We start from the raw sequence: 115,343 nt of genomic DNA, 5'->3' as shown, positions 1-115,343 counted from the left end.
CCGCCCTCGCCCCCATCGGCGTGGACGGCGCCGATGTGGCCGTCGAGCTCGACACGGCAGTGCTCACGGTCTCGGACCTGCCCGTGGCGTCGCTGTGGTCGATCGTGATCCAGCAGGTGCTGATGGTGGCGGCGGTGCTCACCGTCGTGGTCTGCCTGCTGCTGCTGTCGCGCAGCGTGCTGCGCGACCGGGTGTTCAGCCGCACGAACACGCGCCTGGTGACCATCGCCGGCCTCACCGCGATCCTGGGTGCTGCGGCCTACCCGTTCCTCGGCAACATGGCCGCCAACGGGGCGTTCGCCGCTCTCTCGGACGGCACCTTCAACAACGTGCTCATGTCGGTCGACCTCGCGTCGCTGCTGATGCTGGGGTTCGTCGCGGCGCTCGCCTCGACCGTGTTCACCGTCGGCGACCGCCTGCAGCGCGAGACCGAGGGCCTCGTATGAGCCCCGCGGAGGAGGACGGCCCCACCGGCATCCACTGCCGGCTGGACGAGCTGCTCGCCGAGCGGGGCATGACCCTGGCGCGACTGTCGGAGCTGGTGGGGGTCTCGGTGGTGAACCTCTCGGTGCTCAAGAACGACCGCGCGCGGGCGATCCGGTACTCCACGCTGTCGGCGGTGTGCCGGGCGCTGGACTGCGAGGTCGGCGATCTGCTGGTGCGCGCCGACCCGCGCTGACGGGGCCGGGGCTGCTCGAGTGTCGCGTCCGCACAGTCGCGGCGCGGAGCACCCACCATGTGCGACACCGGAGCAGCGCGGGCGGCGCGGGCGGCGCGGGCGGCGCGGGCGGCGGCTCAGGCCGCGGCACGAATCGCGCGACGCACACGGAGCACCAGACGCTCGGGATACCGGAACAGGTCCTCTCTCGTGACGCGGATCACCCGCCACCCCTCGGCCGCGAGCCGCTCGTATCGGCGGATGTCATTCGCCCACTGCGTCGCGTCGAAGAGATGGTGCGCGCCCTCGTATTCGACCGCGACCTTCCACTGCGGGTAGGCAAGATCCACGCACGCGATGAACCGGCCGCCACCGTCGACCACGGTGTGGTTGATGAGCGGCTCCGGCAATCCGGCATCCACGATCACCAGCCGCGTCCAGGTCTCTGTGCGCGACGCCACGCACGGTCGCACCCGCACCAGCGCTTCACGCAACGCGCGCACACCGACACGCCGCTTCGTGAAGACGGCGGCCTCGAGCTGCGCGCGGGTGGCGAGGGGGCCCGCGGCGTCGTACCGACGGTCGCTCACAAGGGCGTCCGCGACCGCCACGAGATCGTAGGGATGCCGGAGCACGCCGCCGAGCATCGCCCAGGTGCTGGCGGGGGTCGGCACCGGGAGCCGGTGCTCCGGGTGCACGGTCAGTCGTACGTGTTCGGGCTGTACGCGATGACCGCGCAGCCCGCGCGCCCGCGGTGGACGCGTGGGATGCAGCACTCCGACGTCGAGTTCGTCCTGCACGAGGAGGATGCCGGCAGGAAGGGGCACGCCCCACAGGACCGCGGCCGTCAGGTGCGAGAAGAAGGCCCCGTCACTGAGTCGAAGGTACGCGATGCGGGCGCGAGCGACGATCTCGTCCTCGGGTCGCAGCACCGGTGGCCGGCCATCACGGACGACGTGCACGCCGTGGAACGGGTGCTCGAGATCTGCCGCGCGGAGCCTCGAGCGTGCCACGCCGGCCGCTTCGGCATCCGCCGTGGTGAACGCCGGCGTCGAGAACTCGGGGAGCGGGTGACGAAGCATGGCCACAACCTGGCATCCGCGGGCTGCCCGCCGTAGCCCCGGAACACCTTCTGGGGATGGATCCCCGCCATCGGCACCCTGTGCAGGAGCCACGCGTGTTCGCGGCGGAGCGATACGCGCCGCTCCGGTGGCGCTTCCGCACGGTCGGACCCCTCCGCCACCCGCCATTCGTGACACTCGAGCAGCGCCGCGCCGCCGCGGGCGCGGCGAGGCGGGGGTCAGCCGAGGATCGTCGTGGTGACGGGGGTCTCGAACTCCGGACCGCCGCCGGTGAGCGTCAGCGTGACCGGCGCGTCGTCGGCGAGGTCACCCTCGGGGAAGGCGAGCACAGCGCGCGGGGCGATGTCCATCGTGCACATGCGGTCGGGCTCGGGAGCGGCGAAGGTCACCGTGACGGCGTCGGATGCCGTCACCTCAATGTCCTGAATGACCGGCGCGCACGACGAGGAGCCCCACGTGAGCACGGCGAACGCGCCGTCGTCCAGCCATCCGGCGCTCGGGGCGTAGTCCGTCTCGCCCGCCGGCGCGGAGAGCCCCGCGACGCCGTCGAGGTCGGTCTCCCCGCGGTAGCCGTCGCCCGTGACGTCGATCTGCAGATCCTGCGACGGATCGACGCCGTCGGGGAGCGATACGACCGTCACCCGCGGCGCCATGTCGGCGGTGCAGACCTCGGATGCCGACTCGACGAGCGTCACCTCGAGCGCGCCATCGGCCGACAGCGTGGCGCCGTCGGCGATGGGGACGCACGAGGACGACCCCTGCGTCACGAGACCCACCATGCGGCCGCCGTCGAGCCAGACGGCATCCACTTCGACTTCGGTCGCTCCGCCGACGCCCCCGCTTGCCGGAGGTGTGGGGTCGGATGAGTCGGTGGCGCAGGCGGTGAGCGAGGCCATCAGCAGCAGGGCGAGGCCGCCCCCGGCGAGAGTGGAGGCGATTCGGGTGGTCATGGCATCCATCCTGGCGCGACTGTCTGGGCGCCGCCGCCGAGTCCGGTCACATCGCGATAACGCTCACTGCAGCGCGGAGGTGAGCCTTCCCAGGTTGTCGAGCACGGTCGACCGCAACGGCTGCTGCTCCCACTCCTCGAGCGTGAGCTCCCGACTGAGCTCCCGGTACATCTGCTCGACGTCGCGCATCTCCGTGACGAACTCTTCGCCGCGCACCAGCATCGAGATCTCGAGGTTGAGACCGAACGAGCGCATGTCCATGTTGCTCGAGCCGATCACCGCGACCTCATCGTCGACGGTCATCGACTTCGAGTGCAGGATGTAGGGCTTCGGGTACAGCCAGATGCGCACGCCGGCGCGCAGCAGCGCCTCGTAGTAGCTGCGCTGGGCGTGGTAGACGATCGCCTGATCGCCTTCTTCTGACACGAACATCTGCACGTCTACGCCGCGCTGGCATGCGGTGGAGATCGCGAGAAGCACCGACTCGTCGGGCACGAAGTACGGGCTGACGATGATGAGCTTGCGCTGGGCCGCGTACATCAAGCTCAGGAACAGCTTGAGGTTGTTCTGGAATTCGAACCCCGGGCCGGACGGCACGATCTGACAGTCCAGGTCCCCCGGTCCGGTCGTGACCTCGAACAGGTCGATCTCCTCGGTCAGCGTCTCGTCGGTCTCGCTGTACCAGTCCGAGAGGAACACGGCGTTGACGGATGCCACGACCGGCCCCTCCACGCGCACCATGAGGTCGACCCAGTGCAGGCCCCGGCGGATGTTGCGGCGCAGGTTGTAGCTGGAGTCGGTGATGTTCTGGGACCCCACGAACGCCACCACCCCGTCGATCACGAGCAGCTTGCGGTGGTTGCGCAGGTCAGGGCGCTGGTACTTGCCCTTGAACGGCTGCACCGGCAGCATCAGGTGGCAATGCGCGCCCATGCCATCGAGCCGGCGGAGGGTCTGCTTGTAGAAGGGCTTTCCCCGGTTGGCCCAGTGGTCCATGAGCACCCGCACCACCACACCGCGCGCGCTTGCCTCTTCCAGCGCCCGGAAGAAGTCATCGGTCGTGGGGTCGGACTGCAGGATGTAGTACTCGACATGCACGTAGCGCTCCGCCGCGCGGATCGCCTTGGCCTGCTCCCGAAGCGACGCCTCGTAGTCCGCGATGAGGTGCGCGGCGTTGTCACCGGCGAGGGGCAGGGCACCCAGCGTGCGGTTGAGCGTGACGACCGCGTTGAACCACTCGGGAGCGTGCGGACGCAGCGTGCCGAAGTCGAGGTGCTCGCTCGTCTCGTGGATGTACTCGTTGATCTGGTCCTGCTTGAGGCGACGCTTGCGGGGCAGCCGCGGATTGCCGATCAACAGGAACAGGAAGACGCCCACGAAGGGGATGAAGTAGATCGCCAGCAGCCACGCCATGGCCGCGGTGGGGCGGCGATTGCGGGGGATGACGATGATCGCCGTGATGCGCACGATGAGGTCCACGAAGAAGGCGAGGATGACCCACCAGGTCCAGTCGAAAGTGATGCTGATCACTTTCCCCCCTCGCTGCTCACAGGGTCAGCGTATCGGGGGCCGCGGTCATCCCGCGTTGTGCGCGGCTCCCGCGTCACCGGCGACAGGCGGCAGACCGCGCTTGGCGCGCTCCTCGGCCTCGATGCGGGCATGGACCCGACGCTCGGTGCGGTCCATGCGCAGGATGCCGCGCAGGACGAACCAGAAGAGGCCCGCGACCACGAGGGTGGGAAGCAGAGCCCACACGACGGCGGTCCAGGCAGTGTCCATGCCTCCATCGTACGTCGCGCATCGCCGGGAGTGATCCGCCGCGTCCGGACGGGTGCGCTGCGGCGGCTCCTGCACCGCGGGCTGATTCCGCACCCCCTCCACAACGGGGGTCGGGCTGCTCCGACGCCGGGAGCGCCGGAGCGCCACGCTGGCGACATGACCACGATCGTGAAGGCGGCGGATGCCGCGCACTTCCTCTCGCTGCTCCCGGCGATGCTCGGGTTCACCCCCGTGCGCAGCCTCGTGCTGGTCCCCTTCCGGGGGTCCCGCAGCATCGGGGCGCTGCGGCTCGATCTGCCGCGCGACGGCACCGATCTCGACGCCTTCGCCGCCACCTGCCTCGGAATGGTGTGCCGCGTGCCGCACGCCGACGCACTGGCCGCGGCGGTGTTCTCCGACGACTCATGCGCGAAGGGCCTGCCCGGCTCGGCGCTGCTGGCCGGCATCCGTGGCGCCGCCGACGCGTGCGGTCTGCGCGTCACCGATGCCCTGAGCGTCGGGAGCGACGGCTGGGGCTCCGCCCTCGATCCCGACTGTCCTCGCGGCGGGCGACCGCTCGCGGCGCTGGCGCTGCCGGCACCGGTCGCGACCGCGCCGGGCGATCAGACGACCGGTGCGGAGCTGCCGTCCGTCCATCCGAGACAGGCCGAGGCGGTGGCCGCCGCGCTGCGCGCGGTGCGTGCGGCGCTGCGGGACCTGGGCGAAGACGAGGCCGAAGGCCCCCCGCGACGGGGGCGCCGGCGCATCCATCCGGAGGCGCTGGCGGTGGTCGAGCGACTCGATGACGTCGTGGCGTGCTTCGAGCAGTGTCTCGATGCCGACCCCGAAGCGTTGGCGCCCTTCGACGCGGCGCTGCTGCTGTGGTGTCTGTCACGCCCGGCGCTGCGGGATGTGGCGATCGTGCAGTGGGCCGCGGACGCACCCCGTGGCATCCGCGCGCTGGAAGCGCAGCGCCGGTGGGAAGAAGGCGCGGAGTATCCGGCGGACCTTGCGATGACCATGTGGGGCGACGGCCCGCGGCCGGACCCCGTCCGACTCACCCGGGCGCTCGACCTCACCCGGCGCCTTGCCGCCCTCGCGCCGCGCGCTGCGCGCCCGGGCGCGCTGGCCACCTGCGCGTGGCTGTCGTGGGCGCTCGGCCGCTCGACCCACGCCGATCGGTATGCGCGCATGGCGGCCGACCTCGACCCCGGCCACGGCCTGACGCAGATCGTGCGTGCATTCGTGGCTGCCGGGCACCTGCCCGACTGGGCGTTCCGCGCGGGGTGACCGGCATGGGCTGCCCGCCTGGCTGCGGCTACTTGACGAGCGGGAAGAGGATCGTCTCGCGGATGCCGAGACCGGTGATCGCCATCATGAGCCGGTCGATGCCCATGCCCATGCCGCCCGTGGGAGGCATGGCGTGCTCGAGGGCCCGCAGGAACTCCTCGTCCACCCGCATCGCCTCGTCGTCGCCCTGCGCGGCGAGCTTGGCCTGCTCGACGAAGCGCTCGCGCTGGATCACGGGATCGACGAGCTCGGAGTATCCGGTGGCCAGCTCGAAGCCGCGGATGTACAGGTCCCACTTCTCCACGACGCCCGGGATCGATCGGTGCTCGCGTACGAGCGGGCTCGTGTCGACGGGGAAGTCCATGACGAAGGTGGGGCGGGTCAGACCGCCCTTGACGAAGTGCTCCCACAGCTCTTCGACGAACTTGCCGTGCGTGGCGATCTTCGGCGGCACCTCGACGCCGACCTCGGCCGCGAAGGCGCTGAGCTCCTCGACGGACGTCTGCGGCGTGATGGTGCGCCCGGATGCCGCCGACAGCGACTCGTACATCGAGATGCGGTCCCACTCGCCGCCCAGGTCGTACTCGGTGCCGTCGGCCCAGGTGACCGTGGTGGAGCCGGCGACGGCGATCGCGGCGTTCTGGACGAGCTCCTGGGTGAGGTCCGCGATGCCGTTGTAGTCGCTGTAGGCCTGGTAGGCCTCGAGCATGGCGAACTCGGGGCTGTGGGTGGAGTCCGCGCCCTCGTTGCGGAAGTTGCGGTTGATCTCGAACACCCGGTCGATGCCGCCGACGACGGCGCGCTTGAGGAAGAGCTCCGGCGCGATGCGCAGGTACAGGTCGGTGTCGAACGCGTTGGAGTGCGTCACGAACGGGCGGGCGGCGGCGCCGCCGTGCTGCACCTGCAGCATGGGCGTCTCCACCTCGACGAACCCGTGCCGGCCGAAGGTGTCGCGCAGGCTGGCGTTCACCTTGGCGCGCGCCAGCACCGTGTCGCGGGCCTGCGCGCGCGTGATGAGGTCGAGGTAGCGCGAGCGCACCCGGCTCTCTTCGCTCAGCTCGGTGTAGAGGTTGGGCAGCGGCAGCAGCGCCTTCGCGGCGATCGCCCACTCGCGCACCATGATCGACAGCTCACCGCGGCGGCTGGAGATGACCTGGCCGCTGACGAAGACGTGGTCGCCGAGGTCGACGAGGTCCTTCCACGCCTGCAGCGACTCCTCGCCCACCTCGGCGAGCGACACCATCGCCTGGATGCGGCTGCCGTCACCGGCCTGCAGCGAGGCGAAGCACAGCTTGCCGGTGTTGCGGCTGAAGACCACGCGGCCGGCGACTCCGGCGACGACACCGGTCTCGTCGCCGGGGGCGAGGTCGGCGAACCGCTCACGCAGCGCCGGAATGGTGTCGGTGACGGGCACCGACACCGGATAGGCGCCACCGGCGGCATCCTGGCGCTCGGCGATCAGCCGTTCGCGCTTGGCCAGCCGCACGGCCTTCTGCTCGAACACGTCCTCCTCGAGGGCATGTTCGGGGGGCGTCGACGACGGCTGTTCAGTCACAGGGGGCTCCTTGGAAAGTCGCCTTCCAGTCTACCGGCGGGCTCGCGTGGACCCGCCGGGCTGCGACGGCACCGTCAGTGAGCCGCCAGCCGACCCCTGAGCGCCTCGCCGGCCTCGCGCATGAGCGCCAGCGCCCGGTCGCGCGAGTCGGTGCCGCGCGGCCAGTTGATGAGCACCGCATAGGCGATCCGCCGCGTGGGCGACATCACGAGACCCACGTCCGCGCGCACCGACAGGAGGGTCCCGGTCTTGTTCCACAGCCAGACGTCGCGATCGAAGGCATAGTGCGCCAGCGGGTCGAGGTTGAACACCGACGCCACCATCGACAGATCCATCCCTGCCCCGAGCCAGCGCTGCAGCAGGTCGGCCGACGGCCGGGTGAGGTCCTCGGCGAGCGCCGTCCGCCGCACGAACCGTACGAGCTCGGCGGCCGTTCCGTGCGAGAGCGTGCGCGGCACACCCGGCGGCAGCGGCCAGCGCACGATGTCATCGAGAGCCGAGTCGCGGTATCCGAGGGCCCGTGTGTGCTCCTGCACGACCGGCAGCCCTATCACCCGGCAGAGGGTGTTGGTCGCGGCGTTGTCGCTCACCGCACCGATGAGCACGGCCACATCGTGCAGCGAGAGCGTGTCCGCCTGCAGCAGGTGCCAGAGGCCGGACTCCTCGATGCGCTCGACGGGACGCCGGGTCACGGTCTCCTCGAGGGTGCGCCGGCCCTCGTCGACCTCTGTGAGCAGCCGGTGCAGCAGGAAGACCTTCCCCACGCTGGCGGTGTTGAGCACGAGCTCTGGCCGATGCTCGAACACCACGGTGTCGTCCTCGAGGTCCACGGCGAGCGCGCTGATGCGCAGTCCCGGGATCTCCTCTTCCGCCTCAGCGAACCCGATGCTCATACCACCGCCCTTTCTGTGCGGTCGCGGTGCACGGCCAGATGCGCGACCCGTTCACGACGGCTCTCACTGCGCCGGCTCGTCGTCGCGGGCGCGACCCGTGACGTGCGCCCGCAGGCCCTCGCCGATGGTCCGCATGGCGTCGAGCACCGGGGCGCGCAGGTCCTGCGGGGAGTCCTTCCAGTTCGCCGCGACCGCGTACGAGACCCCGGCCGCCGGGCCGCGCAGGTGCCCGACGTCGATGCGCGCGAACGACGTCGATCCGGTCTTGTGGCGCAGCAGCATCCCCTGATACTCCGCCTCGGCGTGCGCGAGGGGATCCACCAGCAGCGCGTCGGCCACCATCGAGGTGTCGGTGTCGGCGGCCAGCCAGGTCATCACCTGATCGCTGACCGCGGGCGAGATCACCTTCCCCGCCGCGAGGCGGTGCATCAGGTCCGCCAGCTCGGCGCCGGTGCCGTACGACGGCGTCCACGGCAGGTCGGGGGTGCGCTCGTTGCGGATGTAGTCGTGCAGCGACGTGCTGCCGTATCCGAGCGCCGGTGCGACGGCCCGCACCGCGTCGAGCCCGCACAGCGCCAGCAGCGCGTTGGTGGCGAGGTTGTCGCTGACCGCGCCCACCAGCAGCGCGGCGTCGTGGACGCTCAGGCGCGGGTCACGCATGCGGTAGAGCAGGCCGGAGTCGGCCACGACGTGCTCGGCGGGGATGTCGATACGACGATCCGGATCGACGTCGCCCGCCTCGATGCGTCGGGCGACCTCGATGAGAAGGAAGACCTTTCCGACGCTGGCCGTCTCGCACATCTCGTCCGGCGCGTGCTCGGCCAGCACCGAGCCATCGTCGGCGAGCACCCGCACCGACCATCGCGCCCGCGGGTCCAGCCGCGGCAGCGAGATCACGCTCATGTCGCCCCGCCCACCGTCAGCCGGGCACCGGACTCGCCGGCATCCAGCACGCCGTCGACGTTGAGCGGCACGCTGAGGGCCTCGGGATCGTGCCCGAAGCCCTGCTCCCAGAGCACCGGCACGCCCAGGCCGCCGAGATACTCCTGCATGAGCGCGCGGACGGCATCCGGCTCGGCGCACTTGTGCCACGACCCCAGCACGATCCCCGATGCGCCGCGCAGGCGTCCCACCCGCAGCAGCTGCAGCAGGAACCCGTCGAGGCGGTAGACGTCCTCGTCGATGTCCTCGAGGAACAGGATGCCGTCGGGCACCTCCGCCGCCTCGGGCGACCCGAGCGCCATGGCCAGCAGGGAGAGGTTGCCGCCGGTGAACCTGCCCGTCGCGGCGCCCGCAGCGAGCACCTCGGTGCGCGGACCCACGATGCTGCGCCCGCCCCACGGCTCGAACAGCCACCGGCGCACGTCGTCGCGCACCGACGGAGCATCGCGGAACACGTCGTTGCCCGGCATGGGGCAGAAGAGGGTGGGGACGTCCAGGTGCACGCGGAACGCCTCGTGCAGGGCCGTGACGTCCGACGAACCGGTGAGCAGCTTCGGGCGCCCATCGCGCCGCAGCGCCGAGCGCCGCATGTGGGCCCAGTCGATGCCGTCCAGCAGCCGCATGGCGCCGTAGCCGCCCCGCAGGCACACGACGGCGTCGGTGTCGGGGTCGCACCAGGCGTCGACGAGGTCCTGCCGACGGGCGTCATCGGGGCCGGCGAGGTACCTCGCCCTCGGGTGCGGGACGAGCACGTGCTCGCCCGCCACCACGTCCAGTCCCCAGTCGCGGTAGTAGCCGATCGCCCGTTCCAGGCTCTCCGCGGTACCGGGCCCCGAGGGTGAGACGAACCGCACGCGGTCCCCCGGTTTCAGCGGCGCCGAGGCGAGGTACGCCGCGCGGTCGACCTCGAGCGCACGCGCACCGGTACTCACGCGATGGTCCGGTCGATGGTGGGCGCCGCGGCCAGCAGCTGACGCGTGTAGTCGTGCTGCGGGTCCAGCAGCACCTGCTCGGTGGGGCCGTACTCGACGATCTCGCCCTGGTACATCACCGCGACGGTGTCGGCGATGTTCCACGCCAGCCCGAGGTCGTGGGTGATCACGAGCGCGCTGAGCCCCAGGCGATCGCGCAGCGACAGCAGCAGGGAGAGGATCTCGCCGCGGGCGGAGGCGTCCAGCGACGCGACCGGCTCGTCGGCGACCAGCAGCTGCGGCCCGACCGCGAGCGCGCCCGCGATCACGGTGCGCTGCCGCTGGCCGCCCGAGAGCTCCTGCGGAATGGCGGTGAAGAAGTCCTCGGGCGGGGTCAGCTCGGCGTCGGTGAGGCTCTGCGCCACGCGCTGGGTCTCGTCGCCGCGGTAGCGCTGCACCCGCAGTCCCTCGGCGACGGACTCGTACACGCTGAGCTTCGGGTTGAGCGCGGCGGTGGGGTCCTGCAGCACCATCTGCACCTCCTTGCGGAAGGCCTGCAGCCCCTTGCCCTTGCGGGGCAGCTCCTGGCCGCGGAAGCGGACGACCGATCCGGGGTCGGCCTGCTGCAGGCCGACGAGGGTGCGCGCGAGCGTGGTCTTCCCCGATCCCGACTGGCCGACGAGGGCGAGGATCTCGCCACGGCGCACCACGAGGTCGACGTCCTTCACCGCGCGGGCGGACCGCGAGCGGCTGTGGAAGGTGACGCTCAGGCCCTTCGCCTCCAGCAGCACCTCGTCGGTCATGGCGCTCGGCTTCACGTCGGATGCCACGGCGGCGCGTTCCCGCCGGGTGACCGGGTTGCGCCGCGACGCCGGGTCGCCGATGGTGGGGAACGCGTCGGCCAGCTGTCGCGTGTACGGATGCTGCCCCTGCGTGCACACCGTCCGGGCCTCTCCCACCTCGACGACCTCGCCGCCCCGCATGATCGCGATGCGCTGGCAGGCGGTGGCCAGCACCGACAGGTCGTGGCTGATCATGAGGAGCGAGATGCCGCGCTCGACCACGAGGCGGCTGATCATCTCGAGGATCTGCTGCTGCACGATGACGTCCAGCGCCGTGGTGGGCTCATCGGCGATGATGATCTCGGGCTCGCAGGCCAGCGCCATCGCGATCATGATGCGCTGCTTCTGCCCGCCCGACAGCTCGTGGGGGTACGACTCCGCCTTCTGCGGCGGAAGGTCCACGGCCCGCAGCAGATCCGCGACCCTGCCCTTGCGGGCGGCCTCGGTCTTCCATGCGTCGGTGACGTGCAGTTCGAGCGCTTCGAGGATCTGCGCACCGACGGTGCGCACCGGGTTCAGCGAGTGCATGGCGCCCTGGAAGACGATCGAGGCATCCGCCCAGCGGAGCGCCCGCAGCTTGCCGAAGCTGAGTTCGGTGATGTCGGTGTCGCCCACCACCACCCGCCCGGTGAGCCGCGCATTGCTCGGCAGCAGGCGCAGCACACTCATCGCGAGAGTGGACTTGCCGGAGCCCGACTCCCCGGCGATGCCGAGGGTGCCGCCGGCGGGGAGGATGAGGTTGACGCCCCGCACCGCGGCGATCTCGCCGCGGCCGCCGCTCCGGCCGGAGGTGGAGTAGGTGATCGAGACGTCTTCGAAGGTGAGGTCGGGCATGTCAGCGGCTCCGCAGTGTCGGGTTGACGATCGTCTCCACGGCGCGGCCCACCAGGGTGAAGGCGAGCACGACCATCACGATCGCGACGCCGGGCACGAGGACGTACCACCAGTACCCGCTGGTGGCCGCCGAGACGTCCATCGAGTTGCGCAGCACGGCCCCCCAGGACTGCAGCGTCGTGTCGCCCAATCCGAGGAAGGCCAGCGTCGACTCCGCGATGATCGCCGAGCCCACCGTGAGGGTGGTGTTGGCCAGCACGAGCGGCAGCACGGCGGGGAGCAGGTGCTTGACGATGATGTGCCAGTGGCCCGCGCCGAGCACGCGTGATCGCTCCACGTAGTCGCGCGATTCCACCGAGAGGGTCTGCGCGCGCACCACGCGGGCAGTGCCGGCCCACGAGGTCAGCCCGATGGCGATGACGATCGTCCACACCCCCCGTGAGAGCACCGTCGACAGCACGATCGCGAGGATCAGCGACGGCAGCACGAGGAAGAAGTCGATCAGCCGCATGAGCAGCGCGCCGGAGAGCCCGGTGAAGTGCCCGGCCGCAATGCCGACGACCGTCCCGATGATCATCGACATGGCGGTCGCGGCGAAGCCGACCAGCAGCGACACCTGCGCACCCCACAGCATGCGCACCCACAGCTCGCGACCCTGATGGTCGGTGCCCAGCGGGTGCTCCATCGAAGGCGGAGCGAACCGGGGCGAGTCCATGACCTTCGTCACATCCAGCATCCAGGCCGGCGCCAGCACCGGCGCGAGCATGGCGAGCGCGATGATGACCACGAGGAACACCAGCCCCACCATCCCGGCCCGCTGACGCGAGAACTCCCGGCAGAACTGGCCGAACGCCGCACGGCGCCGCGCCCACGCCATGCTGCGCGGCGAACGGGATGCCACGTGCGCGCTCATCCGCGCCTCACTCTCGGGTCGAGCCGTCGATAGATGAAGTCGGCGATGAGGTTCATCACGATGATGACCGCGGAGAAGACCACGAAGGTGCCCTGCAGCAGGGGCAGGTCGGGGCCGCTGATCGCTTCGAAGGTGAGCTTGCCCAGACCCGGCCACGAGAAGACGGTCTCCACCGTCACCGCACCGGCGATGAGGCCGCCGATGTGCAGGAACATCAGCGTGACCGCCGGCAGCAGTGCGTTCGGCACCGCGTGGCGACGGCGCACGAGGTCATCGCGCAGGCCCTTCGCCCGGGCGGTGGTGAGGTAGTCCGCGCTCTTCTCCTCCATGAGCGAGGCGCGCATCACCATGACGTACTGCGCGTAGACGACGGCGACCATCGTCAGCACCGGCAGCACCATGTGGGCGGCGACGTCGAGGATGCGGGCGAACAGGTCGGCGGGCGGGTCGGGCGACGTCATGCCGCCGGTCGGGAACCAGTGCAGCGTGCCACCGAAGACCATGAGGAGGATCAGCGCCAGCCAGAACGTCGGCACCGACCACAGCACGAGCGCCATGCCCGAGGTGATCCTGTCGAACAGCGACCCCGGCCGCCAGCCCGCCTTCTGTCCGAGCCAGAGCCCGAGCGCGATGGCGAGGACCGCCGAGGTGCCGGTGAGCAGGATCGTGTTCCAGAAGTACTGGCCGATGAGGGACGAGACCGACGTCTTGTACACGTAGCTCTCGCCGAAGTTCAGCGTGAAGACGTTCACGAGGTAATCGACGAACTGCTGCCACAGCGGCTTGTCGAGCCCCATCTGCAGCCGCAGCTGGGCGATCTGCTCGCTGCTGAGCTGCCGTTCGCGGGCGAGGGTGGCGACCGGGTCGCCCGGCAGCACCTTGAAGGCGAAGAATCCGAGGAGGATCACCATCACCATGCTCACTGCCGCGCCGCCGACCTTGGTGGCGAAGTAGGACAGCGCCGAGAGGCGGCGGGGCGCTGCGCCCGCGCCGGTCTCAGCCAGCAGGATCTCCTCGGTGGGCGGCACCGTGCTGGTCATGGGGCTCTTCCCTCGAGGACGGGCGGACAGGGGCCGCCGCGGCGGTCGGCGGATCGCCGCGACGGCCCGCTGGTCATTCGACGTCGGCCATCTTGCGCCGGCGCACCAGGACGAAGATCACCGCACCGGCGATCACGAGCGCCACGATCACACCCGTGACGATCAGGCCGGTCGGCACACCGCCCTCCTCCGCCTGCTGCGCGCCCTCCACCGGCTCGACGGTGAGGAAGCCCCAGTAACCGGCCTGGCTGGCGATGATGCCGCCCTCCTTCGGCTGCAGGGTGAAGCCGTCGAAGCGGTCCGAACGGTAGGCCTCGAGCGAGTGGGCGTACCACGTGGCGATCTGGGCCGTGTCGGTGTAGTTCATCGCCAGCATCTCGCGGACGATCTCACGACGTGCGTCCTCGTCGAGCTCGGAGCGCTGCTGGGCGTAGAGCTCGTCGAACTCCGGGTTGCAGTACCCGTCCTGGGTGGTGCCGCCGGAGCCGTCGGTTCCGGTCGGAAGGGTCGAGCACAGGTTGATCCCGAGCTGGTAGTCGGGGTCGGGGTTGATGCTCCAGCCGCTGAAGTAGAGGTCATAGTCGCCCGACACCGAACGCGCGCTGATCGTGTCGCCGTCGGTGGACTCCACCGCGATGCGCACGCCGATCTCCTCCATCCACGGCACGAAGTACTCGGCGATCGACTGCTCGGTGAGGTCGTCGGCATCCACCAGCAGGCGCAGCTGCAGCGGGGTGCCGTCCTTCTCGCGGATCCCGTCCGCCCCCTCGGTCCAGCCCGCTTCCTCGAGCTTTGCCATGGCCGCCTCGGGGTCGTACGACATGATGACCTCGTCGTCGGCGGGGAGGGCCCACTTCGGGAACGACGACGGGATGAAGCTGGTCGCCGGTTCGGCGCGCCCCTCCATCACGCGCTCGAGCAGCGTCTCGGTGTCGGTGCCCAGGCGCAGCGCCTGGCGGACGTTGACGTCCTTCAGTGCTTCGCTGCCGGTTCCGTAGGGCTGCCCGTCGCGGGTGACCGTGCCGTGGTTGATGCTGATGGAGTGGTAGCGGCGCCCTTCACCGGAGTGGGTGGTGATGCCGTCGACGCCCTCGAGCGCCTGCAGCTGCGTGGGGGTGAGACCCGAGACGAAGTCGACCTCGCCGGCACGCAGCGCCTGCACCTGCGCGTCGGAGTTGGTGTAGTAGACGTACTGGATGCGGTCGATCTTGGGGGCGCCCTGCCAGAAGTTCGGGTTGGCGCGCAGCGTGATCGACTGGTTCGCGCTGTAGCTCTCCAGCAGGTACGGACCCGAACCGACGACATCCGCATCGTTGGCGAACGTGGCGGGGTCCTCGATCTCCGACCAGATGTGCTCGGGCACGATCGGCACCTCGGTGCCGGGGTTGGGCGCCTGCGGGGTCTTGAGGTTGATGACCACCGTCTTGTCGTCGGGGGCCTCGACGCTCTCGAAGTTCGACACCAGGTTGCCGTTGGCGACCGCCAGCTCGGGCACCGTCATCATCTGCTCATAGGTGTAGACGACGTCTTCGGAGGTGATCGGCTCGTCGTCGGACCACACCAGGTCGTCCTGCAGCGTGTAGACCCAGGTCGTGCCGCCGTCCTCGACCTCCCAGCTGTCGGCCAGGCCCTTGGTCGGCGAACCGTCCTCGGCGCTGTTCTGCACGAGGTACTCGTAGACGTAGCGGTTGATGTTGGTCGGCGTCAGATAGATGGAGACGAACGGGTTGAACGTGTCGACGAAGCCGGACGTCGCGATGCGGAAGGTCGTGGCGTCGGCTTCGGGCGACGGCGTCGATGCCGTGGCGTCCAGGCGCGCCGGGGAGGTCGAGTCGGCGTGGGCGGCGCCGACCGGAAGCGCGATGAGCGCGGCTGCGGCGACCACCCCCAGCGCCTGCCGGGCGCGGGTCCGAGGAGGAGTGGGCATGAGGGTTCCTTTCATCGAGAACCTGGCCTCGGCGCGCGGGGCCGACGATGGACTACATAGAACCCCATCGTGGAGGACGGGGTCAACGTATTTGTTCCCGATACCGGCGGCCGACGTGGGATTTCACACGACTGTTACATGCCGGACGCGCGCGCAATATCGGCGGAAAAGGGGGCAATCCTCGGCGCGGATCGGCATTAGGACGCAGACTGCCCAGCTCGCCGTCGCTGGGTTCAGCAGAATGTGTCTCGCCGGCGCCGCAGGACGAATCGATGACTGAGCGCTGATCCGTTACGGATGTTCGTGTTCCTGCTCTTCGGTGAGCAGCACCGCCTCCAGCAGATCGATGCGCTGCTCGAGGGAGGAGAGCAGCACGTGCTCCGAGAGCGCGTGCGCGCCCCCGCCGCGGGGGCCGAACCCATCGACGGTGGGAACGCCGAAGTTGCCGACCTGGTTCGTGTCGCCCGCGCCGGCGGCGGGACGGCCTTCGATCTGCTGGCCCAGCGGCTCGGCCCGTCGGGCGATGCGGGCCAGCAGCGCCTCGTCGGCCGCGCCGGCCTGCCACGCCGGGCGACGGCTCAGCACGGTCCACTCGACCGCGGCATCCTCACGGATCGGCTGCAGCCCCCGCACCGCCTCCAGCACGCGCTCCTCGGTGTGCGGGTCGACGAAACGCAGTCCGATCTCGGCCTCGGCCTCGGCGGGCACCACGTTGGTGCGACCGCCGCCGCGCACCGCGCCGACGTTGCAGAGCACCTCGGTGGCAAGCTGCGGATCCGCGGCGATGCGGCGCAGCGCGACGAGCTGATCGACCAGCTCGTCGATCGCCGAGACCCCGCGGTGGGGATCCAGCGCCGCGTGCGCGGCCCGCCCGCGCACCGTGAGCTTCAGCCGGGTGCTGCCGCGCCGGCCCACCTTCAGCGCGCCGTCGGGATGGGGGGACTCGAACCCGATCGCGAGGGCGGCGCCCTCGGCGGCATCCCGCAGCACGTCTTGGGTGGTGGGCGAGCCGATCTCCTCGTCGCAGACCACCACCACCCGCACGGCGCGATGCCGGCGGCCGGCGAGGCGCTCGGCCGCCGCGATCATGACGACCAGTCCGCTCTTCATGTCGTAGACGCCGGGGCCGCGCACGGTGTCGCCGTCGACCGTCCACGGCAGATCTGTCTCGAGCGTGCCGCGGGGCCACACCGTGTCGCCGTGACCCACCAGCAGTGCCGGCGCTCCGGCGCCGTCGAGGTCGGCGATGAGCGTGACGCCGGCGTCGGTGCGCACCGTGCGCACGCGCGCGCCCACGGCCTGCCACCACCGTCCGAGCAGGTCGGCGATCGCCTCGCTGGCGGGCACATCCAGCGACGGCGATTCGATGCGCACCAGGCTCTCGAGCCGGCCGAGCGCGGTCTCCCGCTCCGAGGCGATGTCCATAGGACCCCTTGAGATTTTCCTTTTACGAAACATATCCAGTCTTGCCCTGCCAAGGAAGGTTGGATAATTTCGGTCCGAGCAGCCCCTCCGCCTTCCAACATCGGATACGTATTGTGCCTCACGCACTCGCCGTCCCCCTCCGCGCGGAGCGCCTGGGAGATGCCGCGTCGTACCGCGCCGCGGCGCAGCTGTACTCCCGCGTCTTCGGCTACGAGGACCGGGATCTTTCCGTCAACCCCCACCTGCTGAGTGCCCTCGTGCGCAACGGCGGGTCGGCCGTCGGCGTCTTCACTCCGGCTGACGAGCTGATCGGCTTCGCCTACGGATTCTCGGCACGGGATGCCGCAGGTCGCGACTTCCACTACTCGCAGGCAGCCGTCGTGGACCCCCGCCACCAGGGCCAGGGCGTCGGCCGCATGCTGAAGGACTGCCAGCGGCGGATCGCGCTGGAGTGGGGCCACGACACCATGCGGTGGACCTTCGACCCCCTCCTGACCCGCAACGCCCACTTCAACTTCTCGTCGCTCCGGGCGGAGGGCATCGCCTTCGCACCCGACTACTACGACCGCCCCGGGACCGATCGGGTCGTCGTGGAGTGGGTGCTGCGCCGAGACCACGACCCGCACGTCGCGCTGCGGGGCCTCCAGCCGCCGGCGTTCGCGCGCGCCGACTGGGGGCGGGCCGAAGACGCCACCGCGGTCGGCCCCGCCGGCTCGGTGGAGGTGCGGTGGCTCCCACTCGCGACCGAGCCGCATGGCGACGCCGGCAGCCTGCGCGTGGCTCTCACGTCGATGCTCGACGGTGAGCACGTCCTGGTGGCGTGCCGGCGCGTCTCGGCCGACACGGCGGCATACCTCGCGGTGCGAAACGCCCGCGCGACCGGAGAAGGGGTGGGGCCGTCATGACCGAGGGGCCACAGGACGACGAGGGGGCACTGGACCGGTCGCTGGTCTCGCCCCGAGAACGCTACGGCGAGCGCTTCCGCACCAACATCTCCGCCGAGGGCTTGCAGGCACGTGTGATCGAGGCCGAGACGCGGTCGTTGGCGCGCACCTTCGAACAGCTCAGCCGCAGCGGAGAGGCTTCGCGCGCGGCGGCGCTCATCCTCGGTGCCCGGCGGCGGTACATCAGCGGCCGTGGCAAGACATCGGCCTACGCGGAGCTGCTCAACGCCGACCTCTCGGCGACGCTCTCGAACGTGTTCCTCGTCGACGGACGCTCGCTGTCGCCGCTCACGGTGCTCACCGACGTGCGCGCATCCGACGTGCTGGTCGTCTTCACCATGCGCCGCTACCGCGAAGAGACCGTGCGGTTCGGCGAGCTCTTCCACGAGGCCGGCGGACAGCTGGTGCTCATCACCGACAGCGAGAAGGCGCCCTTGACCGAATCGGCATCCGCCGTCATCCGCGTGCACACGCATTCCGCGTCGTACGCCGACTCCCCCACCGCCGTCGCTGCGGTCTGCCACTTGCTCAGCACCCTCACCACCGCCAGCGCGAAAGGGGCTCGCCGTCGGCTTGCCGGACGCGACCGGTTCGCCGCCGACCTGGGGCTGTACCACCCAGACCCCCGGGACGGACACCGCCCGCACCGCGACGACACGGAGCGCGACGAGTGAGGGTGCAACGGCTGAGACTGTTCCGCGTCGGGCTGCCCCTCGTCCACGGCTTCGAGACGAGTTCCCATCGCAAGTCGGCGATCGACCACGTGCTGGTGGAGGCGACCGACGCCGACGGCGCGGTGGGGTGGGGTGAGATCGCCACACCCGCCGACCCGTACTTCTGCTCCGAGACGACCGACACCGCGTGGGCGGTGGCCATCCGCCACCTCATCCCCACCGTGGTCGGCGCGGACTGGGAGACGCCGGAAGAGCTCGAGCGCGGCTGGTCCCGCGTGCGGGGCCACGAGTTCGCGAAGGCGGGTTTCTCGGCGGCGGCGTGGGACCTGTACGCGCGGGCCACCGGCCGCTCGCTCGCCGCCGCGTTGGGAGGCAGCCGAACGACGGTGGCCGCCGGGGTGTCGCTCGGCATCGAGGCGGACGTCGACTCCCTGCTCGCCCAGGTGCAGCGCCACGTGGCGGCGGGATACGCGCGCGTGAAGCTCAAGATCGCCCCCGGCTGGGACGTGGCCCCGGTGCGCGCGGTGCGCGCCGCGCACCCCGGGCTCGATCTGCACGTCGACGCGAACGGCGCGTACCCCGACACCGCGGCATCCGCCGATGTCTTCCGTGAACTGGACCGGCACGGCCTGACGATGATCGAACAGCCCTACGCCCCGCGGGACTTCCTCGCCCACGCCCGGCTGCAGGCGAAGCTGCAGACGCCGCTGTGCCTCGACGAATCCGTCGTCGAGATCGCGGACCTGCAGACCATGCTCGCCCTCGACGCCGGACGCGTGCTCAACATCAAGGTCTCCCGCATGGGCGGGCTCACCACCGCCCGACGGGCGCACGACGTGGCGCGCGACGCCGGCATTCCGGTGTGGTGCGGCGGCATGCACGAGTTCGGCGTCGGGCGCGCGGCGAACGTGGCGCTGTCGTCCCTGCCCGGGTTCACACTGCCCTCCGATGTGTCAGGGTCGGACAAGTACTATGCCCGCGACGTCATCGTGCCCCCGGTGACGGCCCGGGCCGGACGGGTCGACGTGCCCACCACCCCCGGTCTGGGTCACGCGGTCGACACCGACTGGATCGCCGGCAACGCCTCCCAGCGGTTCGACACCGCCGCCGCGGTCTGAGACCGGAAGGAACCATGGATCCCCTCGCGCTCTACGTCCTCGACCTCGCCGAGCCCGATCCGGCGCGGAGTCTGCGGCGCGCCGACCCGCGCGCCGCGGTGCTGACCGCCACCGATCTCAGCGCCACCCGCGGTGACGGCGTCTTCGAGACGGTCATGGTCGTCGACGGCGTGCCGCAGGCCCTCGAACCGCACCTGGACCGGTTCGAGCGCTCCGCCCGGCTGCTGGACCTTCCCGCCCCGCGGCGCGACGTCTGGCGCCACGCGGTGCTCGCCGCCGCCGTCGAGGTGGGCGCCCTGCGCCGGCGCGCCGCCATCAAGTTCGTGCTCTCGCGCGGCGACGAGGCCGGTGATGGCACGCCCACCGGCTGGCTGCTGGGGTTCGCCCCGGCACGGCCCGCCGGTCCCCTGACCGAGGTGGACGTGGTGCTGCTGGACCGCGGCTACCGCCACGACGTGGCCACGACGTCGCCCTGGCTGCTGCAGGGCGCCAAGACCCTCTCCTACGCCCTCAACATGGCCGCGCTGCGCGAAGCGCGTCGCCGCGGCGCCGATGACGTGATCTTCGTCAGCAGCGACGGGTTCGTCCTCGAAGGCCCCAGTTCCACGGTCATCGCGCGCATCGACGGGGTGTACGTCACCCCGCCCGTCGACGTCGGCATCCTGCCCGGCACGACGCAGGCCGACCTCTTCGAAGGACTGCGCGCCGACGGCAGAAAGGCGGCGACACGCCGGCTCACGGTGCCGGAGCTGCTGCGGGCCGACGCACTGTGGCTCTGCTCCAGCACGCGCGGGGCCGCCGCGGTGCGCTCGGTCGACGGCGCCCCCTGCCCGGTCGATCGCGACGTGACCGCCCGGATGCAGCGTCACCTCGACGAAAGGACGGCCTGAGCATGATCCCGGTCATCGACGGCCACAACGACCTCGCGTGGGCATGCCGCGAGCACCACGACTACGACAGCACGGGCCTTCGCGAGACGACGGCGGGCCTGCACACCGACCTGCCACGGCTCGCTGCCGGCGGGGTCGGCGGCCAGTTCTGGTCGGTGTGGGTCGACCCGGTGCTCTCGGCGGCCGAGCAGGTGACCGCCACGCTGGAGCAGATCGATTTCGTCCACCGGTTCGTGGGCGACCACCCCGACCGGCTGGCGTTCGCGCGGACGGCCGACGACGTGCGCACCGCGATGGCGTCAGGGCGGGTGGCCTCGCTCATCGGCGTCGAGGGCGGCGCGCAACTGGGCGGTTCGCTCGGGGTGCTGCGCCAGTACGCGCGCCTGGGCGCCCGGTATCTGACCCTCACGTGGTCGCGCACGACCGACTGGGCGGACTCCGCCACCGACCTTCCCCGCCACGGCGGCCTCACCGAGTTCGGCCGCGAGGTCGTGCGCGAACTCAACCGCATCGGCATGCTCGTCGACCTCTCCCACGTGGCCCCCTCGACCATGCGCGACGCGCTCGAGGTCAGCATCCGCCCCGTGATGGTCAGTCACTCGGCGGCGCTCACCCTCTGCGACCATCCGCGCAACGTGCCCGACGACGTGCTGCGCGCCATCGGTGCGGGCGGAGGAGTCGTCATGGTCGCGTTCGTCCCGTCGTTCCTCATGCAGGAGCGGCGGGACTGGGTGCTCGCCGGGGCGCAGGGCACACCGCCAGAGGTGGGCATCGCCGACGTCGCCGACCACGTCGAACACATCCGCGATGTCGCGGGCGTGCACGCCGTGGGACTCGGTGCCGACTACGACGGCACCGACGCCATGCCGACGGGCCTGCACGACGTCTCGACGTACCCGCAGCTGCTGGCCGAGCTGGCCCGCCGTGGATGGTCGCGCCCGGACCTCGAAGCGCTCGCGCACGGCAACGTGCTGCGCGTGTTGGAAGCCTCGGATGCCGATCACCTCGCCTTCCTCGACGGCCGGGCCGCGCGGCCCACCCCGATCGCCCTGCGGCCGGCGGTGGACACCACCGCGCGGGCCCGGCCGGCGGCACCCGCGCCCCGCGTGCTCGTGGTGCAGAACAGCGAGACCTCGGGACTCCGCCGGCTCGGTGGCTGGCTCGAGGAGGACGGTGTGACCGTCGACGTCGTGCTCGGCGCGCACGGGCTGCCCGCCGACCTCGGCGGCTACGACGGGCTGGTGATGCTCGGCGGCGGGCTCATGCCCGACGACGACGAGCGGGCCCCGTGGCTCGCGCAGGAGCGACGGCTGGCCGCAGACGCCATCGCCGCCGACCTGCCGACGCTGGGCATCTGCCTCGGCGGTCAGCTGCTCGCCCACGTCGCCGGCGGCGAGGTGCGCGCGTCGTTCGGCCCCAAGGAACGCGGCGCGACGGAGATCCTCCTCTCCGCCGCCGGAGATGCCGACCCGGTCATCGGGGCGCTCGCGCCCGCGGCGCCCATGATCGAGAACCACCAGGACATGATCACCGCGCTCCCCCCGGGGGCGCAGCTGCTCGCCTCGAGCGCAGCGGTCGCGAACCAGGCCTTCCGGCTGGGTGCGCACGTGCGCGGGGTGCAGTTCCACCCCGAGGTCTGCGCCGACGACCTGCTCGGCTGGACCGAGCCGACCACGCCGGCGCCGGGCGACGTGCCGGTGGCGCAGCTGGTGGATGCCGCGCGGCTGGTCGACGGGCACAACACCCGCGCCAGCCGGGGGCTGGCGGCAGCCTTCGCCGAAGAGGTGCGGGCCGTCGCCGCCGCGCGCCGCGCAATCGACCTGTCCGGTGCGACGACCGTCGGGGTGGGCGCGTGACCGAGCGCCGCAACTCCCGCGGTGACGCCGGGCTCGCACCCACCGCGGCGCCGCGCGACGCGGTGGCCCACGCCCGGGCCGCGCTCGGCACGCACCTGCTCGATGACGCGACCCGCACGGCGCCCGCCGGCATCGCGGCGGTGACCCACCGGGGGCGCGTCCTGGCGCTGACGTCGTTCGGTGAACCGCGGCGCGACGGCGCCCCCACCCGGCGCGACACCGTGTTCCGCATCGCATCGATGTCCAAGAGCTTCCTCGCCGCCACCGCGCTGTCGCTCCGCGACGAGGGGCTGCTCGACCTGCATGCGCCCGCGGCCGCCCTCGTGCCGCAGCTGGCAGCGGCGCGGTTCGCGGGCTCGACTGCCCGCGTGACGCTCGACGCACTGTTGTCGAACCGCAGCGGTCTACCCGAGGACAATCCGTGGGGCGACGACCACCTGGGCGACGCGTGGGAGCACCTGTCGACGCTGATCGCCGGCGGTCTGCGCCTGTCGGCGACACCCGGAACCGAGTACCAGTACTCGAACATCGGACAGTCGCTGGTCGGCAGGGCGATCGAGGCGGTCACGGGTCGCCCGGTCGAAGAGGTGGTGCGCGAGCGGATGCTGGCCCCGCTGGGGCTGACGGCGACGCGCTGGTCGGCAGCCGAGTACCTGCCGGGAGCCGATCTGGCGGCGGGCTTTCGCACCTTCGACGAGGGCGCCTCGTTCGCGGCGGAGCCCTATGTCGGCTCGGGGGCGCTGGCGTGCATCGGCAGCCTGTTCAGCACCGTCGACGATGTGGCGGCGTGGATGCACTTCCTGGGCTCCGCCTTCGACGACCGCCCCACGGCGCCAGAGATTCTGAGTGCCGCGTCGCGACGCGAGATGCAGACGGCTCGCACGATGATCCCGACGGCGGGGGCGGTCTTCGCCGACCGCGACGGAGACCTGGACGGCGCCGGGTATGGCTACGGTCTGGTGGTCGAGCACGATCGGCGGTTCGGCCGCATCGTGCAGCACGCCGGCGGACTCCCCGGGTTCTCGTCCCACATGCGCTGGCATCCGCCCACGGGTATCGGGGCGGTGGTCTTCGGCAACTCCGACGCGTTCCGCGCCGGCCGCATCGCGGCAGCGGTGCTGCGTGACGTGCTGGGCCGCGTCGACGCGCCGTCCGCGGTCGTGCAGCCCTGGCCCGAGACCGTGCACGCCGCGACTCGCCTGGACGAGCTGCTGCGGGCCGGGCGTCCGTTGACGGATGCCGGTGACCTGCTGGCCCGCAACGTGCTGACCGACGTCCCGGCCGGCGTGCGTGCGCAGCGCCTGCAGCAGGCACTCGCCGAGGTCGGACCGGTGCGCCCCGACGCCGCGCCATTCGCGGCGCGCATCGTCACGGCATCCGACGCGGCGGCGCTGCGCTGGACGGTTCCCTGTGAGCGTGGCGCGCTCGTCTGCGACGTGCGTCTGGTCGGCCTGGCGGCCCCGGTGGTGCAGGCGGTCGCCGTCGCCGTCGCGGGGCCCGATGGACGCAAGCCGCGTGACGAGCCGCCGAGCGCGGCCGACCACCACGCCGTGGCACTCCGCTGACGCGGCGCCTCTACTCCAGCGGCGGAACCGCCTCGTCGCCCGGAGCGGCCTCGCCGGCGGCGGTGAGCGCCTGGTCGACGGTCGAGTGCACGAGCGTGGCGAGATACGAACCCGGCTCGGGAACCCCCGCCTGCGCGAGCAGCGCCGCGGCCTGCGCGACGATCGACCGCGAGAAGTCCGTCGCCGTCGCGATCGCCTCGGCATAGGCGGCACGGTCGGCCTCGGCCACGACGACCGGTTCGCAGCCGAGTTCGACGGCGAGGGCCTGCGCGATCGGCAGCACCGGCGCCGGGGCGGACACTGCCGCGTGGGAGCCGACCAGCTGGCGGACGTCGGTGGTCGTGCCGGTGAAGGTGATGGCGGGATGCAGGGCGAGCGGAATGGCCCCCTTGAGCATCGCCGGCGCGAGCACGTCGTACCCGTGAGCGGGATCGGTGTGCAGCACGAGCTGGCCGGGCTGCCACGCGCCGACGTCCGCGAGACCGCTGACGAGTCCCGGCAGCTCGTCGGAAGGGACGGCGATGATCACCAGTTCGCTGCGGCGCGCGACCTCGACGGCGTCGAGTGTCGGAACGCCCGGCAGGATCGCCTCGACGCGGTCTGGGTCGGACCCCGGCGTGATGCCCACGAGGGCGTGTCCGGCGCCGGCGAGGGCCGCGCCGAGCACGGGGCCCACGCGCCCCGCGCCGATCACGCCGACGCCGAGTCGCGCGCTGCGGTTCACCGCGGGTCCTCCGGCTTGTGGGCGTCGGGCGCGCGCGGCGCCGGCCGCTCCGCGGGCGGCGGCACGACGATGACCGGGTGCTCGGGGGCCACAAGCGCAACCGGATGCAGCGGCGCCGGCGGAGCGGAGTCCGCGTCGATGGGCGTCTCGGGTGCGCCCTCGGCGAGCCATTCGGGCGCGGGCTCGCGCGCCGGTTCGGCCGCGGGTCGGGGCTCGGGCTGGGGCACCGATTCGGGCGTGAATTCGGGTGCGCCCTCGGGTGCTGACCCGGGCACGGGCACGCCGTCGGTCTCCGCAGCGGACCCGGCCTCACCGGCCCACCGGTGGGACCGGTCGGCGGCAGCCGCCCGCACGGCGGCGGCTTCGACGGCTTCGAGCAGGTTCACGGCGTCGTCCCGGTCGATGGCCGACACGTTCGCATACACCGGACCGGCGACGACGTGGCCGCGCACGGCAGCGACGCGCAGCGCCCGGTCGATCGGCCCCTGGTAGATCCCGATGCTCTGCAGCCGGGCCAGCGGGAGGATCGCGAGCTTGCGCCACACGACGCCCCGCCGCAGCAGCAGCTGGTCGCCGGTCAGGCGGAATCCGTTGCGCCGCCACGACAGCGGGCGGAGGATCCGCGCGCGCCGCGGGGTGGTCGCGTACTCGTCGCCCTCGACCGGCCCCTCGACGCCCTGCCGCAGCAGCAGCGCCGCGTCGGCCCCGGCGACCTGCGGCAGCAGCAGCTGCAGCACACGCTCGACATCGGCGAGCGTGCCGACCGGAAGCACGGTGGTGAACTGGTCGGTCGAGCCGTCGTAGACGCTGCGGCCGGTGAGCCGGTTGATCTTGATGGCCCACCACCCGAACCGGCGCCACAGCACGGACTGGCTCACCTCGAGGGCGTGCACCCGTCCCGGCGGCACGATCTCGGTGACCGTCGTGAGCAGACCGAAGGTTATGCGCACCCCATCGGGGGTCGGCGCGATGGAGTACCGCAGCGACCGCACGATCTGGCGCACCCAGTACGCTCCGAAGCCGATGACAGCCGGGACGACGCTCAGCAGCACCCAGGGCGTGCCGAGCACGGCGCCGACGATGATCGCGACGATGCCGAGGAGCAGCATCACGGTGCCGGGGCTGATGATCTGGGATGCCACCAGCCGCCCCACCGGGATGTGCACGACCGACTCGGGCGCTTCGGCGGCCTGATCGTCGCCCTCGATGAGACCGGTCAGCCCCCGGTTCACCGTCTGCGCGAGTGACCCGGCGGCGGCGGCCGTCGCGGCGGCCTTTCCCAGGCGCCGGCCCGAAGCGAGGCGCAGGATGTCGGCACGCACGGCTTCGGCGTTGGCGGTCGAGAGGTACTCGAGCTTCACGTTGGAGTCGGTGCCCGCGCCCACGACCTCGAGCTTTGCCATGCCCAGCAGCCGGGCGATCATCGGACGGGTGAGGTTGACCCCCTGCACGCGGTCGAGGGGGGCGCGGCGCTGGGTGCGGAAGAGGATGCCGCTGCGCACCTCGACGTCGTCGTCGGTGATGCGGAGGGTGTGGAAGCGCCACGACATGTAGAACCCGGCGATCAGCACCAGCACGAGACCGAGCACGACCAGCAGTGCGACGACGACGAGGTTGTTGGCGAGCACCCAGTCGATGGGGTCGCCACCCCCCTCGTATTCCTCCCACTCCTCGGTGTCGATCTGACCGCCCGAGAGGCCCGGGACGAAGATCGCGATGAGGCGATCGCGCAGGTTCGCGATGACGACGCCGATGATCACGATGAGCGCCAGACCGCCACGCAGCAGCGGACTCAGCGGGTGCATCCGGTGCCACTCGCCGTCGCTCAGCCGCGAGCGCACGAGCGCCGGCGGAGGCGCCGTCACGGCGGCCCCCTGCTCGGTCGTGCCGGCGGGATCGCTCACAGTCCCGTCCGACGGCTCTCGGCGACCGCGATCAGGTGATCGCGCAGCGCCTCTGCGGCCTGCTGCGACAGTCCGGGGATCGTCACGCCCGTGGTGGCCGCGGCGGTGACGAGCTTCAGCTGGGCGATGCCGACCCCTCGGTCCAGCGGCCCGTGGGTGATGTCGACGAGCTGCATCCGCCCGTAGGGGACGGCGACGATGCGCTGCCACAGGATGCCGCGACGGAACACCAGGTCGTCGTCGCGCAGCTGGTATCCGATCGCGCGCACCTGGCGGGGGAGGATCAGAATGGTCCACAGCAGGATCACGCCGAGGATGCCACCGGGGATGAGAGCCCACGTCTGATCCAGCACCAGCGTCAGCACGAGCACGGCGACGATGTCGAGCAGCAGGAACGCGCCGTAGCTCAGAAGCTGCACGCGCAGGTACTTGCGGGAGATCTGGTGCCAGGTGCCGTGCTCGAGTGCCAGCCGGCCCTCGCCCCGCGGCTCGATGAGACGGTCGTATGTGCCGGCGTCGAGGGCCGAGTCGGTGGCCGCCGTGCCCGTCGGGTCTACGGTGGCGGCGTCAGTGGTGGGTGGCAGTGCTGTCGGGCCCGGGGGCGGGGGGTTCGTCATCGTCGTCCTTCCGGATGGTGCACAGCTGCTCGGCGACGAGGGCGGTCGCCACCAGGATCGCACCGCCGATCGCAGTCGCGAGGATCGTCGTCACCGAGCCTAGCGAGGGGTCGGCCGGGCGCGTGGCCACGAAGACTCCGAGGCCGCCGGCGAACCCGGTGACGGCGGCGCCGGTGATGCTCGATGCCTTCGCGAGCATGGCGATGCGCACGGCCTGAAAGGGATTGACCGCCCGGCCGGTGTGCCGAGCCCCATCACGGGTGGCCCGCGCGATCGGCACGGCCAGCGCGATGAGGATCGCACCGAGCACGACCAGCAGCACGGGGAGCATGAGGGAGGGGGTGAAGGTGGGTCGCCCGGTTGCGGTGAGCGTCTGGTCGACGAGATACCCGGTGCCGAGGCCGAGCACGGCGGCGACGACGAGCGAGGCCGGCCCGGTGCGCTTCACGAGGCATCCCCCCGCTCACTCAGACGGCTCAGCAGTTCGGCGACGCTGCCCTGTCCGGGCAGCTGTGCGTCGGGATCGACCGTCAGCCACGGCCGCAGCACGAAGTCGCGCTCGCCGGCGCGCGGGTGCGGGAGCAGCAGCGCGGGGTCGTCGCTCTGCACCTCGCCGTAGGCGATGAGATCCAGATCCAGGGTACGGTCCTGCCAGCGGGCGGCCCCCGGCTCGCGCGCCGCCCGGCCGTGGGCGGCCTCGATGGCGTGCAGGTATCCCAGCAGCACGCTGGGCGCGAGTCGGGTCTGCAGCAGCGCCACCGAATTCAGGTAGGCGGGCGCGTCGGGGTCGGGGCCGTCGGGGGTGAGGGCGACCGTCTCGATGGGCGCCGACGCGACCACGTCGGTGGTCAGCGGCAGCCGTGCGAGGCTGCGCAGCGCCTCGGTCATGGTCGCCTCGCGGTCGCCGAGGTTCGCCCCGAGGGCGACGACGGCGCGCACGGGAGCGGCATCCGCGCTGTCGTGCGTCGAGCTGAACCCCTGCGCGAGTCGGCGGCTCATGGCATCCGTCCTCGGATGATCGTGACGGTGACGTCGTCGAAGGGCACCGGGATGGGAGCGGCGGGCTTGTGCACCGTCACGCGGACGCGCTGCACCGGCCGGCGGGCGAGCACGGCGTCGGCGATGCGGGCGGCGAGGGTCTCGAGCAGGTCGACGGGTTCGCCGGCGAGGATCGCCGCCACCTCCTCGGCCAGTTCGCCGTAGTGCACGGTGTCGGCGACGTCGTCGGTGGCGGCAGCCTGGCGGGTGTCGAGCGACAGCACCACGTCGGCGACGAACTCCTGGCCGTCACGGCGCTCGTCGGCGTACACCCCGTGGTGCCCGAAGGCACGGATGCCGGTGACGGCGATCTCGTCCAGGTCGCTCACGGTGCTGCTCCCTCTCTCCAGGCGCGGGCCACGGCCAGCGCGTCGCGGGTCGCGATCACATCGTGCACCCGCACGGCCCACGCGCCGTCGGCGGATGCGAGGAAGCTCGTGACGGCGGTCGCGAGGTCCCGGCGGCGCTCGTCGGCACCCTCCGCTCCGGCGCCGGCGCCCGCGGCGGCGAGGGCGTCGGCGAGGAAGCGCTTGCGGCTGGTTCCCACCAGCACGCGCAGGCCCAGGTCCACCACCTGCGGCAGGTGCGACAGCAGCATCCAGTTCTGGTCGCCGCGCTTGCCGAACCCGATGCCGGGGTCGACGATGAGGCGATCGCGCGGGATGCCGGCGCTCTCGGCGGCATCCACCCGCGCAGCCAGCTCGGCGACGACCTCGCCGGTGACGTCGGCGTAGTCGGCGCGGGCGTACATCTCGGTCGAAGGACCCCGCCAGTGGCCGATCGCCAGCTCCGCGCCGGTGCCGGCGACGGCCGCGAACATGCTGTCGTCGGCGAGGCCGCCCGACACGTCGTTGACGATGCGGGCGCCGGCGTGGACGGCGGCGACGGCCGTCTGGGAGTTCATGGTGTCGATGCTCACCACGGCGCCCGCGGCGGCGAGGGCCGAGACGACGGGCAGCACCCGATCGCGCTCGACGGCGGGGTCGACGCGCTCCGCGCCGGGGCGCGTGGATTCGCCGCCGACGTCGAGCAGGTCGGCGCCGTCGGCGAGCAGCTGCAGACCGTGGGCGATCGCGGCATCCGCCTGGGCGTACCGTCCGCCGTCGCTGAAGGAGTCGGGGGTGACGTTGACGATGCCCATCACGAGGGTCACCGCCCGCTCCCCGCGAGGAGAGCCATGATCTCGGCGCGCGCGGCGGGCTCGGCCATGTCGCCCCGGGCGGCCACGGTCACCGTGGAGGCGTCGGGCTGGCGTCCCCCGCGCATCGTGACGCACTGGTGGGTCGCGTCGAGGACGACGAGCACTCCGCGGGCATCGATCGCTCCGGCGATCGTGTCGGCCACCTGCTCGCCGAGACGCTCCTGCACCTGCGGGCGGGCGGCGAGGATGTCGACCACGCGCGGCAGTGCGCCGAGTCCCACCACCTGCTCGCCGGGGAGGTACGCGATGTGCGCGTGACCGGCGAAGGGCAGCAGGTGGTGCTCGCACACCGAGCGGAACCGGATGTCGCGCAGCATGACGGCACCGGAGGGCAGCGTGTCGGGCGCCGGACCCCGCGACACCGAGATGGTGTGCGCGAGGGGCTCAGCCGGGTCGGCGCCGACACCGGCGAAGAACTCCGCATAGGTGTCGGCGACGCGCTGCGGTGTCAGGCGCAGGCCCGGGCGCTCGGGATCCTCCCCGATCGCCACGAGCAACTCGCGCACCAGGGCCGAGACGCGCTCACGATCGACGGACACGCCCCGAGCCTATGCGGTTGCGGGGCGGGCCTGACCGGCAGGACGACGGCGCGTGGCCTTCTCGACCGCCTCATCGGCCTCGACGGCGGCCGCGAGACCGGCGTCCTCGCGGCGACGCGGCACCTCGATCGGCGGCAGGGCGGAAGCCGGCCGGTCTTCGCTCGACAGCCACTGCGGACGCTCGGGCAGGTGCTTGATGTCCTTGAAGATCTCGGCCAGCTCGATGTGGTCGAGGGTCTCCTTCTCCAGAAGCTCCAGCGCCAGCTTGTCGAGGATGTCGCGGTTGGCGGTGATCACCTCGTACGCCTCATTGTGGGCCTGCTCGATGAGTCCGCGCACCTGCTCGTCGACACGCTCGGCGATCGCCTCGGAGAAGTCGCGACCGTGACCCATGTCGCGGCCGAGGAACATCTCGCCGGATGCCGCGCCGAGCTTGACCGGTCCGACCTCGGTGGTCATGCCGTACTCGGTGACCATCTTGCGGGCGATGCCGGTGGCCTTCTCGATGTCGTTGGAGGCGCCGGTGGTGGGGTCGTGGAACACGACCTCCTCGGCGACGCGGCCGCCCATGGCGTAGGCGAGCTGGTCCTGCAGCTCGTTGCGCGTGACGGAGTACTTGTCATCCAGCGGCAGCACCATCGTGTAGCCGAGGGCCTTGCCGCGGGGAAGGATCGTCACCTTCGTCACCGGGTCGGTGTGGTTCATCGCCGCGGCAGCCAGGGCGTGACCGCCCTCGTGGTACGCGGTGATGAGCTTCTCCTTGTCCTTCATCACGCGCGTGCGGCGCTGCGGACCGGCGATGACCCGGTCGATCGCCTCGTCGAGGGCCCGCATATCGATCAGCTGCGCGTTCGAGCGCGCCGTGAGCAGGGCGGCCTCGTTCAGCACGTTCGCCAGGTCGGCACCGGTGAAGCCGGGGGTCTTGCGGGCGACGACCTCGAGGTCGACGGAGTCGGCGAGGGGCTTGCCGCGGCCGTGCACCTCGAGGATCTTGAGGCGGCCCTTGAGGTCCGGGGCATCCACCCCGATCTGGCGGTCGAATCGCCCAGGGCGCAGCAGCGCGGGGTCGAGGATGTCGGGGCGGTTGGTCGCCGCGATGACGATGACGTTGGCCTTGGGGTCGAAGCCGTCCATCTCGACGAGCATCTGGTTGAGCGTCTGCTCGCGCTCGTCGTGGCCGCCGCCCATGCCGGCACCGCGGTGACGGCCGACGGCGTCGATCTCGTCGATGAAGATGATGGCCGGCGCGTTCTCCTTGGCCTGGTTGAAGAGGTCGCGCACGCGGCTGGCGCCCACGCCGACGAACATCTCGACGAAGTCCGAGCCCGAGATGGAGTAGAAGGGCACTCCCGCCTCGCCGGCCACGGCGCGGGCGAGGAGCGTCTTTCCGGTTCCGGGAGGGCCGTACAGCAGCACGCCCTTCGGGATGCGCGCGCCCACGGCCTGGAAGCGCGCGGGGTCCTTCAGGAAGTCCTTGATCTCGTGCAGCTCTTCGATCGCCTCGTCGGCGCCGGCGACGTCCTGGAAGGTGACGGTGGGCGTCTCCTTGGTCACGAGCTTCGCGCGGGACTTGCCGAACTGCATGACCTTGCCGCCGCCGCCCTGCGCGGACGACATGAGGAACCAGAACAGCAGACCCAGCAGCAGGATCGGCAGGAGAAGCGAGAGGAACCCGTCGAACCAGGTGGCGCGCGGCACGGCGTCGTCGAAGCCATCCTTCGGCTCGGCCGCGTTGATGGCGCTGACCACCTCGTCGGCGCGCGCCTCCACATAGTAGAACTGCACCTCGGTGGCGCCCTCGTAGGGCTTGGACAGCGTCATGTCCACGCGCTGGTCGCCGTCGGTGTTGAGCACCTCGGTGACGGTGTCGCCGTCGAGCAGCTCCAGCCCCTCCTGGGTGGAGATCTGCTTGGCAGCGCCCAGGCTCGAGATGAGCGAGAAGCCGACCATGAGGAGCACGCCGATGAGCAGGATGTAGATCAGCGGGTTGCGAGCGATCTTCTTGAAGTTCATGGTGCGGGCCGACGCCCGGTCCCTTTCGACGGAGAGCAGCCCGTTCACGGGGACGGGCGACAGGGCCTCAGGTTATCGCGGGACGACAGCAACGGACTGTGCATTCGCCCAGGGCTTAAACAGCCCCGCGGCTCAGGCGTAGACGTGCGGGGCGAGCACCGCGACGTCGCGCAGGTTGCGGTAGCGCTCGGCGTAGTCGAGGCCGTAGCCGACGACGAACTCGTTCGGGATGTCGAAGCCCACGTAGCGGCAGTCGATGTGCACCTTGGCCGCATCGGGCTTGCGCAGCAGGGCGAGCACCTCGATCGACTCCGCACCGCGCGAGGCGAAGTTCTCCAGCAGCCAGCTGAGGGTCAGCCCCGAGTCGATGATGTCCTCGACGATGAGCACGTGCTTGCCGTGCAGGTCGGTGTCGAGGTCCTTGCGGATCTGCACCACGCCGCTGGACTTGGTGCCGGCGCCGTACGACGACACCGCCATCCAGTCCATCGTGATGTCGCTCTGCAGCGACCGGGAGAAGTCGGCCATCACCATCACGGCCCCCTTGAGCACACCCACCAGCAGCAGGTCCTTGCCGGCGTAGTCGGCGTCGACCTGCGCCGCGAGCTCGCGGAGCTTCTGCTGGATCTCCTCCTCGGTGACGAGGATGGTGGAAAGCTGGTCCGAGATGTCGGCGGCACGCATGCGTCGAGTCTAGATTCCCGTCGGCGGTGCCGTGAACTCGATGAGCCCGCCGCGGCGGGCGGCGCGGCATCCCGGCAGGTCGATCGGCCCCTGTCCTGACCAGTCGGTGACCAGGCGCGCGACCTCGAGGGTCTGCGATCGCGTGAGCGACTGACCGAACTCGCTGGCCACGACGTGGCGGATGATGCGGTGGCGCAGCGCCGGCGGGTTGGCCGCGAGCGCCGCCGTCGACACGGCGATGCCGGCCTCTGCGGGTTCGACGATGTCCTCGATGGTCTCGTGGATCATCTCGGCGAACGCCTCGGCATCCTCGCGCAGCTGCTCGGCGGTGCGCGCGAGGGCTTCGGCGACGCCGGGACCGAGCTCGGCCTCGAGCACCGGCAGCACTGTCTCGCGCACCCGCACACGGGCGAACCGCCGGTCGGTGTTGTGGGGGTCGTCCCACGGATCGAGGCCGGCGGCCGCGCAGGCGGCCCGGGTGGTCTGCCGGCGTACCGTCAGAAACGGGCGCAGCCACCGCAGTCCGGTCGTGTCATCGCGGCGCACGGGTGCCATGCCGGCCAGGCTCGTCGCGCCCGAACCGCGCGCGAGGCCCAGCAGCACGGTCTCGGCCTGGTCGTCGAGAGTGTGGCCGAGCAGCACCGCGTCGGCACCGCGGGCGGCGGCGGCCTCGGTGAGAGCGCGGTAGCGGGCGTCGCGCGCGGCGGCCTCGGGGCCTCCGGGCGCGGCCGGGTCGACCGTCACCCGCACGACGGCGGACTCGATACCGAGTGCCGCGGCCGCCGCCGCCGCGCTGTCCGCGGCGGCGGCCGAACCGGGCTGCAGCCCGTGGTCGACCGTGATGCTGGCCACCCGCACACCCAGCTTGGGCGCCTCGAACGCGGTCGCGGCGGCGAGGGCCAGCGAATCGGCCCCGCCGCTCAGGGCGACGATCACCTCGCCGCCATCGGCAAAGGGCTGCAGCGCGGCGCGGACGGCGCGGCGGGTCTCGGCGACGGCGGGGTTCAGGGACGGCACGCGACCACGGTAGCGGCCCCGGCCGCCGTCCCCCCTCCGTCTCGCCGCGGTCGCACCGCGCCGGCGTGCACAACGTCGCCGATCCGACCGCCACCGGCACGTACGGCGGCCCTGCGGGCCCCAGCCCCCACAGGTTGGCGACGTTGTGCACGCGCACCCACCCACAGCACCCCACTGGCCGCCCACAACACAGGCAGAATCGCCCGCGCCGGCCCGGCAGCGCCCGAACACCCCCGGTCCACCGGAGTTATGGTGCGAACGCCGCCCGAGTAGGCTGGTCGCCGCATCCCACCCCAGTCTTCGAAGGAGCACCAATGGGCGCGTACGACGCCGTCATCGAGATCCCCCGCGGCAGCCGCGTGAAGTATGAAGTCGACCACGGCACCGGCCGCGTCTACCTCGACCGTGTGCTGTTCACCCCCATGGGCTACCCCGCCAACTACGGGTTCTTCGAGAACACGCTCGGCGAGGACGGCGACCCGCTCGATGTGCTGGTGCTGCTCGACCGCGATCTGTTCCCCGGCGTCATGGCGCGCGTGCGTCCCGTCGGCGTGCTGAAGATGAGCGACGAGGCCGGCGGAGACGACAAGGTCGTCGCCGTCATCGCGAAGGACCCCCGCTGGGACCACGTGCAGGACGTCTCGGACCTCGACGAGTGGACCAAGGGCGAGATCAACCATTTCTTCGAGCACTACAAGGACCTCGAGCCCGGCAAGTGGGTCAAGGTCGACGAGTGGGCGGATGCCGCCGAGGCCGAGCGCCTGGTGAGCGAGGCGTTCGACCGCTTCCGCGACCACGACGAGCAGACCCGCACGCAGGGTGAGGGCGAAGCTCCCAAGACCGTCTGACGACGGCAGTCTTCACGAGGGGCGGGTGCTGCGGCATCCGCCCTTCGTCGTTGTCAGACCCCGACGCCGCGGTTGGCCAGGAACGGCGCCGGGTCGATGCGGACGCCGCCGGAGTAGACCTCGAAGTGCAGGTGGCATCCGTCGGATGCACCCGTGTTGCCGGCGTAGGCGATCACCTGGCCGGCAGAGACCCACTGGCCGTATCCCACGGCGTATCCGCCGGGGCGGATGTGGGCGTAGCCCGTGACGATGCCGCCGCCGTGGTCGATCTTGATGTAGTTGCCCCAGCTGCCGCTGTAGGCCGCGAAGACCACCGTGCCGGCGGCTGCCGCGTAGATGTAGGCGCCGCACCCGTTGGCGAAGTCGATGCCGCGGTGGCCGCTGCCGCTGCAGTAGCCGTTGGAGCAGATGGTGCCGCGGTTGCCGAACCATGAGCTGATCCAGCCGCCGTGCGGCCGCACCCAGCCCTGGCCGCCACCGCCGCCGCCACCGCCACCGGAGTTGCCGCCACCGCCGCCTCCGCCGCCGCCGCCACTGGCCGGTGGCCGGGCTGCGTTCTCCTTGGCGATGCGCTCGGCCTCTTCACGGGCGCGGCGTTCGGCTTCTTCGCGGGCGCGGCGCTCGCGCTCCTCGCGCTGGCGGCGCTCTTCTTCGACGCCGGCCTGGTAGCCGGCCACGGTCTGCGCGGTGGTGTCCTTGAGGGCGGCGAGCTGCGCCTGCAGCGTGCCGAGGTGCTCGGTCTGAGCGGCGAGGGCCGCCTGGGCCGCCTCGGCCGCTGCCTGAGCCTCGACCATCTTGGCCTCGGCTGCGCGCTTCAATTCGTCGCGCGCGTCTCGGGCGACGGATGCCTGGTCGCTGAGGCTCTGCGCGTTGTTGCGGGCCATGACGGCGTCGGTGTAGACGGCCTGGTTGGCGGCGAGGAGCTTGTCCATCGTGCCGAGACGGGCGAGCAGATCGTCGGCCGTCGCCGCGGAGCCCGAGAAGAACAGTTCCAGCGAGGTGTCGTCGCCGCCGTTGCGGTAGAGCTGCGAGGCCACACGTCCGGCCTTCTGCGCGGCCTCGAGGGCGCGGGCCTCTTCGGCGTCGGCCTGGGCCTGCAGGGAGTCGGCGCGTTCGACCGCCGCCTCGTATGCCTCCTGCGCCGCCTGGTACTCGAGTCCCAGGCGCTCGGCTTCGCCCTGCTTGTAGGCGACGTCGGCGGTGAGGTCGTTGATGAGCTGCTCGATGCGGGCGACCTCGGCGTTCTTGGACGCCTCATTCGCCTTTGCCCGCTGCACGTCGTCCCACGAGGGGTACCCGGCGATCGCGAATGCGACCGGGGCGAACGGGGCGGCCAGAGCGCCCGCAGCCACGAGACCGAACGCGCCGACGGTGAGCGCACCACGCCGGGTGACGCCGCCCGCGAAGGCGCGCTGCTCGGCGGGGGTGGGCGCGCAGCCGCACTCTTCGGGGTCGTCGATGCGCGTGAACCGCACGCGGCACCTCATCTCTTCGCCAGATCGGGGGGAGTCGAAGACGTCTTCACAGTAGCAACATCAGTCACATCCGCAACGATTTTCTCGGGCGCATCCGCCCGCTCATCGCGCACATCCTCGCGCCCATCGTGCCGCCTCAACACCCCTCCGACCGGTACGGCGCGCCCCCGATTGGCGTTTTGGCCAACCAGTGCATATGCTTGAGCGTCGGTAAGCGTGAGCACCGGGTTCGTCCCACAGGGTTCACTCGGCCCCATCGTTTAGCGGCCTAGGACGCCGCCCTTTCACGGCGGTAGCACGGGTTCGAATCCCGTTGGGGTCACACCTACAATTGAATATGCATGGCCCTGTAGCGCAGTTGGTTAGCGTGCCGCCCTGTCACGGCGGAGGTCGCGGGTTCAAGTCCCGTCAGGGTCGCTCCAGAGCGACGGGCCCTTTTTCGGAAGGGCCCTTCGTCTCGGACGCGGCAGTCATCGCACGGCCGCGCGGCTCTGTAGCTCAGTTGGTAGAGCGCACGACTGAAAATCGTGAGGTCACGGGATCGACGCCCGTCGGAGCCACACGGGTGACCGTTACAGTCACCCTAGAAACCCTCGCCTAGCTTCTACATGGCGGGGGTTTCGCTTTTCCCTGGTGAGAAGCGGTTTCTGAACCGCTCCCCTGAGAGCGCGGGCGTTCAGCGGCCCGCATGAATCGCGCCTTGGACGTCGTGCGGGCCGGTCCCGGGCCGGGAACTCGGCTGAAACCACCCGAAATCAGCCATCACCAACGAGCGCGACTCCCGCGGAGTCACGCGGTGAATAAGCACTCGTGAGCACCCACCGAGCCCGCGAACACAACTGAAAATCGTGCGGTCACGGGATCGACGCCCGTCGGAGCCACTGAAACCCTCGTGAGGCTTCTACTCATGGAGGTTTCTTCATTTCCCCGGTCGTTCAGCGAGCGGCGCGAGACGAAACGCCCGAGGCGGATGCCGGTTCGCGAGCCTCATCTCTGCGCGAACGCCCCCAGCGCGGCTGCGTAGCTGTCGCGGTCTTTGCGAGTCGACTCGGTGATCAAGAGCGCCGAGCCGCCGATGATGCGCGTGTGTTCCCCACGACAGGGAATGGTGATGACCTTCGACAGCCCCACCCGCCACGCTCGGATCAGCGCGTCCAGCGACTGGTGTTCCGGCGACTCGGCCAGAGACCGCGGTCGATCGTCACGCCGTGCTTCGAACCGCGCCTCGGTCCACGCACGATAGTCCTCGGTGAACGCGGTGTCGCCGAAACGGTCTCGCCAGGTCGGCCCATGTAGCTGGCGAATCAGCTCACCCCGTTCGTCAGACCCGTGCGTGGCGCGTGCAAGCTCCTCGAACATGGACGGCTCAACGGACACAGCAGCGCGGGCGAGGGCGCCCTCCCACACCTCCGGCCACGCCACTTCCCACGCGTCACGATCTTCTGGGTCGCCGGCCGGCGCAGGCGGGTCCACGAGCCCAGGAGGAAGCTGACCACCGATCGGCCGCAGACCCCATGCCTCTCGAACCCATAGCAACGCCAGGAGCTGGTGGGGATCGTCGTCCACCGAGATCACCATGTCGTGCGGCCACGGGTTTGCGTCCATCGGGATGGTCGATCGCATCGAATTTCTCCTTCCGGCCGGTGGGCTCGTCACGCCAGTATTGCCCTGATGAGAGGCTCACCGACAGACAATGTCGACCTCACCGAGCCACCTGCCCTCCCGACAGACAGGAACCCCACATGACGAACACAGAGCCTGCCGGCTCGCGCCCCGGCTACATCGTGCTGCCCGCAGACGTCGCGCGCGGACGTAGGCACATGTGGGTCGCATACGTGCTCGCCCTCCTGGGCGGCGCGGTGGGCCTGCACCGGTTCTACCTCCGCCGGTACCGCAGCGGCCTCACCCTGGGGCTCCTCTTGCTGGGCGGCTTCCTCACCATCTTCATCGGACAGATCATCGCCCACGTCATCTCCGATGGGGCAGCGCCCGGCAGGACCACCACATTCGCAGACGACGCGGTGATCCTGCTCTCGCTGCTACCTCACATCGCGATTCTCGTGTGGGTGGTCGGGGATCTGTTCCGCCTCCCCCGGATGACGCGGGAGGAGAACGCTCCCGGAGCTCAACCCGCCGGCAGCGACTCTTCCGACGCGGTCATGCGGGGCTGACGAGCTGGATGAGATTGCCGCACGTGTCATCGAGCACCGCGGTGCGCACCGGCCCCCCGGGCGTCGGCGGCTGGACGAACCGCACCCCGCGCGCCGTGAGTTCGGCGTAGGAGGCATCCACATCGTCGACTGCGAAGGATGCCGAGGGGATGCCCTGCTCGGCGAGCGCCTCCACGTACGTTTTCGCGGCCGGGTTCTCATCGGGCTCCAGCAGCAACTCGACGCCATCAGGATGGTCGGCGTCGACCACCGTGAGCCACCGATACTCGCCCAGCGGAATGTCATTCTTCGTGACGAAACCCAGCACGTCGGTATAGAACGCGAGCGCCTTCTCCTGGTCATCCACGAAAACGCTCATGACGTGCAGTCGTGCTTTCATCAGTCCGTCCCCCTTGTGTCGATTGGCCATCGCAGGGTGATCTCCCGCAACGGCGCGGTGTTCAGCCAGTGGAGTTTCGTGCGTCCCACCCGTTCGGTGCTGATCAAGCCGCACTCCTCCAGCACTCCCAGGTGTTGAGATATGGCCTGCCGCGACGAGCCCGTGCCCGACTCGGCGAGCCGGCTGCAGATCTCGAACAGCGTGACACCGTCTCGGCCGACCAGCAGATCGAGGATCTGTCGGCGAGTCGCATCCGCGAGCGCCCGGTAGACGTCGACCATTCGCCCAAAATATGCAAGTCGCGACTTGCATGTCAAGAGCTCGATCGTGAATCCGCGAGCTCCGTAGATCAGTCGCGCCACCACTGACTGCCGCCGGGGTGGACGCACGAGGTCGGTGCACGACACGCTCCCCCGCGCGAGGGAGATCGAAAACCTCCCCCATCAGGCGGATGCTGTGATCCTGCGCCCTCCGTACGTTGGGACCCATGGACAACGAAACGAACCCTGAAACGACCGGAGGCGCAGCCAAGGGAACCGGCATCGGCATCGGCGTCGCCCTCGGTCTCGCTGTGGGAGCGGCGGTCGGCATCGCGGCCGACAACCTCGCCCTGTGGCTCGCGGTCGGCGTCGCCATCGGCATCGCCTGCGGCGCAGCCTTCGACGCCCGAGGACGCCGAAAGAACTAGGCGCTTCGGTCGCTGCCGCCCGTCCGAAGCCCCGCCGCCCGGGGCCATAGGATCGGCGGGAGCGCGTCGCCGCTGACGCGCAGCGAGGAAGATGATGTCAGGATCGGGCAGTTCGGCAGCCGCCACCAAACGAACGAGACGGCGTCGGCGCCTCTGGCCCTTGCTGCTGGTCGCGGCATCCGCCACCGTCGTCGTCATCGGCATAGCACTCGCCCTCCCCCGGCTGGCCGACGCGGACTCCCCCGCGACGCCGCCCGCAGACTCCCCGGCATCCGCACCGACGCCCGCACCGGCAGCCTCGACGCCCGCGGAACAGCTGCTGGCGGGCACGGACGACGCGAACGCCTGCGCCGTCACCTTCTCCATCGACGGCGCCGAGGTCGACCCGGTGCTCGTCTCGCAGGGCGCGCTGTACGGCGCCCTCCCCATTCCCCGGCGCGACGACGCGGTGTTCGCTGGCTGGTACGCGACGGCGACGGATGCCACGGCCTACACGACCGCCGCACGCGTCAACGGATCGGAGCTCGCCACGTGCGCCGACCGGCAGCAGACCCTGTACGGCTCGTGGATGACGCATGAGCGGGTCGCCGCCGAAGACGCGGCGATCCCGATCCTCATGTACCACCAGTTCACGACGAACCCCGAGGGCGAGGATGACTGGCTGCGCCTGAACTACGCCTACATCGGCGACTTCGAAGCCCACATGGACTACCTCGCGACAGACGGCTTCTACCTGCCGACGTGGGACGAGCTCAGCGCCTTCATCGACGGCGCTCTGTTCCTGCCCGACCGCTCCGTCATCATCACCGATGACGACGCCCACCACACCTGGCTCGAGTTGGCGGCCCCCATCGTCGAGGCCAAGGGACTGCTGGCGACGTCGTTCGTCATCACGAAGTTCCGCTCCGAGCCCGCTCCGAACCCCTATGTGCTGCAGCGCTCGCACACGCACGACATGCACGAGGCGGGGGCGGACGGTCAGGGACGCATCGTCAACTGGTCGCCGGAGCAGATCGCGGCAGACATGACGGCATCCGCTCAGATCCTCGGGGCGGCGGAGGTCGTGGCGTACCCCTTCGGTCACTACAACGGCACCGCCAAGGAGGGCCTGCGCCTCGCCGGATTCGAGATGGCCCGCACCATCGAGCAGGGCTACGTCAGGGCCGGCACCGACAAGCTCGCGCTCCCCTGCATCCGCATCGACTACGGCATGACGGTGGACGATCTCAGGCGCCTCGTGGGGTGACGGGATACCCTGAAGGACCCACCCGCCAGACGACAGGACGACCGATGGATCTGACGATCATCGTCCCGACCTACAACGAAGGTCCGAACGTCGTCGAACTGCTCCGCCGCATCGGCGACGTCATGGCGGGCCGGGACTTCGAGGTGCTGTTCGTCGACGACTCCACCGACGACACCCCGGCGATCGTGCGGGCCGCCGCCGCGACGACGCCCTTCCCTGTGCGCCTGCTGCATCGCGAGACGGCGACGGACGGTCTGGGCGGGGCGGTGCTCGAGGGGTTCACCACCGCCCGGTCGCGGTGGTGCCTGGTCATGGACGGCGACCTGCAGCATCCACCCGAGACGATCCCCTCGCTGCTCGACCGGGCCGCGGCCGGCGACGTGGACGTCGTGGTGGCATCGCGCTATGCCGCGGGCGGCACCTCGAAGGGCTTGGCGGATGCCACGCGCACGACGGTCTCGCGCGCCTCGAACCTGCTGACCAAGGCGATGTTCCCCCGCAAGCTCGCTGGATGCTCCGACCCGATGACCGGGTTCTTCCTGGTGAACCGCGATGCCATCGACATCGGGGCGCTGCACCCGCGCGGCTTCAAGATCCTGCTCGAAGTGCTCGCCCGCCGGCAGCTGCGCATCGCGGAGGTGCCCTTCAGCTTCGCGCCGCGTCACGCCGGGGCGTCGAAGGCCTCGTTCACGCAGGGCGTCCGCTTTCTCACACAGCTGACGATGCTGCGGTTCGGGCGCATGTCGGCCTTCGCCCTCGTCGGGGGGTTCGGTGCCGTCGCGAACCTCGTGATCATGTGGGGCCTCATGCGCCTGGGCGTCGAATACGTCGTGGCCGCCGTCATCGCGAGCGAGTTGACGATCATCGGCAACTTCCTGCTGCTGGAATACCTCGTCTTCGCCGACATGCGGTCGGAGTCGGGGCTCATGCGACACCGATTCCTGAAGTCATTCACCTTCAACAACGCCGAAGCGCTCATCCGCATCCCGGTGATGTGGCTGCTGGTGGAGGGCACCCACCTCTCCGCCGTGTTCGCCGCCGCCCTCACCCTGGTGGCCGCCTTCGTCGTGCGCTTCGTGTTCCACGCCCTCGTCGTCTACGCCCCGCGTCGCGCAGCGACCGCCGCCGCGACGCGCGCGCCGCAGGCCGTCGGACAGCACGCCGATCCCTGAGGTTCCGGGCCGCGCCCAGGCAGCGGCCGTAGGCTGATGGCATGACCGACAAGCCCGCCACCATCACGATGTTCGGCGCCGACTGGTGCCGCGACTGCCGTCGCACGAAGGCCCAGCTCGACGTCCTCGGCGTGGACTACGAGTACATCGACCTCGAGGCCGACCCCGCAGCGGCCGACGTCGCGCGCGAGATCTCCGGGCGCACGAACATCCCGGTCGTGGTGTACCCCGACGCCACACACCACGTCGAGCCCGCCGACATCGACGTCGAGGCCAAGCTGCGCGAGCTGTCCCTGATCTGAGGACTCGGGCGCGCGCCGCCGCGAGGCGACGGTCTCCCCCGGGCGGGCGCACGTTCCCCTCCCCGGGCAGCCGTCACCCGCGACCTATGCTGGACATCCCGAACCGAGGAGTGCACCCCGTGGCATCCGCTGAGTCCCCCGCCCGCGACGCCGATCCGGGCCTGCCCGAGGGGGACCGCGCGCGCCTGGATGCCGCCATCGACGACCTGCGCACCGGCTCCACGCTCTGGGGAAAGCTGACGCTGCCCCAGCGGCGCACGCTGCTGCGGCGCATCCGCGCGGCAGTCGTCGCCGTCGCGGAGGAATGGGCCGACGTCGCCTCGACGTCCAAGGGCCTCGAGCCCGGGCATCCACTGCGGGGCGAGGAGTGGCTCTCGGGCCCGTACGCGGCGCTCGTCGCGCTGGACGCGTACACCGACACCCTCGGCGCGCTCGCGCGCGGGGCAAGCCCCCTCGACGACCTGCGGGTCGACGAAGCGCCCGGCGGCCGGGTGCGCGTGCACGTGCTGCCGACCGCACCCATCGACCGCCTGCTGCTGTCGGGGTACACCGGCGAAGTGTGGCTGCAGCCCGGAGTGACCGCGGCCGAGGCCGCCCGAACGGCGGGCCTCGGACAGCTGCCCGGGGCCGACGCGGGCGGTGTCGGCCTCGTGCTCGGCGCCGGCAACGTCACGGCCATCCCGTTCCTCGACGTGCTGTACGAGCTGCTCGCGTTCAACCGCGTCGCGCTGCTGAAGGTCAACCCCACGCAGGACGACCTGGTGCCCGTCTACGAGCGGGCACTCGCCCCGCTGATCGGTGCCGGAATGCTGCGCATCGTGCGCGGCGCCGGCGACGTCGGCGCGTACCTGACGACGCATCCCGGCATCGACCACGTGCACATCACCGGGTCGATCACGACGTTCGAGGCGATCGTGTGGGGCTCCGGCGAGGATGCCGCCCAGCGTCGCGAGACCGGTGTACCGCGTCTGACGACACCCATCACCGCAGAGCTGGGCGGGGTCTCGCCCATCATCGTCGTGCCGGGCGAATGGTCCGAAGCGGACCTGCGCTTCCAGGCCGAGCACGTCGTGACCATGCGGCTCTACAACAGCGGGCACAACTGCATCGCCGGCCAGGTGGTGCTGCTCAGCGCGGACTGGCCGCAGCGCGAGGCGTTCCTCGCGGCGCTGCGAGAGGCATACGACGCCGCTCCCGCCCGGCCCGTCTGGTACCCCGGCGCGCAGGCGGGGGTGGACGACGCGGCATCCGCCCATCCCGGCTCCCAGCGCATGGGCGACGGCTCGCGGGTGCTGATCGAGGCGGCGGCGACGGATGCCGCGCCCGTGCAGACCACCGAGTACTTCGCCCCGGTGCTGGGCGTCGTGGAGCTTCCCGGCCTCGGGCAGGACTTCGTCGACGCGGCGGTCGCGCACGCCAACACCGAGCTCACCGGCACGCTCGGCGCGAACGTGATCGTCGACCCGGTGACGCAAGCGGCCCTGGGGGACGCGTTCGAGCAGGCCATCGCCGAGCTGCGGTACGGCACCGTTGCGATCAATGCCTGGACGGCGCTCGGGTTCCTCACCCCCACGTGCTCGTGGGGGGCCTACCCCGGCGGGACCCTCGCCGATGCCCCCAGCGGCATCGGCGTCGTGCACAACGCTCGGCTGCTCGACCGGGTGGAGCGGAGCGTCGTGCGCGGGCCCTTCCGGCCCTTCCCGCGCTCGGTCGCACCGGCGAACCTCGCCGCGGGCGGGCGGCCCTCGGTGCTGCCGAAGCCGCCGTGGTTCGTGTCGGCCCGCACCGGCGCCGCGGTGAGCGAGGGGCTCACACGGTTCCGCATGGACGGCAACCCCGTGCGCCTGTCGGCGACCCTGCTGCAGGCCTTCGGGGCGTAGCCGGGGGCGTTGCCGACCGAACGCCCGAGCGCACGCCGGCCCGCCGGCAGGCCCCACCGTGTGGGCTACTCGCCCCCGACGTCACCCGCGGCGAACCCGTCACCCGCGGCGAACCGGTCGGTCGCGGCGCGGAGCGCGGCGGCGATCCCGGGCTCGGCGGCCGAATGCCCGGCATCCGGCACCATCACGAACTCGGCCTCGGGCCACGCCCGGTGCAGGTCCCACGCGGTCATCATGGGCGTGCACACGTCGTAACGGCCCTGAACGATGACGCCGGGGATGTGGCGGATCGCACCGACATCGGCGATCAGCTGCCCCTCGCGCAACCACCCTCGGTTGAGGAAATAGTGGTTCTCGATGCGCGCGAACGCCGTCGCCGAAGCGGGATCCGACATGGATGCCACGAGCTCTTCGTCGGGCAGCAGCGTGACCGTCGACGCCTCCCACCGAGTCCACGCGAGCCCTGCCGGGCCGTGCACGGCCGGGTCGGGGTCCGACAGCCGCCGGTGGTACGCCTCGATCATGCGCGCGCGCTCGAGCACGGGGATCGGGGCGATGAACTGCTCCCACAGGTCGGGGAAGAGCGCCGATGCCCCGCCTTCGTAGAACCACTCCAGCTCATGGGCGCGCAGCGTGAAGATGCCGCGCAGCACCAGCTCGCTGACGGTGTGCGGGTGGGCCTCGGCGTACGCCAGCGCGAGGGTGCTGCCCCACGATCCGCCGAAGACCATCCACCGGTCGATGCCGAGGGTGCGGCGCAGCAGATCGATGTCGGCGACGAGGTGCCACGTGGTGTTGTGGCGGAGGTCGGCCTCGGGGGCAGCGGCGTGCGGCGTGGAGCGTCCGCATCCGCGCTGGTCGAACAGCACGATGCGGTAGACCTCTGGGTCGAAGAACCGCCGATGCCAGGGCGCCGTTCCGCCGCCGGGCCCGCCGTGGAGGAACACGACGGGCTTGCCCTGTGGGTTGCCGGACTGCTCCCAGTACACGCGGTTGCCCTCGCCGACGAGCAGCTCGCCGGTCTCGTACGGCTCGATGGGCGGGTAGAGGATGCCGTCGAGGTGCGTGTGGCTCACAATTCAGCTCCTGATGCCGAGAAGGTGTCGCACGAGGACACGCCGTCCTCGTAGCCGACGTCGAACCAGCGCTGGCGCTGCTCGCTCGAACCGTGGGTCCAGCTCTCGGGGTTCACGGTCCCCCCGGACTGCCGCTGGATGTTGTCGTCGCCGACGGTCGCGGCCGCGGCGAGCGCGTCGCGGATCTGCTCCTGCGTGGGTTCCTTCATGAAGGGCACGCTGTTCTCGTCGACCTGCTGCGGCAGATCGGCGACCCACGCACCGGCGAAGCAGTCCGCCTGCAGCTCGGTGCGCACCCCGTTGCTGTCGGGGCCCGAGCCGTTGTTCGGGTAGCGGTCGAAGACGCCGGTGATCTGCTGCACGTGGTGGCCGTACTCGTGCGCGAGCACGTAGAGCTGCGCGAGCGGCCCGGCCGTGGTGCCGAACTGGTCGCGCAGCACGGCGAAGAAGGTGGGATCGACGTAGACCGTCTCCTCCGGCGGGCAGTAGAAAGGCCCGGTGGCGTTGGATGCCGTGCCGCACGCGGTGCCCGTCTCGACATCGACGATGATCAGCTGCGGCGCCCGGTATCCGTCGAGCTCACGCTCCCAGAACTGGTCGAGGTTCAGCGACGCCGCCGCCAGACGGCAGTCGTCGCGCTCGTTCGCGTCGGCGCCGGTCTCGCAGTCGGCGATCGTCGACTCCTCGGTCGCGGCCCCGCCGCCCGACCCCCCGGCACCGCCCAGCAGCCCGCCGAGGTCGAAGCCGGTGAACATGCTCACCAGCAGCACGACGATGGCGCCGACACCGACCGTTCCGCCACCGACGAGGGCGGCGTTTCGCCCACGGCGTTTGGCGGTGTTCCCGCCCACGCGGGCGTTGTCGTTGAAGGTCACCCCGTAACGGTACTGGCCGCACGCCCGGGAGCGTGGGCGCCGGACCGGTGACGCCCCGCACCGGTGCCGTTACACGGGCCCCGACGCTCCTAGGCTCGGGTCATGGATGCCACTCCCGCCGCCTCGCCCGCACCCACCCAGACCCGCACCCCTGTGACGGTGACGATCACCGGAGCGGGCGGGCAGATCGGCTACGCCCTGCTCTTCCGCATCGCCGCGGGCGACATGCTGGGGCCCGACCAGCCCATCCGCCTGCGCCTGCTGGAGATCCCGCAGGGCATGCGGGCGGCGGAGGGCGCCGCGCTCGAACTGCAGGACTGCGCCTTCCCGCTGCTGCGCGATGTCGAAGTGACCGACGATGCCGCGGTGGCCTTCGCCGGCGCGAACCGTGCACTGCTGGTCGGTTCCCGCCCGCGCGCCGCCGGCATGGAGCGCAGTGACCTGCTCGCCGCCAACGCCGGCATCTTCGCTCCGCAGGGGGCGGCGATCGCGGCCAACGCCGCCGCGGACGTGCGGGTGCTGACCGTCGGCAACCCCGCCAACACGAACGCGCTCATCGCCGCGGCCGCGGCCGATGGCATCCCCTCCGAGCGGTTCAGCGCCCTCACCCGTCTGGACCACGACCGCGCAGTGGGCCAGCTCTCCGCTGCGCTGGACGTCGGCCCCGCGGCGCTGCAGGGCGTCACCATCTGGGGCAACCACTCCGCCACGCAGTTCCCCGACGTCGCCCACGCCACCGTCGACGGCGCACCCGTGCTCGCGGCCCTCGCCGAGAAGCTGGGAGGGGCGGATGCCGCCACGACCTGGCTCGACGACGTGTTCATCCCGCGGGTCGCCCGCCGCGGGGCGGAGATCATCGAGGTGCGGGGGTCGTCGTCGGTGGCGTCGGCCGCCAACGCCGCGATCGCGCACGTGCGCGATGAGGCGCTTGGCACCGGCCCGGGGTGGACGTCGGCGGCCCTGGTGTCCCGCGGCGAGTACGGCGTGCCGGAGGGGATCGTCTGCTCGTTCCCGGTGACCAGCGACGGATCGGGCTACCGCGTGGTGGAGGGGCTGCACCTCGACGAGCGCGCACAGGCGCGGCTGCAGGCGTCGGTCGCCGAGCTCGTCGCCGAGCGCGAGGCGGTGCGGGAGCTCACGGGCGCCTGACCCGCGCCGTGCGGCCGTCCGCCGCCGACGCCGCACCCCGGGCCCGCGCGCGCCCCCAACCCGGGGCGCGCCCCCGCTCGCCTGTCGCAAACGGCTCCCTACCGGCTGCCGAAGCGACCATTCGCGACAGGCGAGCACCGGCGGCGGCGCCGGGACAGCGGCGACGCGACAGGCGAGCACCCTGGCCCCTGCCCCGCGACGTCCACCCCGGCGACCGCACCCCTACCTAGCGGGGCGCGCCCCCCAGCACCCCCGCCCCACTCACCTGTCGCAAACGGCTCCCTGCAAGCCCCCGAAGCGACCATTCGCGACAGGCGAGCACCCTGGCCCCTGCCCCGCGACGTCCACCCCGGCGACCGCACCCCTACCTGGCGGCGCCCACCCCCGAGCCCCCCGCCCATCACCTGTCGCAAACGGCTCCCTACCGGCCCCCGAAGCGACCATCTGCGACAGGCGAGCGCTGGAGACGGCGCCGGGACGGCGACGGCGCGGCAGGAGACGGCGCCACGGCGGCGACGCGACTGGCGGCGGCGCCGGGACGGCGGCGACGCGACAGGCGAGCGCAGGAGGCGGAGACGCCGGATGCCGCAACGTCCGGCCGCGGCCTCAGGCGACGTAGGCGCGGAGGTGCTCGGCCGTCAGGCTCCGCCCGGTCGCGACGAGTGCCGCCGGCGTTCCCTCGAACACCACCCGCCCGCCGTCGCGCCCCGCGCCGGGGCCGAGGTCCACGATCCAGTCGGCGTGCGCCATGACCGCCTGGTGGTGCTCGATGACGATGACGGAGTTGCCGGCATCCACCAGCCGGTCGAGCAGCCCCAAGAGGTTGTCCACATCTGCCAGGTGCAGTCCCGTCGTCGGCTCGTCGAGCACGTAGACGGCGCCCTTCTTGGCCATCGAGATCGCCAGCTTCAGCCGCTGCCGCTCGCCGCCCGACAGCGTGTTCAGCCGCTGCCCGAGCGTGAGGTAATCCAGCCCGACGTCCACCATGCGCGCGAGTGTCGTGTGCGCCGGCCCGGTGGCGAAGAAGGCCGCCGCCTCGCCCACCGACATCGAGAGCACCTCGTCGATGTTCTTGCCGTTGAGGCGATACTCGAGCACCTCGTCGGTGAACCGGCGCCCCTCGCAGACTTCGCACACCGTCTCGACGGTGGACATGAACCCCAGTTCGGTGATGATGACGCCGAGGCCCTTGCACGCCGGGCAGGCGCCCTCGGAGTTGGCGCTGAAGAGCGCGGGCTTCACGCCGTTGGCCTTGGCGAACGCGGCGCGGATGACGTCGAGCAGCCCGGTGTAGGTGGCGGGGTTGCTGCGCCGCGACCCGCGGATGGCGGACTGGTCGACGACGACGACGTCGTCGCGGTCGGGCAGGTTGCCGTGGATGAGCGAGGACTTGCCCGAACCCGCGACCCCCGTCACGACGGTGAGGATGCCGAGGGGAATGTCCACGTCGACGTCCTGCAAATTGTGCTGCCTGGCCCCGCGGATGGGCAGGGCCCCGCGGTGTGCGCGCACCTCCGGCTTCAGCCGCGCGCGGTGGTCGAGATGGCGGCCGGTGGTCGTGTCCGACGCGCGCAGCCCCGCGACGTCACCCGTGTAGGTGATCCGGCCGCCCCGGCGGCCGGCGCCGGGGCCGAGGTCGACGACGTGGTCGGCGATCTCGATGACCTCGGGCTTGTGCTCGACCACGAGCACCGTGTTGCCCTTGTCTCGCAGCCGCCGCAGCAGGGCGTTCATGCGCTGGATGTCGTGCGGGTGCAGTCCCGCGGTCGGCTCGTCGAACACGTAGGTCACGTCGGTGAGTGCGGAGCCCAGGTGGCGGATCATGCGGGTGCGTTGCGACTCTCCGCCGGAGAGGGTCCCCGAGGGCCGGTCGAGCGAGAGGTAGCCGAGCCCGATCTCCACGAAGGAGTCGATGGTGTGACGCAGGCCCGCCACGAGCGGGGCGACGCCGGGGTCGTCGACGGTGCGCAGCCACGCGGCGAGGTCGGTGATCTGCATGGCCGCGGCATCCGCGATGCTCACCCCGCCGATCCTCGACGACCGCGCGGCCTCGCTCAGGCGCGTGCCGCCGCAGGCGGGGCACTCCGTGAAGCGCACCGCGCGATCGACGAAGGCGCGCACGTGCGGTTGCATGGAGTCACGGTCCTTCTGCAGGAAGCTCTTGGCGATCTTCGGCACCAGACCCTCGTAGGTCATGTTGATCCCCTGGATCTTGACCTTCGTGGGCCCGCGGTAGAGGAAGTCCTCCCGCTCCTGGTCGGTGTAGTGCTCGATCGGCTTGTCGGCGTCGACGAAGCCCGACTCGGTGAAGGCGCGCACCATCCAGCCGTCGACGGTGTACCCCGGCACGGTCAACGCGCCCTCGGCGAGCGACTTCGTGCGGTCGAACAGCTGGTCGAGGTCGATGTCACTGACCTCGCCGGTGCCTTCGCAGCGCGGGCACATGCCGCCGGTGACGGTGTACTCGCGTTTCACGGCTTTCTTCTCGCCCACCTTCATCGCCCCCGAACCGGTGACCGACGGGACGTTGAACGAGAATGCCTGCGGCGGGCCGATGTGCGGCGTTCCCACGCGGCTGAAGAGGATCCGCAGCATCGCGTGCGCGTCGGTGGCGGTGCCCACGGTCGAGCGCGGGTTGCCGCCCATGCGCTCCTGGTCGACGAGGATCGCCGTCGTCAGCCCTTCGAGCACATCGACATCGGGGCGCGGCAGGGTCGGCATGAACCCCTGCACGAAGGTGCTGTAGGTCTCGTTGATGAGCCGCTGCGACTCCGCGGCGATCGTGCCGAACACGAGCGACGACTTTCCCGAGCCGCTCACCCCCGTGAAGACGGTGAGCCGCCGCTTGGGCAGGTCGATCGTCACTCCCTGCAGGTTGTTCTCCCGCGCGCCCACCACGCGGATGACGTCGTGGGGGTCGGGGTCGATCCGGGCGTCGGCATCGGTCCGGGCGTCGGCGGCGATCTCGGCCATGAGGGTCCTCCCGTCACAGACCAGCATGCCCGGGTCTGCGGACAGCCGCAGTCCTCGAGACGATCACGGGGCAGAATGCTCGGTGACGGGAGGCTCCCATGGAGACGGCGATCGTACTGGTGATCCTCGGCGTGATCGTGATCGGGGTGGCGGCGGGGCTGGCGCCCCGTGTCAACGTCGCAGGACCCCTGCTGCTGGTGATCGCCGGCCTCGCGGTGAGCCTGCTGCCCTTCGTGCCGGCGGTGGAGATCGACCCCGAGATCATCCTCGTCGGCATCCTGCCGCCGCTGCTGTACTCCGCGGCGGTGTCGCTGCCGGCGATCGAGTTCCGCCGGGACTTCGGCCCGATCTCGGGCCTGTCGGTGCTGCTGGTGATCATCACAACCCTGACCCTCGCCGGGTTCTTCCTGTGGGCTGTCCCGGAACTCGGTCTGCTGCTGTCGATCGCCCTGGGGGCGATCCTGAGTCCGACGGATGCCGTCGCCACCTCGATCGTGAAGCGGCTGGGCCTGTCACGGCGCGTGGTGACGATGCTCGAGGGTGAGAGCCTGCTCAACGACGCGACCTCGCTGGTGCTGCTGCGCACCGCGATCGCCGCAGCCGCCGCCGGGGGCGCGGTGGCGGCGGGCGAGTTCGCGGGCGCCTTCGCCTGGGGCGTGCTCGTCGCCATCGCCGCCGGGGCGCTGGTCGGCTTTCTCGCGCTGCGGCTGCGGGTCTGGGTCGGCGACTCGGCGGCCAACACTGCGATCAGCTTCGTGGTGCCGTTCGCCGCATACCTGCCCACCGAGCACCTCGGCGGGTCGGGCCTGGTGGCCGCCGTGGTCGCCGGCATCGTGACCGGGCAGGGTTCGGCACGCTGGTTCACGGCCGAGCAGCGCCTCTCGGACGCGCTGAACTGGCGCACCATCGAAGTCGTGCTCGAGGGGGCGATCTTCCTCATCATGGGGCTGGAGCTGAAGGATCTGTGGTTGCAGAACCTGGCCGAGCAGGGCGGCCCGCAGCGGGCCATCGTGCTCGCCGTCGCCGCGCTCGCCATCGTGCTGGTCGTGCGCACCGGCTACGTCGCGCTGCTCGTGCTGCTGCAGGGCCGCCGCGCCCACGCCAAGCGGGAGCGGCTCGGGGCGCTCGACGCTCGTATCGATGCCTACGAGGACGTGTACCTCGACGATCCGCCTCCCACCCCCGTGGACCGGCGGGGGCGCAGCGTCGAGCGCCATCGTGTCGAGCGTCGACTCACCGTCTGGCGACGGCGGGTCCGCCGCGAGCTGGCAGATCTCGACTATTACCAGGCATCACCGCTGGGGTGGAAGCACGGCGGCATCATCGTGTGGGCCGGTATGCGCGGCGTCGTGACACTGGCTGCGGCACAGACCTTGCCCCGTGAGACGCCCGCGCGGGAGCTGCTCATTCTGACCGCCTTTCTCGTGGCCATCATCAGCCTGCTGGTGCAGGGCTTCACGCTGCCCTGGTTCTCCCGCCTGCTGAAGCTGCCGCCCGAGAGCGACGACCTGTCACGGGACGAGCGTGACCGCATCGACGCCGCGCTGCGCGACGCGGCGCAGCAGACGCTCGAGAGCCCGGACCTCGCGCGGCCCGACGGCACCCCGTTCCCGCCCGCGCTCCTCAGCCACGTGGGCACACGCATGTCCGAAGCCCCGGATGAGGACGAGAGCGCCGCCGTGCGGGACCGGCTCCACTTGCGCCTCGTGCTGCTCGCCGCGATGCGCACGCGGCTGGGCACCCTCGCCCGCAGCGGCATCAGCTCCGGGGCGCTGCGGCACGCGCTGGCCGAACTCGACGCCGAGGAGCTGAACCTGCGGCTGCGGCTGAAGGGCGAAGGGGACGGCGAGTGAGTGCGCGTCGGCACCCTGAGCGAGAATGAAAGGGAGGAAGGAGCAGCCCATGACCGATGTCGCCCCGCAGCACGCCGCGCCCGAGCAGACCACCGCACCCGGGCCGGGCGCGACGCCCCGCGCCCCGGCGGACTACGCCGAGTCCATCGCGCTGCCGGTCGAGCCGGGGCGCGTGCCGTCGGCGTTCCGCGACCTCGAACAGTCGCGAGACTGGTGGCTTGCCCGACCCGCCGGCTCCCGGCTGGTGGGCCTGGTGGTCGCGCGCGACGACATGCCCAGCATCGTGCGCCAGCGTGATGAGCTCTCGCGCTTCGGCGTGCCCATCGAGGGCTTCCGGCACCCCTCGCCGGAGACCATGGAGACGTGGGAGGAGCGCCTGACCCGCCTGTTCGGGCGGCTGTCGCGGGGGGATGTCGTCGTGGTGGCGACCGTGCACGCCCTCGGGCGCGACGTCGACGAAGAGGCCCGCACCGTCGCGGAGCTGCGCCGCCGCGGCATCATCGTGAAGGTGCTCTCGCACACGGCCGACACCGGCCCCGTCGCCACGACGCCCTCCGCCTGAGGTCAGGGCGTGCAGGCCTCGGCGGTCGGCGAGCTCTGCCGGTCGGCGCGCACGACCGTGACCTCGATGCACGTGCGCCCGCCGGCTTCGCCGGGAACCGTCACGGTCGTCTCAGCGGTGGACTCCAGCCGCGTCGATTCGCCCAGGCGCTGCACGCCCCAGAGGTAGGTGTCGCCCTCCTCCTCGGCGGGATTGCGCCATGAGAAGGTGACCTCGGCGCCGGTGACGACGCCCTGCAGCTCCACCACGGCGGGCACGCCCCCGGTGGGAAGGATGTCGACGGGACCCTCCTCCTCGGCGGGGGCCGACGAGGGCTCCGGCGCCGGCGAGAGCAGGCCGGCCCCGGCGGCGAGCGCGATGCCGCCCCCGCCGAGCACCACGACGGCGGCGACGATCGCGCCGACCAGGGCACCGGTGCGCCGCGGGGGTCGCACCGGTGGGGCCGGGCCGTCGTCGGCGGCGGGGTCCTCATCCGTCGCGACGGGCGGTGCGGACGAGTCGGCGAACGCCGGCGCCTGCGCAAGCGCGTTGGGCGGTGCCAGGGGTGCCGATCGGCGCACGGTGGCCTCGGGGGCCGCACTCTCCCACGTGGGCATCTGCACCGGCTGCGCGCGCATCATCGTGGCGCCGATGGTCGTGGATGCGGGCGGCGACGTCGTCCCCGCCGTGGGGGTGGTCGACCCGGGCGCCCGCACGATGGGCGGCGGCAGCGACGGGTCGATGCTGACGATGCCCCGGATGCGGGTGAGCCCGCCGTCCTCATCGTCCTCGCGGGCGTCATGGGCGCTCTCGTCGATGACGTCGATCTGAGTCGCCGCCATGCTCAGCTCGAGCTGCACCCGCTGCAGCGCACGTGCGAACTCGAGCGCGCTGGCGTAGCGGTCCGAGGGCGAGGGCGCCATCGCCCGCTCCAGCACCCGCTGCAGCGACGGCGGAGCGTCGGCGCGCCCGAGCGGCGGCAGCGGCTGGGTGAGCGCCCGCTGGATCAGGTCGGCACTGCCGTTGCGCTGCCCGGGCACCTCGTAGGGTGAGCGCCCCGCGAGCAGCGTGTACACGGTCGCGGCGAGCGCGTAGACGTCGCCGGCGACCCCTGGCGCTGTGGCTTCGGCGAACGCCTCGGGGGGAGACCACGGGATCGACATGCCCGCGATCTCCACGTCGCTGTCCGCGGCGGTCGCGATGCCGAAATCGGTGAGCGCGGGCCGGTTGTAGTCGGTGACGAGGATGTTGGCCGGCTTGATGTCGCGGTGCAGGATGCCGGCGCGGTGCGCGGTCTCGACCGCCGCGGCGACCTGCACGCCGACCCGCAGCGCCTCAGCGATCGAGAACGGCTCGCGGCGGTAGCGCGCCTGCAGGTTCGGTCGGGAGCAGTACTCCATGACGAGGTACGGCCGGCCGTCGTCGGAGACACCGGCCTGGTAGATCGTGACGATCGCGGGATGCGTCGACAGCTGGGCCATGATGTTCGCCTCGGCGGCGAAGTCGTCCAGCGAGGTCTGACTCAGTCGATCGGCCAGCAGCACCTTCACCGCGACACGTCGCTGCGGGAGCGCCTGGTCGTAGAGGAAGACGTCGGCGAATCCCCCCGAGCCGAGGAGTTCCCGGTAGGTGAACCCGGGTATGTCGGGGGGAGAGGCCGGGGCCCGCGACGCGCCCATCACGCCTCCCGGTAGGTCACGGTCACCTCGTCGCCGAGGTCGAGCACGTCACCGTCGATCAGCATGGTCGGCTCACCGGGATGCAGGCGCGTGGGGTTGGCGCCCTCGCGGTGCAGCACGGTGCCGTTGGTGGTGTCGAGATCGACCACGACCGCCGCCTCGCCCTCGCGGCGCACTTCGATGTGACTGCGCGAGATGTCCTGGCTGGGGCTGTCGACCGCCACCAGCTGCGGCACATCGTCGCCCACACGCGCCGCGCGCGGTCGCCGCCCCACCACGACGGGTCGGTCGAGCAGCACGGAGCGCCCGGTCGACAGTTCCAGCCGTCCCGACGCGGGCGGGTCGGCTGCCGGCGGTTCCGGAACGGGCGGCACCTCCCCCAGGCGCTGGGCGCGCATCGCCCGGGCCGCCGCGAGCGACACCGTCGCGCCGTCGTGGTCGCCGCCGCGCATGAGCGGCGGCTCGGCGTCGGAGATCACCGCTGCGCCGGCGGCGGGCGTGGGCAGGGCGCCCTCGGCATCGTCACGCGCCTGGATGACGGCCGCTGCCGCCACCGACGCCATCACCGTCTCGCCCCACAGGTGGGCGAACCGGCCGCTGTCGGACTGCACCGTCTCGAGCGCATCACCGTCGGCAGGCGCCTCGCCCGACGCTTCGGGCAGGTCGGGCACCTCGGGCAGCTCCGACGCTTCGGGCGGGTCGGGTGCCTCGGGCACGTCGGGCAGCTCCGACGCTTCGGGCACCTCGGGCACCTCGGGCACCTCGGGCAGCTCCGACGCTTCGGGCACCTCGGGCACGTCGCCGCTCACCCAGGCGGGCACGTCCTCGACCAGCGGCGCCGGCCCGGGGACGGACGCCGCAGGTGCCGGCTGCAGCACGTCCTGCGGCTGCGCGGCGACAGCCGCCGCAGGTGAGGATGCCACGGGCGCGGCCGCAGCGGGCACGGATGCCACGACCTCGGTCACCACAGGGGCGGCGGGCTCCGCAGCCACGGCAGCCGGGTGCACAACCCCCGCCGCTCCACCCGCCTCCGCGAGCACCACGGTCACGCCGCCGGCGCGCACGATGCCGTCGACGAGCGGCAGGGCGACGCCCGCCGATGCACCGGCCCGCAGCGACACCTCGCGGGCACCGGCGAGCACGTGCTCGCTCCACGTCGCCACCCCGGCGCCGCTGAGCACGCGGGTGGCGCCGTCGGCGTCGGACACGTGGGCCTCGACGTCGCCGCGCACGAGCACGCGCGCGGGCTCCGCGCGCACGACCAGAGCGAACGGGGGCGCGTCGGCGAAGCGTCCGGTCGCGCCCGTCGCGGCATCCAGCACGGCGCCGAGGTCGCCGCCGTCGGCCAGCGCCTGCCAGACCGCCTCGACGACTGCGGCATCCGCCGCTGCGGCCACGAGCGCCACGCCCGATGACGCGGCGACGGCATAGGCCTCGCCGGCGGTGTAACGCGTCGGCTCTCGGCGGGGTTCGGTCATGACTGGTCCTCCGTGGCGGCGGGCGCGGAACGGCCGCGCGTGGTGCGCGCACCCTTGCCGGCGGGCGAGAGCAGCGAGCGCAGGCTCAGCCGCGATCGTAGCCGACGCCAGAACCCGACCGAGCCGCGCAGGCCCCCGATGACCTCGTCCACCTCGCGCCAGAGCGCCTCGACGTCGTCGTCCGTCGGCTCGCCCGGACCGAACACCCCGGCGTCGGCGCGCACGGCGACGGCCACGACGGAGTCGGGCACGGGAAGCGTCTCGGCCAGCACGCGCGCCTCTTCCCGACGGGTGCCGCCTGCGGGGGTCGGGGCGCCCAGGTCGCGCGCGGTGTCGACGACCTCGGCCCACGCCCCGCCGGCTCGCTCCGACGGCGCACCGGTCTCGCGGCGGCGCCGGCGGCGGCGCAGCTTGAGCAGCAGCACGGCCAGGAAGGGCGCGGCCAGCGCCAGCAGCACGCCCAGAGCCGCGGCTACGTACCCGAGGACCGCGAGCCACGCGAACGCATCCGCATCGTCGTCGTCTTCGTTGCCCTCGTCCTCGGGGATGTCCGGCGGCAGGTTCACCGGGTCCTGCGCGGGCGGCGGCGGCTGCAGGGTCTGGGGCTGCAACTGCGTCTGGGGCACCGTCTGCTGATCGGTGGGCACCTGATCCTCGGGCGGGGTCGGGTCGAACACGACCCACCCGTACTCGTCGAACGCGATCTCGACCCACGCGTGCAGGTCCTCACCCGTCGCGGCGAAGGGTGCCCCGGCGTCGTGCTCTTCGGGGTAGAAGCCCATGACCACCCGCGCCGGCAGCCCCAGCTGCCCGGCCAGCAGCGCCATCGTGACGGCGTACTGCTCGTCATCGCCGACCATGCGCTCCGGTGTCGCCAGCAGCGCCTGGATGCGCTCCGAGCCGTGGCCGGCGCGCGAGATGGCCTCGCCCTCGAGGCCGTGGCTGAAGAAGCCCTTCGTCGACAGCGTGGTGGCGAGGGCGTCGACCTGCTCGAAGGGCGTGCTCGCTCCCCCCACCATCGAGGAGGCCATCGAGGCCGCCCCCTCGGGGACGTTGCGCTGCGGAGGCAGCGCCAGCGGCGCCACGGCGGCCTCTTCGAGCTGCCCGCGGCTGGGCGTTCGCGGCACGACGACGTCGAGGGTGTACCGGTCGCCTTCCCGCAGGCCCGCCGTCACGACCCCGACGCCCGTGGCGCGGTTGTAGAAGGTGGACCGGCGCAGGTCCTCGGCCCGATCCCCGTCGTACCGGATGCCGGTGAGGTACCCGACGTCCGGAAGCCACACGCCCCGGAGCGAGCCGATCTCGACCTCGACCGTGGCGCTGTCACCCTCGACCGTCGCGGGGATGCGATCGCCCAGGCGCTGGAAGCTCGCCGAGGATCCCGCGCCCTCGCTCGCGACGTTGTAGACGACGCCGTCGTACGCGTCGAGGGTCGCCAGGCGCACGCGGCCGCCTTCGGGCAGCCCCTCGATGGTGAAGAGCGTCTCGTCGGCCTTGTCGCGCACGAGCGAGCGGAACGACTGCAGCGGGCTGACGTAGTCGCGCAGGTCGATCGGTGGCTGGATGGCGTCGCGCACGACGTAGCGCGGCCCCGACGGCGCCACCGCCGCGCTCGCGCCGGCGCCGAGGCCGATGGCGAGCACCAGCACCCCCGCACCGGCGAGCACCCGTCGCCCCGGGCGGAGCGTCGAGGTCGAGCCGGATGCCACGGCGTACTGCCGCGCCGACAGCGAGCGACGGTACGCCGTCCACCCCACGGCGACCATGCCGAACACCGCGCCCTGCACGATCGGAACCGCCGGCTGGGTGGTGCCGAAGGCGATGGCGAGCACGAGCAGCAGCCCTGCCGGCAGCAGCGCCCACCCGTAGGCGCGCGCCCGCAACGCGGCGGAGCCCGCCAAGACCGAGGCGAGCAGCACCGACAGGAACGGGACGACGAGGAACGCGTCGGATGCCTCGAACGGCGCGACCGCCGTGACGAACTGCTTCCACGAGAACACGACCCCGCCGGCGAGGGCGATGAGGCTCTCGAGCGACGGGAAGACCCCGCCGATCGTGGTCGTCGGCACCGCGAGCGGCGCGCCGAAGACGAAGTACGCCCCCATCGTCACGGCCGCGACCGTCAGCGCGCCCCAGCGCAGCCATGCCGCGAGACCGGCGATGCCCAGCCCGATCGCGAGGGCCGCGAACCCGGTGACGAGGAAGAACGCGCCGTCGAAGGTGGGCCGGAAGCCGATGATCGACACCGCGATCAGGGCGGCGACGGCGGCGAGGTCCACCGCCGTGCGGCGGGTGAACGACCGCCGCGCCGGAGCGGACGCGCTCACGCGAGCACCCGCCGCAGGGCGACCGGCAGGTCCGAGAGCGCGCCGAGCGTGAGGATGGTGGCATCCCCCAGTCGTCGGAGCTCGGGGGTGGCACCGACACGGCACGACACCCCCAGCACACGCGCGCCCCCGGGGAGCGTGCGGGCCGCGGCGCGCAGCGCCTGCGGCGAGACGCGCGAGCCGGTGAGCATGACCACGATGCTCGCCTGCAGCGCCTCGGTCTTGACACGGGCGGCGAGCTCCGTCGTGGATGCCACGGCGTGCGCGGTCTCGATGCGCGAAAGGGCGTCGAGGAGGGGACGCCCGGCGGTCGTGGGGAGGGACTCGTCCTGGCTGAGCACCGAGACGTCGCGGTCGTCGCGCAGCGCCTGGACGGCGACGGAGCCGGCGGCCGACACGGCGAGCTCGAACTCGTCGGGGTCGGCGTACTCCCCCGCGTTGCGTGAGAGCGTGACGACGATGTGCGAGCGGCGGGTGTCCTCGAACTGGCGCACCATCAGCGTGCCGGTGCGGGCGCTGGATCGCCAGTGCACATGCCGGCGGTCATCGCCCGGGGCGTACTCGCGCAGCGCGTGGAACGAGACGTCGTCGCGCGAGAGGTCGCGGGTCGGCAGCCCTTCGAGGTCGCGGAGGAACCCCGCGGACATGCCGCCGAGGCCCACGGTGTGGGGGTGGACGAACAGCTCGAGCGGATCGCTCCACGCCTGGACGCGCTGGAAGACGCCGAGCGGGTCGCCGCGGACGGCGCTGACGGGACCGACGGTCAGCACCGCGCGCCGCGTGGTGGGGATCGCGAACAGATCGTCGTGGCTCGCCCCCGGCAGCAGCCGCGGCACCTCGAACACCGGCCGCGCCTGACCGACCGGGAGGATGACACGTGCGGGGAGGATCGCGCGGGTGCCGGGGTTGCGCAGCTCGAGGCTCCCCACCGCCCGTTCGCCGACGACGACCCGCTGCCGGGTGAGGTCCAGCGACACGTCGTACTGGGTGCGGCCGATGAGGAACACCGCACACACCGCCAGCAGGGCGGCGCCGCACAGGGCGAGCGTCGTGAGCTCCCACCAGCCGAGCGTCATTCCGGCGGCGCCGGCGACGACCGTCACCGCGATGATGCCCCAGCCGAGCGGGGTGACGACGCGCGTGATGCGACCGAGACGCCGCGCCAGCGGCGCGACGGCGGGGGCGACGGATGCCTCATAGTGCGCCCGCAGCGACGTGCGCGGAACCGCCCTGGCACGTCGAACGCCGCGGCGCACGAGGGCCGGGGCAGCCGGCTGCGCGGCGGCCGTCATGCCGCGCGGGCCTGCGGCGCCGGGGTGTCCTCGAGCACGCGCTGCACGATGCTCTCGGGCGTGACGCCCGAGAACTCCGCTTCGGGGTCGAGCACGATCCGGTGGCTCCACACCGGCACGGCGAGGGTCTTGATGTCGTCGGGAAGCACGTAGTGGCGGCCTTCGGATGCCGCGCGCACCTTCGCCGCCCGCACGATGGCGAGCATGCCGCGCACCGACACCCCGAGCATGGTCTCCCGGCTCGCACGGGTGGCCTCGGCCAGCTGCGCGGCGTAGCGCAGCAGCACCGGGTCGACGTGCGCGGAGGCGGCGAGGTCCGCCATCTCGGCGACGGCGTGGGCGGTGACCACCGGCTGCAGGCGGGCGGTCGGGTTGCGGTCGGCGGACCCGGAGAGGATCCGCTCGGCGTCGGCGAGGCTCGGGTAGCCGATGGAGGTCTTCAGCAGGAAGCGGTCCAGCTGCGCCTCGGGCAGCTTGTACGTGCCGGCCTGCTCGATCGGGTTCTGGGTCGCGATCACCAGGAACGGCCGGCCCACCTCGTGGGCGACGCCGTCGACGGTGATGCGGGATTCCTCCATGACCTCCAGCAGCGCCGACTGCGTCTTCGGGGAGGCGCGGTTGATCTCGTCGGCCAGCACCACCTGGGCGAAGACGGGGCCCTTGTGGAACTCGAATTTGTGGGTCGCCTGGTCGTAGATCGTCACACCGGTGACGTCGGACGGCAGCAGGTCGGGGGTGAACTGGATGCGACTGCTGGTGCCCTGCACGGTCGCCGCCAACGCGCGCGCGAGGCTCGTCTTGCCGGTTCCCGGCGCATCCTCCAGCAGCACGTGACCTTCGGCGAGCATGGCGGTGAGGACGAGCCGCACCACCTCGTCCTTGCCGAGCACGGCCTGTCCGACGTTGTCGGCCAGGCGCGTGAAGGTGTCACGGAACCAGGCGGCCTGCTCCACGGTCATCGTCATCGTCGGTTCTCCTTGTTCGTCACGGGCTACCAGGTCGTCGCCTTGGGTTGGCTGGCGGCCGGGATGCCGTTGAGCTGCACTTGCACGGTGTGGCCGGGGTTGCCATACCAGCACTGGATCTGGGTCGTCGTGCCCGCGCCGATGTGCACCGGGCCGTCCCAGTCGTTGAACTTGCGGCCGTTGCCGAGACAGCTGTAGGTGTAGCTGCCGGCCGGGAAGTCGCGTTCGGTGGTGACCGACAGGTAGTAGCAGGCGGTGTTGCATCCCGACTTGTACGCGCCCTTCACCGTCTGCGCCCCGTTCTGGGGCGCGGGGCGTGGCGCGGTGGACGCCTGCGCCGACGCTTCGCCGCTGACCTGCCCCTCGGTGTCGACGGCGCGGACGCGGATGGAGTGGGTCTGGTCGTAGTCGTTGCCCACGCGGCGACTGCCGTTGCCCTCGACACCCTCCCAGCCGCCGCCGTTCACGCTGATCTGCACCGTGACGTCGCGGCCGTTGAGAGCGGGCTTCGACCACGACAGCACCACCGACGTGCCGTCGCGCTGCGCGTTGACGCCCGGCACGTTGGGCTGTCCGAACGGCACGACCTGGTTGGATGCCGGCGATCCCGGACCTGCGTAGTTCTGCCCGTCCATGTTGTTCACCGCACGGATGGCGACCGTGTATCCGGTGCCGTTGGCCACGCCGGCGATGGTGCCGCGGATGGTGTCGCCCCTCTCGAGGCCGGCCCAGTTGCCGCTCCAGCCGCCGCCGTTGAGCGAGTACTCGTAGTTCAGCTCGCCCGGGTTCGCGCCGTTGCCGGCGCCGGCCGGTGCGGTGACCGTGATGGAGCGGTCGCCCGGTGCGGCGCTGACCGCTCCGGGGGCTCCGGGCGGGGTGAACGCGCGTCGCGGGGCCGAGGCGGCGCTGAACGCCCCCTGACCGGCCTTGTTGGTCGCCGCGACCGTGAAGGTGTAGTCCGTCGTCGAGGCATCCACGTTCACCGCCTGCGACGTCTGCCCGCCGGGGACGGTGATCGTGTTGACCACCGTGCCGCCGCGCAGCACCCGCAGCGTGTAGGCGCTGATCGCCGCGCCGTTGCCCGAGGGCTGGCCCCACGTCACGCGCAGCTGGGCCTGGTTCCCCACCGGCGACAGGCGCTCGGTCGAGGGGGCGCCGGGGGCGGCGGGGGGACCTGCGGGAATCTCGCTCGGCGACCAGCTGCTCCAGCTCGACGGCTCCGGCGCGCGGTTCACCGCGCGCACACGCACCTGGTAGGCGGTGCCGTTCTCCAGGCCCTCCCAGCGCAGCGCGTTGCCGGTCACCCCGGTCTTCTGCGTCGCACCCGACGGCGGCGCAGGCGAGATCTCCAGGTCGAACGACTGCACGGGCGAACCCGGGGTCGACGGCGTCGTCCACGACACGTCCAGCGCACGGTCGCCGAAGCGCAGTGCCGGCGGCTGCGGCGTGTCGGGACGCGCGTCGGGACGGGCGGTGGCCGAGGGAGCCGACGGGTCGGAGGTGCCCACCCGGTTGGTCGCGGTCACCGTGAAGTTGTATTCGACGTTGTTGGTCAGCCCGTCCAGCGTGCACGTCGTCGACGCGCAGGTCTTGGTGTAGTCGCCTGCCGTGGAGGTGACGGTGTACGAGGTGATCTCGGCGCCGTTGTTCATGGGCGACGACCACGACAGCACCACCGTGCGGTCCTGCACGCTCGAGACGGTGGGCGTGCCCGGAACGTCGGGCCGCCCCTGCACCGTGAGCCGGATGCGACCGTCGACGAGGCGGTCGGGGTCCTCCGTGGCATCCTGCACGCGATAGCGCACCACGAGGCTCCCGACGAAATCGTCGGCGGGCGTGACCTCGACGCGCCCATCGCCGAGCACCCGCGGCTGCCCCTGCGTCTGGCCCACCTCGAGCTGCGCGTCGAGGACGGTCAGGGGCTCGTTCGGGAAGGGGCTCTGATCGTTGGCGAGCACGTCGATCGTCTGCGTCACCCCCTGGTGCGCCTCAGCGAGCACGTCCTCGGTGGTCACCGCCAGCGGGCGGGTGGATGCCGTGACGGTCGCGGTGACCGTCGCCGTCACCGGGTCGCTGTCGCCGTCGGTGACGGAGACGTCGATGTTCGCGGACGTGCCCTTGCGGGTCGAGGTCTCGGTCGAGACGCTCAGCGTGCCGTCCGAGACCGAGGCGCTGAAACCGCTGGGAACCTGGCCGACCAGGGCGAACCGCAGGTTCGGCACGTCCTCTTCGTTGGGGTCGGCGGCGAGGCCCCGCAGATCCAGCGTCGTGGCCTCTTCACCGGGCGACACGGTGATCGACGCCCCCGAGAGCGTCGGCGGCTCGTTGTCGGGCGGCAGCACCGTCACGGGGAGCGTGAGCGTCGCGACCCGCCCCTCGGGGTCGTCGGGGCCGGTGCCGTCGGTGACCTCGAAGGTGATCGCGTCGGCGCCGTGATAGCCGTCGGCCGAGGTGTAGACGAGGGTCTCGGCATCCTTCACGAGACCAGCGCCGTTGGAGTGCACGGCCGACACCTTCGCCGCCTCGGTGACGATCGCCCGCCCACCCCCGGCGACCACGACGTGATCGGCGAGGGGGATCTCCACCGTCTCGCCGCTGACGACCTCGATGCCGCCGGTGGCGCGCAGCGACGGGCGCAGGTCGGCGACGCCGGGCACGTGGATGAAGGCCGAGGCCGTCAGCCCGTCGACGTCGGTGACGTCGTAGCGCACGATGCGCGCCGCATCGGCGATGGGAACCCGCACGACGCCCGCCGAGCGCACCTCGACCTCGGCGTCGTCGGTCGTGATCTCGAGGTCGTCGCGCACGCCGTCGGGATCTTCGTCGTTGAGCAGCACCTCGACGTCGACGCTCGGGTTGGCGCCCACGTCGGCGATCGTCACGCGGTCATCGCGCGCGATGGGCGGTTGCAGCGGCACCTCGGGGTCGACCGTCACCACCAGCGAGCCGACGGCCGACGCACCCTGGGCATCGCGGATCGTGTAGGTGAGGGTCTTCGTGCCCGGCTCCTCGGCACTGGAGACGACGACACGGTCGCCCTTGACCTCTGCGACGATGCCCTCGGGAACTTCCAGCCCCGACCCGACCAGGGTGAGCCGGTCGCCCTCGGGATCGGAGTCGTTGACCATGACCGGCACCGCCACGGTGCGGTCGGGACGCATCAGCACGACGTCCTTCACCGCGAACGGCGCCTGGTTCACGCCGGTGCCTGGCGCAATGCCGACGCGCACGGTCGCCGTCGCCGAGAGGCCGAGGCGGTCCTGCACGACATAGGTGAATTCGTCGGTGCCCGCGGCGTCGGCGAACGCCTCATAGCGCAGGAAGTTCTCGCCGATCTCGGTGATGCGCCCCTTGGCGGGCGCCGAGGCCGACCCGACGATCTGCACCGAGTCGCCGTCGGGATCGATGCCCTCCAGCGGAATCGGGATCTTCACTTCGGCGCCGCTGAGCACCCGCGCGGTCAGGTCGCGCGGCCGCGGGGCCTGGTTGTTCTCGACGTCCACGTCGAGGATCTGGATCGTGACGTACCCGGCATCCTTCTGTCCGAGGGAGTCCGCGATCTCGTACGTGACGTACACCGTCTTCGCCTCCGGCCCGGCGCGGAAGCGCAGGGCGTCCTCCGAGACGAACGCGTCGCCGTCGGCCGGGGCCGGGAGCGGCTCGACGAGGTCGGGCAGCAGCGTGATGAGGTCGCCGCTCGGGTGGTAGTCGTTGTCGAGCACGGGGATGCTGACGACGTCACCGGCCCGCACGACCACCGTGTCGTCGGCGGCCACCGGCGGCCGCAGCTGGGCGGGTGCGGGGATCGGAATCACCACGACGTCGCCCTGGGCCGAGTGGGCGCCGTTGGAGATCTGGTACTGGATCGTGACCGGCTGCGACAGACCGGACTGGTCGGTCACCAGCAGGTAGCGGTGGTCGATGACGGCGACCGAGACGCGTGCATCGGGGGGAACGGTCACCGACTGCACGACGAGGATGCCGCCTGCCGGGTCGGAGTCGTTGGCGAGCACGTCGATGCGCACGTCCTTGCCCGAGGGCAGCAACGCGACGTCACGCACCGCGATGGGCTTCTCGTCCGGGTCGGCGGCGGCCAGCACGTCGACGCGCACGAGCCCGATGACCGTCTGCGGACCGTCGGTGGCGAGGTACTGCACGTAGTACGCGCCGGGGGTGGACGAGACGAATGAGAAGGTGCCGGCGTTGTAGTCCGGCGAGAGCTGGGCACCGGCCACCTCGGTGACGCGGGCGAGCCGCAGCGGCGCGCCGCTGGGCGAGACGTCGTTGTCGAGCGGCGAGATCGTCGTCTTCTCGCCCGCGCGCACCACGACGTGGTCCGGCGACGTGATCGGCTTCGTCGAGCCCACCGGACGCACATCCACCTGCACGACGCCGACGGTGTCCTCCTGCCCGTCGGAGACCGTGAGGGTGACCTCGCGGCGCCCCTGCACCGAGCCGATGGCGCGGAAGGTGATCTCGCCCGCGGAGGTGAAGTCCACCTCGTCGCCGCCGTCGGTCGTGGCCGAGCGCAGGAACATGTCGTCGCCGTCGGGGTCGATCCAGTCCAGCAGCGTGTCGTAGGTGACCTGGCCGCCCTGCTCGACGACGACCACCGGGACCGTGCGCTGCAGCGGCGCCTGGTTGACCGACCACGGGCGCACCTCGAGCGACACGGTCGCCTGGTCGGTGCCGCCGGGCCGGCCGTCGTTCACCTCGTACGTGAAGGTGTCGCTGCCGGTGGCGTCCTCGGGCACGGTGACCTGCAGGGCGCGCCCACCGTAGATGGGCGAGAGCTCGCCCACCGAGACCCCGCCCTGCGCGGTGGCGGTGAGGACGTCGCCGTCGGGGTCGTTGTCGTTGTCGAGCACGGGCAGCACCGTGGTGCGGCCCGGACGCACGCCGAAGTCGTCGTCCTCGGCCACCGGCGGGTGGTTCACCTCGGTGCGCTCGGGGAGCGAGGTCTCCTCCGACACCTCGGTGGAGGTCTGCTCGGTCTCGTCGCCGCCTTCGGGCGGGATGATGTCGTCCCAGTTGTCGATGAGTTCGAGCGACTCGGTCACCGTCCAGGCCGAGCCCGTGGCGACGTCGTTGAGCACGACCACGTCGCGGTTCACGCGGAAGACGGCGGTGGCATCCGGGCTCATGCCGGGGATGTCGGCGACGAGGTCGTCGCGGTCCTGCGGGCAGTCGCGGACGAACCGCGCCGAGGCGCCCCACGCGCCGTACACGCACCCCTTCAGCGACACGGGTGCGGCCGGGGCCCCGGGGGCGCCGGCGTCGGTTTCGGCGACCGGACCCTCGCCGAGGGGCACGGTGACCAGGCTGCCGGCGGTGGCGTAGCTGACGTGCTGGGCGTAGGACGACGGATGCTGCAGCACCGCCTCATCGACGTCGTCGAGGTCCCGCAGGCCCAGCCCCTGCACCCACAGCCGCGCGTCGGTGAGGTTCAGCACCACCGGCGTGGCGCCGGCGACGGTGATCGCCAGCTCGTCGCCCTCGTCGAGGCCCTCGATCTCTTCGCTGGAGGACTCCGGCGTCTCCTGTCCGAGCCGCACGGTGGTCACCGTGCCCTGCTCGGGGGAGGCGACGTAGACCGTGCCGTCGGTGCCGGTGGCCGACACGGCACCCTCGCCGAACTCGGCGACGGGGTCGTTGGTGGGCGCGATCGCCTGCAGACCCGACGCCGGCGCCATCCACAGGGCGCCGTCCTGAGGCTCGAGCACCGAGACGGTGCCGGAGCCGACGCCGACGGTGGCGCCGGCGGGGATGTCGATGTCGCCCACGGTGGCGACGGTGGCCACGTCGACGGGGGCGAGGGTGGCGTTGGTCTCGTCGACGACGAGCACGGTACGGCCGTCCTGCACGATGTCGTAGGTCTCGGAGACGGTGCGCAGGCCCGCGTCGAGCACCTGCGAGGCGTCGTTGTAGCGGCCGACGAGGTAGCTGTCCTGTTTGGTGATCCAGACGGAGCCGTCGTTCAGCTCGACGTCGGTGGTCGGGAAGCCCTCGTACAGGAAGGCCATGGTGGTGATCGCGACGGCCGAGACCGTGATGACGCTTGCCGACGCGAGCGTGCGCGGACGCGCACGCAGCCACGCAAAGGACCTCACGGAAACAGCCCCCTCGTGTGATCGGCGGTGTGCGTGGCGTCAGGTCCGACCAGGGGTCGGCGCCTCGTCCACCCTAGTGGGCGGGCGCGTCTGCTCGCGGTGGGGAGAACTCCCCATGCGGTGGGGTGCGCTCGGGCGGCAGGGTCACGCCCGCCAGCACCCCACGACGTGGTCGTCGACCATGCCCGCCGACTGCATCAGCGCGTACATCGTCGTCGGGCCGACGAACCGGAACCCGCGGCGGCGCAGCTCCTTCGAGAGGGCGACGGACTCGGGGGTGGTGGCCGGAACCTCGGCGAAGGTGGACGGCCGGGGGTGCTGCTGCGGCGCGAACGACCACATCAGGGCGTCGAGCTCGCCCGGCGCCATCTCTGCGACGAGGCGGGCATTGCCGATGACGGCGAGGATCTTCGCGCGATTGCGGATGATGCCGGCATCCGCCAGGAGGCGCTCGACGTCGGCGTCGTCGAAGGATGCCACGGCGACGGGCTCGAACCCGGCGAACACCTCACGGAAGCGCGGGCGCTTGCGCAGGATCGTGATCCACGACAGGCCCGCCTGGAAGCCCTCGAGACTCATCTTCTCGAACAGGGCCCGGTCGCCGTGCAGCGGCCGGCCCCACTCCTCGTCGTGGTAGCGGACGTACTCGGGGTCGTCGCCGGCCCACGCGCAGCGGGCGACGCCGTCGGCGCCGAGGCGGGTGTCGGGGTTCACCTCGCCACCCTATGGCCCTGTCCGTGCCACGGCTGCCCGGCCGGTCGCCTGTGCGGCCGGGGTCTGTGCGGCCGGGGTCTGTGCGGCCGGGGTCGGGCGCTCGCCTGGGGCGCGGCATCCCCCTACCCCACGCTCACCTGTCGCAAAGTGCGGCTGCGCGGGACGCTATCCCGCCATTTGCGACAGGCGAGGCCGGCGGCGCGGACTACTTCTTCTTGCGCAGCGACTTCTCCGAGACCGGTGCGTTGCCCGACGCGGCGAGCGCGGCGTAGTACCCGCGTGCCTCTTCCTGCCGCTCGTGCTCAGCACCCGACGCGATGGGCGCGCGCAGGTGCTCGGGCTCGAAGCCGAAGGCGTCGACGAGGTCCTGCGCGTGCGGGCGCAGCCGGGCGCACAGGCGGTCGATGTACCGCGACACCGAGGCGGCGCGCTGGGTCGACAGCCGACCGTGGATGAGGTGCCAGGCGAGGTGCTTCTCGATGAGCGACAGTCCGAACAGGTCACGCAGCCACGTGAGCACCTGGCGGGTGCCGTCGTCGGCGGCGCGGTTCACGCCGTCGGTGAAGGCCTCCCACTGCAGCAGCTCCGCGTGGGCGCGGGCGGCCTCGATGAGCTCGGACTGGTTCTCGTTGAAGAGCGCCGCGGCGTCGGCCGGCGACATCTTCGCCGCGGGGCGCAGCCGTCCGGCGATGTCGGCGACCATCTGCTGCACCCGGTGCGACAGCAGGTCGTGCTGCTGGTCGGCACGCAGCCCCAGCTCGACCGAGCGGGCGGTGGAGCCGAAGTCGGTGACGGTCTGGCCGAGCCGGCGCAGGCCCGCGCCGTGGAAGACCTTGCCCGCGGTCTGCCCGACGGCGAACCGGGCGAGCTTGGCGGCATCCGCGCCTTTGAACTGCTTCGCGAAGTCGCTCAGCAGGCGCTTGCCCACCAGCTGGAGCAGCACGGTGTTGTCGCCCTCGAAGGTCGCGTAGATGTCGAGGTCGGCGCGCAGGCCGACGAGCCGGTTCTCGGCGAGGAAGCCGGCTCCGCCGCACGCCTCCCGGCACTCCTGGATCGTGTCCAGTGCGTTCCACGTCGACATCGACTTCAGTGCCGCCGCGAGCGTCTCGAGGTCCTCGCGCTCCTCGGAGGTGTCCTTGCGTCCGCTGAAGACGCCGTCGAACTTCTTGATCAGCTCGTCGCCGGCGAAATGCTGCGCGTACACCTGCGCCAGGCGCGGCAGCAGGCGACGCTGGTGCTGGGCGTAGTCCAGCAGCACGACCTCGTCGGTGCCGCTGCCGCTGTCGAACTGACGACGCTGGTTGGCGTAGGTGACGGCGATCGTGAGGGCGGCGGCGGTGGCGTTGGTCGCGGCACCTTCGATGCACACCCGGCCCTGCACGAGCGCGCCGAGCATCGTGAAGAAGCGGCGTCCCGGGCTCGCGATCTCGCTCGAATAGGTGCCGTCCGGGGCGATGTCGCCGTAGCGGTTGAGCAGGTTGGTGCGCGGAATGCGCACCTGGTCGAAGTGCAGGCGACCGTTGTCGATGCCGTTGAGCCCGCCCTTGACCCCGTCGTCCTCGCCGCCGACGCCCGGCAGGAAGTCGCCCTTCTCATCGCGCAGCGGCACGAAGAAGCAATGCACGCCGTAGTTGACGCCGCCGCTGATCAGCTGCGCGAAGACGGTCGCGGCCCGCCCATGCAGGGCCGCGTTGCCGAGGTAGTCCTTCCAGGCGCCCCGGAACGGGGTGTGGATGACGAACTCCTCGGTGTCGCGGTCGTAGGTGGCGGTCGTGCCGACCGCGGCGACGTCGGAGCCGTGTCCGGTCTCCGTCATCGCGAAGGCGCCGGGAAGTTCGAGGGTCATCACATCGCGCAGCCACTTGTCGTGGTGGGGCTTCGTGCCGAGGTGATGGATCGCCGAGCCGAAGAGGCCCCACTGCACGCCCGCCTTGACCTGCAGGCTCGGGTCGGCGAGCACCAGCTCCAGGTACGCGGCGACGTTGGCGCCGTTGTCGTCGAGGCCGCCGTACTCCTTGGGGTAGGCGCGGCGGGAACCGTCGTGGCGCACGACGATGCGCATCTGCTCGAGCACGCGCTCGCGGTGCTCGGCCATCGACAGACCGGTGACCTGCCAGAGGTCGGGGTTCTTGACCATCTCGCGCGCCGTGCGACGGGTGTCGGCCCAGGTGCCCAGCAGCAGGTCGGTGACCTGCGGGATGTCGATGCGCGCCTCGTGCGCCTCGGCGGCGGTGTGCGCGGCGGTCGGCGCGCCGCCGGCGGGGGTGCGCTTGCTGGTGGCGGGCTTGTGCGGACGGACGGCAGCGTCGGTCATGATGCACCCTTCGGCGAGGTGAGGACGGAGTGGTACGACCGTAGGTGTCCCACAACAACCCCTCAAGCCGTTTGGACAGTCTCCACACCGGCATCCGCCGCCGTGCCGCCCCTTCGTTGTGCCGATCCCACACCCTCGCTCGCGAGTGAGTATTCGCGGTGCCGAGTGAGTATTGAGGCCGCCGAGTGAGTATTGAGGCCGCCGAGTGAGTATTCGCGGTGCCGAGTGAGTACTCGCGGTGTCGAGCGCCGCGACCCGTGCGCGCGCAACGGCGCCAAAGGGCCCGAATGCCAGCGGCGAATACTCACTCGCGAGCGCGAATACTCACTCGCGAGCGCGAATACTCACTCGCGCGCCCGAATACTCACTCGCGAGCGCGGGGTCAGTGCGGGGCCGGCGGCGCGAATGCCAGCTGCGCCGAGACCAGCCCGTGCTCGCGGCTGACGATCTGGGCCCGCCCCGGCGCGGCGCGCACCGGCTTCACCCGTCCGATCAGCGCACCCTCCTCGGGGTTTCCCCCCAGCAGGATGCCGGTGACGCCGAGGTCCGTGAACCGCTGGATGATCGGGTCGTAGGCGGCGCGGCTGGCGCCTCCGGTGCGCCGGGTGAGGATGACGTGGAGCCCCACGTCGGCGGCCTGCGCGAGCAGCGGCTGCAGCACCGCGAGCGGATTGCCCTGGCTCGTCGCGACGAGGTCGTAGTCGTCGACGATGATGAACCCGTCGGCGCCCTTCCACCAGCTGCGCTCGCGCAGCTGCTCGGGGGTGACGTCGGGCCCGGGGATGCGATTGCCGAAGTACTGGGCAAGATCGTTCATGCCGCCCGTCGCCAGCTCATGGGACGTGAGATACGCGCCGAGGTACTCGGCCGGGATCTCGCCGAGGAGCGCCCGACGATAGTCGACCACGAAGATCTTCGCCTCTTCCGGACGGTAGACCCGGGTGATCTCCTGGACGATGCCGCGGAGGAAGGCGGACTTGCCCATGCCGGAATCGCCGTAGAGGAACAGGTGCGACTCCACGCGCGGGTCGATCCCGAATGCCGACAGCTGCGCCTCTTCGATGCCCAGCAGCAGCCGGCGGTCCTCGGGGGCGGCCAGCCCACGCAGTTCGTCGAGCGGCAGCATGTCGGGAAGCAGCCGCAGCTTCGGCCCGGGCTGACCCCGCCACGCCGCCGACACCCGCGCGATCATGTCCTGAACCCCCTCGGAGAGGGTGGCCGCATCCGGCGAACCGTCGATGCGCGGGATCGCGCCGAGCATCTGGAGCTTGGCCGAGCTGAGCCCGCGACCAGGCTGGCCGACGGGCACGTTCGCGGCCTGCTTGCGGTCGACGTCGGAGTCGGTCGGGTCGCCCTGACGCAGCTCGAGCCGCGTCTGGATGAGGTCCTTGAGGCTGGCCCTGATCTCGAGCCACCGGTTGGCCGTGATGACCACGTGCACACCGAAGCTGAGTCCCCGTGCGGCGATGGTCTGAATGCGGGCCTCGAGCGGCTCGTACTCGCCGCGCACCGTGGCCCATCCGTCCACGACGAGGAACACGTCGCCGAAGCCGTCGTCCACGGTGCCGGCACGCCGACGGCTGCGGTAGGTCTCGACGGAGTCGATCCCGTGACGGCGGAAGTACTGCTCGCGGGCGTCGACGATCGACTCGATCTCGGCGACCGTGCGCCGCACGGCCTCGGGCTCGGTGCGCGTGGCCACGCCGGAGACATGGGGATGCTGCTGCATGGCCGTGAAGCTGCCGCCGCCGAAGTCCAGCACGTAGAACTGCAGCTCCTGTGGTGTGCCCGTCAGCGCGAGCGCCGAGACCAGGGTGCGCGCGAGGGTGGACTTTCCGCTCAGCGGCGATCCCACGATCGCGACGTGACCGGCGGCGCCGCCCAGCCCGACGACGAGACGGTCGCGGCGCTGCTCGAGCGGCACGTCGACCATGCCGAGCGGAACGGTGAGAATGCCGGCGGCGCGCCATGCCGGAGAGATGAGACCCAGCTGCGGGTCTTCCACGAGATCGGGCATGAGCTCGTCGAGCGAGGCGGGGTCGGTCAGCGGCGGCAGCCACACCTGATGCGCGGCGGGGCCGTGGCCCTGCATCCGCTCCACCGCGATCTGGAACGTCGAACGCTCCTCGACCTCGGGGGCGACCGGGGCGGGTGAAGCCGCGGCCGGGGCGTCCTGGGGCGTCTCGATCGGCTGCGCGGCGGCGGTGAAGACCTCGATGAGCGCGGGTCCGTCGACGCCCGACGTCGTCTCATCGATGACGTGGGACGGGTCGGTCTTGGGCTTGCCCGACACGTACGCGGCACGGAACTGGACGAGCGTCTCGGTGTCGCTCTTGAGGAAGCCCACGCCCGGCTCCTGCGGCAGCGTGTAGGCGTCGGGCGTGCCGATGATCGTGCGCGACTCGGCGGCCGAGAAGGTGCGCAAGCCGATGCGGTACGACAGGTACGTGTCGAGCCCGCGGAGCTTGCCCTCTTCGAGGCGCTGCGAGGCCAGCAGCAGGTGCACATACAGCGAGCGGCCCACACGGCCGATGTTGAGGAAGCTCTCGACGAACTCCGGCTTGGCCGACAGCAGTTCGGAGAACTCGTCCACGACGACCAGCAGGGCCGGCAGCGGCGCCAGATCGGTGCGTCCGCCTCGGCGCGCCTTCTCGTACTCACCGACGTTCGCGAAGTTGCCCGCCGCGCGCAGCAGCTCCTGCCGTCGGGTGATCTCCCCCTGCAGTGCGTCCTGGAACCGGTCGACGAGCGCCAGCTCGCTGCCGAGGTTCGTGATGACGGCCGAGACGTGCGGCATGCTCGCCATGCCGGCGAACGTCGCGCCGCCCTTGAAGTCGACGAGGACGAAGTTCAGCTGCTCGGGGGAATGGGTCATCGCGAGGGCCAGCACGAGCGTGCGCAGCACCTCGGACTTGCCCGACCCGGTGGCTCCGACCATGATCCCGTGCGGCCCGGATCCCTGCTGCGCGGCTTCCTTGATGTCGAGCACCAGCGGGGCGCCCGACGTGTCCTGGCCGATGGGCACGCGCAGCCGATCGCGTTCGAGACGGCCCGACCACGCGCGGTCGAAGTCGATCGCGCGGACGTCGGGCAGTGCGAGCAGCTCGGTCAGCTCACGCTGGCCTTGGGCGACAGGAGCGTCCTCGACCCGCGTCGGTCGGGCCCGCAGCGGCATGAGGCGGCGAGCCGTGGCCTCTGCCTCGGCGATCGACATGGCATCCGGGGTGAACAGTTCCGTGCCGCGCGTGAGGTCGATGAACTCGGCACGCGGGGGTGGGGCGGATGCCGCGGCGCGCCCGCGCCCGCGTCCTGAACCTCCCGCGACCCGCGAGGGCGCGGCATCCGCGAGGGCGACGCGAGCGGTGGACGGGTGCGTCAGTTCGCCCCACCGCTGCGGGAGGTCGATGACCGTGACCCCCTGCATCCCCTCGCCTCCCACGATGGGGTCTCCGGCCCGCGACTCGACGCCGTCGAGCACCAGCAGCACGTGCGGGGTCAGCCCTTCGCCCGCCCCGAAGCGGGGACGGTCCCGCAACTGCGTCGGCAGCACGTCCTCGAGCTCGTCCAGCGACGACGCGATCATCCGAGCCGGGCCGAGACGGTCCTCGACACGCGGCGACATCACGTGCGGCAGCCACTTCGCCCACTCCCAGTGCGGCGCCTGTCGCTCGCCGGCGACGATCGCCACGATCAGGTCTTCGGGGTCGTGCAGCGTCGCGGCCCCGGCGACGAGCGCCCGCGCGAGCGCGCGGATCGCTTCTTCGTCAGGTCCGACGATCTCCAGCCGCGCGTAGTCGGCCAAGACGACGCCGAGCGGGATGTCGCGCTGGATCTCGTGGGTCAGCATGAAGCGGTGCGCGGCAGAGGCGGCGACGGGATCCAGCTGCGCGAGGGGCGGCAGCTCCGGCGCCGCCAGGGCGATGCTCAGGGGCTGATCCGACGTCCCGATGCGGGTGAGGAGGAAGGTCGGGTCACCGGGCTCGCGCTCCCACACGCGGGATCGCTCCTCGGCGATGAAGGGCAGCGCCGACGGCGCGGGGGTGATCCACCCGCCGTGCCGGCGCTGCTTGCGCGCCGCCACCCGGACCGTCTCACGCAGGTCGGCCAGGTACGCCAGGTACTCGCGGCGGTTGCCGAGCACCTGCGCGGTGCGCTGCGCGCGCTGCCGCCAGCCGTTGACGGCAACGAACCCCAGCGACGACAGCAGGAACATGCCGCCGATGAGGAATCCGGTCGGCCCGGCGTTGCTGATCGTCACCATGACGATCGCCCCGACGCTGCCGAGCATCGGCAGCAGTGAGGTGAGGATGCCGCTGCCACCCTCGCTCGGAACCAGCTCCGGCGGCGGCTGCAGCACGATGCGACCGTTGGGCAGGCTGGGCGGTGCCAGGCGGGGTCCCTTGCTCACGCGGAGGTTCCGATCAGTCGGCTGACGGTGAAGATGCGTTCGCCCACGCGCACGCGCGTGCCCTCGTCCAGCGGCGTCCGCACGCCGGGCGCGAGAGGACGCCCGGCGCCCTCCTCATCGACGAGTTCCGACCCGTTGGTCGAGCCGGCGTCGGTGACCCACGCCGTCTCGCCGTCATGCTCCAGACGCAGGTGCATCTTCGAGACCATGCGGTCGGGATCCTCGACGGCGAGGACCGCGTCGCCGGGGTCGGTGGGCGCCGGCGCGCGACCGAGGTTGACCGCCGCCGGCAGGGCGAACTGCGCACGCTGTCCGGTGTCGAACACGAGCAGCACCTGCGCGTTGCGCAGCGGCCGACGCGGAGCCACGTCCGCAGGGAGGGCGAGTGCCGGCGCCGCGGCCGCACTCGGCGCTGCAGGCGCGGCCGGGGGAAGGAATTCCCCCCACATCCCGGCAGCGGGAACCTCCGCGCCCGCCGCCGGCGCCACCGGCCGCGCGGCGGCCCCGGCGGAGCGACCGAGCACCGTGGGCGCGTCGAGGGTGGCGGCCGGCCCCGGGGCGCGCCGGTCCGGCAACGCGACGACCACCGTCTCAGAAGCTTTGTCGTGCCACGACCGACGACGACCGGTGCGGTCCCAGGCCGCCGAGGCCACGACGACCCAGGCGCCGGCCAGGAGCACCAACGACGACAGCAGCAGCAGCAGGCCACGCACGAACGTGCGACCGGCGCCGGGCGAGAACGGTGCGTCCTCGCGTGCGACGCGCAGGCGCAGCATCGCGACTCCGGGCGTCGCCCCCGTCCGGGCCTCGAGGATCCAGAGCCCCAGCAGCGCCTCGGCGCCGAGCGCGAGCCCCAGCACCGGTGAACCGAGGAGCATGCCCGTCGCCGTCACGCCGGCCACCAGGGCCGCGTCGATCGAGAAGGCGCCGAGACGGGCACCGACGGAGGCGGGCGCGCCGGCGAAGTGTGACAGCAGGCTCATGCGGCCATCATCCCCCGCAGCGCCTCGACGACACCGGCGGCGAGGAAGGCCGCCGGCAGCGAGAGCGCCACCGCCATCCACTCCAGCCGGTCGCCGGCACGCGACCACGCGAGCGAGCGCGAGCCGCGCCCCGCCGGGACGACGAGGAAGGCGCTCGCGGCACCGGCCGCCAGGGTGACGCCCGCCGCCAGTGCGAGCATGCCCGTGTCGGCCGACGGGATGAGGGCGATCAGCATCACCAGCACGATCGCCGCGGCCCCGAGCCGCGAGATCCAGCGCAGCGCGGGCGCTGTGGCCCGACGCGCCCCCAGGAGGAGAGCAATCACGACGGTCGCACCCAGCGCGATCCGACCGGCCAGCACGAGCGGATCGTCCGAGGGGAAGGAGGGGAGGGCAACGGGGGCGGATGCCACGCCCGCGACGACCAGCAGCAGGATGCCGGTCAGCAGACGCCCGGTGGAGCGCTGCACCAGGCTGCGCGCCTCGTCGTCGTCGATGGACAGCACCTCGTCGGGCACCTGCTGCCGAACGGTCCAGCGAGTGGTCTGGAAGCGTCCGTAATCGATGAAGGTCCCCGGCGGAACGTCGACCACCGCGGCCAGCAGCACCCGTTGCCCGACGGGGATCAGCCCGAGCGTCACCGCGGCGGGGGCCGCTGCATCCATGTGCCACAGGAGCGCCGCGCCCCATACCGCGGCGATGATGAGCAGCACCGTCATGGCGGTGCGACTCTCGGCACGCAGCGTGACGGAGGGCGTGGCGACGCCCATCAAGCCGGCGAGGGCAGCGGCGAACAGCGTCCCCGTGAAGACAGCCAGTACGCTCCCGGCGGCGGGCAGCGGCGGCACCAGCGCCGCTCCGGCAGCGAAACCCAGAGCGAGCGACCCGACGATCGGCGCCAGCGGCGCGCGTCGCCCGCGAGGAGCACGCACCGCGAACACCGTCCCCGCCAGCACGGCGGCCACCGCCGCGCCCGTCCCCGCAAGAGCACGCACCGCGCTGAGGGCTCCGGTCTGAGTGAGGAGCACGACGGCGGCGAGCACGACGCCCAGTCCGCTGAGCACCCACCACGCAGACAGCGGACGATCCTCTGCCGACAGCGGGCGCGTCGCCCGTGCTCTCGCGCGACCTCGGTCGCGGACCGTTGCGATGTCGACGACCATCAGCACGGCGCCGTCTTCGAGGTCCGACATCCGCGTGTCCGGAGAGATCTCCCGCCCGGCCGCCTCGACGACGATTCCCCCACCCGCGCTGGTGGATGAGCCCACCGCGCGCACCGCGTCGTCCACCCGCGCGTGGATCGGCACGACGAGATCATGGCGCTGGGCGCCGTCGACGATCGCCACGCGTCGGCGCCGGACCGTCTCCCGCGTCACCCGCTCCCGCCTTCCCTGGCACTCAGCGCCCACGATCGAGGCATGCTCGGCCGTCCGGCGTCGCACCGCGACGGTGATCCCGTCAGCGGCGCGCCCCTCAACCCATCGAGCGAACATGAGGAGGCTCTCACTTGTCAATGGGGAGTTCTCATGCTGGCGCTCGACGGTGTCGTGCCCATAGGTTTCTCACTGGCGTTACCGATGTGAAGGGGTCGCCACCGCCGGCACGGTCTCCGCTGTCGACGGCAACACGCTCCGGCCTCGGCCGGGCCGACAAACAAGAGGGGGAGTCGTGGCAGATCTCATTGCCGCCGAAGAAGGCGCGCTCAAGCGGGGAGCCGTTGCGGTCAACACCGCGAAGTCCGGAATCGACGAGCAGGTGAAGAAGGTGCGCACCGAGCTGGACCAGGTGGCCGGCTTCTGGAGCGGCGCCGCCGCGAGCTCGTACACCCAGCTGCTGAACCGCTGGAACGACGAGACGACCAAGCTGAACCAGGTTCTCGTCACGCTCGAGGACGCATTGCGCGGCACGGAGCGCGACCAGGCGGCATCCGAAGAGTCGCACCAGCAGACCATCAACAACCTCGGGTCGATCCTCGGCTGACGCCGGGCTCCGTCGAAAGGAACCAGACATGTCATCCATCTCCGTTCGCCCCGAACAGGTCATCGCCCTCGCCGGTCAGATCCGCAACGGCGCTTCCGGCATCCGCTCGCGCCTCGATGAGCTCGAGTCCGAGGTCGGTTCGCTCCGCGCCAAGTGGGACGGCGAGGCTCAGGTCGCCTACGACCAGGCTCAGGCGCAGTGGAACCAGTCGCTCACGCGCCTGAACGACCTCCTGCAGCAGATCGCCGGCAAGACCGAGGAGATCGCTCAGGGGTACGTTTCGACCGACAAGTCGGCCGCCGGGCGCTTCGCCTGACATCCTCGAGGACCGGCGGCGACACGTCGCCGGTCCTCGGCACGGCACACTCGGGTGCCGACTCCATGCGCGCCGATCAGGGCGCGCCTCTGTGATTTCCGAGGGGGGATTTCGATGGGCCATGTGATCGATCTCGACGCAGGCGGGGATATCGCGGCGCACAACGCCAGCACCCTGCAGCAGGTGAGCGCGGAGCTGCCGCCGTCGTCCGCCATCGTCCAGGTGGATGGGAACCGCACCGAAGATGCTCCCGACCACTTCACGGCGCGACTCGAGACGCGGTCCCGGGCGATCGCCCAGCGGGTGGAGACCATCCGCAAGTTCGTCGCCGCGAACGCTGAGGCACTCAGCAACGCGGTGACGGCGCTGCGCGAATCCGACCAGATGAGCGCGTCCGCCGCCGATCAGACCGCCGCGCTCATCGATGACGTGGCGGCAGGCCACTCGCTGGGCGGCGCCGCCGCAGGTGCCGCCGCCGGTGGTGCCGCGGGTGCTGCCGCGGCCGCGGGGTCTGCCGCCGCAGCCGGATCTGCGGACGGCGCCAAGCAGGTTTTCGGCGGCTGAACGCCGCGGAGAAAAGGGATGCCGTGATGAGGGTACGAGCAGGAACGGGAGCGCTCGGGCGCGTGCGGCACGTGGCCGCCGCCGCCTTGGTCGGCGCACTCGTGGCGGCATCCCCCGCGGCTGCTGCCGGCGCCGCCTCGGCTCCCACGCACTGGTGGTGGGACACCTACGGGATCGACGCGCTCCATGAGCAGGGGTGGACGGGCGACGGTGTCCGGATCGCCGTCATGGACACGCAGATCAACCCGGACCTGCCCACCTTCGAAGGACGCGATCTGACCGTGGCCGAGGGCACGCTGTGCGAGGAGGGCGAGTCCGCCGTCAGCGGCGAGACGACCCGCGGCGCCGTGCACGGCACGACGGTGACCGCGATGCTGATCGGCACCGGGGAGGGGGCCGGCGCGGTGCGCGGCATCGTTCCGGACGCCGAGGTCACGTTCTACGGCCTGGGCGTCGCCGCCGCCGGCGACGGCTGCACGACGAGGGAGCGTCCCGACGAACTCAGCCCCTTCGGGCTCGCACTGCAGCGCGCCATCGACGACGGGGCGCAGATCTTCACGACCTCGGTCGGTTCGCCGCTGGAGAGCGAGGCCGGCGACGGCGCCGTGATCGCCGAAGCGATCGCGAAGGGCGTCGTGATCCTCAACTCCACGGCGAACCCCGGGTCCGGCCTCACGCAGAATTCCCTGGGGCTGATCAACGGCGTCCTCGCCGTCAGCGCGGTCGACAGCTCGGGTGAGCTGCAGACCGACGACGCCGGCCAGCCGTTCGCACTGCAGGAGACGCACGTCGTCGCGGCAGGGATGGCCCTTCCCTCCGTCGGCGTGACCGCAGGAGCCTGGGAGCAGAGCGGGTCCACATCGGGCTCTTCCCTGGCCACCCCCCTCGTCGCGGGCATGCTGGCCCTGTCGGCAGAGCAGCACCCGGAGGCGACGGGCAATCAGCTCGTGCAGGCGCTCCTCCACTCGACCAACGGCAGCATCCACGACCTCACCTATGAGCCCGAGGCGGGCTACGGCTACGGCGCGGCGTGGCCGGCTTCGCTGCTGCAGGACGACCCCACCCGCTATCCCGACGAGAACCCGCTGATGGATCGCCTCGGCGGCATCCCCACCCCCGCACAGGTCGAAGCCGCCCTGGCGAGCGGGTCCGGGGATCCGCAGGAGGACGCCACCCCCGCACCGGCGGACGAGGACGAGGATGCCGCGGCTGCGCCCGCACCGACCGACCCCCTCGGACCCGTCGCCATCGCCATCGCCGTGGGAGTGGTCGGCGTCATCGCTGCGGGGATCCTCACCGTTCTCATCGTCACCGCACGCAGGAAACGACTTCTTCAAGGAGGCACGCCATGACCGGAAAATGGGAGAAGGGTCTGCGCAATCTCGGCGAAGGCGGGGACCCGTGGGATGTGCCCGCGCGGCGCGAGCTGATCGCACGCCTGGAGCAGCTCGTCTTCGTGCTGGAGAAGGTGGCCAGCGAGCCCGGTCTGACCGGAGAATCGGGCACGGCCGCCAGCGAGAGCTTCGCCGTGGCGAGCAAGGACATCGCGAAGCAGATCACCTACCTGCAGGAGGACCTCCGTACGGCTCTGACCGAGGCGAACGCTCAGCGCGCGGACGCTCGCGAGCGGCTCGCCAGTCTCGGGACGGGTCGCCTCAGCCCCCTGCAGGAAGCCGCTGTCCGCGGGGCGGCTGCCGGGACCACCCTCGTCCTCGGGCCGTGGTCGATCCTCGCTGGGCAGGGCGCCGTCACGGCGCTGAACGGACTGTTGCAGGATCAGCGGGAGAAGGAAGCCGAGAAGCACTACAACGAGGTGAGCGCGGCGATCAGGTCGGTGGAGATCGCGCCGCCGCCGCGCCTCTCCTTCGGCGAGCTGGCGCCTGACCCAGACCCGGTGGAGCCTGTCGGCGGAGGCCGGATCCCGGTGGGTGGGGTGCCCGGCAGCCCCGGTATCCCCGGCGGCGGGGGCGGTGGCCCGTCTGCGCCGCAGCTGCCCGGCCCGGGCGGGACCGGCGAGCTGCCCGGACCCGGCGAGATCGGCGAGCTGCCCGGACCCGGCGAGATCGGCGAGCTGCCCGGGCCCGGCACCCCGCCGCCGGTGGGCGAGTGGCCGCCGTCCGAGCCGCCGGCGGTTCCTCTTCCCCACCCCGTCCCCGGTTCTCCCGGGCCCGAGATCGACCTCGGGCAGATACCGGACGTCGTGCCTACCCCGGACGGCCCGCCCGCCGGCGTCGGCACGCTTCCCGGCGGAACCGTTCCGCCGGGTGGCACCACCCTCCCGGGCGGTGGGTCGCTTCCCGGCGGCGGGTCGCTGCCCGGAGGTGCCGGCGGCGCGGGTGCCGGTCTCGGTGTCGGCATGGCCGCCGGCCTCGGTGGCGCGGCCGCGCTGGGGCGCCTGGGTGCGCCCGGGACCGCTGGCCTCGCCGGCGGTGCCGGCGGAGGACTCTCCGGGGGTCTTCTCGGCCGCGGCGGCGGCGCGGCGGCCCCGACGGGCGGTCTCGGGGTGCGCAGCGGATCCGGCATGGCCGCGGGCGGCGTCGGCGGCGCGGGCGCTCAGGCGGGGGCGCGCGGCGGCATGTCCGGAGCGGGTGTCGGCGGGCGCGGTGGCATCGGAGCGGCCGGTGGGCGCGGTATCGGCGGAGCCGGCGGCTCAGCCGGCGGCGGACGCGGTGGAGCCGGCGGCTCGGTCGGCATGGGCCCGGGCGGCACCGGCGGCGCGGGCGGCACGAACGGCGCGGCAGGCGGGCGCGGCGGGCGCGGCGGTGTGGCCGGCGGCGCGGGCACCGGCACGCGGGGCGAGCGCAAGGACGCCGTGGGCCGCGGATTGGGCGGGCCCATCGCGGAACACCTCGAGGACGACGAAGAGTTCGGACCTCGCTCGGAGAACGCCGGGGCGGGCGAGCGCGAATGAGCGGATACGCCCCACATCGGCCAGAGCCTGGAGAGGACGCAAAAGGATGACCGATCGCATCTCCGCCACAGAGGGCGCACTCGCCCGCGGCGCGAACGTGGTCGCCAGCGCCCATGTCGACATCCAGGACAGCATCGGCCGCGTGATCGCCGAGCTCGACGAACTCGGCGCGCACTGGTCCGGCGATGCCGCCGGCGCCTACAGACAACTCGTCGGCGAGTGGTCGGCGGGAGCGGTGAAGCTCAACGCGGTCCTTGTGCAGCTCACCCAGGCGCTGCGCGCGACCGACCAGGCGCAGCAGGCTCTCGAGCAGCAGCACCGGACGACCATCGGGGGCCTGGGCGCCCTGCTGGGAGGCGACTGACCATGGCGGATCTCCGTGTCACGCCCGCCGCGCTGCACGCAGCCGCGGCGCGCCTGCGCAACGAGAGCGCACACATCGATGCGGCCCTGCGCGGCATCGAGAGCGAAGCAGGAGCCCTCCGGGCGAACTGGGACGGAGCGGCGCAAGCCGCCTACGACGCGGCGCAGCTGCAGTGGAACGCGACGTTCGAGGCCATGAAGCAGACGCTTGCCAACATCGCGAATGCCACGGAAGGCATCGCAGACGACTACGTGGAGACCGACCGGCGGTCGGCGAAGCGGTTCAGCTAGGAGCACCGATGGGAAGCACACTCAGATTCGACCCTGCGTCGCTGCAGGCGACAGCGGCCAGGCTCGCGGAGGCGACGGCGGCCATTCAGGCGGAGCTGGACGCCCTCGAAGCCGAGGCCGAGACGCTCATCGACCGGTGGAGCGGCGAGGCCGCCAACGCCTACCGCTCTGCCCAGCAGCAGTGGCACGCGAGCCTGCGGAACATGAACTCCGTGCTGGGCTCTTCGTCGCGCGCCGCGGATGCGTCCGCCGCGCGCTACGCCGCGGCGCGTGCGAAGGTCGCGGAGCGCTGGGGATGAGCGCGGTGGATGAGGCTTCCCGACCCGATCTCCTCGAGCGGCTCGAGGCGTTCCGCGCCCGCGGCGCCCGACTGCAGGAGGATCTGACCGCGCGGCTCGCGGCGGTGCAGGCGCAGTTGGGGGATGCCATTCCCCCCAGCTCCGCGCACGCTCGGGTGACGCTGGACGGGCGCGGCTATCCCGTGGCTGTGGATCTCACCGACGACACCGGGGCGGCGACCCCCGATGAGGTGCGTACCGCCCTCACGACGGCGTTCCTCACCGCCCGCGCCGAGCGGCCGACCCTCCCGCCGGAGGCACTGGACCCGTTGATGGCGGTGCTGCACTCGGCGGCGGCCGATCCGCAGCATGCGGCCGACCGCATCGCCGACGCCGGCGACACGGTCTGGAACGACCTGGGACAGGCGGGCGTGACCGCCCTGTTCGGGGATGTGACCGCCGTCCACGCACGGGACGAGTGGATCCAGCGCAACCGTCCGGCCGACATCGCAGCAGAGGTTCTGACCCTCGCACAGCGGGCGGCGACGGCATCCGACCGGTTCGGTCGATTCACCGAGGAGGAGAACCGTGGCTGACGTGGATCCCGATGCCCTTCGCACCGACGCGAACGACTCGTGGCAGGTGTGGAGCGGCAAGCTGGCCGAGGCGAAGGGCAAGATCGACGAGCTGAACTATTCGCGTCCGGACTTCTCGCTGATCCCCGGGTCGGGCGAGGTGTATGCCGCGTTCGAAACCGCGACGACCACGCTGCGCGCATACATCGAAACAGGCGAGGAGATCTTCGAGGGCTTCGCCCGGGCGCTCCTGGACACGGCCATCATGTACATGGAAGCGGAAGGCGACGCGCAGAGCGAGATCGACGCGGTCGAACGAGAGCTGGAGACGCTGTGAGCTACGTCGACGACATCCGGGAGCGCAACGAGAGCCAGCTCGACCGCGCGATCGAGGCGATCGACGGGGCGGCATCCGCGGCACCGCCGCTCGTCCGCCAGGGCCTGCAGCAGTGGGTGGACCGACAGGGATTCGGTCTGGGAGTCCTCGTGCCGGACGGGTGGGTGGACGAAGCGGCGGATTACGTCATCGCCGCGGTCGACGAAGTGCTCGACTACTGCCGTGACTCCGTGGGCCTCATGCGCGAGGCCAACAGATACCTCGGCAGCCCCGACACACTCCGCGCGGTGGCCAGCGCGCTGGGAGAACTGGCGGCGAAGGCCGACGGCATCCAGATCACGAAGAGCACCATGCCGGGACTGGTGAGCTGGGACGACCCGCCTGCCAGCAACACCTACTCGTTCGCGATCGACGATCAAGAGGAGCCGCTCAACCGCGTGTCCTCCACCGCCAGCGCGATCGCCGGCGCCATCGACCAGCACGCGAACGACATCGAGAACTACTACATGCAGCTGGCGACCGCGATCATCGGTGCCGTGGTGACGATCATCGGCGTGGTCTCCGCCATCCTCGGGATCGTCGGAGCCCTGCCCACGGGTGGCCTGTCTCTCGTCGGATCGATCCTCGGGGCGGTCACCGCAGTCCTGGGCATCGCCACCACCGTGATCGGGATCGTGCAGATGGTCTTGGCCTCGACGCAGGGCACCCGGGCCAAGCTCGACGGTCTGCCTGGGGAGATCACCGAGTGGGAGGTGCCCGGGTTTGCCCAGGTCGCCTAAGCGCACGCTCGCCGTATCGGTCGCTGTCGGGCTCGCGCTGAGCGCCACGGCCTGCACGCCCGCCGAGCCCCCGCGTCCCGACCCCACGGAGGTCGTCGTCGAATACCTGGAGGCGATCGCGGCGGGCGACGCCTCGACGGCCCGCGAGCTCGACGCCGACGCCATCGGCGATCCGCAGCTGCCCGACGTCGACGCCGACACGTTGCGCACCGACGCCGTGCTCGCAGGGGCCCAGCGCATCGAGAATGTGACGGTCGACCCCGCCGATCAGACCACGGGCGATGAGGACACGCGCAACGTCTCGTTCCAGTACGAGCTGGCCGGAAAGCAGGAGCGGTCCGTGCTCAGCGTGATGTGGAACACCGAGGAGGGCGAATGGCAGCTGAGCAGCTCCCTCACCAGCGCACTGATGGTGTCCGCAGAAGTGAGCCGGATCGAGATGAAGTTCGTGTCGTTCGAGGTCCCGGGAGCCACCGTGACCCAGGTCGACGACCCGGAGGAATCGACGATGAGCTTCCTCGTCTACCCGGCGGTCTACTCCGTCACGGCAGACATCGACCCGGCCACGCTCGTCGACCCGACCGCCGGCGTCACGCAGCAGGTCGCCATCGACCTCGCCGTGCAACCGGCAGCATCCTTCCAGGTGACGCAGCTGCCGTGAATCCGTCGAGCGGTCGGCGACGGCGCACGTCGCGACGAATGAGGAGTGGGCAATGAGTCAGACGGCGACGGCCACGGCGCCCGCAACGCGCGCCCTGATCCGCCTTTCCGTACAGAGCGAGGGGCGCCGGCTCGACATCGGCATTCCCGCCCAGGTGCCGGTGATCGAGTTCCTCCCCGGGTTCGCGCGCAGCCTCGGCGTGCTCGACCCCTCCATGACATATGCCGGCTACGCGCTGCATCGCGCCGACGGCACGGTGCTGGACGTGGCGACGGGCGTCGCCGCGCAGGGTGTGGAAGACGGCGAGGTGTTGACGCTCGTGCGCGGAGGTCTGGTCGCTCAGCCGCGGGTCTACGACGACATCGTCGAGGCCGTGATCGACGCCAACGCGCAGCAGAACCGCCCCTGGACCCCGAAGGACAACGCACGCACCGCGTTGACGGTGAGCCTGACCCTCCTGGCCGTCTGCGCCGTCCTGCTGTTGGCCGCCGGTCCCAGCCTCGGGTTCGGCGCCCTCATGGCCGGCGGGGGCGCGGTCGCGCTGCTGGCCGTCGCCGCGGTCGTGGCGCGACTGGGCCAGCTCGAGGCGGGCCAGGGCCTGGGCATGGCCGCCGCGGTGTTCGCCGGCCTGACCGGCTATCTCGCCGTGCCGGCAGGGCTCGACCTGTGGGGCTGGCCCCTCGCCGCTGCGGGGGCGGGGGCGTTCGTCGTCGCCGGCATCGCCCTCGCGCTCATGCCGGAGCGTGCCGAGGTGCAGCTCGCGCCCCTGACGGCCGGCGGCGCCCTCGCCGTCATCGGCACACTCGCGGCCTTCCTGCCCCCCGCGCCGGTCTACGCGCTCGCGGTGGGCATCGTCGGCACGCTGTCCGGCGCGCTGCCGTGGCTCGCGCTGAGCAGCACCCGGGTGCGCGTCATCTCTCCGCAGAGCGACGCCGAGATGTTCGCCGACCCGGTGCCCATCGACGCCGACGACGTGGCCCGGCGCATGGCGCTGGGACGGCGGATCCTCATCGCCCTGCGCCTCGCCCTCGGCCTCGTGGTCCTGGGTGCGACGCCGCTCGTGGCCGCGCAGGATGCCGTGGGCGCCGCCCTGTGCGTCCTCGCCTTCGCCGCGATGATGTTCCCCTCTCGGCAGACGTACGCCCGCTCCGGCGTGCTGGCCGTCATGGCCATGGGGGCCGTCGGGCTCGCGGTCTCAGGACTGACCGCGGCGCTCGCTCAGCCCGACCTGCGGGTGGCGCTGCTGGTCGTCCTCACGATCGCGACCGTGTGCGTCGTGACGGTGACGCTGCTGGCACCGAAGACCCGGATGCGGCTGGCGCGCCTCGCCGACACGGTCGAGCTGCTCGTACTGGCATCCCTGCTGCCGCTGAGCGTCATCGCGTCCGGGCTGGCCTGAACGGATGGCGACCAAGAGCGACCTCATCGAGGCGCAGAACTTCTCCCGCCGCCGCCTGCTGAGCGCGTTCGTCAGCGGCGCGCCGGGCGGCAAGGAGCTCGAGCCCCCCTCCCCCCTGCGCCCCGTGATCGCCGCGATCGCGCTCACCGCGATCGTCGTGCTCGTCGGGGTCTTCTACGGCTTCATCCGTCCCGGCCTGCCGCAGGGGTGGGAGAACGGCAAGCTCGTGCTCGTCTCCGACACGGGGGCGCGCTTCGTGACGGTGGACGGCGTGCTGCATCCGGTGATCAACACCGCCAGCGCCCGGCTGCTGCTGCCCTCGAGCGAGTTCGACGTCATCTCCACCGACCAGGCGAGCCTGGCCGGCACCCCGATCGGCGCCCCGCTCGGCATCGTCGGCGCCCCGGACGAGCTGCCCTCCCCGAACGCCCTCGTCAACGCGGGATGGACCGCCTGCGTCGCGGACGGTGCCGCGCTGGAAGTGCGGATCGGCGGCGAGTCGCGCGTGACCCCGGCCCGTGACCGCAGTGCGGTGGTCGAATCCGACGGAGATCTCTACGTCCTCTCCGGCGAGCGCAGCTTCGCGATCACGGCGACCGATCCCGACGCCGTTCTGCGCGCTGCCGGAATCACGGCACTGAATCCGACCGTCGTTCCGGCCGCATGGCTCAACCTCTTCACGCCGGCCTCGGCGTTGGCACCGCTGACCGTCGACGACTTCGGCGACCGCGTCGCCGGCACCGATCTGCGGGTGGGTGACGTCGTGCATGTCGCCGGGACCCCCGACGATGAGCGCCTGCTCGTGCAGGCGGAGGGGTCCCTGGCGGCGCTGACGCCGCTGGCATGGCAGCTGTACCAGCTCGGCAGCGGCAAGGCACTCGGCGGCGAGGCGCGCGAGGTCTCGGCATCCGACGTCTCGGACCTTGCGACGGCGGCCAGGCCCGCCGGTGGCGAGGACTGGCCCGCCGTCGGGTTCCCCTCGATCGATGCCGGTGACCGTCCGTGCGCTCAGCTGGATGCCGCCGAGGACGGGCGCACCCGCACCGCGCTGGCCGTGCAGGGCGCGGACAGCGAGTTCACCGAGGGCGTGCACGTCGAACCCGGCGTGGGGGCGGTGGTCCGTGCCGGCGGCCGAGGCGACCAGAGCACGCGTCTGCTCACCCTCGTGGACGCGACCGGCACGGCGTATGCGGTGCCGGGAGCGACCGCGGAGACGCTCGCGCGCCTGGGCTATGCCGCGGACGAGGTCGGGGAGATCGGCGACGAATGGACCGCCTTGCTGCCCACCGGCCCCGCCCTGAGCGAAGAAGGCGCGGGGCGGTCGCCGGTCGCGGCTGCCGCGGAGGTTCGGTGACCGGTCGGGTGCGCGCGGCTGCGGCCGCCGCAGCACTGGCCGCCGCGCTGCTGGGCGCGGGTGCGCCCGGCGTCGCGTTCGCCGCGCCGGCCGTGCCGGCTGCGCCCCCGGTTGCGGCTGCGACGTCCGGGGAGTGCACCGCGTCGACGCGCATCACCGAACCGGTGACGGCGCTGGGCGAGCTGCAGAGCGAAGCGGCGTGGGCGATCACCCGGGGTGCGGGGGTGCTGGTCGCGGTCGTCGACTCGGGGGTGGCCGCCAACCCGCACCTCGCCAACGCCGTCGTGGCCGGCGTGAACCTCGTGCCGGACGGCACCGACCCGTCGGGGCGCACCGACGCGTACGGGCACGGCACGGCCATCGCCGGACAGATCGCCGCGCGTCGCATCAGCGGGTCGGGGGTGGAGGGCCTCGCTCCCGAGGCCCGGATCCTGCCGGTCCGCGTGTTCGCCGGGACGTCCGACCAAGACGTCGACGCCGGCTTCGGCCCCGATGTGCGGCGGATGGCCGCCGGCATCCGCTACGCCGCCGACCGGGGGGCACAGATCATCAACGTGTCGATGAGCACCGTGGGCGCCGAGCCGGGACTGGCCGAGGCCGTCGCCTACGCGACCGCACGAGGGAGCCTCGTCGTCTCGACCGCCGGCAACCGGGACGCGACGCTGTCGATGGAGGAGGTCGACGACGACGGCAGCCGCTACCCCGCCGGGTTCCCGGGCGTCGTGGGCGTGGCCGCGGCCGACGCCGCCGGAGTCGTGACCGACGCCAGCATCCACGGTCCGCACGTCCGCTTGGCCGCCCCCGGTCAGCTCGTCGCCACGTCGTCCGCCGCAGGCGGCGACTGCGTGTACGCGGCGGATTCTCCCGCCACCAGCTACGCGGCCGCGTACGTCTCGGCATCCGCTGCCCTCGTCGCAGCCGCGCACCCTGACGAGACCCCGGCGCAGTGGACATATCGGCTCGAGGCCACCGCGGTGCGCACCGACCCCGATCGACGCGACGACGTCGCCGGGTGGGGCGTGGTGCAGCCCTATGACGCCATCGCGCTCGTCCCGGGGTCGGGTCTGCGCGGACCGGCCAGCCCGTTCGTCGAGGGCGGGACGGCGCTGCCCGCGGCGGCCGACTCCGCGGCCGTGCGGGTGTCCGCGGAGACGGGCGCCGATGCCCAGGCCATCCGTGTCGGGGTGACCGCCGGCATCGGCGGGCTCGTCGTGCTCGCCACCCTGGGGGCGCTGGGGGTGTACGTCGCCCGTCGCGCCGAGCCGTCAGAGACCCGCGTCGCCCCGGCGGGCCGGGGCATGTTCGGCGACGCTCCGGGGGGCTGACGCGGCCGGTCAGACGCCGACGCGGCGCATCTCGAGCCGGCACTCCCCCAGCAGGAACGCGTCACCTACGGGCGCGGGCGTTCCCGGGCCGACCTCACGCTCAGCACCGTCACCGGTGAGCACGGACACCCCATTGGTGGAGCCGAGGTCGGTGACGGTCCAGTTCCCGTCCGACCAGGCAAGGCGGGCGTGCTGCTTGGACACCGTGCGCGTCTGGTCCGGGACGGCGACGGCCTGAATCGAGGCGTCGGGGGCGACCGGACGCCGGCCGAGCACGACAACCGGCGCGACCAGCACGACGGCCCTGCCGTCCGGAAGCACGAGCTCCCACTCCCGCACACCGCGGACGACGTTCGTGCTGTCCTCGAGGTCGTCGGCGGGGGATGCTGCGGGAGCGGGGGGTGCGGGGGCGGCTGCGGGGGCGGGGGCGGCGGGGGATGCTGCGGGGGCGGCGGGGGATGCTGCGGGGGCGGCGGGTCCGGGCACGTGCGTGATCGGGCCCGGGGCGGACAGTGAGGGCGCGGATGCCGCAGGGGCGGGGACGGCGGGCGCGGCATCCGGCACTGCCCCCAGAGGGCTGACCATGGCCGCCGCAGGGTCCAGGGCCGGAGCTGCGTCGGTCGGCGGCACGGCCAGTTCGGGAGCGCCCTCATCGCCCTCGGCATCTTCCCCCGGGGTTGCGGCTGCGACAGGCTGGGCCCCCGCCAGCACTGTTGCCCACACCGGAGGGAGCAGCGCACCGAGCACGGTCATGCCGATGCCCCGGCCGTATGCCGTTCCGATGCGGTGCACCGCGGCCACCCGCAGCACGAATCCGTACACGGCGACGAACGGCACCAGCAGCAGCACGGCCCGCACAGGGTCGATGCGCCCGAGGCGGAAGAGCTCGGCTTCACCCAGCAACGGCACCCAGGCCCGCCAGGTGGGAGCCCCGTGCGCGCCGAGCACGCGCGAGACGCCCCACGCGTACCAGAGGTGGCAGGCGGCGAGCAGGACGAGCGCGGCGGACGAGGCGATCAGGACGGTCGCGGTCGCGGAGGCGTCGGGCACAGCGGGCTCCTTTGGCGGTGCATCGCACATCGATCCACCGACGCTATCGCCTTCCGCCTCTGCCCGTCCGGCACGGCTCGCCGGTCGCAGGGCCCGAGCCCTCAGTACTCACTCGGGAACGCGAATACTCACTCGGGAACGCGAATACTCACTCGGCGGCGGCGATGACGGCGAGCACGGACTCGCCGTAGGCCTCGCGCTTCTTGGCGCCGATGCCGGTGATGCCGTCGAGGTCCGCGAGCGACCGCGGGCGGTGCTCCGCGAGCGCCCGCAGCGTCGCGTCTCCGAAGACGATGTACGCCGGCACGCCCTGCTCGCGAGCCGTCTCGGCGCGCCACGCGCGCAGGGCCTCGAACAGGCCGCGGTCGCCGGCCCCGAGGCTGTCGGCCGCCGACGCCTTGCGCACCCGCGCACCGGCCACCGGGCGCCCGATCGTGTCGCGGCGCAGCGGCACGTCGGCCTCGCCGCGCAGCACGGCGGCGGCGGGTTCGCCGAGAGCCAGGGTGCCGTAGTCGCCGCGCGCGACGAGGATGCCGCGGGCCAGCAGCTGCCGCACGATCGATCGCCAGTCCTGATCGGTGAGGTCAGCCCCCAGCCCGTACGTCGACAGTCGCTCGTGTCCCTGCTGGCGGATGCGCTCGGTGTCGGCGCCGCGCAGGATGTCGATGAGGTGCCCCGCCCCGAACGACTGGTTGCGCTCGCGCTGCAGCCGCACGATCGTCGACAGCAGCTTCTGCGCCGGCACCAGGCCGTCGTACGTCTCCGGCGTCTCCAGGCAGGTGTCGCAGTTGCCGCAGGGACCCGACTCCTGGCCGAAGTAGCCCAGCAGGTTCTGCCGACGGCATTGCACCGTCTCGCACAGCGCCAGCATCGCGTCGAGGTGCTGCCCCATGCGCATCTTGAAGGTGCGGTCGCCGGGGCTCTGGTCGATGAGCCGGCGCTGCTGCACGACGTCGCCGAGGCCGTAGGCCATCCACGCCATCGCCGGCTCGCCGTCGCGCCCCGCGCGGCCGGTCTCCTGGTAGTACCCCTCGACCGACTTCGGCAGGTCGATGTGGGCGACGAAGCGCACGTCGGGCTTGTCGATCCCCATGCCGAACGCGATCGTTGCCACCATCACGACACCGTCCTCGCGGAGGAAGCGGGACTGATGCCGCGCGCGCATGCCGGCATCCAACCCCGCGTGATAGGGCAGCGCGTCCAGTCCCTGCGTCCGCAGGTACTCCGCGGTCTGCTCCACCGACTTGCGGCTGAGGGCGTAGACGATGCCGGCGGAGCCCTCGGGCATGGACCGGATGAACGACACCAGCTGACGGCGCGGGTCGACCTTCGGCACGATGCGGTACTGGATGTTGGGGCGGTCGAAGCTCGCGACGAAGTGCCGCGCCGCCGGAAGCACCAGCCGCTCGGTCAGCTCCTGGTGCGTCGCACGGGTCGCGGTGGCGGTGAGCGCCATGCGCGGGACGCCGGGGAACCGCTCCGCCAGGTCGCCGAGGGCCAGGTAGTCGGGGCGGAAGTCGTGCCCCCACTGCGACACACAGTGCGCCTCGTCGATCGCGATGACGCTGAGCCTTCCGCGCTGCAGCAGCGCGGTGGTCTGGGCGCTCGACAGCCGCTCGGGCGCGACGTAGATCAGGTCGAGCTCGCCCGCGAGGTAGTCGCGCTCCACCGCCTGGCGCTCGGCCGGCGACTGCGTGGAGTTCAGGTACGCCGCCCGCACGCCGTTGGCGATCAGCGCGTCGACCTGATCGTGCATGAGCGCGATCAGGGGCGAGATCACGAGTCCGGTCCCCGGCCGCACGAGCGCGGGCACCTGGTAGGTGATCGACTTTCCGGCGCCGGTCGGCATGAGCACCACGGCGTCGCCGCCGCCCACCACGTGCGCGACGATGTCGCCCTGGTCGCCACGGAACGCGTCGTACCCGAAGACCTCCTTGAGCACGGCCTGCGGGTCGGAGCCGGTCAGCTCCCGGCGCGGCGGCAGGCTCAGACCAGCGGATGCCGCGACGCCCGGTGCCGTGCGAGGCGGGGCCGTGCGAGGCGGGGCCGTGCGAGGCGGGGTCCGGGCCTCGTCAGGCGGAGGCATCCACCCGTCGTCCGGCGGCGGTGCCCACTCGTCGGGCGGGGGCTCGAAGTCATCGAACGGGGGTGCGTCGACCGGCGCCCATCCGGCATCCGTCGTCTCTCGCCCGTCCCTCACCCGAATACCCTACCCAGCGCGGCTGACACCGGGCTGGAGTCATCCCCCGAAGCCGCCCCCGCCGCCGTCGAAGCCACCACCGAACCCGCCGCCGTCGAAGCCGCCCCCGAAGCCGCCGTCGCCGCCGTAGCCACCCCCGTCGCCGCCGAAGCCCCCGCCCGCCCCGTCGGCCGGCACGCCCGCGATCTCGCCCACCCACGCCGGTTCGCCCGCGAGCGCCAGCGATCCGGCGCCGATGGAGAAGTACGACACGATCGTCGCCGACGTGAGGAAGTGCCCGGCCACGAGGGTCATCAGGAGCGGATCGTCGAACGGCCAGATGCCGCGGCGCTCGGGATCGCCGGCGGAACCGCCCTCGCGGCGGTCGCGCTCCGCCACGGCGGTGCCGGTGCGGGAGGGACCGGTGACGGCCAGCCGCTGCAGCACGCTCGCCAGCAGGGCCGGCTGCGGTTCGCGCACGCGCTCCCGTTCCGACATGAACGGCCGCAGCTTCGCGAACATCTCCTGTCGCCGCTCGAGCGGCAACCGGCCGAATGCGGCCTCGTGGGCCCGCTCGATCACGGTCGGCGGCAGCGTGCTGAGCAGGTACACATAGCGGGCCATGCGCTCTTCATCCGTCACCGCGGCGTAAGGCTCGCGCTGTCGTCGCCGTTTCCACAGGGCCATCGGTCCCCCTCCGTCGGTGGCGACAGGTTACGCCGCGCCCCGCCGCAACGCCACGGTTTGCCGGCGGCGCGCCGACCCCTGCCCCGCGCTCAGCACCACCGCTCCGCGACGGCTGCGACGACGCTGGCGTTGCGGTTGGTCCCGACCCCCAGCAGCTTCGCCGCCCCGAGCGCGTCCACGCTGCCGTCCTCGTAACCGGGACGCAGCAGCGCATGCGCCGAGCGGCCCCGCACCACCATCTCGCCGAGGTGCGACGCGGTGGCCCCGATCGCGGCGATCGTCGCTGCGGACGGCGCCTCCTTCATCAGGTACACGTAGTGACGCGCGAGGCCGGGGTGTGATGCCGCGAGTTCGCGCGCCGCCGCGGCCACCTCTCGGAACTCGTCGCGGGAGAACACGATCGCGGGCACCTCGAACCCCCGATCCGCCGCGAACGCCCGCTCGAGCCGCTCTTCGATGCGGGAGCGGGAACGCATCGACGTGGTGAACCGCACGTTGCCGGTGTTGATGTGGGTCGCGGCATCCGCGAAGCCCGCCTGTTCGACCACGCGGCGGATGTCGTCCTTGGGAAAGACGCGCTTCGCGCCCAGGTTGATCGCCCGCAGGAACGCCAGGTAGGTCGCCACGGTGCCATTGTGCCCCCGGTCGCACGCTGTCGGGTCGGTCGGTCGCTCGCTCGCCCACCACGTCTGCGGAGATCGCCGGTTCTTCGGACCCGGATGCCGGAAAGGCTCCGAAGAAGCGGAGAACTCCGAAGTTGTGGCGCGAGGCCGGCATCGGCGCCGGTCGCGGCGCGGCACGAAGCGGCGGCGACAGCGGCGTCGGCGCATCGCCCGCCCACGTGCGCCACGGGCTCGCCTGTCACGAATCGCCGCTTCCCGCCGCCCGAAGCGACAGCTTGCGACAGGCGAGCCGCCCGAACGGCGGCTACAGCCGCACGACCTCGGTCACCCGCACGACGGCGGCGCCCTCTTCTGCGGATGCCGCGAGGTCTACCTCCGCACGGATGCGCCAGTCGTGGTTGCCGGCCGGGTCGTCGATGATCTGATCGACCCGCCAGAGGCCCTCGGTGGCATCCGACTCGTCGATCATGCAGAGCCCGGGCGAGCGCGCCGGGCCTCCCACCAGGATCTCCTCGTGCTCGTCGTAGTAGGCGTCGAGCCGGTCCGGCCAGCCCACGTCGGGATCCAGTGCCTCGAGCGCCTCGTCGTCCTGCAGGGCCGCCAGCCGCACCCGCCGGAACATCTCGTTGCGCACGAGCACCGTGAACGCCCGCCGGTTGGTCAGCACCGACGGGGGCGCGGGCGGCACGACGGGCGCATCGGGGTCGTCGCTCGGGTGGGTCAGCGCCTCCCACTCGTCGACGAGGCTCGAATCCACCTGGCGCACCAGCTCGCCGAGCCACTCGATGACGTCGAGCAGGTCGTCGGTGCGCGCCTCGGCCGGTACGGTCTGGCGGATCGCGCGGAACGCGTCGCTGAGGTAGCGCAGCACGAGCCCCTCGCTGCGGCCGAGCTGGTACAGCGCGACGAACTCGCCAAACGAGAGTGCCCGCTCGTACATGTCCCGCACGATGGACTTCGGCGACAGGTGGAAGTCCCGCACCCACGGCTGGCTCGAGGCGAACACCTCGAAGGACTGGGCGAGGAGGTCCGCCAGGGGCTTCGGGTAGGTGATCCCCTCGAGAAGCTCCATGCGCTCCTCATACTCGATGCCCTCGCGCTTCATCGCCGCGACCGCTTCGCCGCGCGCCTTGTACTCCTGCTGGTTGAGGATGGCGCGCGGGTCGTCGAGGGTCGCCTCGATGACGCTGACGACGTCGAGCGCGTAGTGGCCGGTGCCGACGGAGCCGGCGTCGGCATCCGCGCCCCGCCCGAGCTCGACGTCACGGTCGAGCAGCTCGATGGCGGCGAGCGCGAACGGCGACAGGGGCTGGTTGAGCGCGAAGTTCGGCTGCAGGTCGACGGTGAGACGGATGCCGTCCGGCCCCGACTCCACGATTCCCGCGGCCACGAGCGTGCGGAAGATCGCCAGCGCCCGCCGGGCGAGCTCGTACTGGCGCCAGCGCGGCTCGTGGTTGTCGAACACGAGCGACCGCACGTTGCCGAACACGTCGCCGCCGCGGCCGATGACGTTGATGAGCATCGCCGCGGTCAGCTGCAGGTGCGGCACGAGCGGCTCGGGCTGCGCCTGGATGAGCCGCTCGTACGACCCGAGGCCCCAGTTGACGACCCCGGTGGGCGCCTTCTTGCGCACGATCTTCTTGCGCTTCGCGGCGTCGTCGCCGGCGCGGCGGAGGGCCGCCTCGTTCTCGATCTCCCACTCCGGCGCCATGACGACGACGTTGCCGTAGGGGTCGTAGCCGGCCCGGCCCGCCCGCCCGGCGACCTGGTGGAACTCGCGGGCCGACAGCTGGCGCATCTTCGTGCCGTCGTACTTCGACAGCGCCGTGATGACGACGGTGCGGATGGGGACGTTGATGCCGACCCCGAGGGTGTCGGTGCCGCAGATGACCTGCAGCAGCCCTCGTTGGGCGAGCGTCTCCACGAGGCGCCGGTACCGCGGCAGCATGCCGGCGTGGTGCACGCCGATGCCGGCGCGCACGAGACGCGAGAGGGTCTTGCCGAACGCGGTGTTGAAGCGGAAGCCGCCGATGGCCTCGCCGATGGCATCCCGCTGCTCACGCGAGGCGACCTTGCCGTTGGCGAGGGCCTGCGCCCGCTCGAGAGCGGCGGCCTGCGAGAAGTGCACGATGTACACCGGCCGCTCCTTCTCATCCAGCAGCGACGCGACCACCTCGTGAACGGGACGCCGCTCGTAGGAGAAGTGCAGCGGCACGGGCCGCTCGACCCCCGTGACCATCGCGGTGGGGCGCCCGGTGCGGCGGGTGAGGTCATCGGCGATGTCGGTGACGTCTCCTAGGGTCGCCGACATGAGCAGGAACTGGGCTCGGGGCAGCAACAGCAGGGGCACCTGCCACGCCCACCCGCGCTCGAGATCGCCGTAGTAGTGGAACTCGTCCATCACGACCTGGTCCACGTCGGCGTCGGAGCCCTGACGCAGGGCGATGTTCGCGAGGATCTCGGCGGTGCAGCAGACGATGGGCGCCTCGGGGTTCACCGACGAGTCGCCGGTGACCATGCCGACGTTGTCGGCGCCGAAGATGTCGACGAGGGCGAAGAACTTCTCGCTGACGAGCGCCTTGATGGGGGCGGTGTAATAGGTGCGGCCGTTCCCGGCGAGGGATGCCGCGTGCGCGGCTATCGCGACGAGCGACTTGCCGGTGCCGGTCGGCGTCGACAGCACGACGTTCGAGCCGGAGACCAGCTCCATGACGGCCTCGTCCTGCGCCGGATACAGCGCGAACCCGCGCTCGGAGGCCCACGAGACGAAGGCGTCGTACACCCCGTCGGGATCGGGGGCGGCACGGACGGCGTCGAGAAGGCTCACCCTCTCGAGTCTGCCTGACGCACGAGCCGCTCACGGACGGCGGGAGCGAGGCGGCGGCTGACCGGAATCTCGATCTCCGCCAGCACGATCGTGGGCGCCGGCCCGGCCAGGCGCAGCTCGAGCACCGCGTGGCGATGCACCAGATACGACCGGTGCACGCGCACGAACCCGGCATGCCCCCACCGGTGCTCGAGCTCCGAGATGGGAATGCGCACGAGGTGTCCGCCCGACGGCGTCCACAGCCGCGAATAGTCCCCCTCCGCGCGCACCCAGCGCACCTCACTGCGGCGCACCAGCCTCACCGACGGACCGACCGTGACCGGGACCGTCTCGTCGGCCTCCGCGATCACCGGCGCCGCCGCGATGATCCGATCCACGGCACGACGAAGGCGCTCGGGCCGCGCGGGCTTGAGCACGTAATCCAGCGCGCGCACGTCGAACGCCTCCACGGCGCGGGCGTCGTCGGCGGTCACGAACACCACCGCCGGTCGGGGGTCGTACCGCTCGAATGCTCGGGCGAGGTCCAGGCCCGACAGCCCCGGCACGTCGATCTCGAGGAATGCCGCAGCGACGGGGCGCTCTTCCAGCAGCCGCAGCACCTCCGGCCCGCTGGAGGCCGTGTGCACGGCGCCGATCCGCTCGTCGCGACCGAGCAGCCGCACCAGCTCGGCCAGGGCGGAGGGTTCGCCGTCGGCGACGACAACGTCGATCACGCTCCAGATGCTACGCACGCGGTGGCGTCCGGGTCAGCAGCAGCGCGCGCCGGGATTGCGGTCCTGGTCGTCCATCCGCTCGCGCCAGAACTGCCGCTCCGTCAGCGCCGGTTCATCCGGGTGCTGCTGGCGGTGGTGCGCGAGGTACGTCTCATACGCGCGGTCGCCCATGAGGTTCTCCACGTACCAGCGGATGCCGCGGCCCACCCGCCGCACGAGGGAGCTGAGTCCGTCGTGCGGCGTGGCTGCGGCATCCGCCCGGCCCATCACCGGTCCCCCGATCAGTGACGGCCGCCTTGCACCGGCCGGCGGTCGGCCGGCAGCTGTTCCCATTCGCGCTCGATCTCGCGCTCGGCCCGGGTCGCGATGAACCCCGCCGGGGCGAAGCGGCGCGACGGCACCGGCGGGTCTTCGTGGTCATCGCCGCCGCCACGGCGGACAGCCTGCACGGTCGCGATCGCCGACGTGACGATCACGATGATCGCGAGCGTCACGAAGATGATCGACAGCGTCCCCTGCACGGCGGTGTTGCGCACCACGGCCTCCATCGCCTGCACCGTCGGCGCTGTGCCGAACGACGTCTCACCGTCGGCGAGCGCCTGGCGGAACGCGGCGTTGTTCGCCCAGTAGCCCACCTGCGGCACCGGCGAGAAGATCTTGTACATCGACGCGGTGATCGTGACGACCGCCGTGAATCCCAGCGGCAGCACGATGATCCACAGCCACTTCACGTAGCTCTTGCCGCGCTTGGCGACGATGGCGAGCACGACGGCCAGCGCGATGGCGGCCAGCAGCTGGTTTGCGATGCCGAACAGCGGGAAGAACGTGTTGATGCCGCCGAGCGGATCGGTGACGCCGAGGATGAGGATCGCTCCCCACCCGGCGACCATCACCGCCGTGCAGATCCACACCCCCGGCCGCCACGACACGTCGCGGAACTTCGGGATCACCACCCCGATGGAGTCCTGCAGCATGAAGCGGGCGACGCGCGTGCCGGCATCCACCGCCGTCAGGATGAACAGGGCCTCGAACATGATCGCGAAGTGGTACCAGAACGCCATCAGCGCCTGCCCGCCCAGCGCCTGCTGCATGATGTGCGCGAGGCCGAGGGCGAGCGTGGGCGCGCCGCCGGTGCGGGAGATGATGCTCTCCTCGCCGACCGCCGCGGCGGTGGAGGTGAGCATGTCCGGCGTCAGGTTCACGCCCGTCAGCCCCAGTCCGTTGACGAAGGCCACCGCGCCCTCGACGGTGCCGAGAGTCGCCGCGGCCGAGGCGTTCATCGCGAAGTAGATGCCCCGGTCGATCGAGATCGCCGCAACGAGCGCCATGATCGCCACGAACGACTCCATGAGCATGCCGCCGTACCCGATGAAGCGGGTCTGGCGCTCTTTCTCGATGAGCTTCGGGGTGGTGCCCGATGCGATGAGGGCGTGGAAGCCCGACAGCGCTCCGCAGGCGATGGTGACGAACAGGAACGGGAAGATCGGGCCAGAGAAGACCGGCCCCAGCTCGCCGCCGGCGAACTCGCTGAAGGCGGGCACCGTGATCTCGGGCCGCACGAGCACGATCGCGCCCGCCAGCATGACGATGACGCCGATCTTCATGAAGGTCGACAGGTAGTCGCGCGGTGCCAGCAGCAGCCACACCGGCAGCACCGCGGCGATGAAGCCGTAGATGATGATGCCCACCGCGATGGTCGTGCGGTCGAGGGTGAAGATCGCCGCACCCCATTCGGTGTCGGCGATCCAGCCGCCTGCGACGATCGCGGCGATCAGCAGCACGAACCCGATGATCGAGATCTCGGTGATGCGACCGGGCCGCAGCCACCGCAGGTAGCAGCCCATGAACAGGGCGATGGGGATCGTCATCGAGACGCTGAACACGCCCCACGGGCTCTCGCCGAGGGCGTTGACGACGACGAGCGCGAGGATCGCCACGATGATGATCATGATGAGGAGGGATGCCAGGATCGCCGCGGTCCCGCCGATGCGGCCGAGCTCATCGCGCGCCATCTGGCCGATCGTGCGACCGCCGCGGCGCATCGAGAAGAAGAGCACGAGGTAGTCCTGCACCGCGCCGGCAAGGACGACACCGACGATGATCCACAGCGTGCCGGGGAGATACCCCATCTGCGCCGCGAGCACGGGGCCGACGAGAGGTCCTGCACCGGCGATCGCGGCGAAGTGGTGGCCGTAGAGCACCCGGCGGTCGGTGGGGACGTAGTCCTTGCCGTCCTGCCGGTACTCCGCCGGCGTGGCACGCCGGTCGTCGGGGCGGGTGATGTGCTTCTCGATCACCTTCGAGTAGAAGCGATAGCCGATGAGGTAAGTGCAGACGGCGGCGAAGACGAACCAGATGGCGTTGACCGTCTCGCCGCGCACGATGGCGAGCATCACCCAGGCGACCCCGCCCAGAAGTGCGATGGCGACCCAGATCAGGATCTTCGGCAGCGTCCAGCGCGCTTCGCGCTCGAGCTCCGCCTCGGGGACGGCGACGGGGGGAAGGTCGGGGGCGAGAGCCGCCGAGCCGCCGTCGGGGGGCGTCGGGGAATGAGAGGTCATCGGGTCTCCTTGGGCACGCGGCGTTGCGTCGGTCCACGGTAGGGACCGATTCGGCCGTTGCGGCCAGACGGTGGCCGGGCCATGCGACGAACGGCGGCGGAAACGCGACGAACGGCGGCCGTTGCGCGACGAACGGGGGCGGTCGCGCGACGAACGGCGCCGCATCCGCGACGAACGGCGGCGTTCCCGCGACGAACGGTTCACCGGCGCACCTCGCGGAACATCCGCCCACCGGCCTACGTTGGGACCAGTGACCGGAAGGAGCCACCATGGCCCAGATCGACACCCCCACGTCCGTGACGCGGGACGACGCCGAGAGCCGCTACGAGATCCGTGTCGGCGACGTGCTGGCGGGCTTCGCCGGGTATGAACCTGACGAGCACGGCCGACTGCGGTTCGACCACACCGAGATCGATCCGGCGTTCCGCGGGCGGGGACTTGCCACCACGCTCATCGCCGAGGCGATGACGGATGTCGCTGGCCGCGGCGAGGAGGTCGAGCCGCTGTGCCCCTTCGTCGTGTCCTACCTGAAGGAGAACGAGGTGCCGGGCCTCACCGTCCACTGGCCGCTCGTGACCGACCTCGGGCGCACGGACCCCGACACCGCCGACTCATGACCCCCTGGGACGCCGAGGCTGTCCCTGCCGTCGCGTCCGCGTCCGCGTCCGCCGCGCCGACCACGGGCGCTGCCTCCGGCGTGCTGCTGCTCGGGGCGCGCGAGGTGCCTCTCGGAGGCCTGCGCGCCATGCAGGTGCACCGCACCCTGCCGCAGCGGGAGCTGCCCACGGTCGGGGCCTGGTGCTTTCTCGACCGCTTCGGCCCGCAGGCGACCGTGATGCGCGTCGAGCCCCATCCGCACATCGGACTGCAGACCGTCACGTGGCCCCTCGTGGGCGAGTTGCGCCACCGTGACACGGTGGGCAGCGACGTGATCGTGCGACGCGGCTCGCTCGACCTCATGACGAGCGGCGCCGGCATCGCCCATTCCGAGTACTCGCTCGGTGACGACCCGGTTCCCCTCGACGCGCTGCAGCTGTGGGTGGCACTGCCGGAGTCGCGCCGACACGGCCCGCCCGCGTTCGAGCAGCACGACGAGCTTCCGGTTGTGACGCTCGGAGCCGGTGCCGAGGCGACGGTCGTCATGGGATCGTTCGCCGGCACCACCTCACCGGCATCCGTCTACACCCCGATCGTCGGCGCAGAGGTGCGCCTGGACGCCGGTGTCCGCGTGCGCCTGCCCCTGGAGCGGGCATGGGAGCACGGGCTGGTGGGCGTGAGCGGAGCGGTGCGCGTGCACCTCGATGGGCAGGATGCCGTCGACGTGGCGCCGCAGCAGCTGCTGTATGTCCCGACGGGCGCCGCCGCCGCCGAGGTCACCGCCGACGAGCCGGTGACGCTCTTCCTCTTGGGCGGTGAGCCGTTCGAGAGCGACATCGTCATGTGGTGGAACTTCGTCGGCCGCTCGCACGAGGAGATCGTCGATGCGCGCGAGGCGTGGGAGGCCGACTCCGACCGGTTCGGCCAGGTCGTCGGGCACGGCTCGGAACGCGTGCCCGCCCCACCCCTCCCGACCGTCCGCCTCACCCGCAGACGGCGGCGCACCTGACCCGCAGCGGCGACGCCCGCAGCCGGTCGCTCTGAGCGGACGCTGAGGGATCTCCGGGTTTTCTCCGGTCGCCCTCCCGCCCGTCACGAAGGCGCCGCGGGCTAGCCTTGACGGGTGTCCACGGCATCCCGACTTTCGACGCGCGTCCTGCTGACCTGCGCGGCGATCGGCGTCGCCACCGGCATCATGGCCGCGGTCGGCAGCTGGCTGACGCCGCTGGTGATCGCGAGTGTCCCCATCGTCTACGGCGTCGTCCTCGGCGTGCACGTGCTGCCCGGCATCATCGCCCAGGAGGCGCTGCGTCTGCCCTGGGTGGCGCTGCTCGCACACCTCATGGCGGCGCTCGTCGGTGCGGCGATGGCGCCGCACTGGGCACTTCGGTTCATCGGCACGGCCCTGCTCTTCGGCGGCATCCAGGAGCTCGTCGCCGCTGCCACCCGCTACCGGGTCTGGCAGCCGTGGCGCTTCTTCATCTCGGCGGTCATCCTCGGCGCCATCATCGCGTTCGTCGTGGCGATGGTGGCCGACCTCGGCTCGCTGGCGCCGTGGGCGCAGGTGACCTACCTCGCCGTCTCGGTGCTGGGACCGGTGGCCTGGACGGCGGCCGGACTCGCCGTCGGCCGAGGCCTGCGCAACGCCGGCGTCGCCCGCGCCGTCGCGCGCTGAGCGAACGCGATTGGCAGCGAAGTTAGGGCAGGCTACCTTGGGGAGGAACCCCGTCCCCCTGCGCTCTGGATGCCTGTGACCTCCGCCCCCCGCGACGAGTCCGCCGCGTCCGCCCCGGCGGCGCTGCCCGACCAGGCGCCGCCGCTGCTGCGGGTGCGGGACCTGGGGGTGCGCTACGAAGGAGCCACCGCGTCGGCGCCCACGGCGGCAAGCCTGTCGATCGACCCGGGCGAGGTCGTGCTGCTGCTCGGGCCCAGCGGATCCGGCAAGTCGACCCTCGCCCTGGCGCTCAACGGGCTGATCCCGCAGGCGGTGCCCGCGGCCGTGACCGGCAGCGTGCGCGTGGCGGGGCAGGATGCCGCGACCACCCCCGTCGCCCACCTCGCGGCCCGCGTGGGGATGGTGTTCCAGGATCCCGACGCCCAGTTGGTGACGGGGACGCTGCTGGACGAAGTCGCCTTCGGGCCCGAGAACCTGCGGGTTCCGGCGCCCGAGGTGCTGGCCCGAGCCGAGGAGGCGCTGCGCCGCGTGGGGCTCTGGGAGCGGCGCGCCGAGAACCCCGACCACCTCTCCGGCGGCGGCCGCCAGCGTCTGGCGATCGCGTGCGCGCTGGCGCTGCAGTCCGAGCTGCTCGTGCTCGACGAGCCCACCGCCAACCTGGACCCGCAGGGCATCGAGGAGGTCTACCGGGCGCTTGCGGACGTCGCAGCGACCGGCGACAGGGCGATCCTCCTGATCGAGCACAACCTGGATGCCGCGATCGGTCTCGTCGACCGCGTGATCGTGCTCGACGCCGCGGGGCGCACCGTGATGGACGGTCCCGTCGGGGAGGTGCTGCGGGGGCGAGCCGCGGAGCTGCACGACATGGGCGTGTGGCTTCCGACGGCGACGCTCGCCGCACTCCGCCTGCGGCGGGCGGGGTACGTGCTCGACCCGCTGCCGCTGTCGCCGGGCGAGCTGCGCGACGCGCTGCAGGCCGAGGCGCCCCCGCTCACGGCGACCGGCACGGCGGACGACGCTGCACCGGCATCCCTCCCCGCACGCCGCACCACCGCGCCGGTCGTGCAGGCGCGGGGGCTCACCCTGACGCGCGGCCGGCGGGAGGTGCTGCACGACGTGCACCTCGAGGTGCGCGCCGGGGAGTTCGTCGCGGTCGTCGGCGCCAACGGGGCGGGCAAGACGACGCTCGTGCAGGCCCTGGCCGGCGTCGTGCGCCCGCCCCGCGGACAGGTCGACCTCGGGGGCATCGACCCCGGCCGCGCCGACGCGCGCACGCTCCACCGCCGCATCGGGTTCGTGTTCCAGAACCCCGAGCACCAGTTCATCGCCGGCACCGCGTTCGACGAGCTGGCCCATGGGCTGCGGCTGCAGAAGCTGCCCGAGCCGCAGGTGCGCGCGCGCACCGACGAGCTGCTGCACCGCTTCGGTCTCGCGGACAAGGCCGCCGTGCACCCGTTCCTGCTGTCGGGCGGGCAGAAGCGGCGTCTGTCGGTAGGGACGGCACTCGTCGCCGGTGCGCCCGTGCTGGTGCTGGACGAGCCCACGTTCGGCCAAGACCGCGCCCGCGCCGACGAGCTGCTGACGCTGCTGCGCGACCTCAATCGGCAGGGCACCACGATCATCGTCGTCACCCACGACATGCAGCTGGTCACCGAGTACGCCGACCGCACGGTGGTGCTCGGCGACGGCCGGGTGCTGGCCGACGCGGCGACCGCCGAGGTCTTCGCCGACGACGCCCTGCTGGCGCGGGCGGGGCTGCGCCTGCCACCGCTGCGCGAAGCCCTGCGCGGTGCGGCGCGGCATCCGCAGTTGCTCTCGGTCGTCCGCCTGGCCGACCTTCCCGGAGGCGACGCGTGACCGCCGTCGCCGACCCCTACGCCGAGGCCCGGCCGGCGGCGCCGGGGCGGTTCCTCCACGGACTCAATCCGCTGGCGAAGTTCGCAGCGCCCCTGCCGGCGATGGCCGCGCTCGTCTTCGCGCGCGACCTCACCACGCCGCTGGTGTTCCTCGCGCTGGCATACGTCGTCGTGATCCTCGGCTCGCGCTGGACGGGGCGCCTCGCGGCGGTGCTGCTGGTCGCCGTGCCGCTGGGCGTGCTGCTGGTGGGGTTCGGGATGAGCGTGTGGGTGGATGCCGCGCAGGTCACCGGAACCGCCCCGGTGCTGCGGGTGGGCGGGTGGACGCTCTATTCGGGCGCCCTGCAGATCGGCATGGCCACGGCGCTGCGCCTCGGCGCGATCGTCGCACTGGCGCTCATGGCGGGCATGACCACCACCGGTCCCGACCTGGTGCGCGCGCTCGTGCAGCAGCTGCGGGTGCCCTACCGCGTGGGGTACACGGCACTGGCCGCCTTCCGGTTCGTCCCGCGATTCCGGTATGAGCTCGACGTCATCCGGCAGGCGCACCGGGTCCGCGGGTCCCACGGCGGGCGGGGACCGTTCGCCGCGATCGCCCGCGGGGCCGGGTATCTGGTGCCGCTGTTGGCCGGGGCGATCCGCCACGCCGAGCGGGTGGCGCTGGCGATGGACTCCCGCGCCTTCGGGGCCTACCCCGACCGCACCGAACGCCACCTCGTGCCCTGGCGCACTCGCGACACCGTCTTCGTCGTCGCGTTCTGGGCCCTCACGGCCGCGCTGTTCGTCGCCTTGGCGCCCTGGAGCGCCTGAGAAACCACTTCTCGGATGCGAAACCACGCAATGCGTGGTGTCTCATCCGAAACGTGGTGTCTCGACGGGCGGATGCGGCGGCGAGCCGGGCGTGGCCGGGCCGGCGCGGGCGGGCGGGCGCGCGACGCCGGGAACGACGGATGCCGCGACCCCCAGCGGGACCGCGGCATCCGGGTCGGTCAGCTCAGCGCTTGCCGGCGATCTTGCGGCTGACGATGTCGCGCATGATCTCGTTCGTGCCGCCGTAGATGCGGTGCACGCGCGCGTCGAGGAAGGCCCGGGCGATGGGGTACTCGGTGATGTACCCGTACCCGCCGTGCAGCTGCACGCAGGTGTCGAGGATCTCCCACTCGCGGTCGGTGGTCCAGAACTTCACCTTCGCGGCCTCTTCGCCCGTGAGCTTGCCCTCTTTGTAGGCCATGAGCGCCTTGTCGAGGTACGCCCACATCACGTCGACGGTCGTGGCGACGTCGGCGAGCTTGAAGCGGGTGTTCTGGAAGTCGATGATGCGCTCACCGAACGCCTCGCGGCTCTTGGTGTACTCCACCGTCCACGCCAGCGCCGCCTGCGAGGCGGATGCCGCGGCGATGCCGATCGAGAGACGCTCCAGCGGCAGGTTCATCATCAGCTGGACGAAGCCCTGGCCCTCGGTGCCGCTGATGAGGTTCTCCTCCGGCACGAACACGTCGCTGAACGACAGCTCGGCGGTGTCGTGACCGTGCGAGCCCATCTTGTTCAGCTTCTTGCCGTGGTCGAAGCCCGCCATGCCGTTCTCGATGATCAGCAGGCTGAAGGCGTCGGGGCGCGTGCCCTCACCGGTCTTCACGAAGGTCACGACGATGTCTGCGGTCTTGCCCGACGAGATGAACGTCTTCGCGCCGTTGACGATGTAGCCGCCGTCGACCTTCTTGGCGGTGGTCTTGATGCCACGCAGGTCGCTGCCGGCGCCGGGTTCGGTCATCGCGAGCGCGCCGAGGACCTCGCCCGTGGCCATGCGGGGAAGCCACTTCTCCTTCTGCGCCTGCGTGCCCATGTGCACGATGTACGGGACCGCGAGGTCGTCCTGGATGCCGAAGGCCCCCGCGAGCGACCCGGCACCGGCGCCGATGACCTCTTCGTTGACGATCGTGCGGAAGCGGTAGTCCCGCAGCATGCCGGCGCCGCCGAACTCCTCCGGCACCGAAAGACCGATCAGGCCCGACTCGCCCGCGGCGAGCATGGTCTCGCGGTCGATCTCGCCGTCGGCATCCCACTTCTCGCGCTTCTCGTTCGTCGCGTACCGCTTGACGAACTCGCGGACGACCTCGCGGAAAGCCTCGTGGTCCTCGTCGTAGATGTCACGCTCCATGCGCAAACCCCCTTCGGTTTGTGGGCGGCAGGGCCGCCGTGCTGCTCACCGTCTCGGTGCGGCCGCGCGCTCGGATGGCGGCGCCGCCGAGCCGAGTCTAGGCCGTCGGGGGCCCTGTGCGTAGCCGTTCGTGAGATCGGATCCCGCTGCGAGTGGCACTGAGTACCGCCATGCGGCGGGGCGCGTCCGATTCCAGAAGAACTGGTGCGCGGACGTCTCCCGCCTGCTAGCGTGTGGTCTGACCACACAACCGAAAGGCAATCATGTCCTCCCTGTTCGAGGAGTTCCAGCTCAAGGACCTCACGCTCCCCAACCGAATCGTCATGGGTCCGATGACCCGCGCCAAGGCGACACCCGAAGGCGTTCCCACCCCTCTGATGGCACTGCACTACGCGCAGCGCGCCTCGGCGGGGCTCATCATCTCGGAGGGCACCTGGCCGGAGCGACGCGGGCAGGGATACTTCGACATCCCCGGCATCGCGACGCAGGAGCAGGAGGACGCCTGGCGCGTCGTGACCGATGCAGTGCACGCGAAGGGCGGCCGGATCTTCCTCCAGTCCGAGCACACCGGCCGCGTCGGACACGAAGTGAACAACGGCGGGCTGCAGATGGTCGCGCCGAGCGCCGTGCCTGCCGACGCGATGATCTTCACCCGCCAGAGCGGGTACTCCCAGATGACGACGGACCTGCACGCACTGACCACGGCGGAGACCTGGGAGCTCATCGCGGACTACTACAAGGCGGCGGTGCGCACCAAGGCCGCCGGCTTCGACGGCATCGAACTGCACGGCGCCTCCGGCTACCTGCCTCACCAGTTCCTCTCGGACGAGAGCAACCAGCGCACCGACGAGTTCGGCGGCACCCCCGAGAAGCGCACCGAGTTCATGATCCAGGTGCTTCGCCGCCTGATCGACGCGTGGGGCACCAGCCACCGCATCGGCGTGAAGATCTCGCCGAACATCCGGTACAACGGCATCGCCGAGAACGAGGTCGAAGAGACGTACTCGATCCTGCTGGAGCGACTCAACGACCTCGACCTCGCCTACGTCGCGTTCCAGACCCCCGAGAGCCTGCGGACACTCGCGAACCAGCCGAACGACGAGATCGTCGACGGCGAGATCTGGCACCGCTTCCCTTACGAGTTCATCCGGGAGCGCTACAACGGCACGGTGATCGCCTCCGGCGACCTGACGAAGGAGCTCGCCCAGAACGCGCTCGACGCCGGCAAGGCGGATCTGTTCGTCTTCGGTCGCGCCTACATGTCCAACCCCGACCTGGTCGAGCGGATGCAGCACGACTGGCCCATCAACGAGACCGACCTGCGACGCGGCTACGGCGGCGGCGAAGAGGGCTACACCGACTACCCCACGTGGGAGGAGCAGCGGGCCGCGGCGGAGCTGACCCCCAGCGGCGCCTGAGCCGCCATCGGTCGGGCCACACCCGGCCCGCCCCGGTCTCTCCAAGGCGCTCGTGCGTTTAGCTCACGCATGGGCGAATGGCAAGGGGGGTTGGGGGATTCGCAAGCTCTGTTTGGGTGGCTCCTTGGCGCAGACAGCGCCACTTTCACGTCACAGCAAGGAACTACATGAGCACCACCACCCAGAACCGCACTTCGCGCCTGTCCACCGAGACGAAGGCCGCCTTCAAGACGACCGAGTTCATCGCCTACGTCGTGATCCTCGTCGGCATGTTCATCGCCTCTGCCCTCGTGGACAACAACGAAGACGGCCAGGGATTCGGCGCCGAGCAGGTCTGGCTCTACGCCACCCTGCTCACCATCGGATACATGATCAGCCGCGGCCTGGCCAAGTCCGGCAGCCGCGAGTTCTACGACGACGACGACCGCAACAACCGTCGCTGACCAACAGACGACCTGGCCCCGCCCGAGGGCCGGCACAGAGGGCCGCTTCTTCGCAAGCGGCCCTCTGTGTGTCATCGCCCGCCGGACCTAGTCGGCGTAGTCCGGGGCGGGGCCGAGCTCGAAGAACTCCTCGAGCGAGTGGAACCCACCGTCGTGGTACGCCCGCGCCAGGTCGACACCCACGTAGCGCAGATGCCACGGCTCGTAGGCGTAGCCGGTGATGTGGGTGTACCCCTCCTCATACCGGATGATCCAGCCGTGCTCCCAGGCGTGCGCGCGGATCCACTGATCGGCGGCCGTGCCGGCGAGATCGTCGAGGTCGCCGCAGCCGTCGGCGCACGACACGACGTCCGCGGCGAGCCCGGACTGGTGCTCACTGTGGCCGGGCCTGGCACTGACGAGCTCGGTCGCCGCCACGCCGCGCTGGTCCACGTGCGCGTCGTAGATCGACTGCTGCATGCCGAAGGAGCGGTAGCCGCTCTGCACACCGAACTCCGCCCCGGCGGCGCGAGCGGCCTCGGCCATGCTCTGCAGCGCCGCCGCGGCATCCGCCCGCAGGATCGCCTGGTTGCCACCGGGGACGGAACCGGCAGCCACCAGGGACGACGGCGCATAGTCGAGCACGGCATAGGGGCGGAGCTTGTTGACGAGGACCCAGATCCGCGCCGGGTCGGCGAGGTCGATGCAGGGCGCCGCTCCGCGCGCCACCGCCTCCCGGAAGGCGACCGCGCCCCCGGCGGCCGCGATCACCGCGACGTCGTCGCCCGATGCGAGGGCGCCCGTCACGGCAGCGTCGGCGCAGATGCCGTCGGCCGGCGCCGGCTGCGGCTGCGGGTCGGCCGAGGGCGTGGCCGTCTCGGCGCCGAGCATCGTCGGCACCGGAAGAGCCGTGGCCCACGGGGCCGGTGCGGCGCTTCGAACGGGCGGCCCGTCGGCGGCGCCGCCCGCTTCGCCGGCCGCGCCGGTCAGTGCAGACGTCAGGGCGATCCCGCCCCACAGCACCAACGCGCCCGCCCCGCCGAGCACGAGCGCTCTGCGCCGGCGCGCGGCACGCCGGGCACCTCGCCGCGTCGACGGCACGCCGACTCCCGCCGTGCGCAGCGCGCGGCGGGATGCAGGCGGTTCGGGATCCGTCACGTGTCCATTGTCCCCCGCGGCGGCACGGCGCGGGAGCACCTCGGCCAGCGCGCCGGCGTTCGATCCCAGAACGCCCCCGCATTGACATAGTGTCGAAGTTCTGTTCCCATGGAACGATGCGGTGGCAGGGGCAGGAACTCGGAGTCGTGGATGCCGACGCGCTCCCGGGGATGGAGCGCATCGACGGCCTGGTGCGGTCGGTGACGACCCCCGAGTTCGCCGGGATGACCTTTCACGAAGTGCAGTGCAAGAGCGCGCTGAACCGCGTGCCCGCAGTCTCCGCGATGCCCTTCGACTGGACCGTCAACCCGTATCGGGGCTGCAGCCATGCGTGCGTGTACTGCTTCGCCCGCGGCACGCACGAGTACCTCGACCTGGATGCCGGCAACGACTTCGACTCGCAGATCGTCGTCAAGATCAACGTCGCCGACGTGCTCGCGCGCGAGGTGCGGCGCGGATCGTGGGGACGGGAGACCGTGGCGCTCGGCACCAACACCGACCCCTACCAGCGGGCCGAGGGCCGATACGGGCTCATGCCCGGCATCATCGGCGCCCTGACCGAGTCGGGCACCCCCTTCTCGGTGCTGACCAAGGGAACGCTGATCCGCCGCGACCTCCCGCTGCTTCGCGAGGCGGCAGAGCACGTTCCGGTGTCTCTGGCGATGTCGATCGCGGTGGCCGACGAGTCGCTGCGCGCAGCGATCGAGCCGGGTGCGCCCTCGTTCCAGGCGCGACTGGAGACGGTGCGCGCGGCGCGCGCGGCGGGCTTCCGGGTGACGGTGTTCCTCATGCCGATCGTGCCGCACCTGACCGACTCGGTCGCCGTGCTCGACGACGCGCTGCGGCGCATCGCACAGGCGGGCGCCGGCCGCGTGGTGTGGGGCGCGATGCACCTGCGGCCGGGCGTGAAGCCCTGGTTCCTGCAGTGGCTCGCCCGCGAGCACCCCGAGCTGGTGTCGTCGTACCACGGCCTCTACCCGGGGGCATCGGTCATGGCACCGAAGGCGTATCGCACGTGGCTCGCGCGGCGCGTGCGCCCCCTGCTGCGGCTGCACCGGCTGAACGGCGCGGAGGAGGACGACGAGCCTCGCCTGACACCGCGGCCGGGTCCGGTGGTGACCACCTCGCGCGGTCGCGCCACCGCTGCGGCGGCGCCGATGCTGTTCTGACGCCGCTCCCGGAACAGGACATATCCCCGCAGCAGGACGAATGCCGCCGAAACGGCCTGTCCCCGGGAGATCTCCTGTGCCGGGGAGGTGGCGAGCGGGGCGGGTGCGTGCCGGGCAGGTGGCGTGCGGGGCGGGTGCCGGCGCGCACCGCCGCGGGCGCAGTCGGCCGCCGGCATCCACCCCCTCCCGGAAACAGGAGGAATCACCACAACAGGACGCAAGCCGCCGAAACGACCTGTCCCTGGGAGATCACCTGTGCCGGGGACCAGAGACCGCCGGAAACGACGAAGCGCCCCGGAACACGGAAGTCCCGGGGCGCCTGCAGTCGATTACGCGACGACGTCCGCCAGCTGGCGGCCGGACAGCTCTTCGAGCAGGTCGTCGCCCACGCGCACCTCGTCGAAGGGAGCCTCGATCTCGGCACGGTCCAGCATCTCGGTCATGCGCCGACGGCGCTGACGCGGGATGAGGGTGACGACGGTGCCCGCACGGCCCGCGCGGCCGGTGCGGCCGGAGCGGTGCAGGTACGTCTTGTACTCGTCGGGCGCGTCGGCCTGGATCACCAGGTCGATGTCGTCCACGTGGATGCCGCGCGCAGCGACGTCGGTCGCGACGAGCACGCTCACGCGTCCGTCGGTGAGACGCTGCAGGTTGCGCGTGCGCTTGGCCTGATTCAGGTCACCGTGCAGGGCGACAGCGGGGATGCCGAGATCGTCGAACTGCTCGGCGAGCATCTCGGCGTAGGCGCGGGTGCGGGCGAAGACGAGCGTCTTGCCCTCGCGGTCCACGAGCGACGTCAGGATCTCAGCCTTGTCGCGGTGATCGATCACGAGCACGCGGTGGTTGATCGTGCTGGAGTCCTGGTCCTCGCCGGCGACCTCGTAGACGGCCGGCTCGACGAGGAACTCGTCGACCAGTGCCGCGACCTCGCGGTCGAGCGTGGCCGAGAACAGCAGCTTCTGCGCACCGTCGGCCACGAGGCGGAGGATCCGCTGCATGGGCTCGAGGAACCCGAGCTCCGACATGTGGTCGGCCTCGTCGAGCACGACGATCTGCACCTCGGAGAGGTCGAGCTTGCCCTGTGCGATGAGGTCCTCGATGCGACCCGGGGTGCCGATGATGATGTCGACGCCCTTCTTCAGCGCACCCACCTGGCGCGCCTGGGGCACACCGCCGTAGATCTGCGTGGTGAAGATGCCGACGCTGCGCGCGATCGGCTGGATGGTGCGGTCGATCTGCAGCGCGAGCTCGCGCGTCGGAGCGAGGACGAGCGCCTTCGGCTTGCGGCCGAACTCGCGACGCTTGCCGTCCTGCGAGCGCAGCAGCGACTCCACGAGGGGAGCGCCGAAGGCGATGGTCTTGCCGGAGCCGGTGCGGCCGCGGGCCAGCACGTCCTTGCCCTCGAGGATCGGAGCGATCGTGGCCGCCTGGATCGGGAAGGGGCTCGGCGCGCCCAGGTCCTTGAGCACGCGGACGATGTTGTCGCCCAAGCCCAGGCTCGAGAAGCTCACATCTGCAACCTCGACGGCCTGCACGGCCTCGGCCTGCAGGCGCTCGTGCACGACGTCGACGTGGTCCTGCTGAGCCTTGGTCTTGGACTCGGCGTTCCAGTCCGAGCGCGCGGGGCGCTCGGCACGGTCGTCGCGGCGGGGACGGTCGTCGAACGAACGCGCAGGGCGGTCGCTGAACGAGCGGGCCGGACGGTCACTGAACGAACGCGCCGGGCGGTCACTCGCGTCGCGGCGGGGACGGTCGTCGTACGAGCGAGCCGGACGGTCGCCGAACGAACGGGCCGGACGGTCATCGCGCTGCGGGCGGTCACCGAACGAACGGGCGGGACGGTCACCGGCATCGCGGCGGGGACGGTCGTCGTACGAACGCGCCGGACGGTCGCTGAACGAACGGGCGGGACGGTCGTCACGAGCCGGGCGGTCACCGAACGAACGCGCCGGACGGTCATCGCGCTGCGGGCGGTCACCGAACGAACGGGCGGGACGGTCACCGGCATCGCGGCGGGGACGGTCGTCGAACGAACGCGCCGGACGGTCGCCGAACGAACGGGCCGGGCGGTCATCACGCTGCGGGCGGTCACCGTACGAACGCGCCGGGCGGTCGTCGTGCGAACGCGCGGGACGGTCACTGGCATCGCGGCGGGGACGGTCGTCGAACGAACGCGCCGGGCGGTCGTCGAAGGAACGCGCGGGACGGTCAGCGGCATCGCGGCGGGGACGGTCGTCGAACCGGCGGGCGCCGCGGTCGTCACCCTGTGCGTGGGTGCGGATCGTGCGGGCCTCGTCGCGGCCGACCTTCTCCTGCGCGGTCCAGCGGCGCTTGGGGGCGGCATCCGCGGTCTGCTCGGGGGCGCGGTAGCCGCGGTGGCTGGGGCTCTTGGAACCGGCGGTGCCGGTGGATGCCTCGCCGGGACGGCGCTTGCGGTCCTGGAAGCTGGTCTTCGCGCCGTAGCGGGGCTCGAAGTTCTTGGCCGGACGGCCGCCTGCGGGCTTCTTGCTCTTGGGCATGGGGAAATGTCCTTCTGGGTTCTCTTTCACACGAGAACAGCACCCGCTGGCACGCAGGTATAACCCGGACATCCATCGGCCGGGGCCATTATCGATAGTGGTCATGCACGTCGATCGACGCCCACCATCGGCCCCTTGGACTCACAAACCCATCCACGCGCACCACGCGCAGTGTCCGAAGCCGACCGAATGAGTATATGTGCGCCACCTGTGAAAGTACCCAGCGGCCTACCATGGCGGCATGACGACGCACTTCCCCTACGACCCGACCGGCCGGCGGTTCACGGTGCAGCACGGCACCACGACGGCGGAGATCTCGCAGGTCGGCGGCGCTTTGCGGGCCTTCACCGTCGACGGCGTCGACTACGTGCCTCGATACCCCGACCATTCGCCGACTCCCGCGGCGGCGGGCATCGTTCTGGTGCCCTGGCCCAACCGCGTGCGCGACGGCGCGTGGACGCACGAGGGGGTGACGCGGCAGCTGGCGATCACCGAACCGAAGACCGGCAACGCCTCGCACGGGCTGCTGCGCTTCGTCGGCTACCAGCCGGCGGTGTACAGCGAGCACACCGTCACGCTGTCGGCCGACGTGTACCCGCAGACCGGCTACCCGTTCTACCTGGCCACGGAGGTGACGTATGCCGTGACCGACGGCGCACTGGCCGTGACGCACCGCATCCTGAATCTCGGCGACGTGACCGCGCCGGTGGCGCTGGGCGCCCACCCCTACTTCTGCATCGGCGGTGTCCCGACGGGCGAGCTGACGGTGCAGCTGGATGCCGCGACCCGCTTCCTGCTCGACGACCGGCAGCTTCCGGTGGACGAGGTGCCCGTGGACGACGCGACCGACCTTCGGACGCCGCGCACCGTGGGCGAACTCGACCTCGACACCGCCTACGGCACCGTCGGCCGCGACGGCGCGGACACCGCGCACGCGATCCTGACCGCGGCCGATGGCCGCAGCGTCGACCTGTGGGCGGGTCCGGGCTTCGATTATCTGCAGGTCTTCACGACCGACCGCTTCCCCGGGCAGCACGTGGCGATCGCCATCGAGCCGATGACCGCCCCGCCCGACGCCTTCAACTCGGGCACCGGGATTCGGCTGCTCGAGCCCGGTGAGGAGTGGCTGCTGCACTGGGGGGTCGTCGCCCGCACCCCCTGAGGTCAGCGGCGGTCATCCTCCGGCTGGTCCGCCGGCGTTGCTTCGGCTTCGGCTTCGGCTTCCGCACCCGCGTCCGCATCCGCGGGGGCCTTCTCGCCCACGCGGGCCGGCTGCACGGCCTTCGTGAGCGCTGAGAGCCGAAGGCCGTCGGCGTCCCGGGCGGTCTCGGCGGCGGCTGTCTCGCCGCGCGCGTCACCGGGGTTCGAGGGCGCCGTCACCGCGTCGGCGGCGACAGCGTCGGCGGCGACAGCGTCGGCGGCGACAGCGTCGGCGGCGACAGCGTCGCCGTCGCCCGACAGGGCCGTCTGGGCCTCGTCCGGGCGGGCAGGCGCGGGCTCGGCGGCGGCGGCCTCGGCTGGGTCGGCGGGATCAGCCGTCTCAGCAGTCTCCGTCTCGGCGGAGTCAGGAACCTCCGCCACGGCGGGCACGGCCGCCGGCGCGGATGCGAGTGGGCCCGTGGCGTCGGGGATGACCACCGGAAGCGAGTCCGCCGCGGCGCGCGCGCGACGGTCGCGCCGGCTCGTCGGCTGAGCCGCGACTCCGGCAGCAGCGGTCGCGGGCACGAGCCCGCCCGACTGGCGTGACCTGCGGCGCTCGGCGGCGCCCTCGACCAGGTTGTACAGGGTGGGCAGCACCAGCAGCGTCAGCACGGTCGACGAGATGAGGCCGCCGATGACCACGATCGCGAGCGGCTGCGAGATGAAGCCGCCGTGACCGGTGATACCGAGCGCCATCGGGGTGAGCGCGAAGATCGTGGCCAGCGCCGTCATCAGGATGGGGCGCAGGCGTCGTGCACCGCCGGCAATGGTCGCATCGTGTGCGGACAGCCCCTTGATCCGGTACTGGTTCACGAGGTCGACGAGCACGATCGCGTTCGTCACCACGATGCCGATGAGCATGAGCACACCGATGAGGGATGCCACGCCCAGCGGCACGCCGGTCGCGATCTGCAGCAGGATGGCCCCGGTCGCCGCGAACGGCACGGACACCAGCAGCAGCAGCGGCTGGCGCAGCGACTTGAAGGTCGCGACCATCACGATGTAGACGATGAGGATCGCCGCCAGCAGGGCGAGGCCCAGCTGCGAGAACGCGTCCTGCTGCTGGCTGAGCACGCCTCCCACCGTGGCGTCGGCCGATGCGGGGAGTTCGGCGTCGGCGAGGGCTTCGGTGACGACCGCCGACGCGGCGGTGAGGTCATCGCCGGAGGGTGTGACGTTGACGGTCGCGGTGCGCTGTCCGCCCTCCGTCGTGATGGAGGTCGGACCCTGGCTCTCTTCGACGGTCGCGATCTCCGACAGCGCGACCGGCCCGATGGCCGAGGGCACCTGCAGCTCGCGCAGCTCGTCGAGGGTCGCCGGGGTCTGGGACGCCGCGAGGTAGACCGTCAGCGTGCTGTCGTCGATCTCGACGGTTCCCAGCTGCTGCGGCTGCATCGTGCCCGACACCAGCGCGCCGACCGAGACTTCCGACAGGCCCAGCGCGGCCGCGGCATCGCGGTCGACGACCACGGCGATGTAGGGGAGCGACGCCGCGAGGTTCGTCGTGACCTGCTGCACACCGTCGCGCCCCTCGATCGCCGCAGCGACGGCATCCGTCGCCTCCTGCAGCGTGGACTGATCCGGCGCGGTGACGTCGATGGCGATGTCGCTGGAGCCGAAGCCGCCCGCGGCCGACACCGAGACGTCACCGACGCCTTCGAGTCCTGCCACCGCGTCCAGCACGTCTTCGCGCACGGCGAGCTGATCGGCGTCGGGGTCGGTGGTGATCGAGTAGGTCGCTCCGCTGGAGCCGCCCGAGAACGCGTCGGCGAGGGCCGACCCGCTGGAGCCGATCGACACCTGCACGGTCTCCACGCCGTCGACCTCGAGCAGTGCCTGCTCGACCGTGGCCGCGGCGGTGTCCTTCGCCTCGAGCGAGGCGGCCGGACCGAGATCCTGCGTCATGGTGAAGGTGTTCTGACCGGTGTCGCCCAGGAAGTTGGTCTTCATGAAGGGCGCCGCCGCGACCGTGCCGGCGAGCACCAGCACGGCGAGCAGGAGGGTGACTGCGGAGTGCTTCAGGGTCCACCGCAGCACCGGCAGGTACGCCTTCTGCAGGCGCGACGGCGGGGCGGCGGGGTCCTCGGGGTCGATCGCGCGCCCCTCGGCATCGACCAGCTGCTTTCCCGGCCGCAGGAACCAGTAGGCCAGCACCGGCACGATCGTCAGCGAGACCAGGAGCGAGGCGGTCATCGCGATCGTCACGGTGAGGGCGAAGGGCCGGAACAGCTCCCCCGTCATGTCGCCGACGAAGGCGATCGGCAGGAACACCGCGACGGTCGTGATGGTGGATGCCGTGATGGCCGCCGCCACCTCGCGCACCGCCAGCACGATGGAGCGCATCTTGTCCGCGGTGCCGACGTAGTGCCGCTTGATGTTCTCGATCACGACGATCGAGTCGTCGACGACGCGTCCGATGGCGATGGTCAGCGCGCCGAGCGTCAGGATGTTCAGGGAGTAGCCGAACGCCTGGATGCCGATGAACGTGATGAGCACGCTCGTCGGGATCGAGATCGCGGTCACGAGAGTGGAGCGCACCGACAGCAGGAACACCAGGATCACGAGCACGGCGAAGACGAGGCCGAGCAGGCCCTCCTGCGCGAGCGCCGCGATGGACTCCTGGATGTAGGGGGCCTGGTCGAAGACGATGGTGAACTCCGCCGCGCCGTCCAGCGCCTCTTCGAGGGCGGGGAGCG

General features: G+C 71.7%; 97 protein-coding genes and 3 tRNA genes (2 of these 100 cut by a window edge). 46 read left to right on the top strand and 54 right to left on the bottom strand.

The features are described from left to right. Together QNO14_RS01065 and QNO14_RS01060 are read left to right on the top strand one after the other, a co-directional pair. On the top strand, positions 1 to 446 hold the 3' portion of the coding sequence (locus QNO14_RS01065) for a DUF2975 domain-containing protein (protein ID WP_257507041.1). 178 nt of this gene lie to the left of the window's left edge; 446 of the gene's 624 nt are visible here — the last part of the coding sequence; its start codon lies beyond the left edge, outside the window; the stop codon is at positions 444 to 446. After that, positions 443 to 679, top strand: a complete 237-nt coding sequence (locus QNO14_RS01060) for a helix-turn-helix domain-containing protein (RefSeq protein WP_257495409.1) — start codon at positions 443 to 445, stop codon at positions 677 to 679. The genes QNO14_RS01065 and QNO14_RS01060 overlap by 4 nt, the downstream gene beginning before the upstream one ends. A 116-nt stretch (positions 680 to 795) precedes the next feature. On the opposite strand, the gene QNO14_RS01055 is transcribed toward QNO14_RS01060, so the two are convergent. The 4 genes from QNO14_RS01055 to QNO14_RS01040 all read right to left on the bottom strand — a co-directional run bounded on the left by QNO14_RS01055 (position 796) and on the right by QNO14_RS01040 (position 4,469). Beyond that, positions 796 to 1,740, bottom strand: a complete 945-nt coding sequence (locus QNO14_RS01055; protein ID WP_257507042.1) for an endonuclease domain-containing protein — start codon at positions 1,738 to 1,740, stop codon at positions 796 to 798. Positions 1,741 to 1,958: 218 nt separating this feature from the next. Beyond that, positions 1,959 to 2,690: a hypothetical protein gene (locus QNO14_RS01050; RefSeq protein WP_257507043.1), complete on the bottom strand. Its 732-nt coding sequence runs from the start codon at positions 2,688 to 2,690 to the stop codon at positions 1,959 to 1,961. Positions 2,691 to 2,753: 63 nt separating this feature from the next. Beyond that, the gene (cls, locus tag QNO14_RS01045) at positions 2,754 to 4,220 is read right to left on the bottom strand and encodes a cardiolipin synthase (protein WP_257507044.1); all 1,467 of its coding nucleotides are present in this window, start codon (positions 4,218 to 4,220) and stop codon (positions 2,754 to 2,756) included. Between the two features lie 45 nt (positions 4,221 to 4,265). Further along, positions 4,266 to 4,469 (bottom strand): hypothetical protein, encoded by a 204-nt coding sequence (locus QNO14_RS01040; RefSeq protein ID WP_257507045.1) that lies wholly within the window; start codon positions 4,467 to 4,469, stop codon positions 4,266 to 4,268. A gap of 156 nt (positions 4,470 to 4,625) precedes the next feature. Here QNO14_RS01040 and QNO14_RS01035 point away from each other — a divergent pair, with 156 nt between their 5' ends. Then, entirely contained in the window at positions 4,626 to 5,738 is a 1,113-nt protein-coding gene (locus tag QNO14_RS01035; RefSeq protein WP_257507046.1) for a DUF4192 domain-containing protein, read from the top strand. A 28-nt stretch (positions 5,739 to 5,766) separates the two neighbouring features. Here QNO14_RS01035 and lysS read toward each other — a convergent pair whose 3' ends face one another. The 9 genes from lysS to QNO14_RS00990 form a co-directional block, all read right to left on the bottom strand. Continuing rightward, on the bottom strand, positions 5,767 to 7,293 hold the full coding sequence (lysS, locus tag QNO14_RS01030; protein WP_257495403.1) for a lysine--tRNA ligase: 1,527 nt from the start codon (positions 7,291 to 7,293) through the stop codon (positions 5,767 to 5,769). A gap of 74 nt (positions 7,294 to 7,367) precedes the next feature. Then, positions 7,368 to 8,186 carry a serine hydrolase gene (locus QNO14_RS01025; RefSeq protein ID WP_257507047.1) on the bottom strand — a complete coding sequence of 273 codons (819 nt, stop codon included), beginning with the start codon at positions 8,184 to 8,186 and terminating at the stop codon, positions 7,368 to 7,370. Between the two features lie 63 nt (positions 8,187 to 8,249). Beyond that, the gene (locus tag QNO14_RS01020; protein ID WP_257507048.1) at positions 8,250 to 9,089 is read right to left on the bottom strand and encodes a serine hydrolase; all 840 of its coding nucleotides are present in this window, start codon (positions 9,087 to 9,089) and stop codon (positions 8,250 to 8,252) included. Further along, the gene (locus QNO14_RS01015) at positions 9,086 to 10,060 is read right to left on the bottom strand and encodes a S66 peptidase family protein (protein WP_257507049.1); all 975 of its coding nucleotides are present in this window, start codon (positions 10,058 to 10,060) and stop codon (positions 9,086 to 9,088) included. The genes QNO14_RS01020 and QNO14_RS01015 overlap by 4 nt, the downstream gene beginning before the upstream one ends. After that, positions 10,057 to 11,715, bottom strand: a complete 1,659-nt coding sequence (locus QNO14_RS01010; RefSeq protein WP_257507050.1) for an ATP-binding cassette domain-containing protein — start codon at positions 11,713 to 11,715, stop codon at positions 10,057 to 10,059. Before QNO14_RS01010 ends, QNO14_RS01015 begins: the two co-directional genes overlap by 4 nt. Position 11,716: 1 nt before the next feature. Beyond that, positions 11,717 to 12,628, bottom strand: a complete 912-nt coding sequence (locus QNO14_RS01005; RefSeq protein WP_257507051.1) for an ABC transporter permease — start codon at positions 12,626 to 12,628, stop codon at positions 11,717 to 11,719. Further along, positions 12,625 to 13,668 (bottom strand): ABC transporter permease, encoded by a 1,044-nt coding sequence (locus QNO14_RS01000; protein WP_257495397.1) that lies wholly within the window; start codon positions 13,666 to 13,668, stop codon positions 12,625 to 12,627. Before QNO14_RS01000 ends, QNO14_RS01005 begins: the two co-directional genes overlap by 4 nt. Positions 13,669 to 13,741: 73 nt before the next feature. After that, positions 13,742 to 15,595, bottom strand: a complete 1,854-nt coding sequence (locus QNO14_RS00995) for an ABC transporter substrate-binding protein (protein ID WP_257495396.1) — start codon at positions 15,593 to 15,595, stop codon at positions 13,742 to 13,744. Between the two features lie 291 nt (positions 15,596 to 15,886). Then, positions 15,887 to 17,020: a M20/M25/M40 family metallo-hydrolase gene (locus tag QNO14_RS00990; RefSeq protein ID WP_257507052.1), complete on the bottom strand. Its 1,134-nt coding sequence runs from the start codon at positions 17,018 to 17,020 to the stop codon at positions 15,887 to 15,889. Between the two features lie 113 nt (positions 17,021 to 17,133). On the opposite strand from QNO14_RS00990, the gene QNO14_RS00985 reads away from it, so the two are divergent. The 6 genes from QNO14_RS00985 to QNO14_RS00955 are packed head-to-tail and all read left to right on the top strand — an operon-like array spanning position 17,134 to position 24,067. After that, entirely contained in the window at positions 17,134 to 17,925 is a 792-nt protein-coding gene (locus QNO14_RS00985) for a GNAT family N-acetyltransferase (protein WP_257507053.1), read from the top strand. Beyond that, positions 17,922 to 18,638, top strand: coding sequence for a MurR/RpiR family transcriptional regulator (locus QNO14_RS00980; RefSeq protein WP_257495393.1), 717 nt, complete (start codon positions 17,922 to 17,924; stop codon positions 18,636 to 18,638). The genes QNO14_RS00985 and QNO14_RS00980 overlap by 4 nt, the downstream gene beginning before the upstream one ends. Before the next feature lie 2 nt (positions 18,639 to 18,640). Further along, positions 18,641 to 19,756: an o-succinylbenzoate synthase gene (gene menC / locus QNO14_RS00975; protein WP_257507054.1), complete on the top strand. Its 1,116-nt coding sequence runs from the start codon at positions 18,641 to 18,643 to the stop codon at positions 19,754 to 19,756. A gap of 14 nt (positions 19,757 to 19,770) precedes the next feature. Next, positions 19,771 to 20,646, top strand: a complete 876-nt coding sequence (locus QNO14_RS00970; RefSeq protein ID WP_257507055.1) for an aminodeoxychorismate lyase — start codon at positions 19,771 to 19,773, stop codon at positions 20,644 to 20,646. Positions 20,647 to 20,648: 2 nt separating this feature from the next. Continuing rightward, positions 20,649 to 22,502, top strand: coding sequence for a membrane dipeptidase (locus tag QNO14_RS15310; RefSeq protein ID WP_306815149.1), 1,854 nt, complete (start codon positions 20,649 to 20,651; stop codon positions 22,500 to 22,502). After that, positions 22,499 to 24,067 carry a serine hydrolase domain-containing protein gene (locus QNO14_RS00955; protein WP_257507056.1) on the top strand — a complete coding sequence of 523 codons (1,569 nt, stop codon included), beginning with the start codon at positions 22,499 to 22,501 and terminating at the stop codon, positions 24,065 to 24,067. Before QNO14_RS15310 ends, QNO14_RS00955 begins: the two co-directional genes overlap by 4 nt. A gap of 10 nt (positions 24,068 to 24,077) precedes the next feature. On the opposite strand, the gene QNO14_RS00950 is transcribed toward QNO14_RS00955, so the two are convergent. From QNO14_RS00950 to tilS, 11 genes are all read right to left on the bottom strand, one after another. Next, the gene (locus QNO14_RS00950) at positions 24,078 to 24,791 is read right to left on the bottom strand and encodes a DUF2520 domain-containing protein (RefSeq protein ID WP_257495389.1); all 714 of its coding nucleotides are present in this window, start codon (positions 24,789 to 24,791) and stop codon (positions 24,078 to 24,080) included. After that, on the bottom strand, positions 24,788 to 26,695 hold the full coding sequence (locus QNO14_RS00945; protein ID WP_257507057.1) for a PH domain-containing protein: 1,908 nt from the start codon (positions 26,693 to 26,695) through the stop codon (positions 24,788 to 24,790). Before QNO14_RS00945 ends, QNO14_RS00950 begins: the two co-directional genes overlap by 4 nt. After that, entirely contained in the window at positions 26,692 to 27,312 is a 621-nt protein-coding gene (locus tag QNO14_RS00940) for a PH domain-containing protein (RefSeq protein ID WP_257495387.1), read from the bottom strand. The genes QNO14_RS00945 and QNO14_RS00940 overlap by 4 nt, the downstream gene beginning before the upstream one ends. Next, on the bottom strand, positions 27,263 to 27,760 hold the full coding sequence (locus QNO14_RS00935; protein WP_257507058.1) for a DUF3180 domain-containing protein: 498 nt from the start codon (positions 27,758 to 27,760) through the stop codon (positions 27,263 to 27,265). Before QNO14_RS00935 ends, QNO14_RS00940 begins: the two co-directional genes overlap by 50 nt. Further along, positions 27,757 to 28,311 (bottom strand): 2-amino-4-hydroxy-6-hydroxymethyldihydropteridine diphosphokinase, encoded by a 555-nt coding sequence (folK, locus tag QNO14_RS00930; RefSeq protein WP_257507059.1) that lies wholly within the window; start codon positions 28,309 to 28,311, stop codon positions 27,757 to 27,759. The genes QNO14_RS00935 and folK overlap by 4 nt, the downstream gene beginning before the upstream one ends. Beyond that, on the bottom strand, positions 28,308 to 28,679 hold the full coding sequence (folB, locus tag QNO14_RS00925; protein WP_257495384.1) for a dihydroneopterin aldolase: 372 nt from the start codon (positions 28,677 to 28,679) through the stop codon (positions 28,308 to 28,310). The genes folK and folB overlap by 4 nt, the downstream gene beginning before the upstream one ends. Then, the gene (folP, locus tag QNO14_RS00920; protein WP_257507060.1) at positions 28,676 to 29,503 is read right to left on the bottom strand and encodes a dihydropteroate synthase; all 828 of its coding nucleotides are present in this window, start codon (positions 29,501 to 29,503) and stop codon (positions 28,676 to 28,678) included. Before folP ends, folB begins: the two co-directional genes overlap by 4 nt. After that, positions 29,500 to 30,090 (bottom strand): GTP cyclohydrolase I, encoded by a 591-nt coding sequence (folE, locus tag QNO14_RS00915; protein ID WP_257495382.1) that lies wholly within the window; start codon positions 30,088 to 30,090, stop codon positions 29,500 to 29,502. Before folE ends, folP begins: the two co-directional genes overlap by 4 nt. A gap of 9 nt (positions 30,091 to 30,099) precedes the next feature. Next, complete coding sequence (gene ftsH, locus QNO14_RS00910; protein ID WP_257495435.1) at positions 30,100 to 32,103, bottom strand: ATP-dependent zinc metalloprotease FtsH; 2,004 nt, start codon at positions 32,101 to 32,103, stop codon at positions 30,100 to 30,102. A gap of 132 nt (positions 32,104 to 32,235) precedes the next feature. Next, positions 32,236 to 32,787, bottom strand: a complete 552-nt coding sequence (gene hpt, locus QNO14_RS00905; protein WP_257495381.1) for a hypoxanthine phosphoribosyltransferase — start codon at positions 32,785 to 32,787, stop codon at positions 32,236 to 32,238. A gap of 9 nt (positions 32,788 to 32,796) precedes the next feature. Then, positions 32,797 to 33,804, bottom strand: coding sequence for a tRNA lysidine(34) synthetase TilS (tilS, locus tag QNO14_RS00900; protein ID WP_257507061.1), 1,008 nt, complete (start codon positions 33,802 to 33,804; stop codon positions 32,797 to 32,799). 314 nt (positions 33,805 to 34,118) lie between these two features. On the opposite strand from tilS, the gene ppa reads away from it, so the two are divergent. Beyond that, complete coding sequence (gene ppa / locus QNO14_RS00895) at positions 34,119 to 34,652, top strand: inorganic diphosphatase (protein ID WP_257495379.1); 534 nt, start codon at positions 34,119 to 34,121, stop codon at positions 34,650 to 34,652. Positions 34,653 to 34,705: 53 nt separating this feature from the next. Here the strand turns inward: ppa and QNO14_RS00890 are convergent, their stop codons facing one another. Beyond that, entirely contained in the window at positions 34,706 to 36,127 is a 1,422-nt protein-coding gene (locus QNO14_RS00890; RefSeq protein ID WP_257507062.1) for a peptidoglycan DD-metalloendopeptidase family protein, read from the bottom strand. A gap of 249 nt (positions 36,128 to 36,376) precedes the next feature. On the opposite strand from QNO14_RS00890, the gene QNO14_RS00885 reads away from it, so the two are divergent. From QNO14_RS00885 to QNO14_RS00875, 3 genes are all read left to right on the top strand, one after another. Then, a tRNA-Glu gene (locus QNO14_RS00885) sits at positions 36,377 to 36,449 on the top strand. A gap of 21 nt (positions 36,450 to 36,470) precedes the next feature. Next, positions 36,471 to 36,544: transfer RNA gene (locus QNO14_RS00880), tRNA-Asp, on the top strand. 70 nt (positions 36,545 to 36,614) lie between these two features. Further along, positions 36,615 to 36,687: transfer RNA gene (locus QNO14_RS00875), tRNA-Phe, on the top strand. 427 nt (positions 36,688 to 37,114) lie between these two features. Here QNO14_RS00875 and QNO14_RS00870 read toward each other — a convergent pair. Then, positions 37,115 to 37,750 carry a hypothetical protein gene (locus QNO14_RS00870; protein WP_257507063.1) on the bottom strand — a complete coding sequence of 212 codons (636 nt, stop codon included), beginning with the start codon at positions 37,748 to 37,750 and terminating at the stop codon, positions 37,115 to 37,117. A gap of 119 nt (positions 37,751 to 37,869) precedes the next feature. On the opposite strand from QNO14_RS00870, the gene QNO14_RS00865 reads away from it, so the two are divergent. Then, a complete protein-coding gene (locus tag QNO14_RS00865) occupies positions 37,870 to 38,298 on the top strand; it encodes a TM2 domain-containing protein (protein ID WP_257507064.1) in 429 nt (142 codons plus the stop codon). On the opposite strand, the gene QNO14_RS00860 is transcribed toward QNO14_RS00865, so the two are convergent. Together QNO14_RS00860 and QNO14_RS00855 are read right to left on the bottom strand one after the other, a co-directional pair. Next, positions 38,285 to 38,656 carry a VOC family protein gene (locus tag QNO14_RS00860; protein WP_257507065.1) on the bottom strand — a complete coding sequence of 124 codons (372 nt, stop codon included), beginning with the start codon at positions 38,654 to 38,656 and terminating at the stop codon, positions 38,285 to 38,287. The two genes, QNO14_RS00865 and QNO14_RS00860, sit on opposite strands and share 14 nt — an antisense overlap. Positions 38,657 to 38,676: 20 nt before the next feature. Next, complete coding sequence (locus QNO14_RS00855) at positions 38,677 to 38,958, bottom strand: ArsR/SmtB family transcription factor (RefSeq protein ID WP_257507066.1); 282 nt, start codon at positions 38,956 to 38,958, stop codon at positions 38,677 to 38,679. A 206-nt stretch (positions 38,959 to 39,164) separates the two neighbouring features. Between QNO14_RS00855 and QNO14_RS00850 the strand changes: the two genes are divergently transcribed. The 5 genes from QNO14_RS00850 to QNO14_RS00830 all read left to right on the top strand — a co-directional run bounded on the left by QNO14_RS00850 (position 39,165) and on the right by QNO14_RS00830 (position 43,965). Continuing rightward, positions 39,165 to 39,365, top strand: a complete 201-nt coding sequence (locus QNO14_RS00850) for a glycine zipper domain-containing protein (RefSeq protein ID WP_257495373.1) — start codon at positions 39,165 to 39,167, stop codon at positions 39,363 to 39,365. A 160-nt stretch (positions 39,366 to 39,525) separates the two neighbouring features. Continuing rightward, positions 39,526 to 40,611: a polysaccharide deacetylase family protein gene (locus QNO14_RS00845; protein ID WP_257507067.1), complete on the top strand. Its 1,086-nt coding sequence runs from the start codon at positions 39,526 to 39,528 to the stop codon at positions 40,609 to 40,611. A 44-nt stretch (positions 40,612 to 40,655) separates the two neighbouring features. After that, on the top strand, positions 40,656 to 41,783 hold the full coding sequence (locus QNO14_RS00840) for a glycosyltransferase (RefSeq protein ID WP_257507068.1): 1,128 nt from the start codon (positions 40,656 to 40,658) through the stop codon (positions 41,781 to 41,783). Between the two features lie 41 nt (positions 41,784 to 41,824). Next, positions 41,825 to 42,085 carry a glutaredoxin family protein gene (locus tag QNO14_RS00835; RefSeq protein ID WP_257495370.1) on the top strand — a complete coding sequence of 87 codons (261 nt, stop codon included), beginning with the start codon at positions 41,825 to 41,827 and terminating at the stop codon, positions 42,083 to 42,085. 119 nt (positions 42,086 to 42,204) lie between these two features. Next, positions 42,205 to 43,965 carry an aldehyde dehydrogenase family protein gene (locus QNO14_RS00830; RefSeq protein WP_257507069.1) on the top strand — a complete coding sequence of 587 codons (1,761 nt, stop codon included), beginning with the start codon at positions 42,205 to 42,207 and terminating at the stop codon, positions 43,963 to 43,965. Between the two features lie 65 nt (positions 43,966 to 44,030). Here the strand turns inward: QNO14_RS00830 and pip are convergent, their stop codons facing one another. Together pip and ypfJ are read right to left on the bottom strand one after the other, a co-directional pair. Beyond that, positions 44,031 to 45,041, bottom strand: a complete 1,011-nt coding sequence (pip, locus tag QNO14_RS00825) for a prolyl aminopeptidase (RefSeq protein WP_257507070.1) — start codon at positions 45,039 to 45,041, stop codon at positions 44,031 to 44,033. Further along, positions 45,038 to 45,916, bottom strand: coding sequence for a KPN_02809 family neutral zinc metallopeptidase (gene ypfJ, locus QNO14_RS00820; protein ID WP_257495367.1), 879 nt, complete (start codon positions 45,914 to 45,916; stop codon positions 45,038 to 45,040). The genes pip and ypfJ overlap by 4 nt, the downstream gene beginning before the upstream one ends. A 102-nt stretch (positions 45,917 to 46,018) precedes the next feature. On the opposite strand from ypfJ, the gene QNO14_RS00815 reads away from it, so the two are divergent. Continuing rightward, entirely contained in the window at positions 46,019 to 47,065 is a 1,047-nt protein-coding gene (locus tag QNO14_RS00815) for a malate dehydrogenase (RefSeq protein ID WP_257507071.1), read from the top strand. Between the two features lie 606 nt (positions 47,066 to 47,671). Here the strand turns inward: QNO14_RS00815 and QNO14_RS00810 are convergent. After that, positions 47,672 to 50,038, bottom strand: a complete 2,367-nt coding sequence (locus tag QNO14_RS00810) for an ATP-binding cassette domain-containing protein (RefSeq protein WP_257507072.1) — start codon at positions 50,036 to 50,038, stop codon at positions 47,672 to 47,674. A 98-nt stretch (positions 50,039 to 50,136) separates the two neighbouring features. Between QNO14_RS00810 and QNO14_RS00805 the strand changes: the two genes are divergently transcribed. Both QNO14_RS00805 and QNO14_RS00800 read left to right on the top strand, forming a co-directional pair. Further along, positions 50,137 to 51,891 (top strand): cation:proton antiporter, encoded by a 1,755-nt coding sequence (locus QNO14_RS00805; RefSeq protein WP_257507073.1) that lies wholly within the window; start codon positions 50,137 to 50,139, stop codon positions 51,889 to 51,891. A gap of 49 nt (positions 51,892 to 51,940) precedes the next feature. Continuing rightward, positions 51,941 to 52,453 carry a recombinase family protein gene (locus QNO14_RS00800; protein WP_257507074.1) on the top strand — a complete coding sequence of 171 codons (513 nt, stop codon included), beginning with the start codon at positions 51,941 to 51,943 and terminating at the stop codon, positions 52,451 to 52,453. A gap of 2 nt (positions 52,454 to 52,455) precedes the next feature. Here QNO14_RS00800 and QNO14_RS00795 read toward each other — a convergent pair whose 3' ends face one another. The 11 genes from QNO14_RS00795 to QNO14_RS00745 form a co-directional block, all read right to left on the bottom strand. Beyond that, entirely contained in the window at positions 52,456 to 54,111 is a 1,656-nt protein-coding gene (locus tag QNO14_RS00795; RefSeq protein WP_257507075.1) for a serine/threonine-protein kinase, read from the bottom strand. Further along, complete coding sequence (locus tag QNO14_RS00790; protein ID WP_257507076.1) at positions 54,111 to 55,589, bottom strand: FHA domain-containing protein; 1,479 nt, start codon at positions 55,587 to 55,589, stop codon at positions 54,111 to 54,113. Before QNO14_RS00790 ends, QNO14_RS00795 begins: the two co-directional genes overlap by 1 nt. After that, positions 55,586 to 57,916, bottom strand: a complete 2,331-nt coding sequence (locus QNO14_RS00785; RefSeq protein ID WP_257507077.1) for a transglutaminase TgpA family protein — start codon at positions 57,914 to 57,916, stop codon at positions 55,586 to 55,588. Before QNO14_RS00785 ends, QNO14_RS00790 begins: the two co-directional genes overlap by 4 nt. Continuing rightward, positions 57,913 to 59,208, bottom strand: a complete 1,296-nt coding sequence (locus tag QNO14_RS00780; protein ID WP_257507078.1) for a DUF58 domain-containing protein — start codon at positions 59,206 to 59,208, stop codon at positions 57,913 to 57,915. Before QNO14_RS00780 ends, QNO14_RS00785 begins: the two co-directional genes overlap by 4 nt. After that, entirely contained in the window at positions 59,205 to 60,173 is a 969-nt protein-coding gene (locus QNO14_RS00775) for an AAA family ATPase (RefSeq protein WP_257495358.1), read from the bottom strand. Before QNO14_RS00775 ends, QNO14_RS00780 begins: the two co-directional genes overlap by 4 nt. Positions 60,174 to 60,199: 26 nt before the next feature. Next, positions 60,200 to 66,283, bottom strand: a complete 6,084-nt coding sequence (locus tag QNO14_RS00770; protein ID WP_257507079.1) for an Ig-like domain-containing protein — start codon at positions 66,281 to 66,283, stop codon at positions 60,200 to 60,202. 144 nt (positions 66,284 to 66,427) lie between these two features. Next, complete coding sequence (locus tag QNO14_RS00765; protein WP_257495354.1) at positions 66,428 to 66,997, bottom strand: DNA-3-methyladenine glycosylase I; 570 nt, start codon at positions 66,995 to 66,997, stop codon at positions 66,428 to 66,430. A gap of 205 nt (positions 66,998 to 67,202) precedes the next feature. Then, positions 67,203 to 69,311, bottom strand: coding sequence for an acyl-CoA dehydrogenase family protein (locus tag QNO14_RS00760; RefSeq protein WP_257507080.1), 2,109 nt, complete (start codon positions 69,309 to 69,311; stop codon positions 67,203 to 67,205). 382 nt (positions 69,312 to 69,693) lie between these two features. Further along, positions 69,694 to 73,719 carry a type VII secretion protein EccCa gene (gene eccCa / locus QNO14_RS00755; RefSeq protein ID WP_257507081.1) on the bottom strand — a complete coding sequence of 1,342 codons (4,026 nt, stop codon included), beginning with the start codon at positions 73,717 to 73,719 and terminating at the stop codon, positions 69,694 to 69,696. Continuing rightward, on the bottom strand, positions 73,716 to 74,702 hold the full coding sequence (locus QNO14_RS00750) for an RDD family protein (protein WP_257495351.1): 987 nt from the start codon (positions 74,700 to 74,702) through the stop codon (positions 73,716 to 73,718). Before QNO14_RS00750 ends, eccCa begins: the two co-directional genes overlap by 4 nt. Then, positions 74,699 to 76,078 carry a hypothetical protein gene (locus QNO14_RS00745; RefSeq protein ID WP_257507082.1) on the bottom strand — a complete coding sequence of 460 codons (1,380 nt, stop codon included), beginning with the start codon at positions 76,076 to 76,078 and terminating at the stop codon, positions 74,699 to 74,701. The genes QNO14_RS00750 and QNO14_RS00745 overlap by 4 nt, the downstream gene beginning before the upstream one ends. Positions 76,079 to 76,370: 292 nt before the next feature. Between QNO14_RS00745 and QNO14_RS00740 the strand changes: the two genes are divergently transcribed. From QNO14_RS00740 to QNO14_RS00670, 15 genes are all read left to right on the top strand, one after another. Next, entirely contained in the window at positions 76,371 to 76,682 is a 312-nt protein-coding gene (locus QNO14_RS00740; RefSeq protein WP_257495349.1) for a WXG100 family type VII secretion target, read from the top strand. A 28-nt stretch (positions 76,683 to 76,710) separates the two neighbouring features. Further along, complete coding sequence (locus QNO14_RS00735) at positions 76,711 to 76,998, top strand: WXG100 family type VII secretion target (RefSeq protein WP_257495348.1); 288 nt, start codon at positions 76,711 to 76,713, stop codon at positions 76,996 to 76,998. Between the two features lie 114 nt (positions 76,999 to 77,112). Then, positions 77,113 to 77,562, top strand: coding sequence for a hypothetical protein (locus QNO14_RS00730; protein ID WP_257507083.1), 450 nt, complete (start codon positions 77,113 to 77,115; stop codon positions 77,560 to 77,562). A 26-nt stretch (positions 77,563 to 77,588) separates the two neighbouring features. Then, positions 77,589 to 78,914: a S8 family peptidase gene (locus tag QNO14_RS00725; RefSeq protein ID WP_257507084.1), complete on the top strand. Its 1,326-nt coding sequence runs from the start codon at positions 77,589 to 77,591 to the stop codon at positions 78,912 to 78,914. After that, positions 78,911 to 80,473 carry a hypothetical protein gene (locus tag QNO14_RS00720; protein ID WP_257507085.1) on the top strand — a complete coding sequence of 521 codons (1,563 nt, stop codon included), beginning with the start codon at positions 78,911 to 78,913 and terminating at the stop codon, positions 80,471 to 80,473. The genes QNO14_RS00725 and QNO14_RS00720 overlap by 4 nt, the downstream gene beginning before the upstream one ends. Before the next feature lie 46 nt (positions 80,474 to 80,519). Beyond that, positions 80,520 to 80,837 carry a WXG100 family type VII secretion target gene (locus QNO14_RS00715; protein WP_257507086.1) on the top strand — a complete coding sequence of 106 codons (318 nt, stop codon included), beginning with the start codon at positions 80,520 to 80,522 and terminating at the stop codon, positions 80,835 to 80,837. 2 nt (positions 80,838 to 80,839) lie between these two features. After that, positions 80,840 to 81,127 (top strand): WXG100 family type VII secretion target, encoded by a 288-nt coding sequence (locus QNO14_RS00710; protein WP_257495343.1) that lies wholly within the window; start codon positions 80,840 to 80,842, stop codon positions 81,125 to 81,127. Positions 81,128 to 81,135: 8 nt separating this feature from the next. Beyond that, the gene (locus QNO14_RS00705) at positions 81,136 to 81,426 is read left to right on the top strand and encodes a WXG100 family type VII secretion target (protein WP_257495342.1); all 291 of its coding nucleotides are present in this window, start codon (positions 81,136 to 81,138) and stop codon (positions 81,424 to 81,426) included. A gap of 5 nt (positions 81,427 to 81,431) precedes the next feature. Next, positions 81,432 to 82,001 (top strand): hypothetical protein, encoded by a 570-nt coding sequence (locus tag QNO14_RS00700; protein ID WP_257507087.1) that lies wholly within the window; start codon positions 81,432 to 81,434, stop codon positions 81,999 to 82,001. Then, positions 81,994 to 82,317 (top strand): hypothetical protein, encoded by a 324-nt coding sequence (locus QNO14_RS00695; protein ID WP_257507088.1) that lies wholly within the window; start codon positions 81,994 to 81,996, stop codon positions 82,315 to 82,317. The genes QNO14_RS00700 and QNO14_RS00695 overlap by 8 nt, the downstream gene beginning before the upstream one ends. Continuing rightward, entirely contained in the window at positions 82,314 to 83,096 is a 783-nt protein-coding gene (locus QNO14_RS00690; protein ID WP_257495339.1) for a hypothetical protein, read from the top strand. Before QNO14_RS00695 ends, QNO14_RS00690 begins: the two co-directional genes overlap by 4 nt. Beyond that, positions 83,080 to 83,757: a hypothetical protein gene (locus QNO14_RS00685; RefSeq protein ID WP_257507089.1), complete on the top strand. Its 678-nt coding sequence runs from the start codon at positions 83,080 to 83,082 to the stop codon at positions 83,755 to 83,757. Before QNO14_RS00690 ends, QNO14_RS00685 begins: the two co-directional genes overlap by 17 nt. 52 nt (positions 83,758 to 83,809) lie before the next feature. Continuing rightward, entirely contained in the window at positions 83,810 to 85,156 is a 1,347-nt protein-coding gene (eccD, locus tag QNO14_RS00680; protein WP_257507090.1) for a type VII secretion integral membrane protein EccD, read from the top strand. Positions 85,157 to 85,160: 4 nt separating this feature from the next. Continuing rightward, positions 85,161 to 86,510 (top strand): type VII secretion protein EccB, encoded by a 1,350-nt coding sequence (gene eccB, locus QNO14_RS00675; RefSeq protein ID WP_257507091.1) that lies wholly within the window; start codon positions 85,161 to 85,163, stop codon positions 86,508 to 86,510. Then, positions 86,507 to 87,835, top strand: coding sequence for a S8 family serine peptidase (locus QNO14_RS00670; protein ID WP_257507092.1), 1,329 nt, complete (start codon positions 86,507 to 86,509; stop codon positions 87,833 to 87,835). The genes eccB and QNO14_RS00670 overlap by 4 nt, the downstream gene beginning before the upstream one ends. Positions 87,836 to 87,844: 9 nt before the next feature. On the opposite strand, the gene QNO14_RS00665 is transcribed toward QNO14_RS00670, so the two are convergent. From QNO14_RS00665 to QNO14_RS00630, 8 genes are all read right to left on the bottom strand, one after another. Next, positions 87,845 to 88,885 carry an FHA domain-containing protein gene (locus QNO14_RS00665; RefSeq protein ID WP_285184348.1) on the bottom strand — a complete coding sequence of 347 codons (1,041 nt, stop codon included), beginning with the start codon at positions 88,883 to 88,885 and terminating at the stop codon, positions 87,845 to 87,847. Between the two features lie 148 nt (positions 88,886 to 89,033). Beyond that, complete coding sequence (gene recQ / locus QNO14_RS00660) at positions 89,034 to 90,971, bottom strand: DNA helicase RecQ (RefSeq protein WP_257507025.1); 1,938 nt, start codon at positions 90,969 to 90,971, stop codon at positions 89,034 to 89,036. Between the two features lie 153 nt (positions 90,972 to 91,124). Beyond that, positions 91,125 to 91,751 carry a hypothetical protein gene (locus tag QNO14_RS00655; RefSeq protein ID WP_257506937.1) on the bottom strand — a complete coding sequence of 209 codons (627 nt, stop codon included), beginning with the start codon at positions 91,749 to 91,751 and terminating at the stop codon, positions 91,125 to 91,127. Positions 91,752 to 91,840: 89 nt separating this feature from the next. Further along, positions 91,841 to 92,377 carry a DUF1697 domain-containing protein gene (locus tag QNO14_RS00650; RefSeq protein WP_257506938.1) on the bottom strand — a complete coding sequence of 179 codons (537 nt, stop codon included), beginning with the start codon at positions 92,375 to 92,377 and terminating at the stop codon, positions 91,841 to 91,843. Positions 92,378 to 92,678: 301 nt separating this feature from the next. Further along, positions 92,679 to 95,201 carry a DEAD/DEAH box helicase gene (locus QNO14_RS00645; RefSeq protein ID WP_257506939.1) on the bottom strand — a complete coding sequence of 841 codons (2,523 nt, stop codon included), beginning with the start codon at positions 95,199 to 95,201 and terminating at the stop codon, positions 92,679 to 92,681. After that, positions 95,198 to 95,914 (bottom strand): LytR/AlgR family response regulator transcription factor, encoded by a 717-nt coding sequence (locus tag QNO14_RS00640; protein WP_257495331.1) that lies wholly within the window; start codon positions 95,912 to 95,914, stop codon positions 95,198 to 95,200. The genes QNO14_RS00645 and QNO14_RS00640 overlap by 4 nt, the downstream gene beginning before the upstream one ends. A gap of 33 nt (positions 95,915 to 95,947) precedes the next feature. Next, positions 95,948 to 96,181: a YbdD/YjiX family protein gene (locus QNO14_RS00635; protein ID WP_257495330.1), complete on the bottom strand. Its 234-nt coding sequence runs from the start codon at positions 96,179 to 96,181 to the stop codon at positions 95,948 to 95,950. Positions 96,182 to 96,195: 14 nt separating this feature from the next. Continuing rightward, positions 96,196 to 98,475, bottom strand: coding sequence for a carbon starvation CstA family protein (locus tag QNO14_RS00630; protein ID WP_257506940.1), 2,280 nt, complete (start codon positions 98,473 to 98,475; stop codon positions 96,196 to 96,198). Between the two features lie 269 nt (positions 98,476 to 98,744). On the opposite strand from QNO14_RS00630, the gene QNO14_RS00625 reads away from it, so the two are divergent. The 5 genes from QNO14_RS00625 to QNO14_RS00605 all read left to right on the top strand — a co-directional run bounded on the left by QNO14_RS00625 (position 98,745) and on the right by QNO14_RS00605 (position 103,413). Then, positions 98,745 to 99,092 (top strand): GNAT family N-acetyltransferase, encoded by a 348-nt coding sequence (locus QNO14_RS00625; protein ID WP_257495328.1) that lies wholly within the window; start codon positions 98,745 to 98,747, stop codon positions 99,090 to 99,092. After that, complete coding sequence (locus tag QNO14_RS00620) at positions 99,089 to 100,081, top strand: pirin family protein (RefSeq protein WP_257506941.1); 993 nt, start codon at positions 99,089 to 99,091, stop codon at positions 100,079 to 100,081. The genes QNO14_RS00625 and QNO14_RS00620 overlap by 4 nt, the downstream gene beginning before the upstream one ends. Before the next feature lie 114 nt (positions 100,082 to 100,195). Beyond that, complete coding sequence (locus QNO14_RS00615) at positions 100,196 to 100,747, top strand: ECF transporter S component (protein WP_257495326.1); 552 nt, start codon at positions 100,196 to 100,198, stop codon at positions 100,745 to 100,747. A gap of 69 nt (positions 100,748 to 100,816) precedes the next feature. After that, on the top strand, positions 100,817 to 102,604 hold the full coding sequence (locus QNO14_RS00610; protein ID WP_374114017.1) for an ABC transporter ATP-binding protein: 1,788 nt from the start codon (positions 100,817 to 100,819) through the stop codon (positions 102,602 to 102,604). Further along, the gene (locus QNO14_RS00605; protein ID WP_257506942.1) at positions 102,601 to 103,413 is read left to right on the top strand and encodes an energy-coupling factor transporter transmembrane component T; all 813 of its coding nucleotides are present in this window, start codon (positions 102,601 to 102,603) and stop codon (positions 103,411 to 103,413) included. Before QNO14_RS00610 ends, QNO14_RS00605 begins: the two co-directional genes overlap by 4 nt. A gap of 184 nt (positions 103,414 to 103,597) precedes the next feature. Here the strand turns inward: QNO14_RS00605 and QNO14_RS00600 are convergent, their stop codons facing one another. After that, positions 103,598 to 104,761 carry an acyl-CoA dehydrogenase family protein gene (locus QNO14_RS00600; protein ID WP_257506943.1) on the bottom strand — a complete coding sequence of 388 codons (1,164 nt, stop codon included), beginning with the start codon at positions 104,759 to 104,761 and terminating at the stop codon, positions 103,598 to 103,600. 263 nt (positions 104,762 to 105,024) lie between these two features. On the opposite strand from QNO14_RS00600, the gene QNO14_RS00595 reads away from it, so the two are divergent. Together QNO14_RS00595 and QNO14_RS00590 are read left to right on the top strand one after the other, a co-directional pair. After that, entirely contained in the window at positions 105,025 to 106,179 is a 1,155-nt protein-coding gene (locus QNO14_RS00595; RefSeq protein WP_257506944.1) for an alkene reductase, read from the top strand. Positions 106,180 to 106,346: 167 nt separating this feature from the next. Then, a complete protein-coding gene (locus QNO14_RS00590) occupies positions 106,347 to 106,622 on the top strand; it encodes a hypothetical protein (protein ID WP_257495322.1) in 276 nt (91 codons plus the stop codon). Positions 106,623 to 106,709: 87 nt separating this feature from the next. On the opposite strand, the gene QNO14_RS00585 is transcribed toward QNO14_RS00590, so the two are convergent. Beyond that, positions 106,710 to 107,759 (bottom strand): M15 family metallopeptidase, encoded by a 1,050-nt coding sequence (locus tag QNO14_RS00585; protein WP_257506945.1) that lies wholly within the window; start codon positions 107,757 to 107,759, stop codon positions 106,710 to 106,712. Between the two features lie 116 nt (positions 107,760 to 107,875). Between QNO14_RS00585 and QNO14_RS00580 the strand changes: the two genes are divergently transcribed. Then, on the top strand, positions 107,876 to 108,928 hold the full coding sequence (locus tag QNO14_RS00580) for an Rv2578c family radical SAM protein (protein ID WP_257506946.1): 1,053 nt from the start codon (positions 107,876 to 107,878) through the stop codon (positions 108,926 to 108,928). Positions 108,929 to 109,257: 329 nt separating this feature from the next. Here the strand turns inward: QNO14_RS00580 and QNO14_RS00575 are convergent, their stop codons facing one another. After that, positions 109,258 to 111,447 carry a DEAD/DEAH box helicase gene (locus QNO14_RS00575; RefSeq protein WP_257506947.1) on the bottom strand — a complete coding sequence of 730 codons (2,190 nt, stop codon included), beginning with the start codon at positions 111,445 to 111,447 and terminating at the stop codon, positions 109,258 to 109,260. 241 nt (positions 111,448 to 111,688) lie between these two features. Here QNO14_RS00575 and QNO14_RS00570 point away from each other — a divergent pair, with 241 nt between their 5' ends. Further along, positions 111,689 to 112,609, top strand: a complete 921-nt coding sequence (locus QNO14_RS00570) for an aldose 1-epimerase family protein (RefSeq protein WP_257506948.1) — start codon at positions 111,689 to 111,691, stop codon at positions 112,607 to 112,609. A 2-nt stretch (positions 112,610 to 112,611) separates the two neighbouring features. Here the strand turns inward: QNO14_RS00570 and QNO14_RS00565 are convergent, their stop codons facing one another. Next, positions 112,612 to 115,343 carry the 3' portion of an efflux RND transporter permease subunit gene (locus QNO14_RS00565; protein WP_257506949.1) on the bottom strand. Its footprint extends 916 nt past the window's final position, so only the last 2,732 of its 3,648 coding nucleotides appear in the window; its start codon lies beyond the right edge, outside the window — the gene reads right to left on this strand; it ends in the stop codon at positions 112,612 to 112,614.

This window comes from Microbacterium sp. zg-Y625, assembly GCF_030246925.1.
Classification (GTDB): Bacteria; Actinomycetota; Actinomycetes; order Actinomycetales; family Microbacteriaceae; genus Microbacterium; species Microbacterium jiangjiandongii.
Note: the sequence above shows the minus strand (reverse complement) of the source record. Positions and strands in the feature narration are given on the sequence as shown.

What these genes read in the sequence shown, in the direction of transcription:
- QNO14_RS01060 (WP_257495409.1), top strand. Translation starts at nt 443, where the DNA reads ATGAGCCCCGCGGAGGAGGACGGCCCCACCGGCATCCACTGCCGGCTG.
- QNO14_RS01055 (WP_257507042.1), bottom strand. Translation starts at nt 1,740, where the DNA reads ATGCTTCGTCACCCGCTCCCCGAGTTCTCGACGCCGGCGTTCACCACG.
- QNO14_RS01050 (WP_257507043.1), bottom strand. Translation starts at nt 2,690, where the DNA reads ATGACCACCCGAATCGCCTCCACTCTCGCCGGGGGCGGCCTCGCCCTG.
- QNO14_RS01040 (WP_257507045.1), bottom strand. Translation starts at nt 4,469, where the DNA reads ATGGACACTGCCTGGACCGCCGTCGTGTGGGCTCTGCTTCCCACCCTC.
- QNO14_RS01035 (WP_257507046.1), top strand. Translation starts at nt 4,626, where the DNA reads ATGACCACGATCGTGAAGGCGGCGGATGCCGCGCACTTCCTCTCGCTG.
- QNO14_RS01025 (WP_257507047.1), bottom strand. Translation starts at nt 8,186, where the DNA reads ATGAGCATCGGGTTCGCTGAGGCGGAAGAGGAGATCCCGGGACTGCGC.
- QNO14_RS01020 (WP_257507048.1), bottom strand. Translation starts at nt 9,089, where the DNA reads ATGAGCGTGATCTCGCTGCCGCGGCTGGACCCGCGGGCGCGATGGTCG.
- QNO14_RS01010 (WP_257507050.1), bottom strand. Translation starts at nt 11,715, where the DNA reads ATGCCCGACCTCACCTTCGAAGACGTCTCGATCACCTACTCCACCTCC.
- QNO14_RS01005 (WP_257507051.1), bottom strand. Translation starts at nt 12,628, where the DNA reads ATGAGCGCGCACGTGGCATCCCGTTCGCCGCGCAGCATGGCGTGGGCG.
- QNO14_RS01000 (WP_257495397.1), bottom strand. Translation starts at nt 13,668, where the DNA reads ATGACCAGCACGGTGCCGCCCACCGAGGAGATCCTGCTGGCTGAGACC.
- QNO14_RS00995 (WP_257495396.1), bottom strand. Translation starts at nt 15,595, where the DNA reads ATGCCCACTCCTCCTCGGACCCGCGCCCGGCAGGCGCTGGGGGTGGTC.
- QNO14_RS00990 (WP_257507052.1), bottom strand. Translation starts at nt 17,020, where the DNA reads ATGGACATCGCCTCGGAGCGGGAGACCGCGCTCGGCCGGCTCGAGAGC.
- QNO14_RS00980 (WP_257495393.1), top strand. Translation starts at nt 17,922, where the DNA reads ATGACCGAGGGGCCACAGGACGACGAGGGGGCACTGGACCGGTCGCTG.
- QNO14_RS00970 (WP_257507055.1), top strand. Translation starts at nt 19,771, where the DNA reads ATGGATCCCCTCGCGCTCTACGTCCTCGACCTCGCCGAGCCCGATCCG.
- QNO14_RS15310 (WP_306815149.1), top strand. Translation starts at nt 20,649, where the DNA reads ATGATCCCGGTCATCGACGGCCACAACGACCTCGCGTGGGCATGCCGC.
- QNO14_RS00940 (WP_257495387.1), bottom strand. Translation starts at nt 27,312, where the DNA reads ATGACGAACCCCCCGCCCCCGGGCCCGACAGCACTGCCACCCACCACT.
- folK (WP_257507059.1), bottom strand. Translation starts at nt 28,311, where the DNA reads ATGAGCCGCCGACTCGCGCAGGGGTTCAGCTCGACGCACGACAGCGCG.
- ftsH (WP_257495435.1), bottom strand. Translation starts at nt 32,103, where the DNA reads ATGAACTTCAAGAAGATCGCTCGCAACCCGCTGATCTACATCCTGCTC.
- hpt (WP_257495381.1), bottom strand. Translation starts at nt 32,787, where the DNA reads ATGCGTGCCGCCGACATCTCGGACCAGCTTTCCACCATCCTCGTCACC.
- ppa (WP_257495379.1), top strand. Translation starts at nt 34,119, where the DNA reads ATGGGCGCGTACGACGCCGTCATCGAGATCCCCCGCGGCAGCCGCGTG.
- QNO14_RS00870 (WP_257507063.1), bottom strand. Translation starts at nt 37,750, where the DNA reads ATGCGATCGACCATCCCGATGGACGCAAACCCGTGGCCGCACGACATG.
- QNO14_RS00865 (WP_257507064.1), top strand. Translation starts at nt 37,870, where the DNA reads ATGACGAACACAGAGCCTGCCGGCTCGCGCCCCGGCTACATCGTGCTG.
- QNO14_RS00860 (WP_257507065.1), bottom strand. Translation starts at nt 38,656, where the DNA reads ATGAGCGTTTTCGTGGATGACCAGGAGAAGGCGCTCGCGTTCTATACC.
- QNO14_RS00855 (WP_257507066.1), bottom strand. Translation starts at nt 38,958, where the DNA reads ATGGTCGACGTCTACCGGGCGCTCGCGGATGCGACTCGCCGACAGATC.
- QNO14_RS00850 (WP_257495373.1), top strand. Translation starts at nt 39,165, where the DNA reads ATGGACAACGAAACGAACCCTGAAACGACCGGAGGCGCAGCCAAGGGA.
- QNO14_RS00840 (WP_257507068.1), top strand. Translation starts at nt 40,656, where the DNA reads ATGGATCTGACGATCATCGTCCCGACCTACAACGAAGGTCCGAACGTC.
- QNO14_RS00835 (WP_257495370.1), top strand. Translation starts at nt 41,825, where the DNA reads ATGACCGACAAGCCCGCCACCATCACGATGTTCGGCGCCGACTGGTGC.
- QNO14_RS00815 (WP_257507071.1), top strand. Translation starts at nt 46,019, where the DNA reads ATGGATGCCACTCCCGCCGCCTCGCCCGCACCCACCCAGACCCGCACC.
- QNO14_RS00810 (WP_257507072.1), bottom strand. Translation starts at nt 50,038, where the DNA reads ATGGCCGAGATCGCCGCCGACGCCCGGACCGATGCCGACGCCCGGATC.
- QNO14_RS00805 (WP_257507073.1), top strand. Translation starts at nt 50,137, where the DNA reads ATGGAGACGGCGATCGTACTGGTGATCCTCGGCGTGATCGTGATCGGG.
- QNO14_RS00800 (WP_257507074.1), top strand. Translation starts at nt 51,941, where the DNA reads ATGACCGATGTCGCCCCGCAGCACGCCGCGCCCGAGCAGACCACCGCA.
- QNO14_RS00795 (WP_257507075.1), bottom strand. Translation starts at nt 54,111, where the DNA reads ATGGGCGCGTCGCGGGCCCCGGCCTCTCCCCCCGACATACCCGGGTTC.
- QNO14_RS00790 (WP_257507076.1), bottom strand. Translation starts at nt 55,589, where the DNA reads ATGACCGAACCCCGCCGAGAGCCGACGCGTTACACCGCCGGCGAGGCC.
- QNO14_RS00780 (WP_257507078.1), bottom strand. Translation starts at nt 59,208, where the DNA reads ATGACGGCCGCCGCGCAGCCGGCTGCCCCGGCCCTCGTGCGCCGCGGC.
- QNO14_RS00775 (WP_257495358.1), bottom strand. Translation starts at nt 60,173, where the DNA reads ATGACGATGACCGTGGAGCAGGCCGCCTGGTTCCGTGACACCTTCACG.
- QNO14_RS00760 (WP_257507080.1), bottom strand. Translation starts at nt 69,311, where the DNA reads ATGACCGACGCTGCCGTCCGTCCGCACAAGCCCGCCACCAGCAAGCGC.
- QNO14_RS00750 (WP_257495351.1), bottom strand. Translation starts at nt 74,702, where the DNA reads ATGAGCCTGCTGTCACACTTCGCCGGCGCGCCCGCCTCCGTCGGTGCC.
- QNO14_RS00735 (WP_257495348.1), top strand. Translation starts at nt 76,711, where the DNA reads ATGTCATCCATCTCCGTTCGCCCCGAACAGGTCATCGCCCTCGCCGGT.
- QNO14_RS00730 (WP_257507083.1), top strand. Translation starts at nt 77,113, where the DNA reads ATGGGCCATGTGATCGATCTCGACGCAGGCGGGGATATCGCGGCGCAC.
- QNO14_RS00725 (WP_257507084.1), top strand. Translation starts at nt 77,589, where the DNA reads ATGAGGGTACGAGCAGGAACGGGAGCGCTCGGGCGCGTGCGGCACGTG.
- QNO14_RS00720 (WP_257507085.1), top strand. Translation starts at nt 78,911, where the DNA reads ATGACCGGAAAATGGGAGAAGGGTCTGCGCAATCTCGGCGAAGGCGGG.
- QNO14_RS00715 (WP_257507086.1), top strand. Translation starts at nt 80,520, where the DNA reads ATGACCGATCGCATCTCCGCCACAGAGGGCGCACTCGCCCGCGGCGCG.
- QNO14_RS00710 (WP_257495343.1), top strand. Translation starts at nt 80,840, where the DNA reads ATGGCGGATCTCCGTGTCACGCCCGCCGCGCTGCACGCAGCCGCGGCG.
- QNO14_RS00705 (WP_257495342.1), top strand. Translation starts at nt 81,136, where the DNA reads ATGGGAAGCACACTCAGATTCGACCCTGCGTCGCTGCAGGCGACAGCG.
- eccD (WP_257507090.1), top strand. Translation starts at nt 83,810, where the DNA reads ATGAGTCAGACGGCGACGGCCACGGCGCCCGCAACGCGCGCCCTGATC.
- eccB (WP_257507091.1), top strand. Translation starts at nt 85,161, where the DNA reads ATGGCGACCAAGAGCGACCTCATCGAGGCGCAGAACTTCTCCCGCCGC.
- recQ (WP_257507025.1), bottom strand. Translation starts at nt 90,971, where the DNA reads ATGCCTCCGCCTGACGAGGCCCGGACCCCGCCTCGCACGGCCCCGCCT.
- QNO14_RS00655 (WP_257506937.1), bottom strand. Translation starts at nt 91,751, where the DNA reads ATGGCCCTGTGGAAACGGCGACGACAGCGCGAGCCTTACGCCGCGGTG.
- QNO14_RS00635 (WP_257495330.1), bottom strand. Translation starts at nt 96,181, where the DNA reads ATGGGCCGGGCGGATGCCGCAGCCACGCCGCACGACGGACTCAGCTCC.
- QNO14_RS00630 (WP_257506940.1), bottom strand. Translation starts at nt 98,475, where the DNA reads ATGACCTCTCATTCCCCGACGCCCCCCGACGGCGGCTCGGCGGCTCTC.
- QNO14_RS00625 (WP_257495328.1), top strand. Translation starts at nt 98,745, where the DNA reads ATGGCCCAGATCGACACCCCCACGTCCGTGACGCGGGACGACGCCGAG.
- QNO14_RS00620 (WP_257506941.1), top strand. Translation starts at nt 99,089, where the DNA reads ATGACCCCCTGGGACGCCGAGGCTGTCCCTGCCGTCGCGTCCGCGTCC.
- QNO14_RS00610 (WP_374114017.1), top strand. Translation starts at nt 100,817, where the DNA reads ATGCCTGTGACCTCCGCCCCCCGCGACGAGTCCGCCGCGTCCGCCCCG.
- QNO14_RS00600 (WP_257506943.1), bottom strand. Translation starts at nt 104,761, where the DNA reads ATGGAGCGTGACATCTACGACGAGGACCACGAGGCTTTCCGCGAGGTC.
- QNO14_RS00595 (WP_257506944.1), top strand. Translation starts at nt 105,025, where the DNA reads ATGTCCTCCCTGTTCGAGGAGTTCCAGCTCAAGGACCTCACGCTCCCC.
- QNO14_RS00590 (WP_257495322.1), top strand. Translation starts at nt 106,347, where the DNA reads ATGAGCACCACCACCCAGAACCGCACTTCGCGCCTGTCCACCGAGACG.
- QNO14_RS00580 (WP_257506946.1), top strand. Translation starts at nt 107,876, where the DNA reads ATGCGGTGGCAGGGGCAGGAACTCGGAGTCGTGGATGCCGACGCGCTC.
- QNO14_RS00575 (WP_257506947.1), bottom strand. Translation starts at nt 111,447, where the DNA reads ATGCCCAAGAGCAAGAAGCCCGCAGGCGGCCGTCCGGCCAAGAACTTC.
- QNO14_RS00570 (WP_257506948.1), top strand. Translation starts at nt 111,689, where the DNA reads ATGACGACGCACTTCCCCTACGACCCGACCGGCCGGCGGTTCACGGTG.